Raw genomic sequence first — 112,237 nt, 5'->3', positions numbered from 1 at the left:
AATCCTTGGTCGCTCCCTTGGTCCAAGCACTTTCTTTGTTCAGTTCTTGACTGCCGATTGAATCGATCTAATTTGCCGCGCGAACCATTTTACATGGCGGATTTCAGAGCATGACCTTGCAAACCACGATGCAGGCCGCGACGCGCGGCCGCTGGGCCGTCGCCGGTATCTTCCTCGCCAATGGTTTTCTGACCGGCAGTTGGGCGCCGCAGATCCCGGTCTTCCTCACCCGGCTCGACATCACCCGCTTCACGCTCGGCCTGCTGATCCTTTTGTTCGGCGTCGGCGCGGTCATTGCCATGACCTTGTGCGGCCATCTCATCTCCAGGCATGGCTCGCGCAGCGTGACGCGTTGGTTCGGCCTCTGCGGCAGCTTCGGCCTGCTGATCGTGGCGCTCGCGCCCAACGTGCCGCTGGCGGCCATCGCCATGCTCATCTTCGGCGGTTCGATCGGCGGCATGGATGTCGCCATGAACTCGAACGCCGTCGTGGTGGAAAGAAGGCTTTCCCGGGCGATCATGTCCTCCTCGCACGGCTTCTGGAGCCTCGGCGGCTTCGCCGGCGGCGCGCTCGGCGGCTATTCGATCCAGAACTACGGCTATCTTCCCCATGCCGTCGCGGCGACGGTGATCGCCTTCGCCGTGATCGCCTTCGCCATTCGCTATCTCATCGCCGAGGACCGGCCGCAGGCTGTCGAGCATCAGAAATTCACGCTGCCGCGGCACACCGCCGTCTATCTGGTCGGGCTGATGGCGCTGCTCACCATGATCTCCGAAGGCGCGGTGCTCGATTGGGCGGCGCTCTTCCTGCATCAGGAACTGGGCGCCGATCTCGCGGTCGCCGGCCTCGCCTACGCCGCCTTCTCCGGCTTCATGGCGCTGATGCGCTTCCTGGGCGACGGCGTGCGCAACCGCTTCGGCGCCGTGTCGACCTTGCGCGGCTCGGCGCTGGTCGCGGCCGCCGGCATGCTGGTCGCCGGCCTCTCGTCCTCGCCTTACCTCGCCATCGCCGCCTTCGCCTTCTGCGGCTTCGGCATCGCCAACATGGTGCCCATCCTGTTCTCAGCCGGCGGCAACCAGGAAGGCATGTCGTCCGGCACCGGCATGAGCGTCGTCACCACCATGGGCTACTCCGGCATATTGGTGGCGCCGTCGGCGATCGGCTTCGTCGCGGAGCATTCGAGTTTCGGGCCGATTTTCATTGCGCTTTCCGGCCTGCTGGTCGTCGTGCTCCTGATGGCAGGGCTCGCTCACCGGGCCGAATTCGCGCCAGAACCTATGCCCGCCGAATAAAGCTTCAGCTCCTCATGCAGGAAATCCGCAACGCGGCGGATGCGCATGCTGGTGCGCACGTCCCGATGCATGGCGAGCCAGACAGGCAGGACCGGCAAGGGTACATCGGGCAACAGCTTTTCCAGGTCCGGATCGCGGTCGGCCAGCGGCTCCTGGCCGAGGCCGATGCCGTTACCGGTCCGCACCGCCTCCCACAGCACGATCTGGTTGTCGGTCCGGAACCGGAAATGGCTGCGGCCGACCGGAATGCCGAAGGCAGTGAAGCCGCGAATGATCTCATCGCTGCGGTCGAAGCCGACCAAGGCGTGATCGGCGAGCTCGGCGGGTTTTTCCGGCCGGCCGCGCCGGTCGAGATAGGCGCTGGCGGCGCATAGGCAGAGCGGAATGTCGGTGACCTTGCGCGCCACCAGCTCGTTCTGCGCCGGCCTGACCATACGGATGGCGATGTCGGCATCGCGACGCAACAGGTTCTCGACCTGGTTGGAGGCGACGATCTCGACCTCGATGCCGGGCTCCTCCTCGCCAAGCCGCGCCATCATGTCCGGCAGCACGAAGGCGGCGACCACTTCCGAAGCGGCGATGCGCACCGTGCCCTCGATCGCCTCGACCGAGCCCAGCGCCAAAAGCGAGAACGCATTGGCCTGCTCGCTGACCGCCCGGCCGCGCTCGTAGAGCGTGCTGCCCGCTTCCGTCAGCTCGTAGCCGCGACGCCCACGCCGGAACAGCGTGACGCCGAGCGCGGCCTCCAGCTCGGCGATGTGGCGGCCAAGCGTTGGTTGGCTAGCCGCGAGCCGGCGCGCGGCGCCCGATAGGCTGCCGGTCTCGGCGACTGCGACAAAACTCTTGACCAGGTTCCAGTCGAATTCCTTCATTCATTTTTGAATAACAGAACGCCGACTTCAGTCAATTTCAATTCGACGATGAAGGCAGCAGATTGCAGGGGCAAACGCAAACAGCGGAGAGAACAGATGACCAAGATCGCAATCCTCGGCGCCAATGGCCGGCTCGGCCGCGTGGTCGGCAAGGCCTTCATCGACGCCGGCTTCGACGTCCGCGCCGTCACCCGTACCGGCAAGGTGCCGGCCGAACTGCAGGGCGCCACCGCGGTTGCCGGCGACGCGCTGGATCGCCAATCCCTGATCCGCGCCACCCAAGGCGTCGACATCATCTTCAACGGCCTGAACCCGATCTACACTGATTGGGGCAAGTGCATGCCGATGGCCGAGAACGTCATGGCCGCCTGCCGTGAAAACGGCGCCCTGCATCTCTTTCCGGGCACGGTCTACAATTACGGCTCGCCGATGCCGCAGGTGATCACCGAAGCGACGCCGTTCCATCCGACCACCGAGAAAGGCCGTATCCGCTGTGCCATGGAAGACCTGTTTCGCGGCGAGGCCGAAGCCGGCCGGGTCCGCACCATCATCCTGCGCGCCGGCGACTTCTTCGGCGGCACCGGCCGCGGCTCCTGGTTCGACCTCGTCGTCGCCGCCAAGATAGAGAAGGGCGTCTACACCGCGCCCGGCCCGGCCGACCTGACCCATGAATGGGCCTACCTGCCGGACTTCGCCGTCGCCTTCGTCGGCCTGGCGAAGAACCTCGACAAAACGGGCTCCTTCGAAGCCATCAACTTCCCCGGCCACGCCATCACCGACCTCGACATGAAGGCGGCAGCCGAGAAGGCGCTGGGCCGCAAGCTGAAGCTCTCCTTCATGCCCTGGTGGGTTCTGCGCGCCGGCAGCCCGTTCGTCGCCATGTGGAAGGAGATCGTGTCGATGTCCTATCTGCGCTTCGAAGCGCACCGGCTGGTCTCGACGCGGCTGGAAAAGATCATCGGCGAAATCCCGCATACCCCGCTCGATGAAGCGGTGAAGGAGGCCTTGCAGGATATCGGCATCGCCGTGCAGCCCTCGCGCCTGGCTGCTTGATCAAAAGCTCCAACGAAAGATGAAACGGCCGGGTTTCAAAGCCCGGCCGCAATTCATTGAAGATCAGATTCTGCCCATCAGCAGCAGGATGAGCAGCACGACCAAAATGACGCCGACAATGCCGGAAGGGCCGTAGCCCCAGGAGCGCGAATGTGGCCATGCCGGCACGGCGCCGATCAGGATCAGGATTAGGATTATTACGAGAATTGTGCCGATCGTCATGAAAAATCCTCGCCGTCTGGTTGAACTTCGAGGGAACAATGCAAAAAGCCGCCCGGTTGTTCCGGACGGCTTCTTGCACTGCCTATCTGAAAAAGCTCTATTCCGCGGCTTTCGGGAAGGCTTCCGTCGGCTCGACGCCGGCATCGGCAGCGGGCTCGTCGGTCGTGACCTTGCCCTTGCCACTGCGGAACAGGCGTCCGAACCAGCTGCGCCGCTGGCCGGGCTTCACTTTGGCGCGGGTGAAAACCATCAGCATCGACGGCGTCACCACCAGCGTCAGCAGCGTGGCGAAGGACAGGCCAAAGACGATCGCCGAGGACAGCGATATCCACCATTGCGTCGACGGCGCATTGATCGTCGTCTCGTGATGGAAGATTTCGAGACCGAGACCGAAGGCGATCGGCAGCACGCCGAGGATGGCCGACACCGCCGTCAGCACCACCGGGCGGGCGCGCTCGCGGCAGGTCTGCAGCACCGCGTCCATCTTGTCCCAGCCTTCCGCGCGCAATCGGTCATAGGTGTCGATGAGCACGATGTTGTTGTTCACCACCACGCCGGCCAGCGCGATGACGCCGATGCCCGACATGACGATGCCGAAGGCCTCGCCTGTCAGAAGCAAGCCTAGGAACACGCCGATCGTCGCCATGACCACGCAGGACAAGACAAGCCACACGCTGGTGAACTTGTTGAACTGCGCCAAGAGCACCAGGAAGATCAGGAAGATCGCCGCGCCAAAGGCCTTGCCGAGGAAGGCGCTGGCTTCCGCGCTGTCCTCGTTGGAGCCGGCGAGCTTCCAGCGAATGCCGCTGCCGAGATCCATGTCGGCGACGGCCTTGGTCACCTGCTCCTGCACCGCCGCGACCTGCGCGCCGGCGCTGACATTGGCCTGCACGACCACGGTGCGCGCGCCGTCGATGCGGTTGAGAATGCCGACGGTCGGCTCGGGCTTGCGCACGACGAAGTTGGAGATCGGCACAGAGCCTTGCGAGGTCTGCACACGAAGCTCGTCGAGCGTCGACAGCGTGCGCCGGTCTTCGGGCAGGCGCAGCCTTATGTCGACCGCGTCGTCGGCGCCGGCCGGCCTGTATTCCGAGAGCTTGAGGCCGTTGGTGACCAGTTGCACCACCGTGCCCACCGAGGTCGGGCTGATGCCGTATTGCGCCGCCTTGGCACGGTCGACCTCGAGCGCCCAGTCGACGCCGGGCGGCGGCAGGCCGTCCGAGATGTCGATGACATTGGGGATCTTGGCGATGCGCGCAGCGACCGCGCGCGCCTTGTCGTCGAGCCCGGCCGGGTCGGCAGCCGACAGCCGGATCTGGATCGGCTTGCCGGTCGGCGGGCCGGCTTCCGGAACGCGCACCTCGACATCGACGCCGGGAATGCCGGCCATCACGCCGCGCAGGTCGTCGAGGATCTGGTTGGCGGATTTGCGCTGGCGCCAGTCGACGAACTCATATTGGATGACGCCGACCACGTCCTCGGGAATGTCCTGGCCGCCGCCCTGCGTCTTGCCGACACGCGTATAGACCGACTTCACGCCGGGCCAGCCGAGCAGCCGGTTCTCCGCCGTTTTGGTGGCGGCGTCCATTTCGGCCAGCGAAAGATTGCCGCGCGCATGCACATAGAGCAGGCCGTAATCCGGCTCGACGCTCGGGAAGAACTCGACGCCCGCGCCATATTTCGAATAGGCGAAGCCGACGCCGACCAGAAGGCCGACGGTGAGCAGGATGACGGTGATCGGGAAGCGCACCGCCTGCTTGACCACGGCCATGTACCAGCCGTCGCGATTGCCTTCCTCGTGATGCTCCGGCGCCTTGGCGAAGATCGCGCCCAAAGTCGGCGCGAAGACCAGCGCATAGAGCATCGAGGCCGACAGCGTCACGATCAGCGTGATCGGCATGTATTTCATGAAATCGCCGATAATGCCGGGCCAGAACAAGAGCGGCGAGAACGCGGCGATGCGCGTCATCGTCGCCGCGACGACCGGGCCGGCCATGCGCTTGGCGGCCAGGGCGAAGGCGTCGGCCTTCGGCATGCCCTCGCTCATGCGCCGTTCGGCGAATTCGGTGACGATGATGGCGTCGTCCACCAGCATGCCGACCGCCAGGATCAGGCTGAACAGCACGATCATGTTGATCGTGTAGCCCATCATGGCGAGCAGCAGGATGCCCATCAGGAAGGATGACGGTATGGCAAGGCCGATGAGCAGGGAAGCCCGTCCCGACAGCGCGTAGAGGATGACGATGAACACCAGGATGACGGCGATCATCACATGGTTCTGAAGGTCGCCGAGCAGCTGGTTGACGAAGACGGACTTGTCCTGCGTGTAGGTGACGTGCATGCCCTCGGGCATTGTCTTGATGAAATTGTCCGACACTTCCCGGACATGGGTCAGCGTGTCGATGAGATTGGCGCCGATGCGCTTCTTCACTTCGATGGCGATGGCCGGCCTGCCGTCGAGGCGCGTGACCGTCTCGGCGTCCTTGAAGGTCGAGCGGATGGTGGCGACATCCTTGGCCTGGACCACGGCGTTCGGTGTGGCGACGACCGGCAGGTTGGCGACGTCCTCGGGCGTCTCGATCAGCGACGGTACCTTGACCGCGTATTTGCCTTCCGAGCCTTCGAGGTTGCCGGCCGCGACCAGGCTGTTCGAGGAAGCGACGCCCTGGATCACCTGGTCGAGTTGCAGCCCGTATGACGACAGCTTGACCGGGTCGATGACGACCTCGACAAGATCGTCGCGCGCGCCCTGCAGCGAGCCTTCGAGCACGCCGGGCACTTCCTCGATGCGGTCGCGCAGCTCGCGCGCGGCGGCCGTCAGCACGCGCTCCGGCACATCGCCGGAAAGCGTCACGACCAGGACCGGGAATTCCGAAACGTTGACCTCGTTGACCGTCGGCTCCTCGGCCGCCTGCGGCAGGTCGGCCTTGGCGTCCTGCACCTTGCTGCGTGTGTCCTGGAGCGCCGTCGCGAGATCCGTCTGCGGCTGGAATTCGACCAGCACATAGCCGCCGCCCTGGAAGGCGGCCGAGCGCATCTCCTTCAGCCCCTTGAGGCTCTTGAGCTTGCTTTCCATTGGCCTCAGCAGCAGCCGCTCGGAATCCTCCGGCGAGATACCCTGATAGATCAGGCTGACATACATCATCGGAATCGGAACGTCGGGTTCCGCTTCCTTCGGTGTCGACTGATAGGCGACCCAGCCCGCGACGAGCAGGAACAGCAGCGCCGATATTGTGAGGCGGGCGTTATTGATGGCGAGTCTGACGATATCCATGACTTCGGCCTGTTATGCTTCCAAGGCTTCGGACCGCCGTCGCCGGGTTGGTCCGGCGAGGGACGCGTCGTGCTCTACTGCGTGCCGGCGGTGGCTTCGCCGATCAGCTTGCTGATGGTCGCCTGGTCGGCCTCGACGGGCTTCACGAGGTCGCCTTCCTTCACCAGCTCCTGGCCGGCGACGATGATGCGCGCATCTTCCGGAATGCCGCCCAGCACCAGGCCGTGCGGCGTGTCGTCGACGAGATCGATCGGGAAGAAGGCCACCTTGTCGTCCTTGCCGACGGCGCGGATACCGAGGTCGCCCTTGTCGCCGAGCGTCACCACGGAGCGCGGCAGCATGACCGCATTGGTCGGCTCGGCGCTGAGCGTGATCTCGGCCGTCATGCCGGCGGGGATGGAGCCGTCGCCATTGGGGATCGCCACCTCGACGCGGAAGGTGCGGGTCTGCGCCGAGGCGTCGCGGCTGATATAGCGGACCGTGCCGGTGACCTTCTGGTCGTTGACCAGGCGCACATCGGCCTGGTCGCCGATCTTGACGTAGCGCAGGTCGCGCTCGCTGATCTCGCCGCGCGCGATTATGGGATCGAGCTTCAGGATCGTCGCCACCTCGCCGCCCTGCATCACCGAACTGCCGAGTTCCACCGGGATGCGGTCGATGACGCCGTCGAACGGCGCCTTCACCTCATTGCGGTCGAGCTCCGCCTGCGCGGTATCGAGCTGCGATTGCGCGAGGGTCAGGTTGGAGCGGGCAGTGTCGAGCTGCAGCTTCGGCAGATTGCCGGTCTTGGCCAGTCGCTCGGCGGCGTCGAGCTCGGCCTTGCGCTGCACAAGCAGCTGCCTGGCGTTGTCGACATTGGAGATCTTCTCCTCGGCCGCGAACATCAGCACGAGATCGCCTGTCTTGACATGGTCGCCCTGCTTGACCGGCAGCTTTTCGATGACGCCGGCGACGCGCGTCGCCAGCACGGCGCGCTTGTCGGCCTCGGTCAGGCCGGAGATGCGGATGGCGCGCGCGAAGGTCTTGCGCGGCGGCGTCACCACCGCCACGGTGCGCGGCGCGGCCTTTGGCTCAGCCTCGGCTGTCTTCGCCTTCGCGGCCTCCGGCTGGCGGGCGCCGGCCTGTTTGTCGGTGGTAACCGACTTGTCGGTAGTAGCCGACTTGTCGGTGGTGACCGACTTGTCCGCGGCGCTGCCGACGGAGGAAAACTCGCCCGTTCCCATCCAGGTCGCGAAACCGATGAGCACGGCAACGGCTGCAAGCTTGTGAAACCTGATTTTCGGCATCGTCATTTTTCCGTAGCAGGACCTGGCGAGGTCGGCGCTTCCGACTTGGGCGCGCGGCCGATATGGGTCTGCGCGGGGCCTAGTTCAATTTGCCGTGATCGGCGGACGCCGCTTCTACCTGAAAGTTGCGGCGCAATATAGTCGGAAAAGTTGCGGGAACATTGCGGCGGGGAATGCTGTACCTCGACAAACACGGGCTTTTCTGCGAGCCGGCTGGCGCTTTTGCCGGCGCGCCGGCAGGTTTCCCCAAGGTTACTGGCAGCAGCCGTCAGCATGATGCGAAAAATCGTCCACGGGCGGCGACAACCGCCCGGTTGGAGCGCGGTGACGCCCCGCTATCCTCGGGTTGAGGCTGTCAAGTGATGAGATTGAGCAGCCGGAAGATCCGCTCGAATGTCCTGCCGTAAGGCGGGCGCAGCAGGCCGCCCGCGCTGAGCTTCGACTGGATGAAGATCGGCTTTTCCTTGCTGAAGGTGCGGAATCCCCATTCGCCGTGATAGGCGCCGGTGCCGCTCTCGCCGACGCCGCCGAAGGGCTGCCGCTCCTGCACCAGATGCAGCATGCAGTCGTTGATCGTGACGCCGCCGGCCACCGTCTCGCGCATCACCCTTTGGCGGTTGGCGCTGTCGCTGCCGAACCAGTAGAGCGCCAGCGGCCGCTCGCCCCGGTTCACATGGTCGATGGCCTCGTCGACCGTGCCATATTCGACGATCGGCAGCACCGGTCCGAAAATCTCCTCGCGCATCAGCCGCAGATTGTCGCCGGCATTGCGCACCAGCACCGGCGCCATCTTGCGGTCGCTGACGCCGAGCGTCTCGTTGGCCGGGTTGACCTCGGTGATGTCGGCGCCGCTGTCGCGCGCTTCCGCGACCATGTCGCTCAGCCGCCGGTGATGCCGCTCGCTGACGATCGCCGTATAGTCGGGATTGTCGCCGAGACGCGGATAGAGCTTGGCCATGGCGACCGCGAACTTGGCCGCGACCGCCGCGCCCTGGCCTTGCGGCACCATCAGATAGTCCGGCGCGATGCAGGTCTGTCCGGCATTGAGCAGCTTGCCATAGGCAACGCTGGCGACCGCCGCATCGAGGTCGCAGGACGGATCGAAGATCGCCGGCGACTTGCCGCCGAGTTCCAGCGTCACCGGCGTCAGGTTGGCGGCGGCGGCCAGCGCCACCTGGCGGCCGACCGCGGTCGAGCCGGTGAACAGGAGGTGGTCGAAAGGCAGCGACACGAATGCCTTGCCGACGTCGGCGTCGCCCACCATCACGGCGACCTCGTCGGCGGCGAAATATTTCTCGACCAGGCTGGCGAGCAGGTCCGAAAACTTCGGCGTCAGCTCAGACGGCTTGATCATGACGCGGTTGCCGGCAGCGAGTGCGGCGGTGGCCGGCGCGACGGCGAGCTGGAAAGGATAGTTCCAGGGCGAGACGATGCCGACGACGCCGAGCGGCTGCGGCAAGAGGCGGTTGCGCCCCGGCATAAACGGCAGGCTGGTGGCGACGCGGCGCTCGCGCATCCAGGCGCTGAGATGCGACAGCGCATGCCTGATGCCGGCGCGCACGACGAACAATTCGGCAAGCCGCGTTTCCTCAGCCGAGCGGGCGGAGAAATCGCTGTCGATCGCAGCACAGATCTCGGCCTCATGCTTTTCGGTGAGCGCCAGCAGGCGGTTCAGCCGGTCCTTGCGCACATCCAGCGTCGGGAACGGCTCCTTCTCGAAGGCTCGGCATTGCGCTTCAAACCGGACGCCAAGAGCGTTCTGCCTCGTTTGCAGCATCGCAACCTCCCCTTTACGTTCAGGTAAGACTACATCGCGCCGCGGGCATGATCCAGCGCCCCGCCGGTTCCGTTGCGGAAGATGCTGACAGCTGGGACGGACTTGCTGACAGGCATGGAAGACCTTAAGCCCGGCGCCGGGCCGACTCCGGCTTGATGTGCGCGGCGAGGAATTCCTTCACACGGCGCCCCGGCGCCGGGCCGCGCAACGGCTTGAAGCCGTCGTCGAGCTCGCCTGAAAGATCGAGCGTGGCGCGCTGGCCGACGGCGTCGTAATTCTCTTCCAGCCAGTCGCTGGCAGCACTTCGGCCGAGGTCGCGCAGATAGGCGATGAAAGCCCATTCGGCATTGACCTTGGACGAGGCCGAGAGGTCCTTGAAAGCCTCGTCGGCATCGATGCGGTGCATGCGGATGTCACGATATTCGCCATGCGGCAGCCGTCCGGCCGCGATCAGCTCCTTGACGAAGGCGATCGAACGGAATTCGCGCAGCAGGCCGGCATTGAAGGTGATCTCGTCGATGCGGTTCTGGATCTCGTTGGCGCTTTTCGGCGTGCCTTCGCGCACCACGGGATTGATCTGCACCAGGAGCACGTCCTCGGTAGCCGCCGCCTTGAAGAACGGAAAGAGCGCCGGATTGCCGCCATAGCCGCCATCCCAATAGGGCACGCCCTTGATCTCGACGGCGCGGAACAATTGCGGCAGGCAGGCCGACGCCATCACCGTGTCGAGGTCGATCTCGCCGTCGGAGAAAACCCGCAGCTGTCCGGTCTCGACATTCGTCGCCGAGATGAACAGCTCCATCGACTTGCAGGCGCGCACATTGCCGAAGTCGATCTCCTTCGCCACCACGTCGCGCAGCGGATTGAGGCCGAGCGGATTGGCGACATAGGGCGAGAACACCCGCGACATCGTGTCGAAGAAGAGATAGCCCGGCGTGTTCTCGATCGACCAGTTGCCCCACGCGACATCCCACGGCATGCGCTGCACCGGGCTGAAACGGCCCTTCGAGGCCACCGCCCGCCAGAAATCGTCGAGCTTCTTTCGCGCGCCTTCCACGCCGCCCCGGACAAAACCGTCGGCCAGCGCCACCGCGTTCATGGCGCCGGCGCTGGTGCCGGACACCGCCGCGATCTCCAGCCGCCCGTCCTCGAGCAGACGGTCAAGCACACCCCAGGAGAAGGCGCCGTGCGAGCCGCCGCCCTGGAGGGCGACGTTGATCTTCTTCTTTTCCTCCGCCTTGCCGTTCTTCGCCATGGCGTTCCTTGTCTTGATGCGCTGGCCTGCCCTTGCGTCATGGGGCGAAGCAGCTGCGATCAGTCTATGTTGCAGTGCAGCATATAAGGGCTGACCAAGGCAAGAACACGAACACACAAGCGTGATCACATGAAATTTCGGTCATGAAAGGCTCTCGTCTGATGCCTGACAGATGCTTCCGTTGGCAGATCTCGCAGGTTGAAGATTGGCCGAAACGACCATCGCGTCGTCATCCTAGGGCGAAGCAAGGAGCGAAGCGACGCGGCGCAGACCCTAGGATCCATGCCATGACTTTGAAGCGTTGCAACGGTGCAGAATTCTGCTCCGCTGCGCTCTTCGACTGAGGTTACGGCATGGATCCTAGGGTCTTCGCGACGGAGCTTCGCTCCTGCTACGCCCTAGGATGACGACGTTCGATAGGCTTCGGCCAATTGCGAACGTTGCGAGTGGTCACCGAACGAACGGCAAAATTCAGCATTCCGGCAGGGAACAGAGAAGGCTGTCGCGGAACTGAGCAGCCGCAAGCTCAGGCCACCAAATCTGGCACCGGCCCGACATAGCGCGACTGCGGACGGATCAACCGTCCGGTAGCCTGCTGCTCGCGGGCATGCGCGATCCAGCCGGCGACGCGGCCGGCGGCGAAGACGTTGGAGAATGCTTCTTTCGGGAAGCCGACCGCTTCGAGCAGAAGCGCGGTGTAGAATTCGACATTGGTCTGGATCGAACGCTGCGGCTTGGCGATCCTGAGCACTTCGAGCGCGGCCTGCTCCACCGTCTCGGCAAAGGCCAGCCGGCTGCCCATCTTCTTGCTGCTTGCTTCGTTGCGGGAACCAAGCTGCCGCACCACTGCCTTCAGCGCGTCGGCGCGCGGATCGCGCACGCGGTAGATGCGATGGCCGAAGCCCATGATGCGCTCGCCATGCGCGATCTCGTCGCTGAGCCAGGCGGTCGCATCGCCGCTGGCCTCGATGGCGTCGAGCATCTCGATCACCGGCCCCGGCGCGCCGCCATGCAGCGGGCCCTTCAGCGCGCCGAGCCCGGCCAGGATCGCCGAGGTCAGCCCGGCCTGTGTCGACGCCACCACGCGGGTCGCGAAGGTCGAGGCGTTGAGCCCGTGGTCGCAGACCGTCACCAGGTAGCTGTCCAGCGCCTTGGCGAGCGCCGGCGAGACGGTGCCGGCAAGCATCCGCAGCATATCGCCGGCATGATCGGCTTTTGGGTCGGGAGCGATCGGCGTTTCGCCTCGGCCAAGGCGCAGCAGGGCCGGCGTCAGCACCGCCGGCGCCGCGATCAAGCGCAGCGCGTCGGCAAGTCCGTCGCCGTCCGGCAGGACGGCCATGCCGGCCCGCATGCCGCTGTAGATGTCGAGCGGCGCGAGCTGCGCAAGCAACGGTTTCACACGATCGAATACCTCCACCCGCGCCTTGCCGATCGCCTTCTCCAGTTCGGCATCGCCGGGGAGATCGTCGAAGAAGCCGTCGAACAGCAGCCGCACCACTTGCGCGTAGCGCCAGCGCCCGGCGAGTTCCGCCAGCGAATGTCCCCGTATGGTGAGGTGCCCGCCCGCACCGTCGACATCGGAAAGCACCGTGTCGGCCGCCACAACATCATCGAGCCCATTCGCCATGATCGTCTCCTTGACCTTTTGCGCCTTGCAATTAATGCTGTGCAATCAATGCATCAATCTTGATCAAGATAATCAATATAAGGCGGCAAATGACAGAGTGGCTGACGCGGGAGCAAGCGCTGGAGCGGCTAAACGTCCGGCCGCAGACGCTTTATGCCTATGTCAGCCGTGGTCGCGTCGGCATGAGGCCGGACGACGCCGACCCGCGCCGCAGCCAATACCGCGCCGACGACATCGCAGCACTTGCCACGCGACGCGACCGAGGCAGGAGCCCGCGGGCGATCGCCGAAAGCGCCATCGCCTGGGGCGAGCCGGCCATCGCCACCTCGATCTCGACGGTGCTGCATGGCCGCCTCATCTACCGCGGCAAGGACGCGGTGGAGTTTTCGGCGACGGCGACGCTCGAGGAGACCGCCGGACTGCTGTGGGCCTCCGGCCGTCCGGTGTCCTTCGCATCGCTGACTCCTTCGGCCGCCCGGCAAAGCGGCACGCCGACCGCCTTCGCCCGGCTCTCGGCGCTTGCGGCCGAAGGCTGGCCCTCACTCGGCCGCAGGCCGGCCATGCTGCAGCAGGACGGCGCCGCCGCGACCAGCGCGCTGGCCACCGCGCTCGGCGCGACGCCAGGCTCCGAACCCGTGCATATGCGGCTGGCGCAAGGCTGGTCGGTGGAAGCCGATGGCGCCGACCTCATCCGCAAGGCGCTGGTGCTTTTGGCCGACCACGAGCTCAACGCGTCGACCTTCGCCGCCCGCGTCGCGGCATCGACCGGCGCGCCGATCGCCGCCTGCCTGCTCGCAGGTCTCGCGACGCTCACCGGCCCGCGCCACGGCGGCGCGGGTGCCGCGGCGATCGCGCTGGTCGAGGATGCGGAGCGGCTGGGTCCTGATGAGGCGATCACCCGCTGGCTGGCGCATGACCGGCCGCTGCCCGGCTTCGGCCATCCGCTCTATCCGGAAGGCGACCCGCGCGCCGAGGGCGTCTTCTCCGGCCTCGAGATCGACGAAGGGCTGTCGCGCCTTCGCAAGGGAGTCCTTGCGGCGACCGGCCTACATCCGAACATCGATTTTGCCCTGGCTGCTATAACGCGCAGCCTGCGCCTGCCGGCCGACGCGCCCTTCCGCCTGTTCGCGCTCGGCCGCAGCGTCGGCTGGACGGCGCATGCCATCGAGCAGGTGACCAGCAACAGGCTCATTCGGCCCCGCGCCCGCTATGACGGGCCTATTTGCGCGGGATGAAGGGGACTGATGGTAACATGTAGCGCCTCACAGTCAGGATGAAGCGCGCCAGGTTGTGTTGAGATTCAGGTCAGGCCGAGTCGAAAATAGTGGCTTTCGAGAACCGGAGCGGAGCGTACTTAAAGTACGTGAGCACCGGAAGCGCAGAAAGCCGCTATTTGCAGACCGGCCTCACCTGAATATCAACGCAACCTAAGACATCGTGTCGAGCTTGCGCTGCATTGCCGCAATCTGCGCCTTCAATTCCTGCAGATCGTCGGACTTCTCTTCCTTCTTCGGCGGCTCGGCCGGGGCCGCGGCATTGCTGCCGGCGGGCGGGAACGGCGTGAACATGCGCATGGCGTTCTGGAACATCTCGACATTGCGGCGCGTCTGTTCCTCGAGCGCCTTCATCGGCGTCTTCATCATGTCCATCGGCGTCTTGCCGAAGGCGCCCTTCATCTGCTCGCGAAACCGCTCCTGCTCCTTGGAGAAGGCGATCATCGACTGTTCGAGGAAGCTCGGCACGATCATCTGCATCTGATCGCCGTAGAAGGAGATGAGCTGGCGCAGGAACGGGATCGGCAGCATGTTCTGCCCGTCCTTGTTCTCCAGCTCGAAAATGATCTGCGTCAGCACCGGATGCGTGATGTCGTCGCCGGTCTTGGCGTCCTGTACCGTGAATTCCTCGCCCTTCTTGACCATCTCGGCAAGGTCTTCGAGCGTCACATAGGTGCTCGTGCCGGTGTTGTAGAGCCGGCGATTGGCATACTTCTTGATGACGATCGGGTCGTCTTTTGCGGCCATCCGGATCCTCCCCAGGACACCGGCACCTCTAGGAGTAAGCGGCCGGTAACGATTGCGCCTTCTGTTAAGGATACGCGCAAAAGCGTCACAATTCCAAGTGGTTTGTGCACTGCGGCATCAATTAATGCTGCACAGCCATTGCAAAATCCGCCGCGCGGCCAACGTCACGTTTACCGCGACCGGCGCGTGCTCTGCTTGCCGCGCATGGAGGCCATGCCCATTTCAGGTTTGACTCAGATCATTGAACGGGCAAGAAAAGTCTTCAACGATAGCCTAAAATACGACACCTCGAAGTCTGGAGAAGAAAATGGCCGCTTCCAATTCAATCGTCGTCGCCAGCGCCGCCCGCACCGCGGTCGGCTCCTTCAACGGCAGCTTCGCCGCCACGCCGGCGCATGAGCTAGGCGCCGTGGTCATCAAGGAACTGCTCGCCCGCGCGAGCGTCGAAGCCGCGGAGGTCGACGAGGTCATCCTCGGCCAGGTGCTGACCGCCGCTCAGGGACAGAACCCGGCGCGCCAGGCGTCGATCAATGCCGGCCTGCCGAAGGAAACCACGGCCTGGGGACTGAACCAGGTTTGCGGCTCGGGCCTGCGCGCCATCGCGCTCGGCATGCAGCAGATCGCCGCCGGCGACGCCAAGGTGATCATCGCCGGCGGCCAGGAGTCGATGTCGCTGTCGCCGCATGCCGAGCATCTGCGCGCAGGTGTGAAGATGGGCGACTACAAGATGATCGACACCATGATCAAGGACGGCCTGTGGGACGCTTTCAACGGCTACCACATGGGCAACACCGCCGAGAACGTCGCCCGCCAGTTCCAGATCACCCGCGAAACCCAGGACGAGTTCGCGCTTGCCTCGCAGAACAAGGCCGAGGCCGCGCAGAAGGCCGGCAGGTTCAAGGACGAGATCGTCGCCTTCACCATCAAGGGCAAGAAGGGCGACACCATCGTCGACCAGGACGAATATATCCGCCACGGCGCGACGCTCGACGCCATGACCAAGCTGAGGCCCGCTTTCGACAAGGACGGCACGGTCACCGCCGCGAACGCTTCCGGAATCAATGACGGCGCCGCCGGCGCGCTGCTGATGACCGAGGCCGAGGCTGCCCGGCGCGGCGTCACCCCGCTGGTCCGCATCGCTTCCTGGGCGACCGCCGGCGTCGATCCGGCGATCATGGGCACCGGACCGATTCCCGCCTCGAAGCGGGCGCTGGAGAAGGCCGGCTGGTCCGTCAAGGACCTTGATCTCGTCGAGGCCAACGAGGCCTTCGCCGCGCAGGCCTGCGCCGTCAACCAGGGCATGGGCTGGGACCCCTCGATCGTCAACGTCAATGGCGGCGCCATCGCCATAGGCCATCCGATCGGCGCGTCCGGCGCCCGCATCTTCAACACGCTGGTCTACGAGATGCGCCGCCGCGGCGCGAAGAAAGGCCTTGCCACGCTGTGCATCGGCGGCGGCATGGGCGTCGCCATGTGCGTGGAAGCGATCTGAACAGTCAATAGCGAATAGAGAGTAGCGAATAGGGAAGAAAAAGCGTCGCGGCGGGACATCGCCCCCTACTCGCTATTCGCTACTCCCTATTCGCTCAGTCGATTTCTAAAGGGAGGACCACATGAGCAAGGTAGCAATTGTCACCGGCGGAACGCGCGGCATTGGTGCTGCGATATCGGCCGCCTTGAAGAACGCCGGCTATTCGGTCGCCGCGAACTATGCCGGCAATGACGAGGCGGCCCGGAAATTCAAGGCCGAGACCGGCATCCCGGTCTACAAATGGTCCGTCGCGGACTACGATGCCTGCGCCGCCGGCATCAAGCAGATCGAGGCCGATCTCGGCCCGGTCTCGGTTCTGGTCAACAACGCCGGCATCACCCGCGACGCCATGTTCCACAAGATGACGCCGGCGCAGTGGAAGGAAGTGATCGACACCAACCTCTCCGGCGTCTTCAACATGACGCACCCGCTGTGGAGCGGCATGCGCGACCGCAAGTTCGGCCGCGTCATCACCATTTCCTCGATCAACGGCCAGAAGGGCCAGGCCGGCCAGGCCAATTATTCGGCGTCGAAGGCCGGCGACATCGGCTTCTCCAAGGCTCTTGCCCAGGAAGGCGCCCGCGCCGGCATAACCGTCAACGTGATCTGCCCCGGCTATATCGCGACCGAGATGGTCAAGGCGATCGACGAGAAGGTGCTCAACGAGCGCATCATCCCGCAGATCCCGGTCGGCCGCCTCGGCGAGCCGGAAGAGATCGCGCGCTGCGTCGTCTTCCTGGCCTCCGATGAGGCCGGCTTCATCACCGGCTCGACCATCACCGCCAATGGCGGCCAGTACTTCGCCTGACAGCATTTGGCGCCATGGCGGCTCCTGTTAGCGAGTAGCGAATAAGCGAATAGGGAAGAACGGCGGCGTCAGCGCGGCTCTATCGCTCCAACTTGCCTCAATTCGGGACGCAAAAGTTAACGGCCCGGCCGCGCTCTGTGCACAACCCCTCTGACAAACTGTGAATCCTCGGTGGGCAAGCTGTGGATAACACCATATCTAGGGGTGAACAAACCGGGAAACTTCCTGCATCTCTGATTCGTCTCCGATTCGTTCTGGCTTTGGCCGAGAAGTTAACGGCGGAGGGCGAAAAAATTACCCAAATCGTTAAAAGCGATTAAGAAAAATCAACAAATTCATAACCTTGACCACACGTCTCCAACCGACCGCGACCGTTCACCGGCAAAGGTTAACGGCGACTCGATCCCGGCGGAGGCAAAGCATGAATCGGGCCAGTTTCCCGATTCAGCATGTGGTGAGACTCACCGTCAAAAAATCCACATATAGCCGTGAACAAAACCTGAATCAGAACGAGTCAGCGATTCGTCGCTGATTCGTTCCAGACTCGTTCCAGCCGTTAACGACAGGCGGTTTTGACCGGGTCCGTCGATTCCCGCCTGCCTCAAAGAACATTCCGCTTTCGCTCGGCGTCCTAAATCCCTATGTGTCGGCTGTCACACGCGGCGGCGCCGCCGCGCTTCCGACCAAAAGCATGATCCCGGAAAGTGGGAACCGGTTTTCGGAGAAAGATCATGCTTGAACAATCGAAGCGGCAGAAACACTTATTTCCGAGCCGATGAACATCCAGCCGAAACACTCCCACCCGCTGATCCTTTCGGGCCGCGACGTGACGGCCGTGCTCGGCCCGACCAACACCGGCAAGACCCATCTCGCCATCGAGCGCATGGTTGCGCATGAAACCGGCATCATCGGCCTGCCGCTGAGGCTGCTTGCCCGCGAGGTCTATGCGCGCGTCTGCGAGAAGGTCGGCGCCCATAAGGTGGCGCTGATCACCGGCGAGGAGAAGATCGTCCCTGCCGGCGCGAAATATTCGGTCTGCACCGTCGAGGCAATGCCGCGCGAGACCGACGCCGCCTTCGTCGCCATCGACGAAGTGCAGCTCGCCGGCGATCTTGAGCGCGGCCATATCTTCACCGACCGCATCCTGCATCTGCGCGGCCGCCAGGAGACGCTGCTGCTCGGCGCGGCCACCATGCATGGCATCCTGCAGCGCCTGTTGAAGGGCGTATCGGTGGTGACCCGGCCGCGCCTGTCGCACCTTGCCTATGCCGGCTCGAAGAAGCTGACCCGGCTGCCGCGGCGCACGGCGATCGTCGCCTTCTCGGCCGACGAGGTCTATGCCATCGCCGAGCTGATACGCCGTCAGCAGGGCGGCGCAGCCGTCGTGCTCGGCGCGCTGTCGCCCCGCACCCGAAACGCCCAGGTGGAGATCTTCCAGTCCGGCGACGTCGACTATCTCGTCGCGACCGACGCCATCGGCATGGGCCTGAACCTAGACCTCGAGCACGTCGCCTTCGCCCAGAACCGCAAGTTCGACGGCTACCAATACCGCGACCTGAGCGCGGCCGAGCTCGGCCAGATCGCCGGCCGCGCCGGCCGGCACCTGCGCGACGGCACGTTCGGCGTCACCGGCCAGGTCGACCCGTTCGACGAGGATCTGGTCGCCAAGATCGAGGCGCACGACTTCGACCCGGTGAAGGTGCTGCAATGGCGGACCGCCGATTTCGATTTTTCCAGCCTCGACGCTCTCAAGCGCTCGACCGAGACCAATGCGCCGGTCGAGGGGCTGACCCGCGCGCTGCCGGCTGTCGACGCGCAGGCGCTGGAGCATCTGTCGAAGGACGGCGACATCCGCGCCTTGGCCACCGGCAAGGAGCGTGTCGCGCTGCTCTGGGAAGCCTGCGCGCTCCCCGACTACCGCAAGATCGCGCCGGCCCAGCACGCCGATCTTATCGCCTCCATCTATATGGACCTTGCGCGCCATGGCCATGTCGATGAGAATTACATGGCCGAGCAGGTGCGGCGCGCCGACACGACGGAAGGCGACATCGACACGCTCTCGCACCGGATCGCACAGATCCGCACCTGGACTTTCGTCTCGAACCGCCCCGGATGGCTGGCCGATCAGCTACACTGGCAGGAAAAGACGCGCGAAATCGAAGACAGATTGTCGGATGCGTTGCATGAGCGGTTGACGAAACGCTTCGTAGACCGCAGGACTTCCGTCCTCATGCGGCGCCTTAGAGAAAATACCATGCCTGAAGCCGAAATCAGCCCAACCGGAACCGTCCTCGTCGAAGGTCATCATGTCGGCGAGTTGCAGGGGTTCCGCTTCACCGCCGACCAAAGCGCCGGCGGCGAGGACGCCAAGGCGGTGCGGATCGCCGCCCAGAAGGCGCTCGCGGCCGAGTTCGATGCGCGCGCCGAGCGCTTTGCCGCCTGCGCCAATGGCGACCTGGCCCTGGGCTCCGACGGCGTCCTGCGCTGGATCGGCGCGCCGATCGGCACGCTGGTCGGCGGCGACGAGGCGCTGAAGCCGCGCCTTGTCCTGCTTGCCGACGAACAGCTGACCGGCCCTGCCCGCGACAAGGTCGCGGCGCGCGCCGAGCGTTTCGTCAATTTCCAGATCGAGTCGCTGCTGAAGCCGCTGGTTGATCTGAAGAATGCCGACCAGCTCACCGGCATCGCACGCGGCATCGCGTTCCAGCTGGTCGAGCATTTCGGCCTGATCAATCGCCGCGACATCGCCGAAGAGATGAAGTCGCTCGATCAGGAGGGCCGCGCCGCGCTGCGCCGGCTCGGCGTGCGCTTCGGCGCCTATCATGTCTTCGTGCCGGCGCTGATCAAGCCGGCTCCGGCCGGTCTGGTGACCTTGCTCTGGGCGCTGAAGAACGACGGCAAGGACAAGCCGGGCTTCGGCGACGTGGTGCATGCGCTCGCATCGGGCCGCACCTCGGTCGTCATCGACCCCGCCTTCGACAAGACCTTCTACAAGCTCGCCGGCTATCGCAATCTCGGCCGCCGCGCCGTGCGCGTCGATATCCTCGAGCGGCTTGCCGACCTCATCCGCCCGGCGACCAACTGGAAGCCCGGTCTCGGCCAGCGTCCGGACGGCGCCTATGACGGCCACGCCTTCATGGTGACGCCGCCGATGATGTCGATCCTCGGCGCCACCGCCGACGACATGGAAGAGATCCTGAAAGGTCTCGGCTATCGCTCCGAGGCGAAGCCGGCCGCCGAAGTGAAGGCGAAGCTCGAAGCCCAGGACAATGCCGCCCGCGAGGCGGCGGCGGCGAAGCTAGCGGCGGAAGAAGCGGCGCGTGCCGCGCAGACGACAGAGGCGCAAGCCGCGGTGGCAGAGGCAACAGCAGAGGGCTCGGAGCCGGCAGCCGTCGAAGCTCCGCCTGAAGCCGTCGCGGAAGCGGCGGAACCTGTCGCTGAAGTTCCGGCCGAAGCCAGCTCGGAAGTAGCAGCGGAACCTGCCGTTGAAGAGCCGGCAGAAGTTGCGGCCGAGGTCGCGGAAGAGGTTCCCACTGTGGAAGCCCCCGCTGCAGTGCTTCAGTCGGCCGAAGGCGCCGACGCCCTTACCTCCCCCTCGATGCGGGAGGGTAAGGCCGACGAAACACCGGCCGAAGCTGAAGAACCGAAGCCTGTCCTTCTGTGGCGCCAGGCGCGTTTCGACCATCAGCGCCCGCGCCAGCGTCACGACAACCGTCGCGACAATCGCCAGCGCGGTGACCAGCCGGCGCGGGACAGCCAGACGGGCGCCGCGGGCGGCCAGCCCGGCGACCGGCCGGCCCATGAAGGCCGCCGCGAGCAGCGCGACGGCACCGGCAAGCCGCGCTTCGACCGGTCGAAATTCAAGCCGAGGCCGGATGCGGGCGACCGCCGCGAGGGCGGTGAACGCCGCGAAGGGCGGCCGCAGGGCGATCGCCGGGAGGGCCGGCCTGACTGGAAGGGCAACAGGCAGGAAGGCAAAGGCAACGCTCCGGGCGGCAAGCCGGCCTTCCAGGACAAGCCGCGCGAGGAACGCCCGCAGCGCTTCGATCCGGATTCGCCCTTCGCCAAGCTCGCCGCCCTGCGCGACCAGCTGAAGAAATAACCTCGGTCGGTTGCGATGGTTGGAGAAGGCCGCCAGCGCATCGACAAATGGCTGTTCTTCTCGCGCGCGGTGAAGTCGCGGTCCCTGGCCGCGAAGGTCGTCGTCGCCGGACGCGTCCGCATCAATCGCGACAAAGCAGCGCAGGCCTCCGATCTGGTGAAGCCCGGCGACGTGCTGACCATCACGCTCGAGGGCCGCATCCTGGTCTGGAAAGTGCTGGATTGCGGCACACGGCGCGGGCCGGCCGATGAAGCGCGGTTGCTTTACCAGGACATGTCGCCGGCGCCGACTCCCAAAGGCGGGGCCGTTGCGGACGCCATTCCGGCGCTGCGCGAGGCCGGCAGCGGCCGCCCGACCAAACGCGAGCGCCGGCAGACCGACCGTCTGCTCGGCGACGATTGAAACATAGCCGGCCCAGCGCGTGGCCGGAGAAATTCCGCGAAACTGCGCGGCGATAAGGCTCGGTGACGCCGATCCGCTCTTCCGGCCGGAATTCCTTTCCGGCCCTCCGGCTCCGCCGGCAATCCCTACCCTTGCATGCGGCGGGCAAAGGCGTTACCTCAGCCAAAAAGCCCAACAAAATGGGACGTTCCGGAGCCTGCAATGACCTATGTCGTGACCGACAATTGCATCAAATGCAAATACATGGACTGCATCGAGGTCTGTCCGGTCGACTGTTTCTACGAGGGCGAGAACATGCTCGTCATCCATCCCGACGAGTGCATCGACTGCGGCGTGTGCGAGCCCGAATGCCCGGCGGACGCGATCAAGCCGGACACCGAGGGCGGTCTCGACAAATGGTTGCAGGTCAACGCCGAATACGCCGAGAAGTGGCCCAACATCACGGCCAAGAAAGAACCGCCCGCCGACGCCAAGACCTTCGACGGCGAGACCGGGAAGTTCGAGAAATATTTCTCGGCCGAACCCGGCGAGGGTGACTGAGAAAGAGGCCGATAGCCGTGGCATGACGCGGCGTAACGGGGCCGACACAAATACTGTCTTGACAGGCAGCACTGCCGCTTGGCGTTAGCGAACGCGGCAAAACCTTGATTCTTCCGACTTTTTGTGTTACATAAGCAAAACATGCCGGTGACACGACGTCGATTTATGGCGCTAACGCCCCAAATCACTGAAAGGTGAGCTTTTAATTCCGGACCAGAGCGATCTGGGGCAGGCGGTCGCATTCGTGCGATATGCCGGCCCCCTGCTTTTCCGGTGGGTTCATCCTGTTGCGCGGCTAACGGTCGGCTACCGCCGGCCCCATGGGTTCGCGCCGGCATGATGCCGGCGGCACAACTAAGGAGTTCAGGGCGTAATGGCAACGATCACCCCGCAGAAGAAGTCCACCGCGGCCCGCCACGGGTTCAAGACCGGCGAGTTCATCGTCTATCCGGCGCATGGCGTCGGCCAGATCGTGGCGATCGACGAGCAGGAAGTTGCGGGTCACAAGCTGGAACTGTTCGTCATCGATTTCCAGAAGGACAAGATGCGGCTGAAGGTGCCGGTCGCCAAGGCGACCTCGATCGGCATGCGCAAGCTGTCGGAAGAGGATTATGTCGACCGCGCGCTGAAGGTCGTGCAGGGCCGCGCCCGCATCAAGCGCACCATGTGGTCGCGCCGCGCCCAGGAATATGATGCCAAGATCAATTCCGGCGACCTGATCTCGATCTCGGAAGTCGTCCGCGACCTCTACCGCGCCGACAACCAGCCGGAGCAGTCCTATTCCGAGCGTCAGCTCTATGAAGCCGCGCTCGACCGCATGGCTCGTGAGATCGCCGCGGTGAACCGCATGTCGGAGACCGAGGCGGTGCGTCTCATCGAGGTCAATCTCAACAAGGGCCCGAAGCGCGGCGCCAAGGCCGACAACGAAGAATCCGAACAGGAAGAAGCTGCCTGAGCTTTTTCGCCTGTACGTTACGAAGAACCCGGCCTCGCGCCGGGTTTTTTGTTTCTGAAAGGCCCATCGAAGGTTACGCGCCTCCCCCTTCCTTCTGCGCCTCCTCCTGCCTGAGCGAGGCAATGAAACGTTTCGTCCGCTCGCGCTCCGGATTGTCGAACACGACCGAGGCCGGACCCTTCTCGACGATCGCTCCGGCATCGAGGAAGACGACCTCCTCAGCGATCTTGGAGGCGAGCCTGAGATCATGCGTGGCCATCACCATGGTCGTGCCCTCGCGGGCCAGCTGCCCAAGCACGTCGACCACTTCCTGAGCCAGTTCCGGATCGAGCGCCGAGGTCGGCTCGTCGCACAGCAGCACGCGCGGCGACGGCGCAAGCGCCCGGGCGATCGCCACGCGCTGCTGCTGGCCGCCCGACAGCGTTGCCGGCCAGGCATCGGCCTTGTGCGCCATGCCGACCTTTTCGAGCAGCGCCATCGCTCGCTCGCGCGCCCTCGGCTCGGGCCATTTCAGCACCGTCACCAGCCCTTCCATGACATTCTCGATCGCCGTGCGATGCGGGAAGAGCTGGAAGTTCTGGAACACCATGCCGGTCTGCAGGCGTATGCGCTGGATATCTTTTGCCGGCACCTTGCCGCCCGGATGGAACGCAAGCGTCTCCTCGCCGATGCGCAAGGAGCCGGAAGTCGGGATCTCCAGCAGGTTGATGCAACGCAGGAGCGTGCTCTTGCCCCCGCCGGAAGGGCCGACCAGCGCCGTGACGCTGCCCTCGTCGATGCTGACGGTGACGCCCTTCAGGACAAGATTGTCGCCAAAACGCTTCTCGATATTGGTGAGGCCGATCATGAATTAGCCTCCAGGAAGCCGCCATAGCGGTTGAGCCGCACCTCCAGCCGCGCCTGCAGCGCCGACAGCACCGAGCTCAGCGCGAGATAGAGCGCCGCCGCCTCGACATAGAGGATCAGCGGCTCATAGGTGGTGGCGACGATGCGTTGCGCGGCCTGGAACATCTCGGGCACGGTGATGGCGGCCGCCAGCGAGGTGTCCTTGACCAGCGAGATGAAGGTGTTGGAGAGCGGCGGCACCGCGACGCGACCCGCTTGCGGCAGTATGGTGCGCCGCATCGCCTGGCTCCAGGTCATGCCGATCGAATAGGACGCCTCCCACTGGCCCTTCGGCACCGAGCCGATGACGGCGCGGATGATCTCGGAGGTGTAGGCGCCGATGTTGAGCGTGAAGCCGATCAGCGCCGCGGGAAAGGCATCGAGCAGGATGCCGACGGAGGGCAGGCCGTAGAAGATCAGGAACAGCTGGACGAGCAACGGCGTGCCGCGGAAGATCCAGACATAGAAGCGCACCAGCGCGACCAGCGGCTTGGGGCCGAACAACCGGATCAGCGCCGTCACCAGCCCGGCGATGAGGCCGAGCGCGAACGACAGTAGCGTCAGCGGTACGGTGAAGATCAGCGCCGCCCACAACAGCGTCGGCAGCGATTCCAGCATCAATTGCAGCCAGTGCGGCACGGGGCGCTTCTCCCTTCCAGATACGGCGGCGCGTTCCCCCGTATGAACTGACTATCATGCAAAAACCGGCGAGCCGTCAAAGACGGCCCGCCGGAGTTCAAGCAAAACGACGGCCAGCTTACTGCGAAACGTCCTGGCCAAAATACTTGTCGGCAATCTTCTTGTAGGTGCCGTCGGCCTTGATGTCGGCCAGCGCCTTGTTGATGGCCGCGACCAGTTCCGGATCACCCTTGCGCACGATGACGCCGGAATAGTCGGCATTCTCTTCCTGCGCGGCGATCTTCACATTGGCGTCCGGCTTGTGCTTCTTGAAGTCCAGGAAGGACAGGCTGTCGTTGATGGTGGCGTCCGCACGGCCGGTGAGCAGAAGCTGGATCGACTGGTCGAAGCCGTCGGTGCCGACGAGTTCCGCGCCGTTCTTCTCGGCAAGCTTGCCGAAATTCGAGGTCAGCGACTGCGCCGACTTCTTGCCCTTGAGATCGGCGAAGGTCTTGATGTCGGTGTTGTCGCCGCGCACGATCAGCACCGCCTTCGAGGCGATATAGGGATCGGAGAAATCATACTTGGCCTTGCGCGCTTCGGTGATGCCGACCTCGTTGATGACGGCGTCGTAGCGGTTGGCGTCGAGGCCGGCGATCAGCCCATCCCACTTGCCTTCCAGGAACTCGACCTTGACACCGAGCTTGTCGCCGATGGCCTTGGCGATCTCGACGTCGAAGCCGACCAGCGCGTTGGATTCGTCATGATAGGTGAAGGGCGCATAGGTGCCTTCCGTGCCGACCTTGAGCACGCCGGCCTGCTTGATCTGATCGAGATTGGCGCCGGCATGGCCGGCGGTGACCGCCAGAACCTGCAGCGTTCCGGCGATGAGGAGCGATTTAAGCCATTTCATTTTTCTGTGATCCCGTTTTGACCGGTGCGCCGGTCCGATTGTGAGAGCCGGAAACTGACAGATAGAAGGTCGCAAAATAAGGAACCAGATTTCAAAAAACGGCTTTGCCGGAAATCTGATTCTCAAAATCGTCCGATAATCCGCCAAGCGGCATTTTGGAGGCCGCTAACAGAATGTTCCCGCCGGCAACATTTGCCCCCTCGGGCGGCGGAACCATCCATGCGCCTGACACGTTGCATGGCTGTTGTAGGGCGCGGCGGCGTCTTTTCAACCGTCATGAGCGTAATGACCGCCAACAGGAGCCGGCATGATTGAGGACGCGGCAGGACGGACACTGGTCCGGGCGGCAATGAAGGCTCCCTATCTCGAGCGCGACGAGGAGCATGTTCTTGCGCTCCGCTGGAAGGAAGAGAACGACCAGCACGCGCTGCATCGGATCACCGTCGCCCATATGCGACTGGTCATCTCCATGGCCTCGAAATTCCGCCATTACGGCCTGCCGCTCGGCGATCTGATCCAGGAGGGCCATGTCGGCCTGCTCGAGGCGGCGGCCCGTTTCGAGCCCGCGCGCGAAGTGCGCTTCTCGACCTACGCCACCTGGTGGATCCGCGCCTCGATGCAGGATTACATCCTGCGCAACTGGTCGATCGTGCGCGGCGGCACCAGCTCTGCGCAGAAGGCGCTGTTCTTCAATCTGAGGCGCTTGCGCGCACGGCTGGCCAACGGCGCCGAGCCGCTCTCCAATGCCACGCTCTACCGTGAGGTCTCGGCGGCGCTCGGCGTTCCCGAAGCGGACGTGGCGATGATGGATTCACGCCTGTCCTCCCCAGACAGCTCGCTCAACGCACCGCTTGCCGACGAAAACGGCGCTGCCGAGCGGATGGATTTCCTGGTCTCCGAAGACCCGCTGCCTGACGAGATCGTCGGCGAAAGAATCGACGTCCAGCGCCGCGCCCTCTGGCTGAAGAGCGCGCTTGGCGCGCTCAACGCCCGCGAGCTTCGCATCATCGAGGAGCGCAGGCTGAGCGATGACGGCGCCACGCTGGAATCGCTTGGCGAACAGCTCGGCATCTCCAAGGAGCGCGTCCGCCAGATCGAGGCGCGCGCCATGGAAAAGCTGAAGCTGGCGCTGGTGAAGCAGAACCCGGAATTTCTGGCGGAGGCCGCCTGAAAGTTAACGTATATAAAAACTAAGGATAACTAATTTATTAAATAAGAATATATCGCCAACGGCGTAATTCTCCTTTGATAATACTCCTTGGATTGTGAGGTCTTTAACAGACCATTGCATCGCAATTGGCCTCTTGAAGCCTCCAGATCACAACGGATGGGGGATTTGCCATGTTGCGATGCTGCATGCTCCTTGCGACCTTGGTTCTCGTCGCTTTCACGACGCTGGACGCCCGTGCCGACCGAAGGGTCGCCTTTGTCGTCGGCAATTCCGCGTACCAGACAATCCCAGCCCTCAAGAACCCTGACAAGGACGCCGCGGACGTTTCGAGCACCTTCCGGCAAGCCGGCTTCGAGGTGTTCGCGGCCAAGGACCTCACCAGGCTCCAGTTCGAAGAGAAGTTCCGCAACTATCTCGCTGCCGCCGACGGCGCCGATCTTGCCGTCGTCTATTATTCCGGCCACGGCTTTCAGGTCGGCGGAGAGAATTTCCTGATCCCGGTCGATGCATCGCTCAAGGATGCGGCCGACATGGAGGTCCAGGCCATCAAGGTCGATGACATATTGCGGCAACTGCGCTCGAGATCGAAGGTTCAGATGATCATCCTCGATGCCTGCCGCAACGATCCTTTCCCGCGCAAGGACTATTGGCTGCGCGACCAGCTGATCGTCGCCGGCGACAGTGGGCTTGCGCAGGTGACAGGCTCGCAGAACACGTTGATTGCTTTCGCCACCGAGCCGGGCGCCGTCGCCTATGACGGCTCAGGCGACCTCAGCCCGTTTTCATCGGCCTTCTCGCGCCGCGCGCTGGCGCCGAACCAGGAGATACGCTCGGTCCTGGCCGCCGTGCGCCGCGACGTGGTCAAGGCGACCAACGGCAAGCAGGTTCCCTGGGAGAATTCGTCGCTGCTCGACGATGTGGTGCTGATGCGCGGCCCGGAGCAGCCAGCGCCATCGTCACCCGACGCGCAGCAGGATCAGGAGATGGCGGAGCGCGGGATCCAGGTCGCCGCTGCCGCCGAAGCGATCGACAATCGCGGCATCAGTGTCCCGGTCGGCGTCGGCCCGGTTCCGCTGAAGCTGGATTTCACTGCCAAGGATGCCGGGGGCAGCCTCATGCTTGCGAGCTACCCGGCGACCGGGACGCTGTCCCTGCCCGATCGCGTGCTTTCACCGCAATCGAGCCTGATGGCCGCCGAGATCGACAAATTGCGTTACGAGCCGCAGATCGGCTCGGCCGCTCCAGTCCAGGTCGGCTTCGAGATCCGCGTCGGCAACGCCGCGAAACAAGCCACGGTGAAACTGTCGCCGAACGTCGACCCCTGTGACCAGGCCGCCGGCGAGCCGCTCGACCTGCAGGGCGTCGTCTCGGGCCGCTTGCCGAACGAGATCGGCGGCAGCGCTGTCGAGGCCTGCGAGGCGGCGGTGAAATCCTATCCCGACATTGCGCGCTTCCGTTATGAGCTTGGGCGGGCGCTGCTGGCGTCGGGCAGGATCGAGGAAGCCAGGCAGGCGATCCAGGAGGCCGCGGACAAGGGGCACGTTCGCGCCGTTTACCAACTCGGCTACATCGCCGCGTCCGGAATGGGGGCGGCTCCGGATCTGACCAAAGCCAACAGCCTCTATGCGCAGGCTTCGGACAAGGGAGACCCCTATGCCATGACTACCCTGGGGCGCGCCTTGTTCGATGGTGTCGGCGTTCAGCGAGATGCCGGCAAGGGACTGGACCTTTTGCTCCAGGCGGCGGCCATGGGGCATGTCGATGCCATGAAGGATCTTGCAGTGATCTTCAAGGACGGCCGCAATGGCGTGCCGGCGGACGAGGCCCGGGCCTTGGCTTTCCTGAAAGCCGGCATTGACCGACAAGAGGCTTATTCGATGGCCATTCTCGGTCTCTCGCCCAAGCGAAGCGAGATGTCGATCGCGGTGTGCAAGCCCAAGGTGGTGACGAAGGTGGTCACGAAGATAAAGGTGATCCGCACCCCCGCGCCAAAAGCCCCGCCGCCAGAGATTACCACGCCAAAGGCGCCTCTGGTGCCAATTGACCCAGTGCCTTGGCGCGGCAATGGCGGCGACAACGATCACTCGCCGCCCGGACGCGGCAGCGGCGACAGCAACAATGGTTGATGGCATCGGCGGTGGTGGCGGTGCCACCATCGCCGACCACCAATAAACCAGGCGCAAGCGGTAATGGACCGACCTGAAAGCGACCCGGGCGATAGCGGTTTTCTGGCCGCTCTGGCCTACTTGTCGGTGACGATCTTGACCTTGTCGCCGGCTGATACGCTGGCGCCCGGCGACATGGCGTTGAGCACCCGGAACAGGTCGAGCTTGCGGTCGACGCCGACCATCTGCGCGGCGAGCGAGCCCATGGTCTGGCCGGCCTGAACGGTGACGACACGGATGTGCAGCGGCTTCAGCGCCGCCTTCTCGGCCGGGGTGAGCACGCGGAAAGAGCCGCTGACCGAGCGCGCGACCGGGTCCAGCGACGCGCTGGCCGAGGGCGCCGCCGTCAGCAGCCTGTAGACCTGCCCGCCGGCGCGGATCACCGCGATGTCGAACTGCCAGCCCTGAGCGTTGGCATGCGCCATCGCCGCCTCATTGCCGTTGATCGTCTCCTGGCGCACGCTGGCGTCTTCGAGTCCCGCCACCCAGCCGCTGCGGATGTAATCCGTGAGCGACACCGACTTGTCGATCGCCACGCCGTCGAAACGGATGGCGATGTCGCCCGGCCCGGTCGCGGTGACGGCGGCCGCGGAATTGTCGATGACGAAACCGTCCGGCACGGTGAAGGAGACACCGAGATTAGGGTGCATGAAGGTCTGGCCGCGCACATAGCCTTCTTCCGGCGTGTCGCCGTAAAGCAGGCCGTCAATGCCCGCGAGGAATGCGTCGCGGTCGCGCGTGCCGACCCCGGGCGGGCCGAAATTGCGCGCAAGGCGCTGCGCCAGCTCGATGCGTTGCGGCGTGTTGGGGTGCGTCGCCAGGAAGTCGAGGCTGGCGTCGGTGGCGCCGCTGACCGAGCGGAAATCGGTATAGGCCGACATCGACTGCAGGAAGCGGCCAGCCGCGTAAGGATCGTAGCCCGCCTCGCCGATCGACTTGATGCCGATGGCGTCGGCCTGCAGTTCCTGGTTGCGCGAGAACTGCGCGAGCCTGAGTTTTCCGCGGATCAGCGCCGCCTTGGCGGTCGGGCTGTCGCCGAGCACGTCCGACACCACCTTGGTCGCCAAGCCTTCCTCGGCTTCGAGCTGCTGCCGCTGCAGCCCGTGATTCGCAGTGACGTGGCCCATCTCATGCGCGATGACGGCGGCAAGCTCGGAGGAATCATTGGCCAGCGCTAAAAGGCCGCGCGTCACATAGAGATAGCCGCCCGGCAGCGCGAAGGCGTTGACGTTGGGCGAGTTGAGGATGGTGATGCGATAGGTCTGGGTCGGGTTGGCCGACACCACGGTCAGATTGCCGACGACCTTGGCCACCATGCGTTCCAGCTTCGGATCGGAATATTCGCCGCCATAGGTGGCGAGAATGCGCGGATGCTGCGCTTTCGCCATTTCCGCGAGTTTGGCGTTGGCGACGACATTGTCGACGGTGATCGGCTTGTCAGAGGGCTGGAAGCCGCTCTCCTGCACGTCCGGCGGCGTGAACATCTGACAACTCGCCAGCACGGCAACGCTTGCCAGCGCGAAAAATCGTGCAAGCGGCCTCATCCACACTTTCTCAGCGCCGGTCGACAGATCGGCTTCCTTTCGCAATCTTTCGGCAAATCACGGCCCGCCGGACCGCATGACTGGACCTAGCCACACTCCCCCGGACAAGGCAAGCAAACGCCGGATCACCCGTTACTGGTTTGGCCGCAAATTATGTCCGCTTCCGGGCAATGTGTTGTGATCCGGCAACGCTGCCGCCTCGATCGCCGATATAGCGCCGGAACGCATCCGGTCCAGACCGATCGAAGAAATCGTCAGCCGGCCCGGTGGCCGCGATCCTGCCCTCATCGAGAAATGCCACGTCCTGGCCGATGCGAAGCGCATCTTCCGGCTGATGGGTGACGAACAGCACCGTCATCTTGCGCTCGGCATGGATGCCGGCGAGAAGGTCGAGCATGTCCTCGCGCAGCGCCGGGCCGAGCGACGCGAAAGGTTCGTCGAGCAGCAATACGGGCCGGTCACGCAGCAGCACCCGCGCCAGCGCGACGCGCTGCCGCTCGCCGCCTGAGAGCTCGCGCGGCAGCCGCTTTTCCTTGCCGGCCAGGCCAACCCGCGCCAGCGCCTCGGCGACGGCGGCGCGATCGCCATCGCCGAGCTTCAGCGACGGCGAGCGGCCGAGCCCGACATTGGCCTCGACCGTAAGATGCGCGAACAGATTGTTTTCCTGGAACACCATCGACACCGGTCGCGCCGAGGGCGGCGTGGCGCCGATCTTGATGCCGCCGATCAGCACCTTGCCGCTATCGGGTATTTCGAAGCCGGCTATCAGATTGAGCAGCGTCGATTTGCCGGAGCCGCTCGGCCCCATGATGGCGGTGATCCTGCCCGCCGCGAACTCGGCATTGAAGCGGAAGGACGATTCGCCATAGCTGAACGACACGTCTTCGAGTGTGACGGTCAGCGCCTTCCCTGCCGCGATGCTGTTGTGCGTCGATGTCATGCCCTTGCTTCCCGCCCCAGCCAATCGGCGGCGACGACCAGCATCAGGCAAACGAGGCCGAGCAGCAAGGCGAGCCCCGCCGCGTCGGCGGTCCGGTAGCTGCCCATGCGCGCAAGCAGAAGATAGGGCAAGGTCTGCACGGAATCGCTGCCGAACAGCGCGATCACGCCGAGATCGCCGAGCGACAGCGCCATGGCGAAAGCGAAGCCGGTGGCCAAGGGCCGCCTGAGCGACGGCCAGTCGATCAGGCTGAGCCTGGTCCAGCCGGATATGCCGAGCGCCAGGCAAAGCCGCTCATGGCGTTCGCTCGCCGCGTCATAGGCTGGGCGAATGGCACGGATGGCGAAGGGCATCGCCATCACCGCGTTGACGGCGACGACCATCACCGGCGCGACGGCAAAGACATCGGTGATGTTGCGCAGCGCCAGGAACCAGCCGGCGCCAAGCACGATCGGCGGCACGACGAGCACGAAGCCGGCGCCGGTGTCGGCGGCATGCTTGAGCAGCGACATGGCGCTGCCGGCACGGCGACGCAAAGCCAATGCGCGCCGTGCCGCGATCAATGACAGCGACAGCGACACGCTGAGCAGCGCCGCGATCAAGGCGAGGCCGGCGCTGGTGAGCGTCGCGCGGCGCACCGCTTCCTCGCCCGCCAATCGGCCGAGATCGGCCTGAAGGCCCGAAACCACCGTCGCCGCCATCGGTCCGGCGACGAACAGCAGGGCGAGCGCGATGAGGCCGGCATTTAGAGCGCTCTCCATCCGGCCCGCCGAAAGATAGCGGCGCGGCGCCACCGGCAGATTGGCGTCGCCGACCGTGTTGGCGCCAAGCCGCGTGAGCGCTGCGACCACGACGAAGGTGAGCGCGATCTGCAGCAGCGTCAGCACCACCGCGCGGGCCGGATCGAAATCGAAGCGCAGAGCCTGGTAGATGGCGACCTCGAGCGTTGTCGCCGCTGGACCGCCGCCCAGCGTCAGCACGATGGTGAAGGACGTGATGCAGAGCATGAAGACCAGCCCGGCGACGCCTGGCATGGCCGCGCGCAGCACTGGCCATTCGAGCAGCCGGAAGGCCGGCCGGGCGCTCATGCCGAGCTGGCTCGCCAGCCGCCACTGGTCGGCGGGAATGGTGCCCAGCGCCTCGAGGAACAAGCGCGTCGCCAGAGGCAGGTTGAAGAAGACATGCGCGACCAGGATGCCGGAAAGGCCATAGATGCCGGGCCACTCTCCGCCGCCGAGCCCGGCGAAGACGCCGGCAAAGTACCCGGCGCGGCCGTAAAGCGCCAATATGCCTAGCGCGGCGACGATCGCGGGCAACGCCAGCGGGACGGTGAACAGCTGCAGAATCAGGCGGCGACCTGGGAAGTGCGGATGCCTTGAAAGCGCGCGCGCCACCAGGAGCGCCGGCGCGACCGAGAGCAGCGTCGAGAGGGCCGCCTGCCACAGCGTGAAGCGGGCGACGCGGAGGAGGTAGCCGTCGAAGGCGGCTGCAGCGCCGGAGAGGTCGTGCGCGCCTTCGAGGATGAGGCCAGCGAAGGCGCCGCCGATGAGCGCGGCGATGGCCGCCAGAGCGATGACGCCGGCGGAGACGCGGGAGTCACGCGCGGGGTGCACGCGGCACCATGCGGGCTTCAGCTAGGCAACGCCGCGTTCCTTCGCGCCCCCCTCTGTCCTGCCGGACATCTCCCCCTCTAGGGGGGAGATTGGCAGTGTCGACGCCCCGCTCGATCCTGCAACGTCGGAGATTGGCGAAAGCCGGCGTGACAGCCGATCTCCCCCCTTGAGGGGGAGATGTCCGGCAGGACAGAGAGGGGGCCCTTGGCGCAAGCATCGCAGCCTACTTGCTCATCACCGCCAGCCACTCATCCACCCAGGCCTTGCGGTTGGCCGCGACCTCCGCCGGGCTGAACAGCAGGGTCTTGGTCGGCTTGACCAGTTTGTCGAAGGCCGGGTTGAGCGGCTTGTCGGTCTTGCCGGCCGGGAACATCCAGTTGGTTTCCGGGATGACGTCCTGGAATTTCGGTCCGGTCATGAAGGCGATGAATTTTTGCGCCAGCGGGTTCTTGGCACCCGTCGTGGTGATGCCGGCGACCTCGATCTGCAGGTACTCGCCTTCCTCGAAGGACGCCGCCTGATAGCGCTCAGTGTTCTCGGCCACCATGTGATAGGCCGGCGAGGTCGTGTAGGAGAGCACCATCGGCGCCTCGCCCTTGGTGAACAGGCCATAGGCCTCGCTCCAGCCCGGCGTCACCGTCAGCACTTTCGTCTTGAGCTTGGCCCAGGCCTCCGGCGCCTTGTCGCCATAGACGGACTTCACCCACAAGAGCAGCCCGAGGCCGGGCGTCGAGGTGCGCGGATCCTGGATGACGATCTTGTCGTTGCCGCTGCCTTCCACCAGGTCCTTGAGGCTCTTCGGCGGGACTTTTAGCTTCTGCGTGTCATAGACGACGGCGAAGTAGCCGTAGTCGAACGGCACGAAAGTGTCGTCGCTCCAGCCGCCCGGCACGTTGATGCCCGAGACGTCGCCATGCGGCGCGAATAGGCCGCTCGCCTTGGCGTCCGCGGTCAGGTTGGTGTCGAGGCCGAGCACGATGTCGGCCTTGATGCCGGCGCCTTCCAGTTTGACGCGGTTGAGCAGGGCGACGCCGTCGGCCACCGAGACGAATTCGAGGTCGCAGCCGCACTCGGCTTCGAATTCCTTCTTCACCGCCGGGCCAGGCCCCCAATCGGCGGTGAAGCTTTCATAGGTGTAGACGGTGAGCTTGTCCTTCGCGGCGGCGGGCACAACGCCAGCCAGAAGCGATAAAAGACCGGTTGCGAGAATAAGCTTGGACAGTATCGCGCGCATCGGCGCCTCCTTCGTTCGAGTGACAAGGAATTGAGGCGCCGGATGGTCCGAAACGTCTAATCCCTCCGCCGGTACAAACCGGATCAGGTTCAGCGGGTTGGCTTGCTTGCCTCTCAGCCGGATAATGTCCGGCACCCCGTTAGAGCGCCTCGACAGATAGGCCCGGCCGAAGCGGCGCGCAAGCGGAAGTTTGCCGAGCAGCTAATGTTCCGGGGCAGGAACCGAAGCGCGACGCATCCGGCTTCCGTTTCACTTGGAGGGCTGGTAAGGGCGACGGCCATGGGCACATTCACCATCCTGCTGGGCGGCGAGCTTATCCGCACGCCCCGGCTCGAACGCCAGATCGCTGGTTCGCGCGTCATCGCCGCCGATGCCGGCATTGGCCATGCCCGCATGCTGGGCCTTGTCCCCGAGCTCTGGGTCGGCGATTTCGACTCGGTGCCGGCCAACCTGCCCGAAGATCTGGCCTCCGTCCCACGAAAAATCTTCCCGGCCGAGAAGGACATGACCGATGGCGAGCTCGCAATAGCGGAAGCGCTCCAGCGCGGCGCCACCAGCCTCGTGCTTGCCGGCGCCTTCGGCGGCAAGCGCGCCGACCATGCCTCCCTGCATCTGGCGCTCGCCGTGCGGCTGGCAGAAGCGGGCACGACCGTGTTGCTGACGAGCGGCGCGCAGGAAGGCGTTCCCATCCTGCCTGGCAAAGCCAGTTTCGACTATGCGGACAGCACCCTGTTTTCGGTGCTCGGCTTCTCCGACCTGTTCGGCCTGACGGTTACCGGCGCCAAATGGCCGCTCGACCGCGTCGAGGTGACGTTCGGCTCCTCGCTCACTATATCAAACGAGGTCAAAGGGCAGCTTGGCATCGCATTGGAGCGCGGCCGGGCGCTGCTTCTGGCCCACCCCTATCCTCTTCCCGAAAGCTGACATTCCAGACATGGCGCCGCCACTTCTCAACCTCGACGGCATTAGACTGACCTTCGGCGGCACCCCGCTGCTCGACGGCGCGGCGCTCAGCGCATCCGCCGGCGAGAAGATTGCGCTGGTCGGTCGCAACGGCTCGGGTAAGTCGACCCTGCTCAAGATCGCCGCCGGCATGATCGAGCCGCAGGACGGCGAAGTGTTCCGCCAACCCTCGGCGACCGTTCGTTATCTGCCGCAGATGCCGGATATGGACGGCTTCGCTACTGTGCGCGCCTATGTCGAGGCCGGCCTCGGCCCGGCCGACGATCCACATCGCGCCACCTATCTGATGGAGCATCTCGGCCTCACCGGCGAGGAGAAGCCGGGCGACCTCTCCGGCGGCGAGGCGCGGCGCGCCGCGCTTGCGCGCATCATGGCGCCAGAGCCCGACATCCTTCTGCTCGACGAGCCGACCAACCATCTCGATCTTTCCGTGATCGAATGGCTGGAAGAGGAGCTTGCCCGCACCTCTTCGGCCGTGATCCTGATCTCGCACGATCGCCGTTTCCTCGAACGCGTCACCCGCGCAACCGTCTGGCTTGATCGCGGCCAGACGCGGCGGCTGGACAAGGGCTTTGCCCATTTCGAGGAATGGCGCGACCAGGTGCTGGAGGAGGAAGAGCGCGAGCAGCACAAGCTCGGCCGCCAGATCGTGCGCGAGGAGCATTGGTTGCGCTACGGCGTGACCGCCAGGCGCAAGCGCAACATGCGCCGCCTCGGCGAATTGCAGACGATGCGCCAGCGTTTCCGCAGCCATCGCGGCGCCGAAGGCACCGCCACCATGGTGGCGAGCGACGCCGCCGAATCCGGCAAGCTGGTGATCGAGGCCAAGGGCATCGACAAGAGCTTTGGCGACCTCACCGTGGTCAAGGGTTTCTCGACCCGCATCCAGCGCGGCGACCGCGTCGGCCTGGTCGGCCCCAACGGCGCCGGCAAGACGACGCTTTTGAAGATGCTGACCGGCGAGCTCGCGCCGGATGCCGGCAGCGTGCGGCTCGGCGTCAACCTGGAGATCGCCACACTCGACCAGAAGCGCGAGGCCGTCGACCCGGCCGAGACCCTGGCGCATTACCTTACCGATGGGCGCGGCGAGAACCTGCTGGTCAATGGCGAGCAGCGCCACGTCGTCTCCTACATGAAGGATTTCCTGTTCAAGCCGGAGCAGGCGCGCACGCCGGTGCGCGAGCTTTCCGGCGGCGAGCGCGCGCGCCTTCTTCTGGCCCGCGTGCTGGCGCGCCCGGCGAATCTTCTGGTGCTTGACGAGCCGACCAACGACCTCGACATGGAGACGCTGGAGTTGCTGCAGGAGCTGGTCGCGGGCTTTGCCGGAACTGTCATCCTGGTCAGCCACGACCGCGATTTCCTCGACCGCACCGTCACCAGCGTGATCGCGCCGGAGGGCAACGGCCACTGGATCGAATATGCCGGCGGCTATTCAGACATGCTGGCGCAGCGCGGCGGCTCGAAGCTGCAAGACCGCAAGGCCAGGTCTAAGGCCGAGACCGCCGAGGCTTCGCCGAAAGCCGAACAAGCCGCACCCAAAGGCCCGGCGAAAAAGCTCTCGTTCAAGCAGAAGTTCGCGCTGGATTCCCTGCCGAAGAAGATCGAAGCGGTGACAGCCTCGATCGCCAGGCTGGAGAACAACATCGCCGACCCCGCCTTCTACGAACGCGACCCCGTCTCGTTCCAGAAGACCATCGCCGCGCTCGACAAGGAGCGCACCACGCTCGCCGCGCTCGAGGAGGAGTGGCTCGAGCTGGAGATGCTGCGTGAGGAGATGGAGGGATAGCACCCCTCATTGCGCTGACGCACCGATGCGCATAAAGTATGCGCATGTCGAGGTGACTGTCATGCGCAAGATCGCAACGAACGCAAATCGCCAGCCAGCTAATCTGTCGATCGATTCGCAGCTCATGGCGGAAGCCAAGGGGCTCAACGTGAATGTATCGCGCGCTGCGGAGGCCGGCATATCGGAAGCGGTTGCTGCGGAAAAAACGCGGCTATGGAAGCTTGAGAACCGTGCGACGATGGACGCTTGGAACGACTATGTCGACAAGCACGGCATCCCACTCGCCGAACATCGGCAATTCTGATGGCGCGCTATGACGTCTTCGCCAGCGGCATCGAAGGCGGCTATCTGCTCGACGTTCAATCCGACCTGCTCGACCACTTCAAGACGCGGGTGGTCGTTCCACTTCTGCCACTGACCTCGGCGCCTTCGCCAATGCGCAAGCTGCATCCGGTCTTTGAGATCAACGGCCGGAAGATGGTGATGGCCACCCACCTCATTGCGACGGTGGCCGCAGCCGAACTCGGCGAAAATCGAACCAATCTCATGAGCCACCACGACGATATCGTGGCGGCACTCGATATGCTCTTTCAAGGCTTTTAAGGCGCCTGCCTTACGCAATTCCGGACGGAAACGGCTCACACTTTTCCTGGAATTGCTCCTCACCCCGACGTCTTCGCCGCCCAGGCCTTCAGCGCCTCGTCGAACACTTTCTCGCCCGGAATGCCCTTTTCCATGGTGAGCAGAGCGCGGCGTCCAGTCTTGTAGACGACCGGCACGTCGATCCAGGACTGTCCCCGAAGCAGCGTCAGGTTGGCGTCCTCGTCGGCCTTGGTGTCATTGAGCGCAACGAGGAAGAAGCCGTCGGCGATCTTGGCCGGGATGCCGATCAGCGGGCTGCCGGCGTCCTGCTCCGAGCTCTTCATGGCGATGCGCAGGATGTTGTCGACGCCGCCGCCGTCAAACCCTTCCGGCGTCAGGAAGATCATCTCGATGATGTGGCTGGCCGGCAGGGTCTGGTCGGTGTTGCGCCGGATCGTCATGCGCAGCTGGATATTCTTGCCCGGAATCGTCGCTTCGGCACGGATCGCCGGTTCCGGCGGCAGGTCGCCGCCGGGCGATTCCTGCACCAGCGACCAGACGATGCTGCCGGGCTCGGCCGTGCCCTGCTGGGTGCTGGTGCGCTCCTCATAGAAGATCGCCTTCTGTCCGACCGGCACAGTCGCCTCGGCGGTCGCCGGCGCGGGTGTGGCCGGCGCGGTACCTGCAGCGGGTGGCGTTGCTCCGGCGGCGGGCGGCGTGGCGCCGGCCGCGGGGGGCGTCGTTGCCGCATCAGCCGTTGGCGGTGCGGTTCCAGCCGCCGGCGGCGTCGGATTGGCCGCGTCGGTCGTCGGCGCCGCAGCGGGAGGCGTTTGCGTGGCGGCCGCGGGCGCGGCACCGGTCGGCGCAGGCGCCGTTGCCGGGGCGGGCGGCGGCCGCGAGGTCAGCGCCGCGACGGATTCGCCTTCGCCGATCGTGGGCTGTCCGCCAGCCGGGCCGGGATCGGTCTCCTTGCCCTCGGGCGTCAGGCGCTGCGTGAACTTGGTCGTCTCGGCGGGCTCGCCTGTAGCGGCCGGAGCTGGGCTCGGCGCTGCCGCCGTCTCGGTCGCAGGCTTGGCCGGACCAGGCTTGACCAGCGGCTCGGTCGAGACCGTCTTGTTGCCGCTGCCGCCAAGGCCAAAGAGCGAGCCGAACGCAGTCTTGTTCAGCCATATGCCGTAACCGCCGCCCGCCAACACCAAAAGCGCGATGACGGCAGCGATCAGGCCGCCATAGCCGCGCCTGCGCCGCGGCTGCTGAGGCCGCAGCCGTTGGAAAGTATCGGCCGCCGGCTGCTCGTCATTGGCAAAAACATCGCTGCCGTCGTCGGCATCGGCGGCGTCCATGCCAGCGAGGCCGACATCGTCCTCGCGCGGCGACGGCATCGGCGGTGGCGGCGCCTTCTGCCAGGCAGGCTCCGCCTTGGGCGCGGCCTGCCAGCTCGGCTCCGTCCTTGCCGTGCTTTGCCAGGCCGGCTCGGTCTTCACAGGGTTTTGCGGCGCGGGCTCAGCCTTGCTTTGCCAGCTCGGTTCGGGCTTGGCCGGTTCGATCCTGGCGGGCGCCGGTGTCGGCTTGAACGGTTCCGATTTGAACGGGTCCGGCCTGGCAGGCGCCGGCACTGCGGGCGCCGCCGGCTGGCGGGAGTGGGTCGGCTGGTTCCTGTTGCGGTCGATGGAGGAGAAGATATGCTCCAGCTCCGCCAGCGGATCGGCGGCGGGAACGCTTTTGGCATAACTGCGCTCGACGCTGGAGATGGCGTCCTCAAGCGTGCGCTTCTGTTGATCGACGACCGAAGGCGCCAATGGCGGAACGCGATCGGCAAGCTTCTTGGCGATTGTCGCTCGCGCCTTGTCATAGACCTTCGACCGCATCTCCGGCGTGTTCTCGCTGAGATTGTCGATCGTCTTTTTCAGAACGGCGATGAAATCTGCCATGCGTCAGGTGACCTGCATTCTTTTCCCACCGGCCGCAAATCAGCCGTAACGCCGGGAAGGGCTGTGAAACTAGTCTTGAAACGGATCGGTCACAAGTATCGTGTCTTCCCGTTCGGGGCTGGTGGAAAGCAGCGCCACCGGGGCGCCGATCAGCTCCTCGATATAGCGGACATATTTGACGGCTTGCGCCGGCAAATCGTTCCAACTCCTGGCGCCGGCGGTGGTCCCCTTCCAGCCTTCGAGCGTCTCGTAGATGGGCTCGACCCGCGCTTGCGCGCCCTGACTGGCCGGCAAGTAATCGATCGTCTCGCCGTCGAGCCGATAGCCGGTGCAGACCTTGATCTCGTCCAGCCCGTCGAGCACATCGAGCTTGGTGAGCGCGATGCCCTTGATGCCGTTGACGGCAACGGCCTGGCGTACCAGCACGGCGTCGAACCAGCCGCAGCGGCGCTTGCGGCCGGTGACGACGCCGAACTCGTGGCCGCGCGTGCCGAGGAACTCGCCGATCTCGTTCTTCTGCTCGGTCGGGAACGGCCCCTCGCCGACGCGCGTCGTATAGGCCTTGGTGATGCCGAGCACATAGCCGATGACGCCGGGACCGACGCCGGAACCGGCAGCGGCTTGACCCGCTACCGTGTTGGACGAGGTGACGAAGGGATAGGTGCCGTGGTCAATGTCGAGCAGCGTGCCCTGCGCCCCCTCGAACAGGATGCGCTCGCCGGCGCGGCGTTTGTCGTCGAGCACCTTCCAGACCCGGTCCATGTAAGGCAGGATCTCGCCGGCCACCGAGGTCAGCTCCTGCATGATCGCCTCATGCGTCGCTTCCGGATGGCCGAGTCCGCGGCGCAGCGCGTTGTGGTGCGTCAGCAGCCTGTCGACCTTCAAGGGGAGCGTTTCCAAATCCGCCAGGTCCATCACCCGCACCGCCCGCCGGCCCACCTTGTCCTCATAGGCAGGGCCGATGCCACGGCGGGTCGTGCCAATCTTGGTTCCGGAATTCGAGGCGGCATCTTCGCGGAATCCATCCAGCTCCCGGTGCAGCGACAGGATAAGCGCGGTGTTTTCGGCTATTTTCAGGCGCTCCGGCGTGACCTCCACGCCCTGGTCCTTGAGCTTCTTGGCTTCGGCCACGAAAGCATGCGGATCGAACACCACGCCATTGCCGATGATCGAGAGCTTGCCTTGCCTGACCACGCCGGAGGGCAGCAGCGACAGCTTGTAGACCTTGCCGTCGACGACCAGCGTATGGCCGGCATTGTGGCCGCCCTGGAAGCGCACGACCACGTCGGCCCGTTCCGACAGCCAGTCGACGATCTTGCCCTTGCCTTCGTCGCCCCACTGCGAGCCGACGACCACCACATTGGCCATGTTCTTTTCCCTTGAAATGCCGCGCGGGCGGCCTGAAACGACAGCCTCTATAGCGTCAAGCGCCGGCCGGCGCGACCCTTTCTTTGCCGCCGAAACCATCCCTGGAACATGATTTGAAAGCGGGAGCCGGCTTTCGGAACCCGACCGTGCTCCAGGAGTTGCATCGGGATGACGATGCCGGCGAAGCCTCGTCCCGATCAGGCATAACAAATTCCAGCTTTCGCATCATTTACTTGCCGCCGCCGCCACTCTAGGCCGGCCTGAACCCGCGAACATCCCTGCAGGCCGATCCCTCATGCACCGAGCCGCCTATCTGTTCCTTCTGTCGACCATGCTGTTGTGGGGCGGCAATTCGGTCGCGGGCAAGCTTGCCGTCGGCCATGTCTCGCCGATGACGCTGGTGTTCCTGCGCTGGGTGATGGCGGTGCTGATCCTGCTGCCCGTCGGCTGGCGGACGCTGCGCGAGGACTGGCCCGAAGTGCGCAGCCACTGGAAACTGCTTGCCGGCCTCGGCGCGTGCGGCTTCACCATCTTCAACGTCATCTTCTACACCGCGCTCAACTACACAACCGCTATCAACGTCTCGATCGAGCAGGCGGCCATCCCGATCGTCATCATCCTTGCCAACTTCATGTTCTTCCGGCTGCGCGTGCGGCCTCTGCAGATCGTCGGCGTCGTGCTCACCATCGTCGGCGTCGCGCTGACCGCAAGCCATGGCGATCTCGGCCAGCTCTTGAAGCTCGACCTCAACTTCGGCGACGCCATCATGCTTGTCGCTGTGCTTTGCTACAGCCTCTATTCGGTGGGGCTGCGCCTCAGGCCGGCAATCCGCTGGCAGAGTTTCATGCTGGCGCTGTCGTTCGCGGCGCTGCTGATCTCCCTGCCCTTCGTCATCTGGGAGATTGCGGCCGGCCGCGCCGTCATGCCGGACGCAAGCGGATGGGCGCTCACGCTCTATACGGCGCTCGGCGCCTCGGTAGTCTCGCAGGTCCTCTACATCAAGGGCAACGAGCTGATCGGCGCCAACCGCGCCGGTCTGTTCATCAACCTGGTGCCGATCTTCGGCACGCTGCTTTCGGTGCTGATCGTCGGCGAGCAGTTTCAGCCCTATCAGGCCTTCGCGCTGGCTCTTGTCCTCGGCGGCATTGCCTTGGCCGAATACAGCGGCAGCAGAGCGGCACTACAGGCGGGATGATATCTCCCGATCACGCGTCAAGCAGCCGTTGGCGATGGCTGTACTATCAACGCCTCGCCTGCCGGCGCAGGCGGGGCGTCTTCATTTTCAACGTTCACTCGGCGCCGACGTCGAACCGCAGTCGCTTCGCCGAGTCGATCGACTTGTGCGCGCGCACCTGTTCCAGCACCCTTTCCGGGAAGGGCGCGTCGAGATAGAGCAGCGCGATCGCGTCGCCGCCCGGCCGGTTGCGGCCGAGCTGGAAATTGGCGATGTTGACGCCGTTCTCGCCGCACACCGTGCCGAGCAGGCCGATGATGCCGGGCGCGTCGGCATTAGTCGTGTAGAGCATGTGCTGCCCGACTTCGGCGTCGAGATTGATGCCCTTAATCTGGATGAAGCGCGGCTTGCCGTCGGAGAAGCAGGTGCCGGCGATCGAGCGCGTCATGTGCTCGGTCTTGACCGTCAGCTTGATATAGCCGTCGAACACGCCCGACTTGTCGCGCTTGACCTCGGCGACGATGATGCCGCGTTCCTTCACCATGATCGGCGCCGACACCATGTTGACGTCGGAGACTTGCGGCCGGATCAGGCCGGCAAGGGCGGCGCTCACCAGCGCGCGCGTGTTCATCGTCGCGGTCGAGCCGTCGAACAGGATCTCGACCTCCTTGATCGGATCCTCGGTGACCTGGCCGACGAAGGCGCCGAGCACCTCGGCAAGCTTGACGAAGGGCTTGAGCCTCGGCGCTTCCTCGGCGGTGATCGAAGGCATGTTGATGGCGTTGGAGACGGCGCCATTGATGAGATAATCGCTCATCTGCTCGGCGACCTGCAGCGCGACATTCTCCTGAGCCTCGGTGGTCGATGCGCCGAGATGCGGTGTCGCCACGACATTCTCCATGCCGAACAGCGGGTTGTTCTCCGCCGGCTCGACCTCGAACACGTCGATGCCCGCGCCCGCCACCTTGCCGCTCTTCAGCGCCGCGACCAGATCGGCCTCGACGACCAGGCCGCCACGCGCGCAATTGATGATGCGCACGCCGTCCTTCATCTTGGCGATCGCGGCCGCGTCGATGATGTTGCGCGTCTTCTCGGTCAGCGGCGTGTGCAGCGTGATGAAGTCGGCGCGGGCGAAGAGCTCGTCGAGCTCGACCTTCTGGACGCCGAGCTCCTCGGCGCGGCTGTCCGACAGGAACGGATCGAAGGCGATAACATGCATCTTCAATCCGACGCCGCGCGTGGCGACGATCGAGCCGATATTGCCGCAGCCGATCACGCCTAACGTCTTGCTGGTGATCTCGACGCCCATGAAGCGGTTCTTTTCCCATTTTCCCGCATGGGTCGAGGCATTGGCTTCCGGGATCTGCCGCGCCAGCGCGAAGATCATGGCGACCGCATGCTCGGCCGTGGTGATCGAATTGCCGAAAGGCGTGTTCATCACGATGATGCCCTTGCGGCTGGCGGCCGGGATATCGACATTGTCGACGCCGATGCCGGCGCGGCCGACGACCTTGAGCCTGGTTGCCGCATTGATCAGCTTCTCGGTGACCTTGGTCGCCGAGCGGATGGCAAGGCCGTCATATTGGTCGATCACCTCGAGCAGCTTTTCCTTGTCCTTGCCGAGGTCGGGCAGGTAGTCGACCTCGATGCCGCGATCCTTGAAGATCTGCACGGCGGTGGTTGAAAGTTTATCCGAAACGAGAACGCGGGGCGCCATCACGGCCTCCTTGAAGGGAATTGGATGTGTCGGGAAATGGTGGCGGCCCGCAGGCCGCCACGGATTTCAGGCCGCCGCCTTGAGCGACGCCTTCTGCGCGGCGAAGGCCCAGTCGAGCCAGGGCAGCAGCGCTTCGAGATCGGCGGTCTCGACGGTGGCGCCGCACCAGATGCGCAGCCCGGGCGGCGCGTCGCGATAGGAGCCGATGTCGTAGGCGACACCTTCCTTGTCGAGCGCCGAGACGAGGCCCTTGGCGAAGGCCGCCTGACCGTCGGCATCGAGCGCCGCAATATCCGGATCGGTGAAGGACAGGCACACGGACGTGTTCGAGCGTGTTGCCGGATCGACGGCCAGATGGCCGAGCCACGACGACTTGCCAACGAACCGGTCGAGCACCGCGGCATTGGCGTCGGCGCGGGCAATCAGCGCTTCCAGGCCGCCGATCGACTTCGCCCACTGCAGCGCATCGAGATAATCCTCGACGCACAGCATCGACGGCGTGTTGATGGTCTCGCCCTTGAAGATGCCCTCGATCAGCTTGCCGCCCGAGGTCAGGCGGAAGATCTTCGGCAGCGGCCAGGCCGGCTTGTAGGTCTCCAGCCGCTCGACGGCGCGGGGCGACAGGATCAGCATGCCGTGCGCGCCTTCGCCGCCCAGCACCTTCTGCCAAGAGAAGGTGACGACATCGAGTTTTTCAAAGTCGAGCCTTTGCGCGAAGGCGGCGGACGTCGCGTCGCAGATGGTCAAGCCCTTGCGGTCCGCGGGAATGAAATCGCCGTTCGGCACGCGCACGCCCGAGGTCGTGCCGTTCCAGGTGAAGACCACGTCGCGATCGAAATCGATCTGCTTGAGGTCGGGCAGCTGGCCGTAGCCGGCCTCGAACTTGCGCACGTCGGCGAGCTTGAGCTGCTTGACGACATCGGTCACCCAGCCGGAGCCGAAGCTTTCCCAGGCGACCATGTCGACACCGCGCTCGCCGAGCAGCGACCACAGCGCCATCTCGACGGCGCCGGTGTCGGACGCCGGCACGATGCCGATGCGGTAGCCGGCGGGAACCTTGAGGATGTCGCGCGTCAGCTCGATCGCCTGCTCGAGCTTGCCCTTGCCGATCTTGGCGCGATGGGAGCGTCCGAGCGCGGCCTTCGAGAGCGCCTCGGCCGACCAGCCGGGACGTTTTGCGCAGGGACCTGACGAGAAATTGGGGTTTGCCGGACGGAGTCCGGGCTTGGTAAGCGTCGTCATCGTGGTCTATCCTTCCAGATAGTGGCCCCTCGTTGGGGAGGGGTGGCCCACGGACGGCGATATGCTTTCAGCCTTTCGGCGTCAAGAGCAAAGTTTTTGTCGCTGTCGGGATATTTGCTCGCGAAAAGCAATGCCGCAAAAAGCAGACGTCGGGACTGAAGAGAACCGCCGTCTGCGGTTTTTGCTGCCGTCTGCGCTACCAAAGATCATAACGCAGTCCGAGCTTGACGGTCTGGAAGTTCACACCCTTGTGAACGTTGAAGAGCCCGTTATCATAGGCGACATATTTGGCGCTCGGAACTGAGAGATACTCATAGCCGAGGTCGACCGAAACGTTTCTGGTCATCTGGTACGAAAGGCCGGCCGCCAGCGAATAGGCAAAGTCATAGCTCGCCTTCGAACTGACCTGCCCGTCATAGCCGGCGGGGTCATCGCAATTGAATTGCGTCGTGGTGGTGGTGCCGTTGCCGACGACGCTGCTGCTCGACGGAGCGCAATTTTTCGCGCCGATCGTGCTGGCGTACTTATCATAGACAACGCCGGCGCCGGCGCCGATATAGGGCGTGATACCTACATACGTGCCGAGATCGATATAGCCGTTGGCCATCAGGCTATAAGCTTTGTTCAGGGCGTTGCTGGAGCCCTTGCAGGGTTGAGTGGTGGGCCGAGTCGTGATTTGGCTCGTAATCGAGCCGGAGGTGTTGTCAACGACTGTCGTCGTTGTTGATCCGCTACAGGTGGTGTCTACACTGTCGCCGAACTTGTTTGACGGCAGGATTCCCAAATTCAGATCGGCACGAAGGTAATCGTTGAAATGATAGCCCATGCCGACGCTAGCATCGAACAACGTCCGGCTGTGCGAAAAGCCCGGATTGTTGCTGGTCTCGTCAAACGGATGGCTGAAGGCATAACCGACATCGCCGCGCAGGTACCAGCCCGAGCCGACCTCGACCGGCTGGTAGTCCGGCGCCTGGTCGACATAGATCGGCGGGTCGTAGTCGGCTGACAAAGCCTGTGTCGCCGGCATCAGCACGATTGAGGCGAGCGCCAGTGCGATACGCGATTTTGATATCATGGTCCCCGGCTCCTGAAGTTGGCGCCAGTCGCGAGCGCGAGCAGAGCTGCCGTTTCAGGAAGCATTGTTAACCATAGTGGTTAAGTGCCGGTTAAGGATAACGGCCCGTTACCAATTGATTTCGATCGATATTTACCGGCGTCGCATAAACGAAAGCCGCCCGGCTGGCGCCGGGCGGCTTCGAGTTCCAGGATTCAGGAAGCGATTACTTGGTGTAGATCGGCTCCGGTTCCGGCTGATAGGCGACCGGTTCCGCGCAGCCATTGTTGCCGCCGAACTGGTAGCGCAGGCCGCCGCGCACTTCGTGCGTGTTGATGCCGTGGTCGAAACCTGGCCCGGAACTGCTCGTATCAAACTCGAACATGCGGCCGCCCTCGATGTGCGTGAAGCGGTAGCCGGCGTCGAGGATCACCCTGTCGGTCAGGCAGTAGGACGCGCCAGCCATAAGCGCGTAAGCGAAGCGCCAGTTGGACGAGCCAGGATTGGTCTCGGTGGTGTTCGGATCATGGACCGTGTCCCATTTGACGTGCGCACCACCGATGCCGGCGCCGACATAAGGCGTGATGCCGTGCCAGGTACCGATGTCGACATAGACATTGGCGAGCAGCAGCAGGGCGCTCATTTTCGAAACTTCGGTCGACGTTGTAATCAGATCCGAGGTCTGGCCGTTGAAGTTCGACTTGAACCAGTAATCTGCGGTCAGGTCGGTGCGGAGATAGTTGTTGATCTTGTAGCCAACACCACCGCCGAGCGAGAAGCCGCCCTTCAGATGGCCGAAATCGAAATCATTGCTGCCGGGCGGCGGCCCGTATGTAATATAGTCAATGCTGCCGAGATCCGATTTGTGATAATCGATGTCGCCGCGGATATACCAGCCGCCGACATCGATCGGCTGCTGTTCGACGACCGGCGGCGGCGCCTCTTCGACCTGCGGTTCGGGGAGGTCGGCCGCGAAGAGCGGTCCGGCCGAGCCCGCGAACAGCACGGCAAGCAATGCCATTCTTGCTGTCTTGAACATTCTGTCACCCCTAAGAAGCCTCGGGACGACACCCGCCCGAAGATGATTGACCTCGGGTTTGGATAATGAATTGCAAAGGTTAAAAGCCGTTTAACCGTACCGATTAACCACGAATCTATACAATTTTAGAGGGAACCCCGTTGTCCGGGAGGCCTGCCCTCGACGAAAAAGCCCGCCTGACGGCGGGCTCGATGACCTTGAAGCTCGGCAACCGGGTTCAGGCGGCGCTGCGGGTTTCCTGGAGGATGCCCACGATGTCGTTGACGACCGCCTCGACCAGTTGCGGGTCGTCGCCCTCGGCCATGACGCGGATCAGCGGCTCGGTGCCGGATGGCCGGATGACGAGGCGGCCGGACGTGCCGAGCCGGTTGCGCCCTTCTTCGATCGCCGCCTTGACCGGCGCTTCCTCCAGCGGCTTGCCCCCGGAGATGCGGACGTTCTTGAGAAGCTGGGGCACCGGCTCGAACTTCTTCGACAATTCGCTGACCGGGCGGTTCTGCCGCTTGATGCAGGCGAGCACCTGCAGAGCCGAGACCAGACCGTCTCCCGTGGTCGAGAAATCGGAAAGCACGATGTGGCCGGACTGCTCGCCGCCGACATTCAAGCCATGCGCGCGCATATGTTCGACCACATAGCGGTCGCCCACCTTGGTGCGATGCAGCTGCAGCTTCATGTCGCCGAGGAAGCGCTCCAGGCCGAGATTGGACATCACGGTGGAAACGACGCCGCCGCCGGCCAGCCTTCCGCTCTGGTGCCAGGATTCGGCGATCAGCGCCATGATCTGGTCGCCGTCGACGATCGCTCCGTTCTCGTCGACGATGACCACGCGGTCGGCGTCGCCGTCGAGCGCGATGCCGATATCGGCGCGCACCTCATGCACCTTCTTCTGCAGGCCGGCCGGATGGGTCGAGCCGCACTCCTTATTGATGTTGAAGCCGTTCGGCTCGACATTGATCGCCACCACCTCGGCGCCGAGCTCCCACAGCGCCTCGGGCGCCACCTTGTAGGAAGCGCCGTTCGCGCAATCGACGACGATCCGCAGACCCGAGAGCGACATCGAGCGGGGCAGCGTGCGCTTGGCGAATTCGATATAGCGGTCATGCACGCCGTCGACGCGCTTGGCCCGGCCGAGCCCGTCGGAATCGGCGAGCGCCAGCTCGATGTCCTTGTCGAGCATGCCTTCGATGCGCTCCTCGATCTCGTCGGAGAGCTTGTAGCCGTCGGGACCGAACAGCTTGATGCCGTTGTCGTAATAAGGGTTGTGCGAGGCCGAGATCATCACGCCGATGTCGGCGCGCAACGAGCGCACCAGCATGGCGACGGCAGGCGTCGGGATCGGGCCGAGGAGGAAGACGTCCATGCCGGCGGCGCACAGGCCGGCAACCATGGCGTTCTCGATCATGTAGCCGGAAAGCCGCGTATCCTTGCCGAGCACGACGCGGTGACGATGATTGCCGCGCTGGAACGAAAGCCCAGCGGCCATGCCGACGCGCATGGCGACCTCGGCCGTCATCGGAAATTTGTTGGCGCGTCCGCGAATACCGTCCGTGCCGAAATACTGACCTGCCATATCCTTACAGTCCCCGTCGGTTTTCAGCAGGCCCGTATTGCCACAATTGGGCCGCATCCGATCATCAAATTTCGTGATTGTATATTACCAATCCTTAGAAAAACATTGTCGCAGGCGGTGCAAGTGGTTCGACGGCCTATCACCACCTTTGACTTGGCGGCGCTACACCTGCCCACGCGAGGCTTTTCGGAGCCTGGAAACCTTGGCTGGCGGCGAACCCGCAAGCAATTCATCACCTTATCAGGAGCAACACACTTTGTGACGGGTCCCGCGCCGGATGCATCTGGCGCAACCGGACATTGAGAGCTATTGATTTGGCATAGGGACACCTATTGGCGGCAGCAAGGGAGAAAACGCCATGCTTATTCATAGACTTGCAGCTTTGACGGGTCTCGCCGTCGCAACCTTGTTCATGGCGGCGCCGGCCAACGCGCTGACCATGGCCGAGTGCAGCACCAAGTATAATGCGGCCAAGGATGCGGGAACGCTTGCCGGCCAGACCTGGAACCAGTTCCGCAAGGCGCAGTGCGGCAGCGATGCTTCCGCCGCGACCGACACCAAGGCGGCCACCGACACCAAGGCGGCCACCGACACCAAGGCTGCGACCGACACGAAGGCCGCCGACACCAAGACGACCAAGAAGGCAAAGGCCGCCGCCGCCGCCGAGGCCAAGGGCCTGAGCTCCAAGGAATGCAGCGCCAAGTACCAGGCGGCAAAATCCGCCGGCACGCTCAACGGCATGAAGTGGAATGACTTCCGCAAGGCCGAGTGCGGCCCTGGCGCAACCGCCGCGGCTGCCACCGCGCCCGCGGCCGAAACCAAGCCGGCCAAAACCTCGACCGCGGCTGCCGCCGGCGGCAAGGGCCTGACCATGGCGGAATGCAGCACCAAGTACCAGGCCGCGAAGACCGCCAACAAGCTCAACGGCATGAAGTGGAACGACTTCCGCAAGGCAGAATGCGGGGCCGGCGCCGATGACGACGACACTGTGCCTGCTCCGACGGAGGCCACCTACACCAGCGAGCCGGCGAAGCCGACGGTCGCAGCGCCGAAGGGCGTGAGCTTCCCGAAGGCGATCTCGCCGAAATTCGCCACCGAGAACCCGGGTAAGGGCCGCATGCACACCTGCCTTGAGCAGTACTACGCCAACAAGGACGCCAACACGCTGAACGGCCTGAAGTGGATCCAGAAGGGTGGCGGCTTCTACAGCCTCTGCAATGCCAAGCTGAAGAGCTGATCGCCTAGTTATTCAAGAGAAAAGGCCCGCGCATCGCAAGATGCGTGGGCTTTTTTGTACAGGCGGAGACGCCCGCGGCCTTGCTCTATCTGCATATGGCGGGACTGCCGGCATCGTCGATTTGCCCACACTGCCCACCGCCAGGCTCATGGGTAGCTCGCAAAAATTCCAGTTGAACATACAGGGAACAAACAGTATACAAAAGACGTCTAACTTATCATCAATCAGGAGGGTCTTATGTTCAATTTGAAATTGGCGGCGTTGGCTGTGACGGCACTGGTCGCTTGGAGCGCCTCACCTGCGAGCGCGCTGACGATGAAGGAATGCGGCGAGACCTATCAGGCAGCCAAGGAAGGCGGCACTCTGAACGGCATGGACTGGGCCGCTTTCCGCAAGGAGAAATGCGCCACGTCCGCCGCGGAGAGTGTCAGCGCGGATTCGGTCAAAACCGCGGAGCCAGCAGAAAAAGACACCAGCGCGGCGGTCACCCCCACTGTGGCGCCGGCGGGTGTGACATTCCCGACCACCCTCGCCGCCGAGTTCAAGACCGAAAAGCCCGCGAAGGCCAGGATGAAGACCTGCCTGCAGGGTTACCACGACAACAAGGAGGCGGGTACGTTGAACGGCCTTCGTTGGATCCAGAAGGGCGGCGGCTACTACAGCCTCTGCAATGCCAAGCTGAAGAGCTGATCGCTTAGCCTCTTCCTTTTTGTTGGATAGCTTCAAAAGTCACGTCCTCGGCTCCTTTAAAACGCTCAGAGATCGGCTGCTTCGGAGTCTTCTTTCTTTCGACGCTTGCGATTGGCGAAAGCCGGCGTGACGGCCAATCTCCCCCCTTGTGGTGGAGATGTCCGGCAGGACAGAGGGGGGGCGCGAAGGAACTCGATGCTCACAGGACGAAGGTTCCTCGTCCCACGAAAGTGGGGAGAGGTGGCTCGGCGAAGCCGAGGCGGAGAGGGAAGCGCCCTGCGAAGGCCCCCTCCGTCCGCTTCGCGGCCACCTCTCCCCCGCCTTCGGTTGGGGCGAGGAACCAAAGCTTTGATACGCCGGCGGGACAGCGCCCCTCTGCCCTGCCGGGCCTTTCTCCCACAAAGAGGGAGATTGGCTGCCCCACCGCTTTCGCCAATCACCAGCGCAAGTCAGCCAAACCTCCGGTGCGCCCAAAAAGCAAAACGCCGCGGTTTGATCCGCGGCGTTCGTTGTGAGCATTCACAGTCCTCAGCTTGACGGCTGCGGTTCCATGCCGCCTTCGGGCTCAGGACCCTTCTTGCGGCGGCCGCCCGTGCCGGCCTTCGGCACCGCAGAGCCCCGGCTGGGCGGGGTGTCGTCGCCGAGGTCGCGGGCGGGCTTGTGCCCTGCGATCAACTGCTTGATCTCTTCGCCCGACAGCGTCTCGTATTCGAGCAGCCCTTCGGCGAGCGCGATCCATTCCTTCTTCTTCTTGGTCAGCACCGACTTCGCGGTCGAATAGGCGTCGTCGATCAGCCGCCGCACCTCGGCGTCGATGATCTGCGCCGTCTCTTCCGAGATGTTCTGCTGGCGCGCCACCGAGTGGCCGAGGAAGACCTCTTCCTGGTTGTCGCCATAGGCGACATGGCCGAGCTTGTCGGAGAAGCCCCAGCGCGTGACCATGGCGCGCGCCAGCTTGGTCGCCTGCTCGATGTCGGAGGAGGCCCCCGACGTGATGTTCTCCTTGCCGAACTTGAACTCCTCGGCGACGCGGCCACCCATCATGATCGCCAGCCTGGAGATCATGTATTTGTAGCTCATCGAATAGCGGTCGCCTTCCGGCAGCTGCATGACCATGCCGAGCGCGCGGCCGCGCGGGATGATGGTCGCCTTGTGCAGCGGGTCCGCCGTCGGCACGTTGAGCGCCAGGATGGCGTGGCCGGCCTCATGATAGGCGGTCAGCTCCTTCTCGGCCTGCGTCATCGCCGACGAACGGCGCTCCGCGCCCATCATGATCTTGTCCTTGGCGTCCTCGAACTCGGCCATGGTGACCAGCCGCTTGTTGCGGCGCGCCGCCATCAGCGCGGATTCGTTGACGAGGTTCATCAGGTCGGCGCCGGAGAAGCCCGGCGTGCCGCGCGCGATGACCTTGAGGTCGACATTGGGCGCCAGCGGCACGTTGCGGACATGCACCTTGAGGATCTTCTCGCGGCCGACGATGTCGGGGTTCGGCACCACGACCTGGCGGTCGAAGCGGCCGGGCCTCAGCAGCGCCGGGTCCAACACGTCGGGCCGGTTGGTGGCGGCGATCAGGATGATCGACTCGTTCGACTCGAAGCCGTCCATCTCGACCAGCAGCTGGTTCAGCGTCTGCTCGCGCTCGTCATTGCCGCCGCCAAGACCGGCGCCGCGATGACGGCCGACCGCGTCGATCTCGTCGATGAAGATGATGCAGGGCGCGTTCTTCTTGGCCTGGTCGAACATGTCGCGCACGCGGCTCGCGCCGACGCCGACGAACATCTCGACGAAGTCCGAGCCGGAGATGGTGAAGAACGGCACATTGGCCTCGCCGGCGACCGAGCGCGCGAGCAGCGTCTTGCCGGTGCCGGGCGGGCCGACCAGCAGCACGCCGCGCGGGATCTTGCCGCCGAGGCGCTGGAACTTCTGGGGATCGCGCAGGAACTCGACGATCTCTTCGAGGTCTTCCTTGGCTTCGTCGACGCCGGCGACATCCTGGAAGGTGACGCGGCCATGCGCCTCCGTCAGAAGCTTGGCCTTCGACTTGCCGAAGCCCATCGCTCTTCCGGAGCCGGACTGCATCTGGCGCATGAAGAATATCCACACGCCGAGGATCAGGATCATCGGCAGCCACGAAATCAGGTAGCCGAACAGCGAGTTGGAGCCGTCGGTCTCAGGCTTGGCGGTGATGGTGACGTTCTTGTCCTGCAGCCTGGAAACCAGCGACGGGTCGCCCGGCGAATAAGTCTGGAAGCCGTTGGCGTTGTCCGTGTAGTTGCCGAAGACGCGGGCACCCGCGATGGTCACGCTCTTGACCCGGCCGGAGGCGACGTCCTGCAGGAACTGCGAATAGGGAATATCCGTCGTTGCACCGCGCGTCTGGGGCGTCTGGAACAGATTGAACAGGGCGATGAGCAGGACCGCTATGATCGCCCAGAGCGCGAGGTTGCGATAGTTCGGATTCATCTATTGTCCCGTTGGAGCCCGTCTGCGGGCCCGCGATGATGGAGAAGCTTGGGCCTAACATAGGGAGAGCGCCTCCCCTTGCCAAGCAGAACAGCACGTATCGGTTAAGCTTTCGCCCACCCTCGCCCACCATCATGGCCATGGAATGGCGGCGCCGGCACCGGCGGCGCTCCGACAAGCATCGCGACGGCGGTGGCGGGTTCAATGTCGAAGCAAGGCAGGAAGCGCGCGAAAGGGGCAACCGCCGGAACGATAGACACCGATTGCGGGCCGGCATCGCCCCCAGCGAAATCAAGGTGTTTGCCGCCGGACCATAGCGCTGGCTCCGCAGCAAGCGCCTCGCGTGAAAGGCTTTGTGGAACATCCTCGCTGAAGGGCGCTTTACTGGCGGCGGCACGGCCAAGCGGCGCGATCACCAAGTCGCCCGGCCCGTCTTTCAAAGTGAAGCGGTCATCCAAGATGACGCGCCGGCGGTTGTCCCAAAGCCAATTGTCCGCCGGCGGCGCGGGGGCGGGCAGATTGCGGCTTTCGCGGCGAAGGAAAATGCCTGTACGGCGCGCATCGACCACCGTCCGCGACAATGTGGCGCAAAGCGATCCCAGCTGCAGGCGGGAAAGCAGCTCAGCACAGCGCGCCTCGTCGGCGAGAAAGGACATGCCGCCAACCGTGGCCAGCAGGATGCGCAGCACGTAAACGGCCGCTTGGCCGTCCTCATGCCCGGCGAAATCGCGATCGAGGCGGATGAGACCCGGAACCGGTCTGCTGGCGAACGCGTCGATGAGCTTGGCGGCGCGGCGACCGATGTCGTGGCGCTCGCGTGCCGCCTGGGCGGACAGCGCCAGCGCCTCGGCAATGCGCCGTTCGCCTTCGCCCTGCGCGAGCGCCGCGCGCATGCGCGGCCGCTCGAAGCGGGCATCCACATTGGTCGGATCCTCGATCCAGCCGACGTCGCGATGCCGCAGCATGTCACGCAACGCAGCGCGCCTGGTGCCGAGCAGCGGCCGGACGATCCAGGTGCGCCAGTCATGCAGCGTGGCGGGCGCCATGCCGGCAAGGCCACGGCCGTCATCGTCGCGCGCCTGGCGCATCAGCACCGTCTCGGCCTGGTCGTCTGCGGTGTGGCCGGTCAGGATCAGCTTGATGCCTTCGGCGTCGGCTGCTTGCGCCAGCAGCCTGTAGCGCGCCTCGCGCGCGGCGGCCGGCAGCCCGCTCGCGGGCTTGTCGCCGCGCCAGGCGAGAATGCGATGCGCGACGCCGCGCTCCGCGCAGAAATCGGCAACCTGCCGCGCCTCGGTGGCCGAATCCGGCCGCAAGCCATGATCGATCGTCACCGCGAGCAGCCTGGCGGCCGGTGCGGTCCGGTCGAGGTGATCTTTGAGAAGGAGGACAAGGGCGGTCGAGTCGCTGCCGCCGGACACGGCTGCAACGGCGCCGGTCGAAAAGTCCAGGTCGAAGAAAAGGCGGTCTGAGAGGTTGGCTTTGGTATCGGGCGTCAGCACGCCGCCAGTGCCTTTTCCTGCTTGATGCGTTCCTTGAGCGTGCCGGAAACGTCCGGATAGCGCTTGCCGATCTCGTTGAAGGTGGCGCAGGCCACGTCGTTCTGCTTCAGCCCCACCAGCGAGACGCCGAGCTTGAGCAGCATGTCGGGCGCCTTCTTGGCCTTCGGATAGTCCTTGCTGGCGGCCAGGAAGATCTCCGCCGCATCACGGTACTTCTGCTGACCAAGCAGCGACTCGCCCAGCCAGTAATGCGCGTCCGCCGCCTTGGCGTCCTTGGGGAAGCGGGAGATATGGTCACGAAAACCCTGCTCTGCGGTCGGGTAGTCGCCCGACAGGATGAACTGGTAGGAATTGCGGTAGAGCTCGTCCGGATCGTTGGTCGATGGCAGGGCCGCGACTTGCGTGTCGCCGGACTTGTTCTTCTTGGCAGGCGTTTCGGCGGAAGGAGCGCTTGCCGTGGCGGAGGGAGCCTGCGCCGGCGCGCTTGCCTGCGGGTCGGTCTCGGCATTGACGACATTGCCGTTCTTGTCGACGGTGATGGTGCCGAAATTCTTCGGCGGCGCGCCGGTGATCAGCTTGCCGGGGTCGCCGGTCTGCGATTCCACGATGACGTCGCCGACCGTCTTGCCGCCGCCATTTTGCCCGCCGGTGTCGGCAGGCGCCTGCGTCGCCGGGGCCTGCGCGACGCTGTTGTCCGCGCCGGCGTCGCCGGTGCCGGAATCCCCGGTGCCGGCATCGCCGAGGTTGGTATTGCCGCCGGTTCCGTCCTGAGGCGCGGCCTCCGACTTCTTCTGCCCGGTCGGCTTGGCGCCGCCTTGCGAACCGCCCTCGAGCTGCTGGAAGCGGAATTCATTGTCCTCCTGCTGCTTTCGGATCTGTTCCTGCATCTGCAGGATCTGGAAGTTCATCTCCTCGATCTTGCCGTTCAGCTGACGCAGCTGGTCCTCCAGACCCGTTATGCCACCGCTGTTGTCCTGCGCGACCTGGGCCTGTTCCGGCTTCTTCTTGTCGCCGAAGATGCCGAGCGTCGGCAGATGGAAGGTGAACCCGCTGTCGGAGGCCCGCGCGGCGCTGTCGGCCGAGGCGGCAAGGCTCGGGAGGCTTGATACGAGCAGCAGCGCAAGCGTGCCGCTCAGGACCGTTCTGAAGTGCATTCTGTCTCTCGCGGTGGATGTGTTGGCCTGATGCGCCTTTCCAAAATCAGACAATGGGAGCAGCGCCCTCGCGCTCATAGCAGGACGCGAGACTTCGGCCAAATTTTGTTTCAAGCCGTTGCAAATGAAAAAGGCGGCCCTGAGGCCGCCTTTGATTCTTGCGATGTTGTATTTTTGCCGCCTGTGGCGTCGCGCCAAGCGGCGGCCACGGGCCTGGTTATCAGGAACCGGCGCCCGACAGCGTGGTGACGGCGCGGCGGTTTTGCGACCAGCAGGAGATGTCGTCGCAGACCGCGACCGGACGCTCCTTGCCGTAGGAGATGGTCTTCAGGCGGCTGGCGGAGACGCCCTTGGAAACCAGGAAGTCGCGGGTGGCGGCGGCGCGGCGGGCGCCCAGGGCCAGATTGTACTCACGCGTGCCGCGCTCGTCGGCATGGCCTTCGATGACGATGGCGTACTGGCGATACTGGTTGAGCCACTGCGCCTGGCGCGCCAGCGTGGTCTGCGCGTCAGCGCGGATCGACGAGGAGTCGGTGTCGAAGAAGATGCGGTCGCCGATGTTGACGGTGAAGTCCTGCGCGGAACCCGGCGTGGCGGCGCCGGCGCCGTTGAGTCCAAGATCGGCCGCGCTGTTCGGCGTCTTCTTCGAGGCGCAACCGGTGATGGCGAGAGCCGCCACCAACGCGATCATCGCCGGGTTTCTGGTAAGTGCTGCGATACGGCCCATGCCGCCCTCTCCTTAGCATTCGAGTGATTTCGTTGATCACCCAGTAACCACGTTTGGGTTAACCGGCATTCAAGAAACACGGTTAATTTTTGGTTTCGGCCGCCGTCCTCGGCCGTTACGCATCCACGCATTTACCAAGATCGACAATGCGCGCGGACCGTAGGCGGAAATGCGGCCAAAACGCGACCAAGACGTGGAAAATGGCACTAAGAATTGAGAGCCGGGGCTTTCTCGATTCCTCAGTTCTTCAATTCCTCAGTTCTTCAGTTCCTACTCAAGCAGCGGCGACCAAGCTGGGTCCGAAGCATAGTTCGCGGTTGGGATCGGCTGCTCGTTGCGGCCGGTGAGATCGACCGAGACCAGCTTGGGGCCGCCGCCGGAGTCGCGGAAGAACATCAGCACGCGGCCGTTCGGCGCCCAGGTCGGGCCCTCCTGCTGGAAGCCGGAGGACAGGATGCGCTCACCCGAGCCGTCGGTCTTCATGACGCCGATCTGGAATTCACCGCCGCTCTGCTTGGTGAAGGCGATCAGATCGCCGCGCGGCGACCAGACCGGCGTCGAATAAACGCCGTCGCCAAAGGAGATGCGGTGCGGATTCGAGCCGTCGCCACCCATGACGTAGATCTGCGAGCGGCCGCTGCCGCCGCCGCGGTCGGAGGTGAAGACGACCTGCGAGCCGTCCGGCGAATAGGACGGCGAGGTGTCGATCGCAGTCGAATCGGTGAGCCGCGTGGTCGAGCGGCTCCTCAGGTCCATGGCGAAGATGTTGGAATTGCCGTCGTCGCGCAGCAGGCTCATGATCACCTTCTGGCCGTCGGGCGAGAAGCGCGGCGCAAACGTCATGCCCGGGAAATTGCCGACCAGCTCGCGCTGCCCAGTCTCGATCTGCAAAAGATAGACCTTCGGCTGTCCGCTCTCATAGGACATGTAGGTGATTTCCTGCCGGTTCGGCGAGAAGCGCGGCGTCAGCACGATCGCGCGGCCGTCCGACAGATAGCGCACATTGGCGCCGTCCTGGTCCATGATGGCGAGCCGCTTCTTGCGCGCGTTCTTGGCGCCGGATTCGTCGACAAAGACGACGCGTGTATCGAAATAGCCTTTCTCGCCGGTGATCTTCTCGTAGATCGCATCGGCGATGATGTGGGCGACACGGCGCTGATTGGCGTCGTTGGCGAAAAACTGCTCTCCGGCCAGTTGCTGGTTGCCGAAAATATCCCACAGCCGGTACTGGGCGCGGATGCGGCCGTCCGCCTCCTTGCTGACGCTGCCGGTCACCAGCGCCTGCGCGTTGATGACTTTCCAGTCTTCATAACGGGGCGCGGCATCCGGATTGGTGATCTTTTCAACAAAAGCGGCCTTGTCGATCGGCGCGAACAGCCCCGACCGTTTCAGGTCGGCTGTCACGATCTCCGATATCTGCGGACCAAGCCCTCCCTGGAAATCAGGGATGGCGATTGGCATCGGCTCGACATTGCCTTTGTTGACGTTCAGCTCAAGAGTTGCCTGAGCGGGCAAGGTGGTGACAGAACTTATGCCTGCCGCCATCGCGGCGACCATCAGGAGCGGCTTGAGGATGGATTTCATGTCTTCTCGCTTCTCTTGCTGATTTTTTTGGGTGCTCAGGCTACAGGCCAAGCATCGCTCTTGGATCGAAGTTGACGCGAACGTCAGACCAGATGTCCTGCTTTCCGGCGGGAACCTGCAGACCTGCGACATCGCATTTCTGCACGGCGCGAACCGCGCTGGCGTCGAACTGGGGGTTGCCGCTGGACTTCTCGACGGTCGGGCGGCCCTCGAGCTTGCCGGAGGCATTCAGGTTGAAACGGATGACCACGGTGAAGTTTTCGGAGCCCTCGAGGCCAACCGGAAGGGTCCAGCAACCGCCGAGCTGATCCTCCAAAGCCCCTTGCTCCGACTTGGAAAGCTTCTGGCCCTGATCCTTCTCGCCGCCCAGCGAAGCCTGCTGCGTCGAGCGCTTGGCGCCGCCGCCGGACGGCTTCTGCTTGTCGAGCAGCGCGGTTATCTCGTCGGCGTTGAACTGCTTCTCGTCCGACTTCTTCTTGGAAGACGCTTCCTTCACCGGCTTTTCCGCGTCCTTGCGATCAGGCGCCTTGGCGCTCTCGGCCTGGGCAGGCTGCGGCTGCGGCTTCGGCCGTGCTTCCGGCGCGGGGGCTGAATCCGGCAGCTTCGCCTCATCCGTCGGCTGGTCCTGCGAGATCGCCTCGGCCACCGCGTCCGGCTTGACCTCTTCCTTCTGGATGGCCGCGGTCTTGTCGGGCGTCGGCGCTTCCTTCGCCGGCGTCGGCTTCGGCTCCGTCTGCTTGACCGGCTCGGGCTTGACCTCTTCCTTCGGCGTCGGTGTCGGCGCGACTTCCGTCGCGGGCGTCGGCTTCGGCTTCTCCTGCGGCTTCGGCACGTCCTCGACCGCAGGCTTTTCGGTCGGCGTCGGCGCAGGCGGCGGCGCCGCCGTCTTCTCGACCGGCTTCGGCTTGGCTTCGTCCGTCACCGGCTTATCGGTGTCGACAGTGTTCTCGCCGACCTTCTGGGCATTGGGAACGACATCCGGCCGCTTCGTCGGAACGGGCGCCGGCTTGTCATGCATGACCGCCTTCTTGTCGCCCTGCAGGGTCTGGGCGATGGCCTCCATCGGCACGATATCGACGGCCACCGATTCCACGTCGCTGGCCGGCATGGCCGGTGGCGAGGACAGCGTGAACAGCCCGAAGGCCAGCGCCACCGCATGCAAGATCACCGATGAGGTGAGACCGGTCCGCATCTGGCGTCTACTGATCCTGTTCCTGCAGCGAGACCAGGCCGATATTCTTGTAGCCGGCCGCTGAAATGCGGGCCATGACCTTCATCGCCGTGCCGTAGTCGGTCGACTTGTCGCCGCGGATGAAGATGCGCTCGTCATAGCCGGTCTTGGAAATCGCCTGCAGCTTGGCCACCAGTTCCTCGATCGGGATCTCGGTTTCCTGCAGGAAAATCTTGCCGGCGGCGTCGATCGAGACGGTGATCGGCTGCGTATCGACATTCATCGCCTTGGCCTGCGTGTCCGGCAGATCGATCGGAACCCCAACGGTCAGCAGCGGCGCCGCGACCATGAAGATGATCAGGAGCACCAGCATCACGTCGACCATCGGCGTGACGTTGATTTCGGACATCAGGCCATGGTGACGGCCACGGCGCCTGTGACCGCGTCCGCCTCGCCCAGATCCACTTGCGCCAGCAGCAGATATCCCCATGATCGTTCCTCAGGCCTTCTGCGCTACTTTTTCATCGATTTGGCGCGAGAGTATGGCGGAGAACTCGTCCGCGAACCCTTCCATGCGCATGCCGATCTTGTTCGCGTCCGATGACAGCTTGTTGTAGGCGATAACCGCCGGAATGGCCGCGAGCAGGCCGATCGCGGTCGCCAGCAGCGCCTCCGCGATGCCGGGCGCCACCACCGAAAGGCTGGTGTTCTTCGACGCGGCGATCGCCTGGAACGACGTCATGATGCCGATGACGGTGCCGAACAGGCCGATGAAGGGGGCGGCAGAGCCGGTGGTGGCGAGGAATCCGAGGCGTCCCTCCAGCCTTTCCATCTCGCGCGTCAGCGCCAGGTCCATCGCCTTGTCGATGCGGGTCTGCAGCGCCAGCGGCGACTTCGCGCCCTTTTCGAAGCTCTTCTTCCATTCGCGCATGGCGGCGACGAAGATCGCGCCCATGCCGGTGGTCTTGCGGTCGGCCAGCGTGCGGTAGAGGTCTTCGAGCGACTGCCCGGACCAGAAGACCTGCTCGAAGCGATTGAGGGCGAGGCGCATGCGGCTATAGGCGACGAGCTTGTCGATGATGATCGCCCAGGTCCAGATCGAGGCGCAAAGCAGGCCGATCATCACCAGCTTGACCACCCAGCCGGCCTGCATGAACAGGGCCCAGATCGACAAATGCGCTGCCGGATCGGCGAGTGCGATATTTTCCATCACTTAAGTCCTTAAGATTTTCCGGGCATCGCTGGCGGCTGGCCCATGGGCATCCCTTTGGTCCGATCGCGCGAAGCGTGAAGCTTGCGGGACACGCCCCGAATGCACCGTTTCGCGGCCTTTTCGAGGCAAATATTGGTGAAAGGAAGGCGCACGAATTGCGCCAATCTTCGCCAATTCCTTCATGAACCGTTATGGTTAAGGATGGGTTAGGATGTCAGGCGCGGCGCATTGCCGCGCTTGGCAGGCGACCAAGCAACAAGCGCCGCCGCAAGGGTATGCTGAGATTCAGGTCAGGCCGAGCCGAGAACGATGGCTTCCGAGAACCGGAGCGGAGCGTACTTGAAGTACGCGTGAGCACCGGAAGCGCAGGAAGCCATCATTCGCAGGCCGGCATCACCTGAATATCAGCGTACCCGGGGCATAAAAGCCGCAATCCACTCCTTCGGGAAGCGTTTCGGGCGCCCGCTTTCGCCGACGATCGCCGCTTCGACCTTCGCCTCGACCAGCACGTCGCCGCCGCGCTTCAGTTGTTGGCCCATGACGATGCGCGCGCCGGAGATACCGTCGGTGCGTGTGTCGATGGTCAGGATGTCGTCCATGCGCGCCGGCGAGCGGAAGTCGATCTCCATGCGCCGCACCACCCAGACGATGCGCTCGCCATGCTTGCCGTCCAGCAGCTCGGTGTGGTGGACGCCGGTCAGCCGCAGATAGTCGGAGCGGCCGCGCTCGAGGAACTCGAGATAGCGCGCATGGTAGACGACGCCGGAGAAATCGGTGTCGGCATAATAGACCCTCGCCATCAGCCGGTGGCCGAAATCCGTCAGCGCGCCGGAAAGCCCGGCACTGAGCGCCGCCGATTCACCATGATCGTCCATCGCGCTTTCCTTTTCTGACCTGAACAGGCAGGTGTTTTCGCGCGGGAACGGGATGGCACTGTTGGGCATGATGATCAAGAGCTTGATGGCGGCGCTGCTTGCGCTCGCCGCGCTGGCGCCGGCCGGGGCAGCGACGTTCTCGATGAAACGCGGCCTCAATCTCGATCAATGGGTCACATGGCCCACCGAGGACAAATGGAGCGATCGCCGGGCGATCCTGCCTTATCCGGAGTGGCGCAAATTCCTCAAGCAGGACGACCTCAAGGCGCTCAAGGATGCCGGTCTCGATTTCCTGCGCATGCCGGTCGATCCCTCGCCCTTTCTCTCGGATCGGACCGCGGCGCTTCGCGACGACCTCTATGCCAGCGTGCTCGAGTCGGCGCGCATGATCAACCGCGCCGGCCTGAAGGTGATCGTCGACCTGCATCTGATCCCCGCAGGCGGCAACCGCAACATCGGCATGGGCGAGGTGATGGACGACCCGGCCGTCTTCGATGCCTATGCCGAGGTCGTGCGCAACATGGCAAAAACGCTGGCCCGGGAAGATCCGAAGCAGGTCGCGCTGGAACTGATGAACGAGCCGATCGTCGACTGCGACGCGAACGGCACCAACCTTTGGCCCGACCGCCAGAAAAAGCTGTTCGCAGCCGCGCGAGCTTCCGCAACCAGGCTCACGCTGATCCTGACCGGCGGCTGCTATTCAAACGCGGAGTCCCTGGCCAGGATCGACCCCGGGACGATCCCCGACGACAACATCATCTGGACCTTCCATTCCTACGATCCGTTCCTTCTGACACACCAGGGCGCGACCTGGGCCGGCGATTTCATCCAATACGTCACCGGCCTGCCCTATCCGCTCACAGCCGTTCCCAAGCCGCAATTGGACGTGACGCTGGACACGATCCGCGATCGGATCAGGGCCGAGGCGCCCTGGGCGCGGCAGAGCGGCATGCTCGCCTATCTCGACGAACAGGTGGCAGCGATGGACAGTCCCGAAAAGCTGGCCGCCGTCATGGATGCGCCGTTCAGGACGGTCGACGCCTGGGCGAAGGCCAACGGCGTCAAGCCGCAGGATATCACGCTCGGCGAATTCGGCATGATCCGCAAGGAATACGGCAACGGCTTCGTCATGCCGGCCGCGTACCGCACCGCCTATGTGCGCGACATGATCGCCCGCGCCGAGGCGCATGGGTTCTCCTGGTCGGTGTGGAGCTATGGCGGCGCCTTCGGCGCCGTCGATGCCTTCGACGGTGAGAAGGCGGAGCCGGATGTGATGGATGCGATCAGGTCACTTCGGTAGGGCGTTGGAGGCAAACCAGTTCCTCGACAAAAGAAGTCTGAAAGGTTGCCTTTTCCATTCATGTCCGTGAAATCAGCGCAAACGCTGGAGATTGGTCGAGGCCGTCCCAACCTCGTCATTCTATGGCGGAGCAAGGAGCGAAGCGACGCGGCGCAGACCATAGAATCCATGCCGTGACTTGAAAGCGCCGCCACGGTGCTGGATTCGCTCCGTTGCACGCCTTGGCGAAGGTAACGGCATGGATTCCAGGGTCTTCGCGACGGAGCTTCGCTCCTGCTCCGCCCTGGAATGACGATCGCGATGGGCGTTTCGGCCAATCTCCAAGGCATGCAACCTGCCGACGCAAACTGAGCCGGCCGGTCAAAATCTCTGTGCTGGGGAGCTATCCTAAATCGATCTGCAATATCTCCGGCCGCACCCCGAAACGCAGCGGGGCGATGCTGAAGCCAAGACCGCCCGAGACGATCAGGTTGCGGTCGTTCTCGACGACATGGCCATAGGCGTAGCGATTGCCATAGGCGGAAGGCACGACCGGCGAATAGCCGAACAGCCGCACCTGTCCGCCATGTGTGTGACCGGACAGCGTCAGCGATACCCGCCACGGCACCTTTGGAAAGATGTCCGGCTCATGCGCAAGCAGGATGATGGGATCGCTGTCGCCGACCTTGGCCAGAGTGCCGGGAAGATCGTCGAGGCCGGTAAGCCCCTCGCGACCCTTTGTTCTGTCCGGCAAGAGCGCAATCTGGTCGGCCAGCCCGGCAATCCAGAAGCCTTTGCCGTCCTTTTCCAGGCGCACGACATCGTTCTCCAGCACCGGTATGCCGACCGCCTCCAGCGCCTTGCGGGAAATTGTCGGCCCTGCCCCAGCCGCCTGTGCCGAGCGGTCCTCCCACCAGTCGTGATTGCCGAGGATCGAGAACACGCCGAGCGGCGCCTTCAGCCCGGAGAGCGCCGGCGCCCATTCGGATGCGTTCACCCAGCCGGTCACCATGCGGGTTCCCGCAGGGTAGTCGCCAAGCATGACGATGACGTCCGGCTGCAGCGCATTGGCCTGCTCGGCCAGCGCCGCGATCCGCTCCGGCGTCATCCAGGGCCGGCAGGCATGGATGTCGGCCAGCGCCACGACCCGCAGCTTGAGGCCGGCCGGCCAATGCGGCGGCGTCAGCGCGTAGCGCTTTACATGGGTGAGCAGCATCGGCTCGATGCCGACCGCATAGGCGCCGAGCGACACCATGGCCAAGGCCGAGCCGCCGACAAGGCGCAGGAAACCGCGTCTGGTGATCATGGAACGGCCCAAGCCCGTTGGGATTTTGTCAGGAAGCTGCCTTAAAGGCGGCAATTGCGCCCTCAGCTGGGCCAAGGCGCGCAGATTCTGCGCAGATCGGCCCCTTGCTTGGCCGAGCGGCGAACAAATCTGCGTTACTCTTCCTGGAACAGGCTGATCTGCTGCTGGGCGATATCCTTTGGCGGGTCGAGCCCCAGATGCCGCCAGGCATTGGCGGTCAGCACGCGCCCGCGCGGCGTGCGCTGGATGAAGCCCTGCTGGATGAGATAGGGCTCGATGATGTCCTCGATCGCGTCGCGCGGCTCGGAGAGCCCCGCCGCGATCGTCTCGATGCCGACCGGCCCGCCGCCGAAATTGCGTGCGATCATCGACAGATAGCGGCGGTCGAGCGCGTCGAGGCCGAGCGCGTCGACCTCCAGCCTGGTCAGCGCCTCGTCGGCGATCTTGCGGTCGACATGCGCAGCGCCCGCGACGCTGGCGAAATCGCGCACCCGGCGCAGCAGCCGGCCGGCGATGCGCGGCGTGCCGCGTGCGCGACGCGCGATCTCCACCGCCCCGTCGTCGCCGAGTGGCATCGAGAGTATCCGGGCGCCGCGGCGCACGATCTGCTCCAGCTCCTCGACCGTGTAGAAATTGAGCCGCACCGGAATGCCGAACCGGTCGCGCAGCGGATTGGTCAAGAGCCCGAGCCGGGTTGTCGCCGCGACCAAGGTGAAACGGGCAAGGTCGATCTTGACCGAGCGCGCCGCCGGCCCCTCGCCGATGATCAGGTCGAGCTGAAAATCCTCCATCGCCGGATAGAGGATCTCCTCGACCGCCGGGTTGAGGCGATGGATCTCATCGATGAAGAGGACGTCGCGCTCCTCGAGATTGGTGAGCAGCGCGGCAAGGTCGCCGGCCTTGGCGATGACCGGGCCGGAGGTGGAGCGGAAGTTGACGCCGAGCTCGCGCGCCATGATCTGCGCCAGCGTCGTCTTGCCAAGCCCAGGCGGCCCGACGAACAGCACATGATCGAGCGCCTCGCCGCGAGCCTTGGCGGCATCGACGAAGACCTTGAGATTGGCGCGCACCGCCGCCTGGCCGACGAACTCGTCAAGCGACTGCGGCCGCAGCGTCTGGTCGGCATCCTCGCCGCGCTTGTCGGGGGCAATGAGGCGGGGCGAAAGGCTCATGCCGCTTTCCTGGCATAGGACCGGTGGCGGGACAAGCGCTGCATCACCGCGCCAGTTCCTTCAGGCCGAAGCGGATCAACTTCGAGGCATCCGCTCCCTCGCCGGCCGATTTCAGCGCCGCCGCGACCGCGTTCGCCGCTATGTCGCGCGAATAGCCGAGATTGACGAGCGCCGAGACTGCATCCGTGATCGGCGCGGCAGCGACGCCTTCGCCGAGTTCCTGCTTGAGGCCGATCGTGCCGGTCGCCGCGCCAGCATAGGCCGGGGCCTTGGTGCGCAATTCGGTGACGATGCGCTCGGCCACCTTCTTGCCCACGCCGGGCGCGCGGGAAACCATGGCGATATCGCGCAGCGCGATCGCATTGGCGAGGTCGGCCGGCGCCAGCGTCGACAGCACCGCCAACGCCACCTTGGCGCCGACGCCCTGCACATTGTTCATCAAAAGCCGGAACCACTCGCGCTCCAGCCCCGTCTGAAAGCCGTAGAGCCGGATCATGTCCTCGCGCACATAGGTCTCGATGAAAAGCACCACTGCCTCGCCGGGCGACGGCAGCGCGGCAAGCGTGCGCGTCGAGCAATGGGCGACATAGCCGACGCCATGCACGTCGACGACGCAGCTATCCTCGTCGATCTCGTCCAGCGTGCCTTTCAGCTTGCCGATCATGATTTTCCCCTCACCCCGCAACCGCCATCCGATAGGCGACACTCGGGCGGTGATGCGCATGGCAGATGGCGATGGCAAGCGCGTCGGCGGCGTCGTCGGTGTCGAAGACCGCCTTCGGCATCAGCACCTTCACCATCATATGGATCTGCTTCTTCTCGCCATGACCGACGCCGATCACCGCCTTCTTGACCGCATTGGGCGCGTATTCGGCGACCAACAGCCCGGCGCGCGCCGGCACCAGCATGGCGATGCCGCGCGCCTGGCCGAGTTTCAGCGTCGCCGTCGCATCCTTGTTGACGAAGGTCTGTTCGACCGCGGCCTCATGCGGCATCGCCTGATGCAGCACCTCGGCCAGCCCGTCATGCAATTGGCAGAGCCGCGTCGCGAGCGGCGCCTTGTCATCCGAGCGCACGGTGCCGGACGCGACGAAGCGCAGCGAATTGCCGCGGCTATCGATGATGCCCCACCCGGTGCGCCTCAGGCCCGGATCGATGCCGATGATGCGAATCGCTTCCCCCATGCGCCAAGTTTAACCTCGGCGGCAAGCGATGCCAGCGAAATGTGAACAAACCGGAAACGGTCGCGATCCCAAGATCGCGTCCGAAAATCCCGTTGAGCGGCCGATGGCGGCCTGCCTGCTTAAAGCATGTCTCCCGAAAGTGGGAACCGGTTTCGGGATAAAGACATGCGTAAAATGAAAGACTAAAGCGCATGGAGCGAATCCGAAGGATCGCGACGCGCTTTAGAACCTAGTTCGTCACGCGACGGATGGTTTTCGACAGCCGCGTGAGGACCGCCGGCCGGGACGACGCGACCAGCTTCCATGCCAGCACCGCATTGCCCATGCGCCGCGGCAGGATTCCGATGCACAGGAACCAGGCCGCCAGGGCAGCCCGCCGCCGCCAGGATGCGTTCATTTCCAGGCTGGCGGCGGCGCCCGCTCTTGCCAGCCCCAGCCGGGAGTCGGTCGCAACCGGATGCTGGGGCTCGTCGACGCAGAGCGAGGCCAGCCGTTCTTCCAGATGAACCGGATCGCGAAGGCCGGCATCCGGCGGCATGGTCAAGCCGATCTCGGCCGCCCGGCCGGACAGGGCTTCGAGGCGCCGGAAGTCATGCTGCATGCGCCAGCGCGCCCGCTCGGCAAGCTTTTCGGCGAAGACCGAATGGTTGGAGCCGTGGATGCGGTAGGCGCCAAGGCAGGTGTCGATGGATTTCACTTCTCCGTGAAGCGGCGCCAGTGTCGCCAGATAGCCATCGGCGCCTTGCCGGAAATCGCTTTCAGGCATGGGCATTATCGGTTCCAGCGCCTCGCGGTCGAACGCCAGCCCGCTTGTCACCGTCGTACGGTAGCGCCCCTTGCGCAACAATTCCGGCACGACGTCGCCTGAATCGAACGGCTGTTCGGGAGGGGGAAAGACATCCTTGATCTCCTGGTCCTCATCAACCAGATGCAGCCGGAATTGCGCCTGGGCGACATCCGTATCCCACTCGTCCAGGATCTCGGAGACCGCGTTCGGATAGAGATAATCGTCGGCGTCCAGGAAAAGGATGATCTCCCCGGTGCTCGCCTCGAATCCGGTGTTGAATGCTGCGCCATGCCCGCCATTCCTGCGCCTCAGGCACGGGCGGATCTTGTCGCCATAGGATTCGATGACGGCCACCGACGCATCGGTCGAAGCGTCGTCGACGACCACGACCTCGACATTTCGGTGGTCCTGCTCCAACGCGCTGTCGATGGCGCGCCCGAGAAACTGTTCGTAATTGTAGTTGGGGATGATGATCGATACCGGAATGCGGTCCAATGGCGAATGCACGGGATCAAGCCTCGCAATCTGCTTTGGTCACAGTGACGGTGATTTTCTTGCAAATCCGGCTCGGGTCGACCCGGCTGCGGCGAACGGCTCCAACTAGGGGCCTATCGCTTCCAGGCAAGGGTATTTCTTCCCGCGAAGGCTAGCACGGCCTTCAACGCGCCGAAGGCTGCTGCCGCAATATCGAAAAGCGGCTGAAGGCCAGAGGCGCTTGATTGCGCTGATCACGGCTCGATGGGGGAAGCCGCCGGCGCTATCTCAGCGTTTGTTGCAAACGCTGTGTCAGCCGCGCGCGAACGCCGTGTTCAAAAGGCTGATCTGGTCGGAAACCGGATTGGCCCGGCGACTGGGCGCGTGCGTCTCGGCCACGACACCGCCATAGATTTCCTCATCCATGCGCCGTACCAGCGCCTGCAGGCGCAGCGAGCGCGTCACCAGATCGAGAAATTCCTTCGGCAGCTCGTTCCAGCCAAGCGCCTCGTCATGCGCCGACGCGGTATCCAGCCGCACCTTGGATTTCTCCGAGGCCACCTGGTCGCGCGTCATTTCGCCGGAATTCGCCGCGCGCTGCAGCAAAAGCCAGGAGGCGACCTGCATCAGCCTTGTGGTCAGCCGCATCGATTCCGCCGCATAGAGGGTCGCGGCCGTGCGCGACAATTTCTTGGCCTCGAGCCTGCCCTTGCCATCGAGATACTCGGCGGCCTGCTCGACCAGCCCCATGCCTTCCTGGTAGAGCGGCTTGAAGGATTGGGAGAAAACCCGGCGCTCCGCCAGTTTGATGGTTTTCGCGCTGCCCTTCGAAGGCTCGTTCATCGATACGCCCCTGCACTGCCGCCAGCCGATTCGACTATCCTTGCCGACGTGGCCAGCACCCTTAAATGACTGAGGCTTGAAAATGCGCTTCGATGCCCATGAAGGCAAGCGCATGTTTAACAAACGGTTAACGCCGGCTGCTTTGGAGCCGGCCGCCTGCCGACAAAAAAAGAGCCGCGGATAAGGCGGCTCTCAGGAGTTTAACAGGGAGGCGTCAAACAAAGTGGCTCCAACCACTCGGTAAGAATCCAGCAAAACTGGATGCGCATAGTAAACGCCTGTAAAGCTTAACGAACCCTTAACGCGGCGGCGATTTTTTAAGCGAGCGCGCTTCCCTGTGCCGGAACAGGACAGCGGCTCCGCCGCTGGGCGTCTAAAACCGGATTTTCGAATGCCGATCGTGGCCGCCTGTAACATGCCCGCCGCTGCCGCGGCATCGTTCCGAAACACGCGCCACGCAAAAGCCCGCTCCTCTGAAGCGGCGCGCGAATCCTCGCCGCTTGAATCAGGCAGGATATCCGGGAGCAAACCATGGATTGGTATTCGATCGTCAAATTCCTTCACGTCGTTTCGGCTATCTTGTGGGTCGGCGGCGGCTTCGTGCTGTTCCTGCTCGGCGTGCTGGCCGAGCGTGCCGGCAACATCGAGGACAAGCTGCAGGCAATGCGCGCCAGCGGACAGCTCGGCGGCAGGTTCTTCGCGCCGATGTCGATGCTGACGCTGATCTTCGGTCTCGTCATGTGCGGCTTCTGGGTCGGCTTCGGCGAGCTGTGGATCGTCATCGGCCTCGTCGGCTATACCACGACGTTCTCGATCGGCATGCTGATCTTCAAGCCGACCGGCGAGCGCATGGGCGCCATGGTCGCCGAGCAGGGTGTGACGCCCGCCGTCCTTGCCATCGGCCAGCGCATGATGAGATGGGCGCGCCTCGATTATGCGGTGATGCTGGTGATCATCGCCGACATGGTGCTGAAGCCGACCCTGCACGACATCGGCATTCTTGCCGGCATGGCAATGGTGGTCGCGCTCGGCGCCGCACTCGCCTTCGGCGGCGGCCGCCAGCTGGTGCCGAGCGCCGCCTGAGCGTCGCGTTTTTTGGAGCGAGGCGGTTGGAAGGCCGCCTTGTTTCTACATCAAGCCGACTATGCCGTCCCACAGCAGCTTGACGGCGACCACCGCGACGGTGGCGTAGGTGAACGGATAGAAGATCTCCGGCCGCATGCGGCGTACCAGCCAGGCGCCGGCGATCGTCGACAGCGGCGCCAGCGGCATCAGCACCGCCGAGGCCGTCAGGTTGGCGGTGTCGAACTGGCCGAGCGCGAAATAGGGGATGAGCTTCAGCGCGTTGGTGGCGGCAAAGAAGATCGCCGAGGTTCCGGACAGCACTTTCGGGTCGAGCCGGATCGGCAGCGCATAGACCTGGAAGGGCGGACCGCCGACATGGGCGACGAAGCTGGTGAAGCCGGCGACCGTGCCCCAGAAGGCGGCGGCGATGCGGTTCGGCCCCGCCGCATGATCGGCGCCATGGCGGGACTGCAGGTAGAGCCAGCGCAGCACGAACACCAGCGCGACGGCGCCGACGATCAGCCGCACCATCTCCTCGGTCACCAAGGCGGCGGTCAGCCAACCGAGGCCGATGCCGATGACGGCGCCGGGCATCATGTCGACCAGCATCTTGCGATCATAGACGCCCCACCACGTCCACACCGAAACGATATCCATCAGGCACAGGATCGGCAGCAGGATGGCCGCTGCCTGGACCGGCGGGATGGTCAGCGCCATCAACGGCACACCGACGAAGCCGACGGCGCCGCCGAAGCCGCCTTTCGACAGGCCGACAAGGATCACCGCCGGGATGGCGGCGGCATAGAACCACGGATCGCTGAGCAGGCCTGACATCGGCAAGAAAAGTTGGAGAAGGCGGGGAGCCAAGCCATAGCGCAGAACGGCGCCGGCGGGATAGTCATTAATGCCGGCATCCGCTATTGCCGACCAATCGGGACGACCGTCCGCTCCGCCAGGGTCTGCAGTCGGTCGGCCCGCCATCTCGGAGTGTTGAAATGAGCGCCATCAGCATTCGCCGTGCACGTGAAGCCGACATTGCGGTCATCGTCGCAATGCTTGCCGACGATGCGCTGGGCCGCGCCCGTGAAGACGCAAGCCTGCCGCTGGCGCAACCCTATCTGGACGCCTTCGCGGCGATAGACCGCGATCCGAACCAGTTGCTCGCGGTGATTACCTATGGCGACGACGTCATCGGCACGCTCCAGCTCACTTTCCTCGCCGGCCTATCGCAGCGCGGCGCATGGCGCGGCCAGATCGAGGCCGTGCGCGTCGCGTCCACCCGGCGCGGCGAAGGCCTGGGACAGCGCCTGTTGGAATGGGCGATCGACAAATGCCGCGAGCGCGGCTGCCGGGTCGTGCAACTGACGACGAACAAGAGCCGGACGGATGCGCATCGCTTCTATGAGCGCCTTGGCTTCAAGGCCAGCCATATCGGCTACAAGCTTGAACTCTAGAGCAATTCCAGGAGAGGTATGAGCGGTTTTCCGTCCGGAATTGCGTAAAAACAAGGAGATAGCGCGTTTCGCCGTTTCCGCGCAACGGTGAAATGCACTAGCGATTGGCCGCTGGCTGTCGGCAATTGCGGCGGCTGCCCTACATTTTGTCCGGTCCCGGGTCGCCACCGGCGGCGGTGATTGAGAGCCGATCCAGATAGTGCGTCCAGCCCTTCTCGTGGCTGTCGCAAATCTCTCGGTCGGCAAGGCCGCTATGGGTGAGCTTGACCCGCGTCCCGCCCGGCTCTTCGACCAGATCGATTTCGACGAGGCTCGAACCGGGTGGCGTCCGATCGTTGCCCTGCCAGCCGAAGCTGTAGGCAAGGCGGTGGACGGGTATGACCTCGGTGAATTGGCCGCGAGCCGTGGCTCTTCCTCCCAAATTCAGCAGATAGAGACCGCCAGGGCTGGGTTCCGCCGTTGCCTCCGTTCCCATCCAGCGCACAATCTTGTCCGGATCTGTCAGGAAGGCGAAGACTGTCGCTGGCGGCGCCGCGATCTGTACCTCGCGACGAACGATCAAGGGTTCAGCCATCGAAACCTCCCGGGTTTGCGCGCCAACGCGGCTCGCCTGGCAGGTGGCGCCGGGCCAGCGCTTTCGATTCGAAGCCAAATCGCCCTGCCGTTCAACTAAAATCTCGTTGGGTCGATTCGCGCTGGTGACAGCGACGGAACGCCGAAGCATGATCATATCGATGCGGCTTTCTTCAACTTTCGCCTGGCTGGTCGACAGCGCCGGCGGCGCCATCCAGCCGGATGATTTTCTGGCCACGCTCGGCGCGCGGCTGGTTGACGACGGGTTGCCGCTCGTCGGTGGAGCCCTGACGCTCGCCGCGCCGCATCCGATCATAACGCGCCGCGCCTGGCTGTGGCAGGCGCAGACAGGCGTCGTCATGGAGGCGCTGGGTTTTGGCGCCGGCATGATGCCTGGAACCGGACAGGCAGATCTCGGACGCGAATGGCTGGCGGGACTGGGAACCGGTGTCGTGCACGATTACACGGTTGGTCCCAAGCGCGAGGATGCGCAATCGGGGAATCCAAAACTGAACTGGGCCGCGGCACGCCCTCTCGCGGAGCACGAATCGAAAACACTGGACCAGGTGGCGCGCTTCGCCGTGGCGCCGCTTGCCGCTCTCGCCGCTAGGTCGACGCTGTCGGCCCTGCTTGAGGCCTATCTTGGGCAACGCAGCGCGGCGCAGGTGTTGGCCGGCCGTTCGCGGCGCGAGGTTGGCGAGACAATCCGCGCGGTCCTGCTCTACAGCGATTTGCGCGACTTTACCGCCCTGTCGGAAGAGACGGACGCCGAGCAGGTCGTGGCGGCGCTCAACGCCAGCTTCGATCGCATCGCCGGCGCCGTTCACGCGTTTGGCGGCGAGGTGCTGAAATTCATCGGCGACGGCGTGCTGGCGATCTTTCCTGTCGGCGAGCGCTCGGTCTCAGAGGCTTGCGAGGCGGCGTTGCGCGCGGTCGCAGCGGCGCGGGCGGGGATGGCGCAGCTCAATCAGGTTCGTGCCGGACAAGGCATGCCCGAGCTGCAATTCGGCATGGCGCTGCACATCGGCGACATGGTGTGGGGCAATGTCGGCACAGCCGACCGTCTGGATTTCACCGCAATCGGCCCGGCCGTGAACCTCGTCAGCAGGCTCGAAGGCCTGTGTCGGCCGCTTGGACGGAGCGTCCTGATCTCCGGCGCTGTCGCCGCGGAAACCACGACGCCCTTGGTCCCGTTGGGCGAACACCAATTGCGTGGAATTGTCAGACCGTGCGCCGTCTTCAGCCTGCCGGACGGGTGATCCTGGAGCGGTTCGGCGTTTCCGCGAACCGGCTCTGTAAACGACGGAGCACGGCGATCCGCCGGCGTCCCCGCGCTCGACGATCCTGCTTCGCCCTCCTGTTCAAGCTGGCCGCTTTGCTCTATGCCGCAATGCAACCATCTTCGCCCGGCATAGGCGAAACCGGGATCGAAGGCCAATGAACGATTTAACCCCGCCCAATCGCTGCCGCATCGTGCTGATCGCGCCGCCGCTCGTACCGGCGGAGCAGATTTGCGCGGCCTTCGAGGGCGGCGACGTCGCCTCGCTGATCCTGCCGGACAACGGCATGGACGACGCCTCCTTCCAGGCCTTCGCCGAACGGATCGTGCCGATCGCTCAAGGCGCGGGCATCGCCGTCATCATCGCCGGCGACAGCCGCATCGCGGGTCGCGTCCAGGCCGACGGCATCCATGTCGAGGCAAAGCCGCGGGAGCTCGCCGAGACGATCGAGCGCCTGGCCGGCAAGATGATGGTCGGCGCCGGCGGCGCCAAGACGCGCGATGAGGCGCTGGAGCTCGGCGAGGAGCGGCCCGACTACATGTTCTTCGGCCGCTTCGGCTACGACAACAAGCCGGAGCCGCATCACCGCAACCTTGCCCTCGGCGAATGGTGGGCTGAGATGATCTCGATCCCCTGCATCGTCATGGGCGGCTCCGAGCTTGCTTCCGTCGAGGCGGTGGCCGCGACCGGCGCCGAATTCGTGGCGCTGTCCAGCGCCGTTTTCGCCGATGGGCGCGATCCCGCGGCGGCGGTCGCCGCCGCCAACGCGCTGCTCGATGAAACCGCTCCGCGTTTCGAGGACTGACGTGCGCTTGCGTGTGCTTCCTCTGGCCGTCCTGGCCGGCTTGCTGGTTCCGGCTTGCTGGCTGGGCGACACGGCGAGCGCGACCGAAACCGTGCCTCTGCCCCAGCCCCGGCCGGAGACGAGTGCGCCGGACAAGGGCGCGCCCGACACAGCCAAGCCGGATGCAGGCTCGCCGGACACGGGCACGCCGGATAAGGGCAAACCGGACACAGCCACGCCGGACACCGCGCCGGATGCGAGCCGATTCGGCGGCGATCCGCATATCGACAAGCCGATCCAGAACACCTTGCCGCAGCCGGCCACCATGACTCCGCCATCGGCCGACACCGTCAATCCCGACCGTTTCGGCGCCAAGCAGCCGGACGCCGCCTATGGCGCCTTCCAGCGCGGCCTCTACAAGACCGCCTACAATCTCGCCATGGAGCGCGCCAAGAACGGCGATCCGGCCGCCGAGACGCTGGTGGCCGAAATCCTGTCGCGCGGGCTGGGCGTGCCGCTCAATCCCGCCGAGGCCGCAAAATGGTATGGGCTGGCCGCCGAGCAGGGCGTGCCGGAGGCGCAGTTCCAATATGCGCTGATGCTGCTCGATGGCCGCTATGTGAAGAAGGACGAAAAGGGCGCCTTCGCGCTGATGCAGGCCTCGGCCGAGGCTGGCAACCGGCTTGCGCAGTTCAACTTCGCGCAGTTGCTTGTCCAGCAGGATCCCAGCGATGACGGGCTTGTGAAGGCCGCCGTCTACTACGAACGCGCGGCCGCCACCGGCCTTGCCGACGCGCAATATGCGATGGCGCAACTCTACGCCAACGGCGCCGGCGGCAAGCCGCATGACGACGCCCAGGCGCGTATCCTCCTGACGCAAGCCGCGCGCCAAAACTACGACACGGCGCAGATCGACCTCGCCGCCTGGATGATCGAGGGGCGCGGTGGCGAGCGCGACCTGAAATCGGGCTTTGCCTGGATGAGGCGGGCGGCGCAAGGCGGCAATGTCGCCGCCCAGAACCGCCTCGCCAAGCTCTATATGGGCGGCATCGGCACCGACCCGGACCTGATCCTCGCCGGCGCCTGGTATATCGTCGCTCGCCGCGCCGGTTTGATCGATCCGCAGATGGACGATTTCCTCCAGGGCCTCGACGACGACCAGACCAAGCAGGCGCTGCAAACGGCAAATCGCCTGCCGTAGCCCTCCTCCTCACCGCATATGGTCGAGCACGACCTTGCCGAAGGGCGAGCCGTGCTCGAGGTAGCGAAGCGCCGATGCGGCCTCGTGCCAGGCAAACACCTTGTCGATCACCGGACGCAGGCCGTTGACGGCAATCGCCCGGTTCATCGCCTCGAAGGACTGGCGAGACCCGACTGGAATGCCGCGCGCCGTGACCTGGCGCCGGAAGATATCGAGGGGATTGATCGATCCGTCGCTGCCGCCGAGATAGCCGATGACGTTGATCTGTGCGCCGCGCGCCGCCGTCTTGAGCGACTGCGCAAAACTTTGCGGCCCACCGACTTCAATGATGTGGTCGGCGCCGCGCCCATCCGTCAGCGCCAGCACGGCCTCCGCCCAGTCCGGGTTGTCGCGATAGTTCACGCCCTCGTGCGCGCCGAGTTCCTTCGCCCGGGCGAGCTTCTCATCGCTACTCGATGTGACGATCACGCGCGCGCCGGCGGTCCTCGCAAGCTGCACGGCAAACAGTGACACGCCGCCGGTGCCAAGAGTGAGAACCGTCTCGCCCGGCCTCAACTTGCCTTCGGTGAACAACGCGTGCCATGCGGTCACACCCGCGCAGGCCAGCGTTGCCGCCTCGAGGTCGCTGAGGTGGGCTGGCGCGAGCACCGCCGCCTGCTCGTCGAGCAGCGCATACTCACTGAGCATGCCGTCGATTGGCCCGCCGCGCTGATAGGACGCCTCGGCCATGACGAAGCTGCCGGCCACCCAGCGTTGCCAGAACGTGCCGCAGACACGGTCGCCAGCCTTGAACCGGCTGACCTCCGCGCCAACGGCCGCCACTTCGCCGACACCATCGGAAAGCAGCACCAGCGGCAGGTCGAATTTGGTGTGATAGCTGCCGCGGGCGATTTCGACATCGCGGTAATTGAGCGCGCTCGCCTTGACCTTGATGAGGATTTCCTGACGGCCCGGCACCGGCATCGGTCGCTCGACCAGCTTGAGATTTTCGATGCCGCCCGGTGCCTGCAATTCGATCGCGCGCATTTTGGCTTCCTTCGATTGGAGTGTCGGCAGGAAAATCGCTTGCGCTGCGTTGGATTTCAAATTCATAATAATCAGAATGATTATGCATATGAAACATGACTGATGCTGGAGGAACTTCGCACTCTCGCGCTCTTCGCTGAGGAGGGTTCGATCCAGAAAGTCGCGCGCCGCCTGCCGCTGACACAGCCGGCGGTGACACGGCAGTTGCAGCGGCTGGAGGATGTGCTCGGCACGACGTTGCTCGATCGCCGGCAAAAGCCGCCGCGGCTGACGGCTGCAGGGTTGGAGGTTCTGACGCGCGCCAGGCACATTCTCGCCTCGGTGGAGGCTCTGAAGTCTTTTGCGGCTGAAGCCGAACCGCGAGGTGTACTGCGCGTCGGCCTGGCGCACGGCTTATCCGACGCCGCTGTCGCCAATGCCATCGCCGGCGCCGCCACCGCGTTTCCAAAAGCCTCGCTGCGCCTGCGTACCGCCTGGAGCGCGGAGCTCGTCGATCAGTTCGACCGTGGCCAACTCGACATGGCGATAGTCCTGAGACCCTTCGACTATGAGGGTCCCGGTGCGCTCGGCATCGAGCGCCTCAGCGTCATCGCGCAGTCCGGCGGGAGTGCGCATGATCTCGAAACCCAATCTTCGATGCCTTGGGTGCTGAGTCCCGAGCCCTGCGACGCCCGGCAAACGCTGCTGTCCGGGATGGGGCGCGACGAACGGCGCCGGCTCGTCGTGGCGGCGGAAATTCAGGACCCCGCAATGCAGATGGCATGGGTGCGTCGGGGGCATGGCCTTGGCCTGATGCCGTCGCGGCTAGCGGCTCGCGGAATTCCCGACGGCCTTGCGCTTATCGACGCCGGCGATCTCGACCTTTCGATGCGGGTCGTGGCGCTATGCTCCCCGCACCTCAACGCCTTGGCAAAGGTGGCGGACGCCATCGCTCAGGCCGTCGGCAAGGCGATCGCGGGCGATAACTGACATCGGCTCGCCGGCGCAGACCTCCCCTCCCTCCCTTGCCACTATGCGCAATTTGTGGTCTTGGAGGCGCCAAAGCGCGAGCCGCGCTAGAAAATCTCACCCGGATCAGTTCATCATGGCCAAGATCAGTGGCAACGAAATCCGTCCCGGCTATGTCATCGAGCATGATGGCGGGCTGTGGGTGGCGGTCAAGACCAACACCGTCAAGCCCGGCAAGGGCGGCGCCTACAACCAGGTCGAGCTGAAGAACCTGATCAACGGCACCAAGCTCAACGAGCGCTTCCGCTCGGCCGAGACCGTCGAGCAGATAAGGCTCGACCTCAAGGATTTCTCGTTCCTCTACGAGCAGGGCGATGCGCTGGTGTTCATGGACACTGAAAGCTACGAGCAGCTCGAGCTGGCCAAGGACTTCGTCGGCGAGCGCGCTGCTTTCCTGCAGGACGGCATGATGGTGACGGTGCAGCTCTACGAAGAGCGGCCGATCGGCATCTCGCTGCCCGACCAGGTGACGCTGACCGTCACCGAGGCCGATCCGGTGGTGCGCGGCCAGACGGCCGCGTCCTCCTACAAGCCGGCGGTGCTGGAGAACGGCATCCGCGTGCTGGTCCCGCCCTTCATCTCAGCCGGCGAGCGCATCATCGTCGACACCAACGAAATCACCTACATGCGCCGCGCCGATTGAGCGCCGGCCGGTAGGAAGACAAAGCCAGGAAGAAAAAATGGCGCGTTCCGCTCTCCTCAACGTCATGGTCCAGGCCGCGATGAAGGCCGGCCGCTCGCTGTCGCGCGACTTCGGCGAGGTGCAGAACCTGCAGGTCTCGATGAAGGGACCGGGCGACTATGTCAGCCAGGCCGATCGCAAGGCCGAAGAGATCGTCTACGCCGAGCTGTCGAAGGCGCGGCCGGGTTACGCCTTCCTGATGGAGGAGCGCGGCGCGGTCGAAGGCGAGGACGCCCAGCATCGCTGGATCGTCGATCCGCTCGACGGCACCACCAACTTCCTGCACGGCATCCCGCTCTTCTCGGTGTCGATCGCGCTCGAGCGCCAGGGCCAGATCGTCGCCGGCGTCGTCTACAATCCGGCGATGGACGAGCTCTACACCGCCGAGCGCGGCGGCGGCGCCTTCATGAACGACCGCCGGCTGCGTGTTGCCGGCCGTTCCAAGCTGACCGACGCGGTGATCGGCTGCGGCGTGCCGCATCTCGGCCGCGGCCAGCACGGCAACTTCCTGATCGAGCTGCGCAACGTCATGGCGGAAGTCTCGGGCGTCCGACGCCTCGGTTCCGCCGCGCTTGACCTCGCCTATGTCGCGGCCGGACGCATGGACGGGTTCTGGGAAACCGGCCTGTCGTCCTGGGATATCGCCGCCGGCATCCTGCTGGTGCGCGAAGCCGGCGGCTTCGTCTCCGACATGGATGGCGCGCAGGACATGTTGGACAATGGCGAGGTCGTCGCCGGCAACGAGATCATCCAGCGTGCGCTGCTCAAGACCGTGAAGAAGCCGTTGGCGCCTCGCTGAGCGCGGCGTCGCGATCAGCGCCCTACTGCGAAAGTCGGAATCGATTTTCGTAAGGGATCATGCGCAAATCAACGCGCCACAGCGTTTTTTTGCGTCGAAAGGACGCGCGGCGCCGCAGTCGCAAAACCGCAACCGAAGCTTGAAATACTGGTCCGCGACTGCCCAGATTAGGGTTGCAGGATCATGTGATGAACGACGCGCGGCCCGATACGCAGATTGAAATCCCCTTTGTGGGGCGCTGGCATTATTCGCGCGCCGAAATGATCGCCGATGGCATCGTTCACGCGGTGGGCATCGTGCTTGCGATCGCGGCGGGCTCCGCCTTCCTGGCGCTCGCGGCTTTCCATGCCGGCCCCGGCGAGTATGCCGCCGCTGTGTTCTATGTCGTCTCGCTGCTCACCGTGCTGTCGGTGTCGCTGGCCTACAATCTGTGGCCGGTATCCTGGCCGGCGAAATGGATCCTGCGCCGCTTCGACCACGCCGCGATCTATCTCCTGATCGCCGCCACCTACACGCCCTTCCTAGCCCAACTCGACAACTCGCCGCTGGCGCTGCCCATGATCGTCGTCGTGTGGGGCGCAGCAGCGGCCGGCATCGCCATCAAGATGTTCCTGCCCGGCCGCTACGACCGGCTGGCCATCGTCTTCTACCTCGCCATCGGCTGGAGCGGCGTGGTGCTGGCCGGACCGCTGGTCACCACACTGCCGACCGTCTCGGTCGCGCTGCTTGTCGCCGGCGGCATCGTCTATTCCTGCGGCGTCATCTTCTTCGCCTGGAAGGGCCTGCGCTTCCACAATGCCGTCTGGCACGGCTTCGTCGTCACCGGCGCCGGCCTTCATCTGGCCGCCATGGTCGACTGCCTGGTCGTCAACCGGTTCTAATCCATGACATAGGCGATATTGCCAAGCACCATTCAATTTGGTCACAATTCCGTTTAGAGTCGCGGCAATTCTGCGGCGGGCGGCATCGGAAACGGGGCACGGATGGCTTTTCTCAGATCCTTCGGCAGGCGATCGGACGTCCTGGTCTACGATCCGCACAAGCTGTCGAGCCCGCAGGTCTTCCTGCTCACCATGGTGATCTTCCTGATCATCGTCGCCTTCATCGCCGCCATCCTCACTCGCCAGATCTCGACCGCCTTCTCCAGCAATCCGGGCCTCAACGGGCTGATCGTCGGCGTGCTGGCGGTCGGCATCCTGCTTGCCTTCGTCCAGGTCGGGCGGCTGTTCCGCGAGGTGCGCTGGGTCAATTCCTTCCGCGCCGGCTCCGAAACCACCGAGCCGGTGCTGCTGGCGCCGATGAAGGCGATGATCGGCCGCTCGTCGACGATCGCCTTCTCCACCTCGTCGATGCGCACGATGCTGGATTCCATCGCCACCCGCCTCGACGAGAGCCGCGACACCTCGCGCTATCTGGTCGGCCTACTTGTGTTCCTTGGTCTGCTCGGCACCTTCTGGGGCCTGCTCAACACCATCGCCTCGATCCGCGAGACGATCGAGGCGCTGGATCCCGGCACCGGCGATGCCGCGGCTGTCTTGGATGCGCTGAAGCAGGGCCTGTCGGCGCCGCTCGCCGGCATGGGCACCGCCTTTTCGTCCTCACTGTTCGGCCTTTCCGGCTCGCTGGTGCTCGGCTTCCTCGACTTGCAGGCCGGCCGCGCCCAGACCCGTTTCTACACCGAGCTTGAGAACTGGCTGTCTTCGGTCACCGACCTGTCGTCGGACATCGTCGTCGCCGACACCGCCAAAACCGAATCCTCCGAGGACATCCGCCTGCTGTCGGAGCGGCTGCGCAGCCTGCAGGAGAATGGCGGCGGCTCCAATCCGCGCGTAGCCACCGCCATGGCCAACCTCGCCGACGGCATCTCGGGGCTGGTGAAGAACATGCGCTCCGAGCAGCAGATCATGCGCGACTGGGTCGAGGCCCAGTCGGACGAGCAGAAGGCCATGCGCAACACGCTGGAGAAGATCGCCGACGCGCTGAAGAAGCAAGGGGTCCACTGACGTGGCGCTGGCAAGACGGCGCGCCGACCGCCGCATCGACTACTGGCCGGGTTTCGTCGACGCCTTGTCGACGCTGCTTCTGGCGATCATGTTCCTGCTCACCGTCTTCGTGCTGGCGCAGTTCCTGCTCAGCCGCGAGATCTCCGGCAAGGATGCGGTTCTCAATCGCCTCAACTCGCAGATCAACGAGCTGACCCAGCTGCTTGCGCTGGAGCGCACGAACAGCCAGGACAAGGAGGATTCGCTCGCGAACCTGCAGGCCTCGCTGTCGGCGGCGCAGGCCGAAAAGAGCCGCCTCGAGCAATTGCTGGCGCAGGGCGCCGGCGCCGGCGACGCGGCCAACAAGCGGGCGGACCAGCTTTCCGGCGAGCTCAGCAACCAGCGCCAGATCAGCCAGCAGGCGCTGAGCCAAGTCGAGATCCTCAACCAGCAGATTGCCGCCTTACGCAAGCAGATCGGCGCGCTGGAAGACGCGCTCAACGTCTCCGAGCAGCGCGACCGCGACTCCAACACCAAGATCGCCGATCTCGGCCGCCGTCTGAATGTCGCGCTGGCGCAGCGCGTCCAGGAGCTCAACCGCTACCGCTCCGACTTTTTCGGCCGGTTGCGCGAGATCCTCGCCGACCGTGAGAACATCCGCATCGTCGGCGACCGTTTCGTCTTCCAGTCGGAGGTGCTGTTTCCGACCGGCTCCGACGAAATCAACGACGCCGGCAAGGTCGAGATGAAGAAGCTCGCCGACGCCATCATCGAATTGCAGAAGGAAATCCCGCCGGAGATCAGCTGGGTGCTGCGCGTCGACGGCCACACCGACAACAAGCCGCTGTCCGGCACCGGCCGCTATCGCGACAACTGGGAACTGTCGACCGCGCGCGCCACCTCGGTGGTGAAGTTCCTGATCGAGAACGGCGTGCCGGCCAACCGGCTGGTGGCCGCCGGCTTCGGCGAGTTCCAGCCACTCGACCCCGCCGATACCGACGAGGCGCGCAGCAAGAACCGCCGCATTGAACTGAAGCTCACCGAACGGTGATCCATTATCACACCAAGTCACGGGAAGTTGTTTGTCGGCTCAATACTTAGCGCGCCAAGTTCTGGCGGCAAGACCTGAAAACATTATCATTTTTTAATTACACATCGGCGATCGACGCACCTAATTTGCCGCGCAGGGCCGGGGACCGCCGGCGATGCCTCCATCGCGACGCGACGGAACCGGACGGCCCGCAAAGGTCGGAAGGCAATGCGGCAGGGCCGCAGCCTTCCCTATCGGAGGATGCGCCGCCATGCGCGCTTCAACATCTCTCAAGACTATGACCCTAGCTGCCGCGTTGATCGCGGCCCCGCTCGCCGGCGCCTATGCGGCCGGACACCACAAGGGGGCTCTCGACGCGACCCCTACGGCCGATTTCGTCGGCCCCCGCGCGGCCGGTCTTATCGATCAGGTCCAAGGCGTGGATCAGGGCATCACCGATGCTCGGCAGGCAAACAACATTTCGGCTTCCGAAGCGCAGCAACTGCACATGCGCGCCGCTCGCATCAGCCAGGCCGCGGACCATGTCGCGGCTTCGGATCACGGCCGGATCCCGTCCGCGCAATACCATGAACTGCTGCGCCGCCTCGACAATGTCGACCAGAGGCTGATGAACGACACCGGCAGCGGCTTCATGATGGGCGACGGCTCCGACGGCGGGAACTACCCGAACGGCTGACGTCTCCGGCAGAAACGGACCATTTGGCGCCCGCGGGACCTGGCCCCGAGGGCGTCCTTTTTCGATCGCGTATCGTTTTGGTTATAGGCCGAGCCAAAGCGCGAGGATCGCAAGCACTGCCGGAACCGTCTGAACGAAGAGAATCTTGCGGCCGACAGTTGCCGCGCCGTAGAGGCCGGCTGTCGCGACGCAGAGCAGGAAGAACATCTTGACCTGAAAGCCTGCGGCGCCGAGATAGAGTCCCCAGAACAGCCCAGCAGCCAGGAAGCCGTTATAGAGGCCCTGATTGGCGGCGAGCACCTTCGAGGCGCTGGCGAATTCCGGCGTCAGTCCGAACGCCTTGCGGCCGCGCGGCGTGTCCCAAAGCACCATCTCCAGATAGACGATATAGCAATGGATCAGCGCCACCAGCCCGACCAGGATATCGCCGATCATTGTCCCCTCCAGCGGTTTGTTCCCGGCATTGATCACGCAGCCGCCCCACAAGGCAAGACCACTGGTTCCATCCCGGCCGATCAGGGTTGCCAAGCGCGGTGCGTTGGTATCTTTTCGCGCCAGCCACATTGAAGCTGGGTATCCATCATGTCCTTCCAGAAACTCGACGACCTCGGCCACAAGCTCGAAGCGCTCGAGCATGCTTTGGCCATCCTCGGCGCCGACGAGGCGACGCATATGGCGGTTGGCGGCGGCGAGAAACGCGCCGAGGCGATGTCCTCGCTGGCCGGCATGCTGCATCGCCAGGCCACCGCGCCGGAGATCGGCGACTGGATTTCGGCCGCCGAAGCCGAGCCGCTGAGCGAAGAGCAGCAGGCGGCGGTCCGGGAACTGCGCCGGCAATACACCAACCTCACCTGCCTGCCGGCCGAGTTTGTCGAGCGCCAGACGGTAGCGCGCATGCGCTCCGAGCAGCTCTGGCGGAGCTTGCGCGCCAGGAACGACTGGGCGGGCTTCCTGCCGGCACTGGAAGGCGTCGTGGCCCTGGTGCGGGAAGAGGCGGCGCTGCGCGCCGACGCGCTCGGCCTCGCCCCCTATGACGCGCTGATGGAGCAGTATGATCCCGGCAACCGCGCCGCCGACATCACGCCGGTGTTTGCCGAGCTGAAGGTCTTTCTCAAGGACTTCCTGCCGCATGCGCTGGCCGTGCAGGATGCGCGATTGGCGAAGCACCCATTGAAGCCGCTGTCAGGCAGCTATGCCGTCGACCGCCAGCGCGAGCTCGGCCTTGCCATGATGGCGGCCGTCGGCTTCGACCTCACCCATGGCTCGCTGTCGGTATCGCACCATCCCTTCTGCGGCGGCGTGCCGACGGATGTGCGCATCACCACCCGCTATAAGACCTCCGATTTCCTCTCCGCGCTGATGGGCGTGCTGCACGAGACCGGTCATGCGCTCTACGAGCAGAACCTGCCGAAGGCCTGGTCGCATTGGCCGCTCGGCAAGGCGCGCGGCATGGCTGTGCATGAGAGCCAGAGCCTGTTCGTCGAAAAGCAGGTCGGCCGCAACCCCGCCTTCTGGCGCTGGGCTTTGCCGATAGTCGAAAGACATCTCGGCGAAGCCTGGTCGCTCGACGACATCCTGCCGCATGTCCACCATGTCGAGCGCGGCCTGATCCGCGTCGACGCCGACGAGGTCACCTATCCGCTGCATGTCATCCTGCGCTACGAACTCGAGCAGGAGCTTGTGTCCGGCCGGCTGGAAGCCGCCGACCTCCCCGAGGCATGGGACGCCAGGATGCGCGACTATCTCGGCCTCTCGACCGTCGACAACCCGGCCGACGGGCCGATGCAGGACGTGCACTGGCCGGGCGCCGCCTTCGGCTATTTCCCGTCCTACACTCTGGGCGCCATGATGGCGGCGCAGCAATGGGCGGCTTTGACCAGGGAGCATCCGTCCGCCGACGAGGACCTCGCCAAGGGCGATTTCAGCGCCATCAACGAGTGGCGTCGCGCAAAAATCTGGTCGCAGGGCTCGCGCTGGTCGACGCCCGACCTGCTCGAGCGCGCCACCGGCGAGAAGCTCAACGCCGCTTACTTTACGGAGCATCTGCGCAAGCGCTACGGCGAGGCATAACGCGCTCGGTTGCCTTTCTATCGAGGCAGGCGTAGAGCGCGAGGTTGAGGACGCAGCGCCGAAGCAGGAGGTTGTTTCGTGAAAAGGCCCGTCGAGCAGGCATTGCGTGCGATTGCAGCCAAGCGCCTCAAGAAAATGCTGGATGAATTGCCGCGCGTGTCCGGCACAAGAGGCGAAAGCACGACCGATTTTCTGCGCATCCAGCGCATGAACTGGGACGGCCGCTCACTCGATTGCCTCGAGGGTCTTATTCCGCCGCGCCTTTGAAGGCGTCGGCGCCTGCCTCGAACTGCAGCTTGGCGAGCCGCGCGTAGATGCCGCCCTTGGCAACCAGGCTCTGATGCGTGCCTTCCTCGACGATGCGCCCGCCTTCCATCACAAGGATTCGGTCGGCCTTGAGCACCGTCGCCAGACGGTGCGCGATGACGATGGTGGTGCGGCCGCGCATCAGCCGCTCCAGCGCCCTTTGCACCAGGGTTTCGCTTTCGGCGTCGAGCGCCGAGGTCGCCTCGTCGAGCAGGAGGATCGACGCATCGCGCAGGATGGCGCGGGCGATCGCGATGCGCTGGCGCTGGCCGCCCGACAGCGTCACGCCGCGCTCGCCGACCTGGCTGTCATAGCCGTTGCCCAGCCTGGCGATGAATTCGTCGGCAAGGGCTGCCTTGGCCGCTGCCTCGATCTCGGCATCTCCGGCGCCCTGCCGGCCGAAGCCGATATTGTCGCGCACGCTTGCCGCGAAGACGGTGACGTCCTGCGGCACGATCGCGATGCGTTGGCGGATGGCGGCGGGATCGGCCTCGCGCAGGTCGACGCCGTCAATGGCGACGCGGCCGCTCTCGGGATCGTAGAAGCGCAGGATCAGCGAGAAGACCGTGCTTTTGCCGGCGCCCGAAGGCCCGACGATCGCCACCGTCTCGCCGGGCTTCACCTGGAAGCTTAGCCCGTGCACGGCTGCGCGGTCCGGCCGTGCCGGATAGGAGAAGGAAACGTCGTCGAAGCTGATCGCGCCCTTGGCGGTGGCCGGCAGTGGAAGCGGCTCGACCGGCCGCTGGATCGTTGGCGTCTCGGCCAGGATCTCCGTCAGCCGCTCGGCGGCGCCCGCCGCCTGCGACAGCTCGCTCCACACTTCCGACAAGGCGCCGAGCGCGCCGGCGGCGAACACCGAATAGAGCAGGAACTGGCTGAGCGTGCCGGGCGACAGCGTGCCGGCAAGCACGTCGCGCGAGCCGAACCACAGCACCGCCACCACCGAGGAAAAGATCATGAAGATGGCGAAGAAGGTCAGGAAGGAGCGCGCGAACACCGATGCCCGCGCCGCCTCGAAGGCGGCATCGACCGCGGCCGCGAAGCGGCCGGTGACCAGCTTCTCGTTGGTGAAGGCCTGCAGCGTGCGCACCGCGCCGATCTGCTCGCTGGCATAGGCGGTGGCCTCCGCGAGCGTATCCTGCGCTTGCCGGGACTTGCGCCGCACCGACCGGCCGAAGGCGACCAGCGGCAGCACGATCAGCGGAATGGCCGCGATCACCAGCCCGGACAGTTTCGGGCTGGTGACGACCATCATCGCCACCGCGCCGATGCCAAGGATGACATTGCGCAGCGCGACCGAGGCGGTGGCGCCGACGGCCGACTTCACCTGCGTGGTGTCGGCGGCGAGCCGCGACACGATCTCGCCCGAATGCGCGCGATCGAAAAAGGCGGGCGATAGTGTCGTGACATGGGCAAAAACGTCGCGGCGGATGTCGGCCACGACCCGCTCGCCCAGCGTGATGACGAAATAATAGCGGCTGGCCGAAGCCGCCGCGAGCAGCGCCGCCATCGCCACGAGCGCGGCGAAATATTCGGCGATGAAGGTGGAGCCCGAGGCCTGGAAGCCATGGTCGATCATGCGCCGCACGGCCATCGGCAAGGCGAGCGTCGTCACGGCCGCCACGATCAGCGAGATGATGGCGCCAACCGCCAGCTTCCGGTAGCGGGTGATATAGGGGAAAAGGTTTCTCAGCGGCCGGACCGAGCGCCTGCGCTGGTCTCCACTGGCACCGATATCCGCCATGAGCGTTTCCTCTGGCCGCTGGTCAACACCGCGCTTCAATATGCGCTTGCCGCGGCCTTGTGATTCAATTCCGGCTGATGTATAGGCTCGCCGACCGTTTTAGAAGCCGTGGCTTTTCATTAGCTGCGGCTTCGAGTTTTAAAAAGGGGCGCATCGACGCAGGCCATTGGCCCGTCACCGGCGCCGGCAAGCCAGGACATAAGACAATGAAGGCCGATATCCATCCCGACTACCACACCATCAAGGTCGTCATGACCGACGGCACCGAATACCTGACCCGTTCGACCTGGGGCAAGGAAGGCGACACGATGAACCTCGACATCGACCCGACCACGCACCCGGCCTGGACCGGCGGCCAGCAGACCCTGCTCGACCGCGGCGGCCGCCTGTCGAAGTTCAAGAAGCGCTTCGAAGGCTTCGGCCTCTAAGCCGGATACATCGGCAGATTTTGCAAAACCCGCCTTCGAGGCGGGTTTTTTGTTTTCTTCCTTCTCCCCGTTCAACGGGGAGAAGGTGCCCGAAGGGCGGATGAGGGGCAGCGCCGGCGTCGGCAAGCTGACCATCAGCAACAACAGAAATACATCAGAGAAATTCGGTGACAGTGCACTTTTCATAGGCCGGCGCTGCCCCTCACCTGCCTGCCGGCATCCTCTCCCCGTATAGCGACGGGGAGAGGGGACGCTCTCGCCGGCGATTTCGCCAATCGCGTACGCTGCGAGGAGGAAGGCCGCTATTCCCCCACCAACTCCCGCAGCGCCATGCGCTTGTAGGCCTCAACCAACCTGTCACCCTCCTCCCGATCGACCGAGATCGCCAGTCGCACGGCCGCCTCGCCCATCTGCCAGACGAGGAAGGCCGTCGTCTCCAGTTCGACCGGGTCGGCATCGGACCTCAGCCGCTTCAGCACCGCGACCAAAAATTCGGCATTGGCTCGGCTGTCGGCGAGCTCGAGCGAGCGCAGGGTCTTGTCCGCCTGCGTGCCCGACCAGACGTCGCGTATCACCGGCTCGGCCAGGAACAGCTGGTAATAGATGTCGACCAGTTCTGAAAACGCCTGCTTCAGCCCTTCGGCGTCCCTGACATCTTTCAGCGCCGCCGAGATGCAGGCCTGGCTCTCGGCCGTGTAGCGCTCGGCCAGCGCCCAGACGATCGCCCGCTTGTCCGGGAAGAACTGGTAGAGCGAGCCGATCGACACCCCTGCCCGCTCCGCCACCTCGCCCATGCGCATGGCATCGCTGCCCTGTTCGGCAATCAAGGCCGAGGCGGCGGCAAGCATGCGCTCGACCCGCTCGCGGCTGCGTTGCTGGCTCGGCGACCGGCGTGGCGAGGCGATGGCGGCTTGGTCCGGCTTGGCGGTGACTTTCTCGTCCATGGCTCCCTCCAAGCGATTTTCCAACCCCAGCTTGACTCACAAAATACGAGGATTTATCACGTTTGGCAAATGTGAGGATTTATCACATTTGCTAAACCAACCGACATCTGGAGCCAACTGAGATGATGAAACTTCTTCCCACCCTCACCTTCATCGCCGCGATCGGCTCCGGCGTGGTCGGCGGCGTGTTCTTCGCCTTTTCCAATTTCGTCATGGCGGCACTCGCGCGGCTGCCCGTCCCAAGCGGCATCGCGGCGATGAATTCGATCAATGTCACGGTGATCACGCCGACCTTCATGACGGCGCTGTTCGGCACCGGTCTCATCTGCCTGGCGTTGATTGCCGCCGTTCTCTTCGGCTGGAGCCAATCCGGCTCATACTGGCTGCTTGCCGGCGCCGTGATTTATTTCGTCGGCAACCCGATCGTGACCATGGCCTTCAACGTGCCGCTCAACGACGCTTTAGCCGCCGTCGATCCGCACAGCGCCAACGGCGCCGCCGTCTGGGCGAACCATCTCAGCCAATGGGTGATGTGGAACCACGTGCGCACTGTCACTGCCATCGTGGCGATGGCCTGCTTCATAATGGCATTGATCTGAGGATACGCAGCCGCGATGCAAAAGGCCCCCGCCTCAGGCGGGGTCGCGCCTCAGGCGGGGTCGGTCTTCTTGTCGGTTTTGCGGTCAGCATGGCCGAGATCCCGATCCGGATCGATGACGTCGCGGACCAGCTGCTTCAGCTTCGCCGCATCCGGAAAGCCGCCGTCGCGCTTACGGTCCCAGATCAGCTGATCGTTGCAGGAAATGGTGAAGATGCCGCCGGTGCCCGGCACCAGCGTCACCTCGCCGAGATCGGTGCCGAAGGTGGACAGCAGCTCCTGCGCCATCCAGCCGGCACGCAACAGCCATTGGCATTGCGTGCAATAGGTGATGCGGATGACGGGAAGCGGCTTGTCGGTCATACGAGATTGAGCTTCGCTCATATCGGATCGCGTTGCCGGTCAGGCCGCGCTGAGCTTGGCCATCGTCTCGTCGTCGACCTCGAAATTGGCGTAGACGCTCTGCACGTCGTCGTCATCCTCGAGGGTGGCGACCAGCTTCATCAGCGACTGCGCCCGCTCTTCATCGACCGGCACGTTGTTCTGCGGCTGCCAGATCGGCTTCACCGATTCCGCCTCGCCGAGCGCCGCTTCAAGCGACTTCGATACTTCGCCCAGATTTTCGAAGCTGCAATAGATGGTGTGGCCTTCCTCGTCGGACTCGACGTCGTCGGCACCGGCCTCGATCGCGGCTTCCATCACCTTGTCGGCGCTGCCGGCCGAAGCCGGATAGTAGATCTCGCCGACCCGGTTCCACATGAATGACACTGAGCCGGTTTCGCCGAGCGCTCCGCCGGCCTTGGTGAAGGCGGCGCGCACATTGGAGGCGGAGCGGTTGCGGTTGTCGGTCAGCGCCTCGACGATCAGCGCCACGCCGCCCGGGCCATAGCCCTCGTAGCGCACGGCTTCGTAGTTCTCGCCGTCGCCCGCGGAAGCCTTGTTGATGGCGCGCTGGATGTTGTCCTTCGGCATCGACACGGCCTTGGCGTTCTGCACCGCAAGGCGAAGCCTCGGGTTCATCGCCGGGTCCGGCGTGCCGGTCTTGGCCGCGACGGTGATTTCGCGCGCCAGCTTGGAAAACATTTTCGACCGCACCGCGTCCTGACGGCCCTTGCGGTGCATGATGTTCTTAAATTGCGAATGGCCAGCCATGGCACCCCTGTCGTGTTCGGCTAGAGCATTGCGGAGCGAAATGGGATCACCTCGCCATCCGCAAATTGCTCGAATTCAAATTTTCAGAACGCTCCAGGCATGCCTGCGAAGGCACACGGCGCTCTCTGTCGGAATGGCCGGCTTATAGATAAATCGGCTCAATTCGTCCAGACGCGCCGTAACTCCGGCGCCGGAGAGGCCGCTCAGCTCTCGAGATCGGACTTCAGCCGGTCGAGAATGCTGATCGCGTGGCCGGCATACTGGCTGATCCAGCGATCGTGGATCTGCTTGATCGGCAAGGCATTGAGATGGTTCCAACGCTCGCGTCCCTCGCGCCTCGCAACCACCAGGTCGGCCTCCTCCAGCACTTTCAGATGCATCATCACCGTGCAGCGGTCCATGTCCGGGAACGCCTCGCAAAGCGCGCCGGTGGTCTGCGGCTGATCCTTCAGGCGATCCAGCAACTCGCGCCGGCGTGGATGCGCCAAGGCCTTGAAAACATGGTCGTCCGCGGTTTGGCTTGACATGTTATGTTTCTATAACATATTGTTCCACTGAGCAAGGAAGGAGCTGTGGATATGCCCCTTGGATTCAGGATTTCCGGACGCATCGGCAAACCAGTCGCCGAGGTCTTCGACGCGGTGGTCAACCCGACGAAGCTCAGCGGGTATTTTACGACGCTTGGCGGCGCCTCGGCGCCACTGGTCCCCGGCACCACGGTCACATGGTGGAAGACCGTGCCCGTCGAGGTCGATGAGGTGGTGCCCAACGAGCGCATCGTGCTGCGCTGGGATGGCAGCGGCCCCGGCGTTGTACCGGCTTACAAGACCACGATCGAAATGAGCTTCGAAGCCCTGGATGACGGTGGCACCTTCGTCACCATTGCCGAAAGCGGATGGCGCGAGGACGAGGCCGGCCGCAAATCATCCTACGGCAATTGCGAGGGCTGGTCGCAGATGCTGTCTTGCATGAAAGCTTACGTCGAGTACGGCATCAATCTGCGTGAAGGGTTCTACCCCAGCGAAATGCGCGGTGAACTGCCGACGTCGGAAAGCAAATGATCCTGCGGCGGGAGCGACAGCCGCACGCTGCCGCCCTCGTTGCCACCATCAATGCCCGCCGCCAGACCCCTGCTTCTTGCGATTCCGCGCCAGCATGTTGAGACCCTCGACCAGCGCCGAGAAGCCCATCGCCGCGTAGATATAGCCCTTGGGCACGTGATAGCCCATGCCGTCGGCGATCAGCGTCATGCCGATCATCAGCAGGAAGCCCAGCGCCAGCATGACGATGGAGGGGTTCCTGGCGATGAAGTTGGCGAGCGGCGCCGCAGCCAGCATCATCACGCTCACCGCCACGATCACCGCGATATACATGATGGCGATCTCGTCGGTCATGCCGACGGCGGTGATGATGGAATCGATCGAGAAGACGAGGTCGAGCAGCAGGATCTGGAAGATGGCACCGGCAAGGCTCAGCTGCAGCGTACCCACCATCGTGTCCTGGTGGTCCTGCGGGTCGACCGTGTGATGGATTTCCTTGGTCGCCTTCCAGACCAGGAACAGGCCGCCGGCGATCAGGATCAGGTCGCGCCAGGAAAATCCGTGGCCGAAGGCGGTGAACACCGGCGTCGTCAGCTGCACGATGATCGAGATCGTGGCGAGCAGGATGAGCCGCATGACCAGCGCCGCCGAGATGCCCAGCCGGCGGGCGCGGGCGCGCTGCGCTTCCGGCAGCTTGTTGGTCAGGATCGAGATGAAGATCAGATTGTCGATGCCGAGCACGATCTCGAGCACCACCAGTGTCAAAAGCGCAACCCAGGCGGTCGGGTCGGAAACAAAGGCAAAGTGCGGCGCCAGGAATTCGACAAGCTGCATGGAGGTCGTCCCCTCTACGATCTAGAGCAGTTTCGTCGCCAGTTAGGCACTGACCTCGCCTATATCAATGTCAGGACCAGAAAGACGGCGCCGTTTCTTCCAGCCGAGGCCCGCGACGAAACGGCGCGATCCTTTCCGCAAGCCCGGTGCGGTCGGAAATATCGACGCCGACGCCGCAGAGAGTCGCCGGTCCAGTCGCCGCTTCGAAGCGGCCTTTCGGCACCTTGGAAAGAAACCGATTGAGCGGCTCTTCCTTGTCCATGCCCAGCGAGGAATCGTAATCGCCGCACATGCCGGCGTCCGAGATATAGGCGGTGCCACCATTGAGGATCTGATGATCGGCGGTCGGCTGATGCGTATGCGTTCCGACCACGAGGCTGGCGCGGCCGTCGACGAAATGCGCGAAGCACATCTTCTCCGAGGTCGCCTCGGCATGGAAATCGACAATCGCCGCATCGGCCTGCTCGCCGAGCGGACAGGCGGCAATCTCCCGCTCGCCGGCCTGGAACGGATCGTCCAGCTCCGGGTGCATGAAGACGCGGCCCATGATGTTGGCGACCAGCACGCGCGCGCCGTTGCGGGCGATGTAGACGCCGGAGCCGCGCCCTGGCGTGCCCTTGGGAAAATTGGAGGGCCGCAGGAAACGCTCCTCGCGTGGCGCGAAGATCAGCGCGTCGCGCTGGTCCCAGACATGGTTGCCGGTGGTGACGACATCCGCGCCCGCAGCGAGCGTCTCGCGAAAGATGTCCTCGGTGATGCCGAAGCCGCCGGCGGCGTTCTCGCCATTGACGATTACGAAGTCGAGCCTGAAGTCGGAAATCAGCCCCGGCAGCTGTTCCCACACTGCCGTGCGCCCTGTTTTGCCAACCATGTCGCCGAGAAAGAGGAGTCTCATAGCCACTTCTATCCAGAGCTGTGGACACTAGGCAAGCGGCACCGAGGTCCTTAACGCCGGCCGAAAGTGCCGCGTTGCTGATCGGCTGGCCCCGCTCCAGCGCCGGCAACGCGAACGGTCGATGGCGCCATGGGCGGCGTTTTGCGTCCTCGCAACCAGAAGAACCAGATGTAGAACAAGGTGAACCCACCGGTGACGGCGAGCAGCAGCAGCCCGCCGCGCCAGCCCTTCATCGCGGCCGTGTCGAGGTTCGACGGATCGGCAGGGTCGTAGTAAAACTCTATCCTGTCGCCCCTGGCTGCCTTGTAGAGACCGATGTCCTTGTCCTTGCCGGACCACGTCATCGGCGCGTCATTGGCAACATAGCTGACGACGACATTGATGCCGTCCGTGGTGAGACCGTTCGCCCGCGTTTCGCTGTAGGGGCTGACATCCGTTACGGTGGCAACCGTGCGCTGCCAGGCGGCCTGGTGATGCAAGCTTGTGCCGATGATGTGCGCTCCCATCGCAAACAGCACCGCGGCGATCAGGGCGAAAGGCATCAGCAAGTAACGCGCGAAGATAAACACCACGACCCCGTCGGTTCGGACTTAGCGCAGGAATATCACCCGACGGTTCTTTGAAACGCGTTAAGCAGATCGTGATATTTTAAGCGACATCGAAGTGGCGCAATCCGCTCTCGGTCAGTATTTCCGGAATGATGACGTCATGGTTCTCTTCCGGCACCCGCTCGACTTCCTGGCAGTCGAAGGCGATGCCGATCAGCCTGGGCGTGATGCCCTTTTCGGCCAGCCTGGCGATGGCGCGGTCGTAATAGCCGGCGCCGTAGCCGATGCGGTGGCCGCGGCCGTCGAAGGCGGCGAGCGGCACCAGCATCAGCGTCGGGTCGAGCACTTCCGCCTCTTCATGCGGCCCGACCGTGCCGAAGCCCATATCGACCATCGGCGCGCCGCGCACCAGCTCGCGGAAGACGATCGTGGTCTTGTCCAGGATCGCCGGCAGGCAGAGCCTGGCGCCCTTCTCGCGCAGCGCGAACATCAGCGGCCGCACATCGACCTCCGAGCGCATCGGCCAGAAGCCGGAGACGATGCGGCCGGGCTCGAAGTCGATCTTCTCCTTTGCCGTCTCGGCCATTTCGAGCGCGATCTCGACGCGCCAGAATTCGTCGAGCGCATCGCGGCGCGCCAGCGCTTCCTTGCGAAGCTGTTTCTTCAGGTCTTTCGGTGAGTTCATGCTCAGACGCTAGAAAGGGCCGGAATTGGGTGGAGTCTTAGGAACGACGTTTTCTAGCGCATGTCTCCCGAAATCGGGAGAGTGACGATCCACACAACCGGTGGAGAGGTCGATCCCGGGTGCCTACAAAGTAGGTGGGCGCCGTGTGAGAAAACCCACGGGTCTTCCCAGGGACAGCTCCCTAAGGATCGATAAGGCCCCGGGGATAAGTTTCTCCTGCCGGGAAGCACAGACCGCCGTGGACAAATATAGGCCGATGGTTAGCCGTGCGCCAGAGACACGAGCGACCAATACGCGTAATTCGCCTTGCGGACCATCTCGATCAGAGGCTCTCGGCAACCGCCCTTGCGCGGCCGGCCTCGCCTCCTTACGGTCCAGCCCCACGGACAGGAGAAAAAATGCGTTTCGAAGGCACCGCGGCTTACGTCGCCGACAAGGATCTGATGGTCGCGGTCAACGCCGCGATCGCGCTGGAGCGGCCCTTGCTGGTCAAGGGCGAGCCCGGTACCGGCAAGACCGAGCTCGCCCGCCAGGTGGCGTCGGCGCTTGGGCTCGAATTCATCGAATGGAACGTCAAATCGACCACCAAGGCGCAGCAAGGCCTTTATGAATATGACGCCGTGTCGCGGCTGCGCGACAGCCAGCTCGGCGACGAGCGCTTCAACGACATCGCCAACTACATCAAGCGCGGCAAGCTATGGGACGCCTTCGCGGCGCAAAAGAAGGTCGTGCTTTTGATCGACGAGATCGACAAGGCAGACATCGAATTCCCCAACGACCTCCTGCAGGAGCTCGATCGGATGGAATTCTTCGTCTACGAGACCGGCGAGACGATCCGCGCCGAGTTCCGGCCGATCGTCATCATCACCTCGAACAATGAGAAGGAACTGCCCGACGCCTTCCTGCGTCGCTGCTTCTTCCACTATATCCGCTTCCCCGACATCGACACGCTGCACCGCATCGTCGAGGTGCATTACCCCGGCGTAAAGGAGAACCTGGTGCGGGCGGCTCTAACCCAGTTCTACGAGATCCGCGAGGTGCCGGGCCTGAAGAAGAAGCCGTCGACCTCCGAAGCGCTCGACTGGATCCGCCTGCTGGTCGCCGACGACATCGCACCAGAGGATTTGCGCGCCGAGCCGAAGAACATGTTGCCGAAACTGCACGGCGCGCTGCTCAAGAACGAGCAGGACGTGCATTTGTTCGAGCGGCTCGCGTTCATGGCCAGACGGCAGGGATGACGCGCGGTTCTCGCATCTGGCGCCTAATTTAGGCCTCCGCCACGCTCCGGGCCGAGTCCTTCTCTGCTGAGAGGGCGCTGCCCGGGCCGAAGATGACGAAGCCAATCACCGACAGCAGAAGCACGCCGATCCCGCTATAGAGCATGACCCAGCCAAAGCCGTTGACCAGAGAGGCGTGAACGATCGCGCCGGTTGGATCGAGAGCAGCGAGTTCCGGCGAGGCTTGCGTCAGATCATCGAGATTGCCGCCGGCAATTCTTTCCGCCAGCAAGCGCAGCTCGTTCCCATCGATGGCGGGCCCGAATGCGGCACGCAGATGGGAAACGATCCCTTGCGTCAACAACTGCCCGAGCACGGCGATGTTGATGGCTAAAGTGATCAGGCGCGCGCTGATGTCGATGCCCGACGCCATGCCAGCGCGATCGGGCGATACCGACCCGGTTGTGGTGTGGGTGGTCGGCGAATTGGTCAGGCCGATGCCGATGCCGGCGATCAGCGTGCCGGGCAACATGGTCAGCCAATTGGCACCATCGAGGCCCGAGCCGATCCGCATGGCGAGGAACCCGATCCCCAATGTGAGCAGCCCGAGCGGCACCGCGACTCGTGCCTGATAGCGGGCTCGCAGGCGCTCGGCGATCGGCGGCATCAGCATGAAGGGGAGCGTGTAGGCGAGCAGCAGCAGGCCGGTGGTGGTACTGTCGTAGCCGAGAACGCCCGAGAAATAGATCGGCAGGTAGATGATAAACGGCCAATAGCTGAAATTCATGCCGATGGCGCCCATGATCGCGCCAGAGAACTGGCGGATGCGGAACACGGAGAAATCGAACATCGGATAGGAACTGATCGTCTCCGCGACAAGGAACACAACGAAGGAGACGGCCGCCGCGGCCGTCACGCCGATGCGGACACCCAAGCTGAGCTCCGCCCCTTGGGTGATCAGATAGGAGAAACCGAACACCGCGAGCGAGAGCGTGAGCATGCCGGCCCAATCGAGCTTCTGAGCGTTGCGGTCGCGCGATTCCGTGACTCCGGCGCCGATGAAGGCCAAAGCGAGGATCGCGAGCGGCACGTGGATCAGGAACACCCACTGCCAGCTCGACAGCGCGACGATAAAGCCGCCGATCGCAGGCCCAAAGCCGAGGCCGATGCCCGAGACCACGCTCCAGGCGACAAACGCCTTGCCGCGTTCGCGGCCGTCCTGGAACTGGTGCGACAGCACCGCGACGCTGCAGGTCAGCATCGCTCCGCCAGCGAGGCCCTGCAGGAACCGAGCAACGATCAAGAGCCACGCGCTCGGCGCAAGGCCACACAGCAGCGAGGCGAGTCCGAAGGCGACAGTGGTGATCACCATCACGCGCTTGCGGCCCAAACGGTCGGCCAGCGTCCCCGTCGCCATCAGGACCGTCGTGCAGGCAATGGTATAGGCGTTCATGATCCATTGCAGGTCCTTAAAACTGGCCGCAAGCACGCTTTCAAGTTTCGGGAGGATCACCGGCACGCTGGAGATTTCGAGACCGAACAGCAGCGAGGCAAGACAAACGCCGGTAAGCGCAATGGTGTTTCGATGAAACGTCATGTCGGTCACTTTCGATCTGGCTTGAAGAACGGGCGCCGCCGTTTTTCAACGGCAGTCGCCGAGGACATAGAGGAGGCTTGACCATGAAAAAAGGCTATGCGTATCTATTTCAGACATGACAAAATGGAATGCACACAATGACCAGCCTTGACGTCGATGCCGTGCGGACCTTCGTGATGGTGGCCGAGTTGCAGAGCTTCACGCGCGCGGCCGCGGCACTCGACAGCACGCAGGCGACGATCAGCGTCAAGTTGCGCCGGCTGGAGGAGAAGCTGGGCGCGCGTTTAATCGAGCGAACCCCGCGTCGCGTGAGCCTCTCGGCAAGGGGAGCCGTCTTCCTGCCCGCAGCGCGCGAGTTCCTTGCCGCTCATGAGCGTGCCATGGCCGAGTTTTCCACCACACCGTGTCGCCTCGCGCTCGGCTTTGTCGACCACGTCGCCGGACCGGAGCTTTCCGTGCTTTTGGCACAGCTTCACGCGCATGATCCGTCGCTAGCGCTCAGCATGAGGATCGAGACCTCGTCTCTGCTGGAGGAAGCCTTCGACCGCGGCGAGCTCGATGCGGTGATCGTCCACCGCGAAAGCGACCGCCGAGGCACGACACTCTCGCGCACGCAATATGGCTGGTTCGCCGCGCCCACATTCGAATGGCGGCACGGGACGCCACTGCGTCTAGCGCTTTTAAGCACGGTATGCACCTGTCCGGATCGTCTGAGAGCGATCGAGGCGCTGGACCGGGCCGGCATCGCCTGGGACGAGGCGTTCCTGGGTGGCGGCGGCACCGCCGTCAACATCGCGGTGTCCGCGGGTTTCGCCGTTGCCGCGCTTGCCCATCGCGTCGTTCCTCACGGCCTGATCGATGTCGGCCGCAAGCTGGGTTTGCCACCAATTCCGTCTTCCGAGATCGTCCTGCATTCGCACGCCCTGGCGCCGCGGGCGCGAGAGGCGCTCAGCATGCTCACCACCGCATTTCGCGAGTACAATTTGCCGCCGGGATAGGGCAAAGGAGTCTCCTGGGCCTGATTCCATTGGGGAGCCCAGGCTTCGGAGGAGAATGAAATGTCCGAGATCACCATCCGCCCGCTCGCGCAGTCCGATCACGCCGACTGGCGCCGGCTTTGGACCGACTATCTGACCTTCTACGAGACGAAGCTCCCGGAAGAGGTCTACGCCATCACCTGGAAGCGGCTGTTCACGGACGGTGAGTTCGAGCCGAAAGGTTTCATCGCCACGCTCGACGGCAAGGCGGTTGGGTTGACCCACTACCTCTATCACCGCTCCGGCTGGTCGGAGAAAAACAACTGCTACCTGCAGGACCTGTTCGCCGACCCCGAGGTGCGCGGCAAAGGCGTGGGCGCCGCGCTGATCAAAGCGGTGCAGGACGAGGCCGGCAAGATCGGCGTGAAGAATGTCTATTGGATGACGCACGAGACCAACGCCACGGCGCGCCGGCTCTATGATCATGTGGCAAGGCGGACGGGCTTTATCGAGTACGATCTGCTGTAATCACGGTCCATGGGTGAAACGATCGAAATTGCGCAATATATTGCGCAGACGCGAGAGGCGAAATGCCGCTAATAGAAACCAATACGCGTAAGATTGTTGGCAGGCTCTTGCGCGAAGGTGGTTGAATGTCGGCGGCGGCAAGCATGAAAAGTATGAGCATCCGGAAAGACCGGACGTAACGATCATCGTGCCTCGTCACCGCGAACAGTCCCTGGGCGTGGCGCGTTCGATCGCTCGACTTGCTGGATGGATTTGAGGACTATTCACATGACGCACTATGTCGGAATACTCGACGGAGCCGACGACGTCTGGGGCGTACGGGTCCCCGATCTTCCCGGCTGCCACGGCGGCGGGGCAAATCCCGAGGAAGCAATCGCCGACGCGACGTCGGCCATGCGTGAATGGGCTGAGGCCCGAATAGCAAAGCAACTGCCGATGCCTGCCCCTCGCACGATGACGCAATTGTTGCGGTCAGGTGAGATTGATAGCACTGCCGGCGAATCGGCGGTGATGATCCCCGTGCTGATCGATTCAGGGAGACCTGTCCGAGCCAATCTGTCCCTTGATGCAGGTCTGTTGGCAGCAATAGACGAAGAAGCGGGCCGGCGCGGCCTTACCCGCTCTGCGTTCATTGCAAGCGCGGCACGCGAGAAGATCGAGGGACAAAGATAACAATTCAACCATGTTCATCCCCTTCTTCCTCGAACTGAAGGCCGCGCGGGTTCCCGTTTCGCTCAGGGAATATCTGTCGCTGGTGGAAGGGCTGGAGGCCGGGCTGGTCGACTATGACGTCGAGGCTTTCTACTACCTCGCGCGCTCGGCCCTGGTGAAGGACGAGCGCCATATCGACCGCTTCGACCAGGTCTTCGCGCATGTCTTCAAGGGCGTCGAGGCGCTTGGCGGCCCTGATGCTGTCGATGTCGCCAACATCCCCGAGGAATGGCTGCGCCGGCTGGCCGAAAAGCACCTGACCGAGGAGGAGAAAAAGCTGGTCGAGGCACTGGGCGGCTTCGACAAGCTGATGGAAACCTTGAAGCAGCGGCTCGAGGAGCAAAAAGGCCGGCACCAGGGGGGCTCGAAATGGATAGGCACCGGCGGCACCTCGCCCTTCGGCGCCTATGGCTACAATCCAGAAGGCGTGCGCATCGGCCAGCATGAAAGCCGGCATCGCCGCGCGGTGAAAGTCTGGGACAAGCGCGAGTTCAGGAATTTCGACGACACCGTCGAGCTCGGCACCCGCAACATCAAGGTGGCGCTGAAGCGGCTGCGCCGCTGGGTGCGCGAGGGCGCCGAGGAGGAGTTCGACCTGCCCGGCACCATCCACGCCACCGCCGAGCACGGTTATCTCGACGTCAAGACCAGGCCCGAGCGGCGCAATGCCGTGAAGCTTTTGATGTTCTTCGATGTCGGCGGCTCGATGGATGACCATATTAGAAGCGTCGAGGAGCTTTTCTCGGCCGCGCGCGCCGAGTTCCGCCAGCTCGAATATTTCTACTTCCACAATTGCCTCTACGAGCGCGTCTGGAAGGACAATCGCCGCCGGCTTGCCGAGACGATCCCGACCTTCGACCTGATCCACAAATACGGGCCGGATTATAAGGTGATCGTCGTCGGCGACGCCTCGATGAGCCCCTACGAGATCGCGCATCCCGGCGGCTCGGTCGAGCACTGGAACCCGGAGGCCGGCAGCGCGTGGCTGACGCGACTCTTGCAGCAATGGCCGAACGCGATCTGGCTGAATCCGGAAGCCGAGAAGAACTGGCGCTACACGCACTCGATCGCCATGATCAGCGAGATCTTCGGCGGCCGCATGTTCCCGCTGACACTGGCCGGGCTGGAAGCCGCGACAAGGCAGTTGTCGCGCAAGCGCTGAACTGCTGGTTGCAACGTTGAAATTCAGGTCAGGCCGAGTCGAAAATGGTGGCATCCGAGAACCGGAGCGGAGCGTACTTAATGTACGTGAGCACCGGAAGCGCAGGATGCCGGCATTTGCAGACCGGCCTCACCTGATATATCTGTAACAAACGCCTATGTTCCGACGAATACCCGTTGCAAGCAACAACGAGCCGCCAAGGCCGAGGAGATTTCATGGACACCCACGCCTATCCCGTCACCCGCACCGATGCCGAGTGGCGCGCCCGGCTGACGCCGGAGCAGTATGCCGTCATGCGCAACCACGGCACCGAGCGCCCCGGCAGCTGCGCCCTGCTCTATGAGAAGCGCGCCGGCACTTTCTTTTGCGTCGGCTGTGACCAGCCGCTGTTCGAATCCAAGCTGAAATTCGAGAGCGGCACCGGCTGGCCGAGCTTCAACGATCCGGTCCCGGGCTCGATCGAGACCACCGTCGACCGCAGCTACGGCATGGTCCGCACCGAATGCCACTGCTCGCGCTGCGGCAGCCATCTCGGTCATGTCTTCGAGGACGGCCCGCCGCCCACCGGCCTGCGCTATTGCATCAACGGCGTGGCGCTGCGCTTCGAACCGGCGACCTGACATTCCGGAAACAACTCCCAAAGGGCGGCTTCGGCCGCCCTTTTTTGTTGCTCAAACGACGACCGTCGCGATCAGCCAGAGCGCCGAACCCAGCATCATCAGCTGCGCCTTGAACCCGCCGCTCTTCTCCGCCGTTCGCCAGACGGCGATGGTCAGGAAGATGTTGTAGGGAACAGGCAGGAAGTGCACCGCCAGCACCAGCCAGAGCGGCAGCTTCAATCCAAGCAGGGTCAGCGCAAGCGCCGAAGAGGCGACGCTCAGGATGGTCGCGACGAGCAGCATGTCGCGCCAGAACAGCCGATCGAGCGGCGCTTCACCCCTCCAGCGCGTGCGGAAAAAATCCGTCATCCCGGCGACCTATCTCCGCCCCAGGACGTCGGTCACGGCTTCTTCGAAGCGCGAGCATTCCCTCACCAGCCAGTCGGTCATGGCCGGCCAGTTGTCCTCGGCATAGCAGTTCACATGCCATAGCGAATTGATGCCGAGACCTTGCGAGCTCTGCTCGGGCTTGAGCTTCAGCTTCGCCTCGATCGCCGGCTGAAACGGCTTCAGCCGCGACCATGAGTCCGTCGCGCCGAACTTCTCGTTGCGCCCGAAGAAGACGCCGACATGGTTCTGCGCCGGCGCGACATACATCGAAAGCACCAGGGCGAAATCCGGCAACCCGCGCTGCCAGAACCACGGCCCGCGCCTTGCAAGCGTGGCTCTTTCTTGCGGATGCCGCTCGGCGAACAGGGCCCAGAAGCCGCGATGGCGGAACTCCGAGGCGCGACGGCCGCCGAAGTCGAATTCGGTCATGACCGGGTGCCCCGCTGGCCGAGACTGTTTCGAAATTCGCTCTGGCGAGTCATGTGGTGGCGGTTTCGAGAACCGTAGCGCAGCGGACATTTGGGTCCGTGAGCAACGGAAGCGCAGAAAACGCCATCAGATGGCCGCCGGAGAATTTCCAAACAGTCTCCTCAGACCATGCCGAGAGCGGCCTTGTAGAGATCGAGGATCGACTCCTCTTCCTGCCGCTCCGCCTGGTCCTTCTTGCGCAGCCGCACGATGGTGCGGATCGCCTTGGTGTCGAAGCCGGTGCCCTTGGCCTCGGCATAGACATCCTTGATGTCGTCGGAGATCGTCTTCTTCTCTTCCTCGAGCCGCTCGATGCGCTCGATGATGGTGCGCAGCTGGCCGGCGGCTACAGTCTGGCTGGTCTCGGTGATTTCGTCGGCCATTTTTCTCTCCGCGTCTTCTGAAGCCAAGGCGATTCCCACCACGGCGAATTGGAGCGGGTTCCCTGCCCGAGCGGGCGCGGCGGGTCAAGACACTTGTCGAGCGGCTGTGGACGGCTGCTGTCAGCCGCCCGCCAGGCATCGCGCTCCGACCGTCACTTAAAGGCTATGAGCAGATCCTTCGCATCGATCTGGTCGCCAGCCTTGACCAGCACCTCGGCGATCTCGCCGTCGCGTTCGGCGTGCAGCGCGGTCTCCATCTTCATGGCCTCGATCGACAGCAGCACGTCGCCCGCCTTGACCTCCTGTCCAGGCGCGACGGCAAGCGCCGACACGACGCCCGGCATCGGCGCGCCGACATGCCCCTCATTGCCGGGCTCGGCCTTGCGGCGCGCCTTGGCAGCGGAAGCGCCATGCGCCCTGTCCGGCACCTTGACGCGGCGCGGCTGGCCGTTGAGCTCGAAGAAGACCGTGACCATACCCTTGTCGTCGACATCGCCGAAGGCCTGGCAGCGAACCACCAGCGTCTTGCCCTTCTCGATGTCGAGGAAGATCTCGTCTTCCGACTTCATGCCGTAGAAATAGGTCGGCGTCGGCAGGACGCTCACCGGCCCGTAGGTCTCCTGCGCGGCGGCGAAGTCGGTGAACACCTTCGGATACATCAGCCAGGATGCGAACTCGTACTCCGAGAGCTTGCGCTCGAGCTTGGCCTCGATGTCCTTGCGGCTGGCCTTGAGGTCAGCGGGCTTCAGCAGCGAGCCGGGCCGAACGGTAATCGGCTTCTCGCCCTTCAGCGCCTTCTTCTGCAGCGCCGCCGGCCAGCCGCCGGGTGACTGGCCGAGATCGCCGCGCAGCATCGACACGACCGAATCCGGGAAGGCGATGTCCTTGGCCGGGTTCTCGACATCGGCGACGGTGAGGTCCTGGCTGACCATCATCAGCGCCATGTCGCCGACCACCTTGGACGACGGCGTCACCTTGACGATGTCGCCGAACATCAGGTTGACGTCGTGATAGGCCTGCGCCACCTCGTGCCAGCGTGTCTCCAGCCCGAGCGAGCGCGCCTGTTCCTTGAGGTTGGTGAACTGGCCGCCCGGCATTTCGTGCAGATAGACTTCCGAGGCCGGCCCCTTGAGATCGCTCTCGAAGGCCGCGTACTGGTTGCGGACCGCCTCCCAGTAGAAGGAGATGTGGCGGATCCATTGCGGGTCGAGACCGGGATCGCGCTCGGTGCCCTTAAGCGCCTCGACGATCGAGCCGAGGCAGGGCTGCGAGGTGTTGCCGGAGAAGGAATCCATCGCCGCGTCGATGGCGTCGGCGCCGCTCTCCACCGCCGCCAGCACCGTCGCCGCCGAGAGGCCCGACGTGTCGTGCGTGTGGAAATGGATCGGCAGGTCGGTCGCCTCGCGCAGCGCCTTGAACAACACGCGCGCCGCGGCGGGCTTGAGCAGCCCGGCCATGTCCTTGACGGCAATGATGTGGGCGCCGGCCGCTTCCAGCTCCTTGGCCAGCCCGACATAATATTTGAGGTCGTATTTCGCCCGCGCCGGATCGAGGATGTCGCCAGTGTAGCATATCGCCGCTTCGACCAGCTTGCCTTCGGCGCCGACCGCGTCCATGGCGACCCGCATGTTCTCGACCCAGTTCAGGCAGTCGAAGACGCGGAACAGGTCGACGCCGCCGCTTGCCGCCTGTTTGACGAAATGCTGCACGACATTGTCGGGATAGTTGGTGTAGCCGACGCCGTTGGCGCCGCGCAAAAGCATCTGCAGCAGAAGGTTGGGCGCTGCCTCGCGCACCTTGCTCAGCCGCTCCCAAGGGTCCTCGGTGAGGAAGCGCATGGCGACGTCGAAGGTGGCGCCGCCCCAGCATTCCAGCGACAACAGTTGCGGCAGGGCGCGCGCATAGGTGCCGGCGATGCCGACAATGTCATAGGTGCGCATGCGCGTGGCGAGCAGCGACTGGTGGCCGTCGCGCATCGTCGTGTCGGTGACCAGCACCTGGCGCTGCTCGCGCATCCACGCAGCGAATTTTTCAGGACCCAGCGCGTCGAGCCTCTGCTTGCTGCCCTCCGGGATATGGCCGTTGAGATAGGGCACCACGGGTGCGGCCGCATTCGCCTTCGGCGCCGGCCGGCCGCGCGTCTCGGGGTGGCCGTTGACGCTGACATCGGCCAGATAGGTGAGCAGCTTGGTGGCGCGGTCCTGCCGCTTCACCTGCTCGAACAGTTCAGGCGTCGTGTCGATGAACTTGGTCGTGTAGGAATTGTCGGCGAAGCGCGGGTGGTTGATGATCGCTTCGAGGAAGGTGAGGTTGGTGGCCACACCCCGGATGCGGAACTCGCGCAGCGCCCGGTTCATGCGCGAGATCGCCTCGCCGGGCGTCGGCGCCCAGGCCGTCACCTTTTCGAGCAGCGGATCGTAGAACCGGGTGATGACCGCGCCCGAATAGGCGGTGCCGCCGTCGAGCCGGATGCCGAAGCCGGCCGCCTCGCGATAGGCGGTGATGCGGCCATAGTCCGGGATGAAATTGTGCTCCGGATCCTCGGTGGTGATGCGGCACTGCAGCGCGTGGCCGTTGAGCCTGATGTCCTTTTGCGCCGGCACGCCCGACTGCTTGGTGCCGATGGCGAAGCCGTCGAGGATATGGATCTGCGCCTTGACGATGTCGATGCCGGTCACCTGCTCGGTGACGGTATGCTCGACCTGGATGCGCGGATTGACTTCGATGAAGTAGAACTTGCCGGTGTCGGCGTCCTGCAGGAACTCGACCGTGCCGGCGCCGATATAGCTGGTCTCGCGCGCGATCTTGAGCGCGTAGCCGCAAAGCTCCTGGCGCAGCTCTTCGCTCAAGTAAGGCGCCGGCGCGCGCTCAACGACCTTCTGGTTGCGGCGCTGAATCGAGCAGTCGCGCTCGAACAGATGCACCGCATTGCCATGGGTGTCGCCCAGCACCTGGACCTCGACATGGCGGGCGCGTTCGATCAGCTTTTCGAGATAGACCTCGTCCTTGCCGAAGGCGGCCTTGGCCTCGCGCTTGCCTTCCATCACCTCGCGCGCGAGGTCTGCCTCGGCACGGATGGCGCGCATGCCGCGGCCGCCGCCGCCCCATGAGGCCTTCAGCATCACCGGATAGCCGATCTGCGCGGCGAGCTTCTTGACCTCGTCCATGTCGTCGGGCAGCGGATCGGTTGCCGGCACGACCGGCACGCCGACCTCGATCGCCAGGTTGCGCGCGGCGACCTTGTTGCCCAGCCGGCGCATCGTTTCCGGCTTCGGGCCGATGAAGGTGATGCCGGCTTCGGCGCAGGCCTCGGCGAATTCCGGGCTTTCCGACAGCAGGCCGTAACCGGGATGGATGGCATCAGCGCCCGACAGCCTGGCGACCCGGATCACCTCCTCGATCGACAGGTAGCTCTCGATCGGACCCATGTCCTTGGCGAGATGCGGCCCGCGTCCGACCTGGTAGCTTTCATCGGCCTTGAAGCGGTGCAGCGAATATTTGTCCTCCTCCGCCCAGATCGCCACGGTTTTGAGACCGAGCTCATTGGCCGCGCGGAACACGCGGATGGCGATTTCGGACCGGTTGGCGACGAGGATCTTCGTGATGGCCAAGGACTGGGCTCCAGCAGCGTAAAGGAGGTAGACGGCGCAATGATTAACGTGAAAATGCTGCAGCGCAAACAAATTTGCGCGACACCTAAAACGGTTTAACTCGCTTGTTTGCGGCAGGCGCGCCGTTGTTGCTCCTCCGCCGGTCTGTCGCGGGCGGCGAGGCCGCGTTCCGAGCTCGCCGGGCGAGGCTTCCGGCCGGCCGCGGCCGCGCAAAAAATGCCCGGCGCAAGCGCCGGGCATCCGTTGCAAGTCGGCTTCTATTTGCCGGCTTATTTCTCGAAGTAGCTGTACTTGCCGTCGTCACCCTTCTTCCATTCGTAGATGACGTAGTCGGGACGGGTGATGTCGCCCTTGGAGTCGTAGCCGATCTCGCCGATGGCCGTCTTCCATGGACCGCCGGACTTGATGATCTCGGCAACCTTCTGCGCATCGTCGGCCGAGCCAGCCTTGGCGATGGCCTGCGAGATGATCTGCACGGCGGCGTAGGAGTAGAGCGTGTAGGCTTCCGGCTCGAAGCCGGCGGCGCGGAACTTCTCCACCACTTCCTTCGCGGCCGGGTTCTTGCGCGGATCCGGAGCGAAGGTGTTGAGCGTGCCGGCGACCGCGTCACCCGCGATCGAGGCCAGCTCGTTGGAGACGATGCCGTCGCCTGAGAACAGCGGCGCCTTCAGGCCCTGGTCGGCCGACTGACGGATGATGAGGCCGGCTTCCGTGTGCAGGCCGCCCCAGTAGATCAGGGTGACGCCGCTTTCCTTCATCTTGGCGATGAGGGCCGAGAAGTCCTTGTCGCCGACATTCACGCCTTCATAAAGCACTTCGGTGATGCCGTTGGCGTTGAGGTTCTTCTTGGTCTCATCCGCGAGGCCCTGGCCGTAAGGCGTCTTGTCGTGGATGATGGCGATCTTGGCATCCTTGAAGTTCTTGGCGATATAGTCGCCCGCCACCTTGCCCTGCTGGTCGTCGCGACCGCAGGTACGGAAGGTGTTCCACAGGCCGCGCTCGGTGAGCTTCGGATTGGTCGCGGCCGGGGTCATGACGAGGATGCCGTTTTCCGCATAGACTTCCGACGCGGGAATGGTCACGCCCGAGTTGAAGTGGCCGTCGACGAACTTGACGCCGTCGGCGACGAACTTGTTGGCGACCGAGATGCCCTGCTTGGGGTCGGAGACGTCGTCGCCGATCTCGAGCTTGAGCTGCTGGCCATTGACGCCGCCTGCCGCGTTGATGTCGGCGACAGCCTGTTCCGCGCCCTTCTGCAGCTGTGCGCCGAAGGCCGCGTTCGGGCCGGTGATCGGACCGGCGACGCCGATCAGGATATCGGCCCACGCGCTGCCGCTGAACGCGATGAACGCGGTCAGCGCAACGGCGGACAAGAGTGATTTTTTCATTGAAACGCTCCCATTTACGGAGTGGGCGTGGATGATACTTTCATGCGATGCCCACCCTTATCGCAGAAAGCATAGAATGCCGATTTTCAGGCACTTGTCACGCCAATTCATCCCCGAAAAGGCGCTAATCATAAACGTCAAACCTTCGGCTTCCAGCTTAATAAGGAAGCTCTTTCATAGAGCCAGTTATACTGCGTCACCATCTGGTTGGTGCGCGTGTATTGATAGCCGAGGAAGCCCAGGACCATCAGCACGATGGTGTCGACGATATAGTAATGCAGCGAGAACATCGTGCCGCCGAACAGCGCGTGATGGATGAACCGGATGCCGATACCGAGACCGAGCATGTAGAAGAACAGCTGAACGTGGCTGCTCCAGGTCTGCGCCGCCGCCTTGCCGGTCATCCATGCCGCCCAGCCGCCAAGCAGGCAGGTGACGAACAGGAACTGCCAGATCGAGGCTTCTTCGTAGAGAATACCTTGCATGATGAAGACCTCTCTTAGTGATGACCGCCTTCGAGATAGGCGGCGCGCACTTCCGGATTGGCGAGCAGTTCCTTGCCGGAGCCGCTCATGGTCACATTGCCGTTGACCATGACATAGCCGCGGTCGGCGAGCTTCAGGGCGCCGAAGGCATTCTGCTCGACCAGGAACACAGTCAGCCCCTGCGTCTTGTTGAGCTCGCGGATGGCGTCGAAGATCTGCTTGACGATCAGCGGCGCAAGACCCAGCGACGGCTCGTCGAGCAGCAGGAGCTTCGGCCGCGCCATCAGCGCGCGACCGATCGACAGCATCTGCTGCTCGCCGCCCGATAGCGTGCCGCCGCGCTGGCCGATGCGTTCCTTCAGGCGCGGGAACAGCGTGAACACCTTCTCGACGTCCTCGTCGTAATGCTTGAGATTGTCGAGGCTGGCGCCCATCTGCAGATTTTCCATCACCGTCATGCGCGGGAAGATGCGTCTGCCTTCCGGTGATTGCGCGATGCGCAGCCGCGCGATTTCATGCGTCGGCATCTTGGTGATGTCGGTGCCGGCGAAGGTGATGGTGCCGGCGCGGGCGCGCGGGGCCCCGAAGATGGTCATCATCAGCGTCGACTTGCCGGCGCCGTTGGCGCCGATCAGCGCCACGATCTCGCCCTGGTTGACGCTGACATCGACGCCGTTCAGCGCCCGGATGTTGCCGTAGTAGGTCTCGATCCCCTTGATGTCGAGCAGCGTTGTGCCGGCCATTACTTGCGCCCTCCAGGCTTGCCCGCTGTGGGCTTGGCCGCTGTTTCCTTGCCCTTCGAAGCGCTTCCGGCTTTAGTGGCTGAAGCCTTGGCGGCCGGCTTTTTAGGCGCCGCTTTCGCTGCGCTGGATTTCGCGGCCGGTTTGGCTGCCGATTGGGGTTTGCCGGCGATCGAGGCGGCGCGGGCGTCGACCTGCGCCGCTTTCGACGCGCCCTTGGATACGGTGACCCGCTCACCCTCGTCCGCGTGCTCGACACTGTCGGAAACCGGCCCCGCCATCATCGAAGCGGAGCTGCCTGGGCCATGCGCGGAGTCGGGACCCGTATCGAGCTGCTCGATGACATCCTCGTCGCCGACTTCGGTCAGCACCGTCTCAACCTCTTCGTCGTCGACGCCGAGATAGGCGGCGATGACGCGCGGATCGGTACGGACCGATTGCGGATTGCCGTCGGAAATCTTGCGGCCGTATTCGAGCACCACGACGTGATCGGAAATCTGCATGACCACCGACATGTCATGCTCGATGAGCAGGATGGACGTGCCGGTGTTGTTCTTGATGTCCATCAGCAGGTCGTTCAGCGCCGCCGATTCCTTCGGGTTGAGGCCGGCGGCCGGCTCGTCCAGGCACAAAAGCTCCGGCCCCGTGCACATGGCGCGCGCGATTTCCAGGCGCCGCTGCGCGCCATAGGGCAGATCGCCGGCCGGATCGTCGGCGCGATCGACGAGGTCGGCCTTTTCCAGCCAGTGCCTGGCAAGGTCGATCGACTCGGCGGACGCCTGTCGATAGCTCGGGAAGCCGAACAGGCCAAGGAAAGTGTAGCCCGAGGCCTTCATCAGCTTGTTGTGCTGCGCGACCAGAAGGTTTTCCAGGAGCGTCATGCCCGAGAACAGGCGGATGTTCTGGAAAGTGCGCGCCACCTTGGCGCGCGCCGGGATCTCGTGGTTGGGCAGGCGCTCGAGCAGGTAGGTCGAGCCGTCGCGCCGGTTCAGCGTCAGCATGCCTTCCGACGGCTTGTAGAAACCGGTGATGCAGTTGAACACGGTTGTCTTGCCGGCGCCGTTCGGTCCGATCAGCGCGGTGATCTCGCCGCGCCTGGCCTGGAAGGACAGGTCGCCAATGGCGACCAGGCCGCCGAACTTCATCGAAAGATGTTCGACCTGCAGGATGAAGTCGTTTGCGGAAGCTTGCGCGTTCATCAGCCGTGCCCCTCCTTGGTGAAGGACGCCGAGACCGCTCTTCGTTCTTTCAGGAAGGCCGTCGGTTCTCGACTGCCGACGAAGCCGCGCGGCTTCCACAGCATGACGATGACCATGGCCATGCCGAACAGCAGCATGCGGTAGAGTTCCGGTGTGAAGTCGGGTCCGAACACGGCCTTGAGGAAGTCGAGTTCGCGCAGGATCTCGGTGCCGCCGATCATGACCAACGCCGCCACGGCAATGCCGCCCAGCGAACCCATGCCGCCGAGAACGACGATGGCGAGGATGATCGCCGATTCGAGGAAGACGAAGGATTCAGGGCTGACGAAACCCTGACGGGCTGCGAAGAACGAGCCGGCAAAGCCGCCGAACATGGCGCCGGTGGCGAACGCCGTCAGCTTGGTGGTGGTGGTGTTGATGCCGAGAGAGCGACAGGCGATCTCGTCTTCGCGCAACGCTTCCCAGGCGCGTCCCACCGGCAGGCGACGAAGCCTTATGGTGACGAAGGCGGTGAGCAGGCAGAGCGCCAGGGCGAGATAGTAGAGGAAGATCTTGTAGTAGGCCCCTGATTGGGCAATGTGCAGAACCTTGGCGATGTAATTCGGGTCGGAGACGTTGAAAGACATCAGGCCGAAGAACGACACTTTCGGAATGCCCGAGATGCCTGCTGAACCATTGGTGACCTCACGCCAGTTGATAAGCACCAGGCGGATGATCTCACCGAAGGCAAGGGTCACGATCGCCAGATAGTCGCCGCGCAATCTGAGCACCGGGAAGCCGAGCATGACGCCCCAGAAGGCCGCCATGCAGCCCGCGGTCGGCAAAAGGATCCAGAACGACAGGCCGAAATGCGTGCCAAGCAACGCGTAGGCATAGGCGCCCACGGCATAGAAGGCGACGTAGCCCAGATCCAGCAGGCCGGCCAACCCGATGACGATGTTGAGGCCCCAGGCCAGCATCACATAGATCAGGATTTGGATGCCGAAATTGTCGACCCATTTGAGCGAGCCCTGGAAGCCGAACAGGAGCACCATCGCGATTGGATAGAGCAGTAGGACGACGAGGCCGATCCTGTTGAAGTTCCGCTTCAGGAAGCCCGGTTCGGCGACGACGGCGGGTGCCGTCGCCTTCTCGGCCTTCGACCGCTCCATCGCCGGAATCGCATACGCCACATAGACAAAGCGGCCGAGCGTGACGGCAATGACCACGATGGCGAGCAGGCCCCAGCGCTGCACCAGGATCAGTTCGTTGCTGATGTTCTGGTCTGTCCTGAGACCGATGAACAGCACGAACAGGCCGAGCGAGATGGCGCCGGCATAGAGCGCCTCACGAAAAGCGCGCTGGATGGGAGTGGCGACGGTGTCGCGCTCCGAGGACACGGTAACGGCCATGAGGATCAGACCTTTTCGACTTCAGGCCGGCCGAGGATGCCGGAGGGCAGGAAGATGAGCACGATCGCCAGGATCGAAAACGCGGCCACGTCCTTGTAGTCGATGGAGAAATAGGCCGACCACATGCTCTCGATGAAGCCGATCAGGAGCCCGCCGAGCACCGCGCCGGGCAGCGAGCCGATGCCGCCGAGCACGGCCGCGGTGAAGGCCTTAACGCCCGGCACGAAGCCGTCGGAGAACACCACGACGCCGTAGTACATCAGGAACAGCGTGCCCGCGACGGCGGCAAGGGCGGCGCCCATGATGAAGGTGATGGAGATGGTGCGGTCGACGTCGATGCCGAGCAGCGCCGCCATCTTGCGATCCTGCTCGCAGGCGCGCTGGGCGCGACCGAGCGCCGTCCTGTTGACCAGGTACCAGAAGACCGCGAGCAGCGCGATGGTAACGATCACGATGATGATCTGCTTCAGCGAGATGCTGATGCCGTCGATCGTGTAGACCTGGCTGACCAGCGGCGGGATCGGCTTGTTGCGCGGACCTTGTGTGACCTGCACGAAGTTGGACAGCGCGATCGACATGCCGATGGCGGTGATCAGCGGCGCCAACCGGAACGAACCGCGCAGCGGTCGGTAGGCCACCTTCTCGATCGTCCAGTTGTAGAGGCTGGTCAGAAGCATCGCCACGATCATCATGATCAGAAGCGCCACCACGACCGGCACCGAATAGAACAACGCGCCGAGGATCAGGAAGACGATGAGCGCGGTGAAGGCGCCGACCATGAAAATGTCGCCATGGGCGAAATTGATCATGCCGATGATGCCGTAGACCATCGTATAGCCGATCGCGATCAGGCCATAGATAGATCCCAGCGTCAGCCCATTGATAAGCTGCTGGACGAAGTACTGCATATTTACGCGGCTCCCCTGGAATGTCGCCCGTTTTCGGATCGCACTCCTTGTCGTATTTCCCCTAGTCGTAAAGTTTCGAGCCCGGATTGCAACGTGATTTTTCAATCGCTCTGCGTGGTTTGGAAGCACGCCGTCCGATTGCCCGTTTTTTCACACCCGACCCCTGGACTATCGCGGACCCTAGCATTGGCACAACGCAATGTCTTTGACGATTCAACCCTATGATGGGCCTCGTGTCGAAGAAACCAGCGTCAAAATAAGTTGATGAGAAGAATCCTTGCGCCAACCGAAGCGCCCAGTTTCCTGTCACCGCACCTTCCGCAAGGTCAGGATTCCGTCATCTGTCACGGGCATGTGACGGTGCGGCGCCCTTCGGTCGAAGGCGCCGCGCCACAATAAAGAACCTTGAAGCGACGTCTCAGTAGGCAGAGCCTCCCTCGCCATTGAGACTGTGCTTTTCAGTGCCTTTGAGCGGCGGATTGAAGACGCTCACCAGCATCATGTCGCCGACGCTGTCGGCGCGCAGGAAGTGGTCGTCATGGGCATCAAGCACATAGACCGTGCCCGGCTCGACGCGATGGACGGTGCCGGTCATGTCCTCGACCTCGCCGCTGCCGGAGATGCAGTAGCAGGCCTCCAGGTGCCGCCGATACTGCAGTCGCGATTCGCTGCCGGCGCGCACCACCGTGTGACATATGGTGAAGCCCATGCCGTCTTGGCTTGTCAGCAGCCGATGGCTGGTGCCGTTGCCCCAATCGACAAAGAAGTCAGTTTTTTCTACATCAGCCAATTGTCTGGTGAACATCGTCGTCTTTCCATGAAATCAGGTTTGAGAAGCGGCGGCGCGCCTCGAATTCGGCGGCAGGCATCGACTTTTTGGTCTGGCCTGGTTAGATTTTGCGCCGTCGGCCCAGATCAATGACTCAGGTTGCGCCATGCTTCAAATGATGGATTTTGGCCCTTTTTGTTAGAGAATTTTACAGATGGACTATCTGCCGCTGAATGCCATCCGGGCCTTCGAGGCGACCGCTCGCCACCTCAGTTTCTCCGCTGCCGGCGAGGAACTGCATGTCACCCACCCTGCCATCAGTCACCAGATCAGGCGGCTGGAGGAGTGGTTTGGCGTCGCATTGTTTCATCGCGACGCCCGCAAGGTGCGCCTGACGGAGGCCGGGCTGATCCTGCAGGCGTCAGCGGGCGCGGCGCTGTCGGAGCTGGGCGCGACCTGTCGCCGCATTCGCAGAAGCGCCGCCCAGGCATCGCTGTCGGTGGGTTGCATTCCCTCGATCGCCAGCCGCTGGCTGGTGCCGCGCCTGTCGGATTTCACGGCGCGCCATCCCGAGATCGCGATCCGTGTAGCCTACGCCAAGGCCGAGGATCGGCTCGAGGACGACAACGACATCCTGATCACGCTCGGCGCCGATCCCTCGCCGCATGTCACGAGCCTCAAGCTGTTTTCCCGCATCAGCCGGCC

Annotated in this window: 104 protein-coding genes, 1 other RNA gene, 1 pseudogene and 1 riboswitch (1 of these 107 only partly in view); of the genes and pseudogenes, 43 read left to right on the top strand and 63 right to left on the bottom strand. The window is 64.2% G+C overall.

Features of this window, described 5'->3' with window-relative positions; all coding sequences use genetic code 11:
* Positions 1-110 precede the first annotated feature (110 nt).
* Entirely contained in the window at positions 111-1,292 is a 1,182-nt protein-coding gene (locus EJ069_RS28870) for an MFS transporter (protein ID WP_126064039.1), read from the top strand.
* Here EJ069_RS28870 and EJ069_RS28865 read toward each other — a convergent pair.
* Positions 1,250-2,164, bottom strand: coding sequence for a LysR family transcriptional regulator (locus EJ069_RS28865; RefSeq protein ID WP_126064038.1), 915 nt, complete (start codon positions 2,162-2,164; stop codon positions 1,250-1,252). The genes EJ069_RS28870 and EJ069_RS28865 overlap by 43 nt on opposite strands.
* Positions 2,165-2,260: 96 nt before the next feature.
* Here EJ069_RS28865 and EJ069_RS28860 point away from each other — a divergent pair, with 96 nt between their 5' ends.
* The gene (locus tag EJ069_RS28860; protein WP_126064037.1) at positions 2,261-3,217 is read left to right on the top strand and encodes an SDR family oxidoreductase; all 957 of its coding nucleotides are present in this window, start codon (positions 2,261-2,263) and stop codon (positions 3,215-3,217) included.
* A 63-nt stretch (positions 3,218-3,280) separates the two neighbouring features.
* Here EJ069_RS28860 and EJ069_RS28855 read toward each other — a convergent pair whose 3' ends face one another.
* The 6 genes from EJ069_RS28855 to EJ069_RS28825 all read right to left on the bottom strand — a co-directional run bounded on the left by EJ069_RS28855 (position 3,281) and on the right by EJ069_RS28825 (position 12,658).
* Positions 3,281-3,439: a DUF3309 family protein gene (locus tag EJ069_RS28855; protein ID WP_040991775.1), complete on the bottom strand. Its 159-nt coding sequence runs from the start codon at positions 3,437-3,439 to the stop codon at positions 3,281-3,283.
* Positions 3,440-3,536: 97 nt separating this feature from the next.
* Entirely contained in the window at positions 3,537-6,713 is a 3,177-nt protein-coding gene (locus EJ069_RS28850) for an efflux RND transporter permease subunit (RefSeq protein WP_126064036.1), read from the bottom strand.
* A gap of 74 nt (positions 6,714-6,787) precedes the next feature.
* Positions 6,788-7,999: an efflux RND transporter periplasmic adaptor subunit gene (locus tag EJ069_RS28845; protein WP_126064035.1), complete on the bottom strand. Its 1,212-nt coding sequence runs from the start codon at positions 7,997-7,999 to the stop codon at positions 6,788-6,790.
* Positions 8,000-8,354: 355 nt separating this feature from the next.
* A complete protein-coding gene (locus EJ069_RS28840; protein ID WP_126064034.1) occupies positions 8,355-9,776 on the bottom strand; it encodes a coniferyl aldehyde dehydrogenase in 1,422 nt (473 codons plus the stop codon).
* Positions 9,777-9,900: 124 nt separating this feature from the next.
* On the bottom strand, positions 9,901-11,031 hold the full coding sequence (locus EJ069_RS28835) for a patatin-like phospholipase family protein (protein WP_126064033.1): 1,131 nt from the start codon (positions 11,029-11,031) through the stop codon (positions 9,901-9,903).
* A gap of 526 nt (positions 11,032-11,557) precedes the next feature.
* Positions 11,558-12,658: a citrate synthase/methylcitrate synthase gene (locus tag EJ069_RS28825; protein ID WP_126064032.1), complete on the bottom strand. Its 1,101-nt coding sequence runs from the start codon at positions 12,656-12,658 to the stop codon at positions 11,558-11,560.
* Positions 12,659-12,747: 89 nt separating this feature from the next.
* Between EJ069_RS28825 and EJ069_RS28820 the strand changes: the two genes are divergently transcribed.
* Positions 12,748-13,893, top strand: a complete 1,146-nt coding sequence (locus tag EJ069_RS28820) for a citrate synthase (protein WP_126064031.1) — start codon at positions 12,748-12,750, stop codon at positions 13,891-13,893.
* A 192-nt stretch (positions 13,894-14,085) separates the two neighbouring features.
* Here the strand turns inward: EJ069_RS28820 and phaR are convergent, their stop codons facing one another.
* Positions 14,086-14,679, bottom strand: a complete 594-nt coding sequence (phaR, locus tag EJ069_RS28815) for a polyhydroxyalkanoate synthesis repressor PhaR (RefSeq protein WP_126064030.1) — start codon at positions 14,677-14,679, stop codon at positions 14,086-14,088.
* Between the two features lie 307 nt (positions 14,680-14,986).
* Between phaR and EJ069_RS28810 the strand changes: the two genes are divergently transcribed.
* The 6 genes from EJ069_RS28810 to EJ069_RS28785 all read left to right on the top strand — a co-directional run bounded on the left by EJ069_RS28810 (position 14,987) and on the right by EJ069_RS28785 (position 23,017).
* The gene (locus tag EJ069_RS28810; protein ID WP_126064029.1) at positions 14,987-16,171 is read left to right on the top strand and encodes an acetyl-CoA C-acetyltransferase; all 1,185 of its coding nucleotides are present in this window, start codon (positions 14,987-14,989) and stop codon (positions 16,169-16,171) included.
* Positions 16,172-16,292: 121 nt separating this feature from the next.
* Positions 16,293-17,018, top strand: a complete 726-nt coding sequence (gene phbB, locus EJ069_RS28805; protein WP_126064028.1) for an acetoacetyl-CoA reductase — start codon at positions 16,293-16,295, stop codon at positions 17,016-17,018.
* Between the two features lie 775 nt (positions 17,019-17,793).
* On the top strand, positions 17,794-21,120 hold the full coding sequence (locus EJ069_RS28800; protein ID WP_126064027.1) for a helicase-related protein: 3,327 nt from the start codon (positions 17,794-17,796) through the stop codon (positions 21,118-21,120).
* 15 nt (positions 21,121-21,135) lie between these two features.
* On the top strand, positions 21,136-21,522 hold the full coding sequence (locus EJ069_RS28795) for an RNA-binding S4 domain-containing protein (protein WP_126064026.1): 387 nt from the start codon (positions 21,136-21,138) through the stop codon (positions 21,520-21,522).
* 201 nt (positions 21,523-21,723) lie between these two features.
* The gene (gene fdxA, locus EJ069_RS28790; protein ID WP_041004757.1) at positions 21,724-22,062 is read left to right on the top strand and encodes a ferredoxin FdxA; all 339 of its coding nucleotides are present in this window, start codon (positions 21,724-21,726) and stop codon (positions 22,060-22,062) included.
* A 373-nt stretch (positions 22,063-22,435) separates the two neighbouring features.
* Entirely contained in the window at positions 22,436-23,017 is a 582-nt protein-coding gene (locus EJ069_RS28785) for a CarD family transcriptional regulator (protein ID WP_095816705.1), read from the top strand.
* 73 nt (positions 23,018-23,090) lie between these two features.
* Here the strand turns inward: EJ069_RS28785 and EJ069_RS28780 are convergent, their stop codons facing one another.
* The 3 genes from EJ069_RS28780 to EJ069_RS28770 form a co-directional block, all read right to left on the bottom strand.
* A complete protein-coding gene (locus EJ069_RS28780) occupies positions 23,091-23,864 on the bottom strand; it encodes an amino acid ABC transporter ATP-binding protein (RefSeq protein WP_126064025.1) in 774 nt (257 codons plus the stop codon).
* Positions 23,861-24,541, bottom strand: coding sequence for an ABC transporter permease subunit (locus EJ069_RS28775; protein WP_126064024.1), 681 nt, complete (start codon positions 24,539-24,541; stop codon positions 23,861-23,863). The genes EJ069_RS28780 and EJ069_RS28775 overlap by 4 nt, the downstream gene beginning before the upstream one ends.
* 118 nt (positions 24,542-24,659) lie before the next feature.
* Entirely contained in the window at positions 24,660-25,433 is a 774-nt protein-coding gene (locus EJ069_RS28770) for an amino acid ABC transporter substrate-binding protein (RefSeq protein WP_126064023.1), read from the bottom strand.
* Positions 25,434-25,740: 307 nt separating this feature from the next.
* On the opposite strand from EJ069_RS28770, the gene EJ069_RS28765 reads away from it, so the two are divergent.
* Complete coding sequence (locus EJ069_RS28765) at positions 25,741-26,604, top strand: RNA polymerase factor sigma-32 (protein ID WP_126064022.1); 864 nt, start codon at positions 25,741-25,743, stop codon at positions 26,602-26,604.
* Positions 26,605-26,789: 185 nt separating this feature from the next.
* Positions 26,790-28,730, top strand: coding sequence for a caspase family protein (locus tag EJ069_RS28760; protein WP_245456350.1), 1,941 nt, complete (start codon positions 26,790-26,792; stop codon positions 28,728-28,730).
* Positions 28,731-28,846: 116 nt separating this feature from the next.
* On the opposite strand, the gene EJ069_RS28755 is transcribed toward EJ069_RS28760, so the two are convergent.
* The 4 genes from EJ069_RS28755 to thiB all read right to left on the bottom strand — a co-directional run bounded on the left by EJ069_RS28755 (position 28,847) and on the right by thiB (position 34,100).
* Entirely contained in the window at positions 28,847-30,313 is a 1,467-nt protein-coding gene (locus tag EJ069_RS28755) for a M48 family metalloprotease (RefSeq protein WP_126064020.1), read from the bottom strand.
* A 151-nt stretch (positions 30,314-30,464) separates the two neighbouring features.
* Positions 30,465-31,253, bottom strand: a complete 789-nt coding sequence (gene thiQ / locus EJ069_RS28750; protein WP_126064019.1) for a thiamine ABC transporter ATP-binding protein — start codon at positions 31,251-31,253, stop codon at positions 30,465-30,467.
* A complete protein-coding gene (gene thiP, locus EJ069_RS28745; RefSeq protein ID WP_126064018.1) occupies positions 31,250-32,866 on the bottom strand; it encodes a thiamine/thiamine pyrophosphate ABC transporter permease in 1,617 nt (538 codons plus the stop codon). Before thiP ends, thiQ begins: the two co-directional genes overlap by 4 nt.
* A gap of 223 nt (positions 32,867-33,089) precedes the next feature.
* Positions 33,090-34,100: a thiamine ABC transporter substrate binding subunit gene (thiB, locus tag EJ069_RS28735; RefSeq protein WP_126064017.1), complete on the bottom strand. Its 1,011-nt coding sequence runs from the start codon at positions 34,098-34,100 to the stop codon at positions 33,090-33,092.
* 43 nt (positions 34,101-34,143) lie between these two features.
* A riboswitch (TPP riboswitch) is annotated at positions 34,144-34,249 on the bottom strand.
* A 130-nt stretch (positions 34,250-34,379) separates the two neighbouring features.
* On the opposite strand from thiB, the gene EJ069_RS28730 reads away from it, so the two are divergent.
* The 4 genes from EJ069_RS28730 to EJ069_RS28715 all read left to right on the top strand — a co-directional run bounded on the left by EJ069_RS28730 (position 34,380) and on the right by EJ069_RS28715 (position 37,452).
* Positions 34,380-35,024, top strand: a complete 645-nt coding sequence (locus EJ069_RS28730; RefSeq protein ID WP_126064016.1) for a thiamine diphosphokinase — start codon at positions 34,380-34,382, stop codon at positions 35,022-35,024.
* Positions 35,025-35,034: 10 nt separating this feature from the next.
* Complete coding sequence (locus EJ069_RS28725) at positions 35,035-36,849, top strand: ABC-F family ATP-binding cassette domain-containing protein (RefSeq protein WP_126064015.1); 1,815 nt, start codon at positions 35,035-35,037, stop codon at positions 36,847-36,849.
* A gap of 61 nt (positions 36,850-36,910) precedes the next feature.
* Positions 36,911-37,153, top strand: coding sequence for a type II toxin-antitoxin system CcdA family antitoxin (locus tag EJ069_RS28720; RefSeq protein WP_042637270.1), 243 nt, complete (start codon positions 36,911-36,913; stop codon positions 37,151-37,153).
* A complete protein-coding gene (locus EJ069_RS28715) occupies positions 37,153-37,452 on the top strand; it encodes a CcdB family protein (protein ID WP_126064014.1) in 300 nt (99 codons plus the stop codon). Before EJ069_RS28720 ends, EJ069_RS28715 begins: the two co-directional genes overlap by 1 nt.
* Before the next feature lie 59 nt (positions 37,453-37,511).
* On the opposite strand, the gene EJ069_RS28710 is transcribed toward EJ069_RS28715, so the two are convergent.
* Both EJ069_RS28710 and EJ069_RS28705 read right to left on the bottom strand, forming a co-directional pair.
* A complete protein-coding gene (locus EJ069_RS28710; RefSeq protein ID WP_126064013.1) occupies positions 37,512-39,362 on the bottom strand; it encodes a hypothetical protein in 1,851 nt (616 codons plus the stop codon).
* A gap of 69 nt (positions 39,363-39,431) precedes the next feature.
* Positions 39,432-40,730, bottom strand: coding sequence for an adenylosuccinate synthase (locus EJ069_RS28705; RefSeq protein ID WP_126064012.1), 1,299 nt, complete (start codon positions 40,728-40,730; stop codon positions 39,432-39,434).
* Positions 40,731-41,025: 295 nt separating this feature from the next.
* Between EJ069_RS28705 and EJ069_RS28700 the strand changes: the two genes are divergently transcribed.
* Positions 41,026-41,925, top strand: coding sequence for a DMT family transporter (locus EJ069_RS28700; protein ID WP_126064011.1), 900 nt, complete (start codon positions 41,026-41,028; stop codon positions 41,923-41,925).
* Between the two features lie 94 nt (positions 41,926-42,019).
* Here EJ069_RS28700 and serA read toward each other — a convergent pair whose 3' ends face one another.
* The 5 genes from serA to glmM all read right to left on the bottom strand — a co-directional run bounded on the left by serA (position 42,020) and on the right by glmM (position 48,526).
* A complete protein-coding gene (gene serA / locus EJ069_RS28695; protein ID WP_126064010.1) occupies positions 42,020-43,621 on the bottom strand; it encodes a phosphoglycerate dehydrogenase in 1,602 nt (533 codons plus the stop codon).
* Between the two features lie 66 nt (positions 43,622-43,687).
* A complete protein-coding gene (locus EJ069_RS28690; protein WP_126064009.1) occupies positions 43,688-44,863 on the bottom strand; it encodes a phosphoserine transaminase in 1,176 nt (391 codons plus the stop codon).
* 196 nt (positions 44,864-45,059) lie between these two features.
* Positions 45,060-45,938: an outer membrane beta-barrel protein gene (locus EJ069_RS28685; protein ID WP_126064008.1), complete on the bottom strand. Its 879-nt coding sequence runs from the start codon at positions 45,936-45,938 to the stop codon at positions 45,060-45,062.
* A gap of 205 nt (positions 45,939-46,143) precedes the next feature.
* Positions 46,144-46,956, bottom strand: a complete 813-nt coding sequence (locus tag EJ069_RS28680) for an outer membrane protein (RefSeq protein WP_126064007.1) — start codon at positions 46,954-46,956, stop codon at positions 46,144-46,146.
* A gap of 217 nt (positions 46,957-47,173) precedes the next feature.
* Positions 47,174-48,526 (bottom strand): phosphoglucosamine mutase, encoded by a 1,353-nt coding sequence (gene glmM / locus EJ069_RS28675; RefSeq protein ID WP_126064006.1) that lies wholly within the window; start codon positions 48,524-48,526, stop codon positions 47,174-47,176.
* A gap of 358 nt (positions 48,527-48,884) precedes the next feature.
* Between glmM and EJ069_RS28670 the strand changes: the two genes are divergently transcribed.
* Together EJ069_RS28670 and EJ069_RS28665 are read left to right on the top strand one after the other, a co-directional pair.
* Positions 48,885-49,763, top strand: a complete 879-nt coding sequence (locus EJ069_RS28670; protein WP_126064005.1) for a hypothetical protein — start codon at positions 48,885-48,887, stop codon at positions 49,761-49,763.
* A 237-nt stretch (positions 49,764-50,000) separates the two neighbouring features.
* Entirely contained in the window at positions 50,001-50,453 is a 453-nt protein-coding gene (locus EJ069_RS28665) for a hypothetical protein (protein ID WP_126064004.1), read from the top strand.
* 528 nt (positions 50,454-50,981) lie between these two features.
* On the opposite strand, the gene ftsH is transcribed toward EJ069_RS28665, so the two are convergent.
* From ftsH to ybgC, 9 genes are all read right to left on the bottom strand, one after another.
* Positions 50,982-52,916 carry an ATP-dependent zinc metalloprotease FtsH gene (gene ftsH, locus EJ069_RS28660; RefSeq protein WP_042645749.1) on the bottom strand — a complete coding sequence of 645 codons (1,935 nt, stop codon included), beginning with the start codon at positions 52,914-52,916 and terminating at the stop codon, positions 50,982-50,984.
* Positions 52,917-53,020: 104 nt separating this feature from the next.
* Positions 53,021-54,415, bottom strand: coding sequence for a tRNA lysidine(34) synthetase TilS (gene tilS, locus EJ069_RS28655; RefSeq protein ID WP_245456348.1), 1,395 nt, complete (start codon positions 54,413-54,415; stop codon positions 53,021-53,023).
* Positions 54,409-55,569 carry a tol-pal system protein YbgF gene (gene ybgF / locus EJ069_RS28650; RefSeq protein WP_126064003.1) on the bottom strand — a complete coding sequence of 387 codons (1,161 nt, stop codon included), beginning with the start codon at positions 55,567-55,569 and terminating at the stop codon, positions 54,409-54,411. The genes tilS and ybgF overlap by 7 nt, the downstream gene beginning before the upstream one ends.
* A 220-nt stretch (positions 55,570-55,789) precedes the next feature.
* A complete protein-coding gene (pal, locus tag EJ069_RS28645) occupies positions 55,790-56,296 on the bottom strand; it encodes a peptidoglycan-associated lipoprotein Pal (RefSeq protein WP_042645746.1) in 507 nt (168 codons plus the stop codon).
* A gap of 270 nt (positions 56,297-56,566) precedes the next feature.
* Positions 56,567-57,880: a Tol-Pal system beta propeller repeat protein TolB gene (tolB, locus tag EJ069_RS28640; protein WP_126064002.1), complete on the bottom strand. Its 1,314-nt coding sequence runs from the start codon at positions 57,878-57,880 to the stop codon at positions 56,567-56,569.
* Positions 57,881-57,920: 40 nt separating this feature from the next.
* Positions 57,921-59,072, bottom strand: a complete 1,152-nt coding sequence (locus EJ069_RS28635) for a TonB family protein (protein ID WP_126064001.1) — start codon at positions 59,070-59,072, stop codon at positions 57,921-57,923.
* 7 nt (positions 59,073-59,079) lie between these two features.
* Positions 59,080-59,541, bottom strand: a complete 462-nt coding sequence (gene tolR, locus EJ069_RS28630; protein ID WP_126064000.1) for a protein TolR — start codon at positions 59,539-59,541, stop codon at positions 59,080-59,082.
* A gap of 9 nt (positions 59,542-59,550) precedes the next feature.
* On the bottom strand, positions 59,551-60,261 hold the full coding sequence (tolQ, locus tag EJ069_RS28625) for a protein TolQ (protein ID WP_126063999.1): 711 nt from the start codon (positions 60,259-60,261) through the stop codon (positions 59,551-59,553).
* Between the two features lie 407 nt (positions 60,262-60,668).
* A complete protein-coding gene (gene ybgC, locus EJ069_RS28620; RefSeq protein WP_126063998.1) occupies positions 60,669-61,139 on the bottom strand; it encodes a tol-pal system-associated acyl-CoA thioesterase in 471 nt (156 codons plus the stop codon).
* A 52-nt stretch (positions 61,140-61,191) separates the two neighbouring features.
* Here ybgC and EJ069_RS28615 point away from each other — a divergent pair, with 52 nt between their 5' ends.
* Complete coding sequence (locus tag EJ069_RS28615) at positions 61,192-62,439, top strand: cellulase family glycosylhydrolase (protein ID WP_126063997.1); 1,248 nt, start codon at positions 61,192-61,194, stop codon at positions 62,437-62,439.
* A 382-nt stretch (positions 62,440-62,821) separates the two neighbouring features.
* On the opposite strand, the gene EJ069_RS28610 is transcribed toward EJ069_RS28615, so the two are convergent.
* The 6 genes from EJ069_RS28610 to EJ069_RS28585 form a co-directional block, all read right to left on the bottom strand.
* On the bottom strand, positions 62,822-63,724 hold the full coding sequence (locus tag EJ069_RS28610) for a metallophosphoesterase (protein WP_126063996.1): 903 nt from the start codon (positions 63,722-63,724) through the stop codon (positions 62,822-62,824).
* A gap of 134 nt (positions 63,725-63,858) precedes the next feature.
* Positions 63,859-64,896 carry a Holliday junction branch migration DNA helicase RuvB gene (gene ruvB / locus EJ069_RS28605; protein WP_126063995.1) on the bottom strand — a complete coding sequence of 346 codons (1,038 nt, stop codon included), beginning with the start codon at positions 64,894-64,896 and terminating at the stop codon, positions 63,859-63,861.
* A 43-nt stretch (positions 64,897-64,939) separates the two neighbouring features.
* Complete coding sequence (gene ruvA / locus EJ069_RS28600) at positions 64,940-65,560, bottom strand: Holliday junction branch migration protein RuvA (RefSeq protein WP_126063994.1); 621 nt, start codon at positions 65,558-65,560, stop codon at positions 64,940-64,942.
* A 10-nt stretch (positions 65,561-65,570) separates the two neighbouring features.
* On the bottom strand, positions 65,571-66,080 hold the full coding sequence (ruvC, locus tag EJ069_RS28595) for a crossover junction endodeoxyribonuclease RuvC (protein WP_126063993.1): 510 nt from the start codon (positions 66,078-66,080) through the stop codon (positions 65,571-65,573).
* Positions 66,081-66,309: 229 nt separating this feature from the next.
* Positions 66,310-67,374, bottom strand: coding sequence for a glycosyltransferase family 2 protein (locus tag EJ069_RS28590; protein WP_126063992.1), 1,065 nt, complete (start codon positions 67,372-67,374; stop codon positions 66,310-66,312).
* Between the two features lie 279 nt (positions 67,375-67,653).
* Positions 67,654-68,184, bottom strand: coding sequence for a DUF1465 family protein (locus tag EJ069_RS28585; RefSeq protein WP_042645727.1), 531 nt, complete (start codon positions 68,182-68,184; stop codon positions 67,654-67,656).
* A gap of 531 nt (positions 68,185-68,715) precedes the next feature.
* Between EJ069_RS28585 and EJ069_RS28580 the strand changes: the two genes are divergently transcribed.
* Positions 68,716-69,267, top strand: a complete 552-nt coding sequence (locus EJ069_RS28580; RefSeq protein WP_126063991.1) for a DUF2269 family protein — start codon at positions 68,716-68,718, stop codon at positions 69,265-69,267.
* Positions 69,268-69,312: 45 nt separating this feature from the next.
* Here the strand turns inward: EJ069_RS28580 and EJ069_RS28575 are convergent, their stop codons facing one another.
* The gene (locus EJ069_RS28575; RefSeq protein WP_126063990.1) at positions 69,313-70,083 is read right to left on the bottom strand and encodes a sulfite exporter TauE/SafE family protein; all 771 of its coding nucleotides are present in this window, start codon (positions 70,081-70,083) and stop codon (positions 69,313-69,315) included.
* A 161-nt stretch (positions 70,084-70,244) separates the two neighbouring features.
* On the opposite strand from EJ069_RS28575, the gene EJ069_RS28570 reads away from it, so the two are divergent.
* Positions 70,245-70,703: a GNAT family N-acetyltransferase gene (locus EJ069_RS28570; protein ID WP_126063989.1), complete on the top strand. Its 459-nt coding sequence runs from the start codon at positions 70,245-70,247 to the stop codon at positions 70,701-70,703.
* Between the two features lie 139 nt (positions 70,704-70,842).
* On the opposite strand, the gene EJ069_RS28565 is transcribed toward EJ069_RS28570, so the two are convergent.
* Positions 70,843-71,277 (bottom strand): SRPBCC domain-containing protein, encoded by a 435-nt coding sequence (locus EJ069_RS28565; RefSeq protein WP_126063988.1) that lies wholly within the window; start codon positions 71,275-71,277, stop codon positions 70,843-70,845.
* A 160-nt stretch (positions 71,278-71,437) separates the two neighbouring features.
* Here EJ069_RS28565 and EJ069_RS28560 point away from each other — a divergent pair, with 160 nt between their 5' ends.
* The 3 genes from EJ069_RS28560 to EJ069_RS28550 all read left to right on the top strand — a co-directional run bounded on the left by EJ069_RS28560 (position 71,438) and on the right by EJ069_RS28550 (position 74,541).
* Complete coding sequence (locus EJ069_RS28560) at positions 71,438-72,535, top strand: adenylate/guanylate cyclase domain-containing protein (protein ID WP_126064900.1); 1,098 nt, start codon at positions 71,438-71,440, stop codon at positions 72,533-72,535.
* A gap of 178 nt (positions 72,536-72,713) precedes the next feature.
* Entirely contained in the window at positions 72,714-73,361 is a 648-nt protein-coding gene (locus EJ069_RS28555) for a thiamine phosphate synthase (protein WP_126063987.1), read from the top strand.
* Between the two features lie 7 nt (positions 73,362-73,368).
* Positions 73,369-74,541 (top strand): tetratricopeptide repeat protein, encoded by a 1,173-nt coding sequence (locus tag EJ069_RS28550; protein ID WP_245456346.1) that lies wholly within the window; start codon positions 73,369-73,371, stop codon positions 74,539-74,541.
* A 9-nt stretch (positions 74,542-74,550) separates the two neighbouring features.
* Here EJ069_RS28550 and EJ069_RS28545 read toward each other — a convergent pair whose 3' ends face one another.
* Positions 74,551-75,822 (bottom strand): NAD(P)-dependent alcohol dehydrogenase, encoded by a 1,272-nt coding sequence (locus tag EJ069_RS28545; RefSeq protein WP_245456344.1) that lies wholly within the window; start codon positions 75,820-75,822, stop codon positions 74,551-74,553.
* Here EJ069_RS28545 and EJ069_RS28540 point away from each other — a divergent pair.
* The 7 genes from EJ069_RS28540 to EJ069_RS28510 all read left to right on the top strand — a co-directional run bounded on the left by EJ069_RS28540 (position 75,790) and on the right by EJ069_RS28510 (position 81,765).
* On the top strand, positions 75,790-76,536 hold the full coding sequence (locus EJ069_RS28540) for a LysR family transcriptional regulator (protein WP_245456343.1): 747 nt from the start codon (positions 75,790-75,792) through the stop codon (positions 76,534-76,536). The genes EJ069_RS28545 and EJ069_RS28540 overlap by 33 nt on opposite strands.
* A gap of 115 nt (positions 76,537-76,651) precedes the next feature.
* Positions 76,652-77,218, top strand: a complete 567-nt coding sequence (gene efp, locus EJ069_RS28535; protein WP_042645720.1) for an elongation factor P — start codon at positions 76,652-76,654, stop codon at positions 77,216-77,218.
* Between the two features lie 37 nt (positions 77,219-77,255).
* Positions 77,256-78,056, top strand: coding sequence for an inositol monophosphatase family protein (locus EJ069_RS28530; RefSeq protein ID WP_042645719.1), 801 nt, complete (start codon positions 77,256-77,258; stop codon positions 78,054-78,056).
* 188 nt (positions 78,057-78,244) lie between these two features.
* Positions 78,245-78,937 (top strand): hemolysin III family protein, encoded by a 693-nt coding sequence (locus EJ069_RS28525; protein WP_126063984.1) that lies wholly within the window; start codon positions 78,245-78,247, stop codon positions 78,935-78,937.
* Positions 78,938-79,039: 102 nt separating this feature from the next.
* Positions 79,040-80,059 (top strand): MotA/TolQ/ExbB proton channel family protein, encoded by a 1,020-nt coding sequence (locus EJ069_RS28520; protein ID WP_126063983.1) that lies wholly within the window; start codon positions 79,040-79,042, stop codon positions 80,057-80,059.
* Between the two features lies 1 nt (position 80,060).
* Positions 80,061-81,089, top strand: coding sequence for a peptidoglycan -binding protein (locus tag EJ069_RS28515; protein WP_126063982.1), 1,029 nt, complete (start codon positions 80,061-80,063; stop codon positions 81,087-81,089).
* Between the two features lie 250 nt (positions 81,090-81,339).
* Positions 81,340-81,765: a hypothetical protein gene (locus EJ069_RS28510; RefSeq protein ID WP_126063981.1), complete on the top strand. Its 426-nt coding sequence runs from the start codon at positions 81,340-81,342 to the stop codon at positions 81,763-81,765.
* An 81-nt stretch (positions 81,766-81,846) separates the two neighbouring features.
* Here the strand turns inward: EJ069_RS28510 and EJ069_RS28505 are convergent, their stop codons facing one another.
* Positions 81,847-82,200 carry a DUF1304 domain-containing protein gene (locus EJ069_RS28505; protein WP_126063980.1) on the bottom strand — a complete coding sequence of 118 codons (354 nt, stop codon included), beginning with the start codon at positions 82,198-82,200 and terminating at the stop codon, positions 81,847-81,849.
* A 147-nt stretch (positions 82,201-82,347) separates the two neighbouring features.
* On the opposite strand from EJ069_RS28505, the gene EJ069_RS28500 reads away from it, so the two are divergent.
* A complete protein-coding gene (locus EJ069_RS28500) occupies positions 82,348-83,835 on the top strand; it encodes a carboxypeptidase M32 (RefSeq protein WP_126063979.1) in 1,488 nt (495 codons plus the stop codon).
* A gap of 78 nt (positions 83,836-83,913) precedes the next feature.
* On the top strand, positions 83,914-84,102 hold the full coding sequence (locus EJ069_RS28495) for a hypothetical protein (protein WP_126063978.1): 189 nt from the start codon (positions 83,914-83,916) through the stop codon (positions 84,100-84,102).
* Here EJ069_RS28495 and EJ069_RS28490 read toward each other — a convergent pair.
* On the bottom strand, positions 84,083-85,885 hold the full coding sequence (locus EJ069_RS28490) for an ABC transporter transmembrane domain-containing protein (protein WP_126063977.1): 1,803 nt from the start codon (positions 85,883-85,885) through the stop codon (positions 84,083-84,085). The genes EJ069_RS28495 and EJ069_RS28490 overlap by 20 nt on opposite strands.
* 206 nt (positions 85,886-86,091) lie before the next feature.
* Between EJ069_RS28490 and rpmE the strand changes: the two genes are divergently transcribed.
* Positions 86,092-86,313, top strand: a complete 222-nt coding sequence (gene rpmE, locus EJ069_RS28485; protein ID WP_040974396.1) for a 50S ribosomal protein L31 — start codon at positions 86,092-86,094, stop codon at positions 86,311-86,313.
* Positions 86,314-86,615: 302 nt separating this feature from the next.
* On the opposite strand, the gene EJ069_RS28480 is transcribed toward rpmE, so the two are convergent.
* A complete protein-coding gene (locus EJ069_RS28480) occupies positions 86,616-87,257 on the bottom strand; it encodes a TetR/AcrR family transcriptional regulator (protein ID WP_126063976.1) in 642 nt (213 codons plus the stop codon).
* Between the two features lie 122 nt (positions 87,258-87,379).
* On the opposite strand from EJ069_RS28480, the gene EJ069_RS28475 reads away from it, so the two are divergent.
* On the top strand, positions 87,380-87,856 hold the full coding sequence (locus EJ069_RS28475) for a DUF1772 domain-containing protein (protein WP_126063975.1): 477 nt from the start codon (positions 87,380-87,382) through the stop codon (positions 87,854-87,856).
* Positions 87,857-87,906: 50 nt separating this feature from the next.
* Here the strand turns inward: EJ069_RS28475 and EJ069_RS28470 are convergent, their stop codons facing one another.
* The 3 genes from EJ069_RS28470 to EJ069_RS28460 form a co-directional block, all read right to left on the bottom strand.
* Positions 87,907-88,218 (bottom strand): SelT/SelW/SelH family protein, encoded by a 312-nt coding sequence (locus EJ069_RS28470; protein ID WP_126064898.1) that lies wholly within the window; start codon positions 88,216-88,218, stop codon positions 87,907-87,909.
* 39 nt (positions 88,219-88,257) lie between these two features.
* The gene (locus EJ069_RS28465; protein WP_126063974.1) at positions 88,258-89,007 is read right to left on the bottom strand and encodes a YebC/PmpR family DNA-binding transcriptional regulator; all 750 of its coding nucleotides are present in this window, start codon (positions 89,005-89,007) and stop codon (positions 88,258-88,260) included.
* Positions 89,008-89,210: 203 nt separating this feature from the next.
* Positions 89,211-89,534: a helix-turn-helix domain-containing protein gene (locus EJ069_RS28460; RefSeq protein WP_042645707.1), complete on the bottom strand. Its 324-nt coding sequence runs from the start codon at positions 89,532-89,534 to the stop codon at positions 89,211-89,213.
* A 51-nt stretch (positions 89,535-89,585) separates the two neighbouring features.
* Here EJ069_RS28460 and EJ069_RS28455 point away from each other — a divergent pair, with 51 nt between their 5' ends.
* Complete coding sequence (locus tag EJ069_RS28455; RefSeq protein ID WP_126063973.1) at positions 89,586-90,068, top strand: SRPBCC domain-containing protein; 483 nt, start codon at positions 89,586-89,588, stop codon at positions 90,066-90,068.
* Between the two features lie 48 nt (positions 90,069-90,116).
* On the opposite strand, the gene EJ069_RS28450 is transcribed toward EJ069_RS28455, so the two are convergent.
* The 5 genes from EJ069_RS28450 to ssrS all read right to left on the bottom strand — a co-directional run bounded on the left by EJ069_RS28450 (position 90,117) and on the right by ssrS (position 93,247).
* Positions 90,117-90,881 (bottom strand): TerC family protein, encoded by a 765-nt coding sequence (locus tag EJ069_RS28450; RefSeq protein ID WP_126063972.1) that lies wholly within the window; start codon positions 90,879-90,881, stop codon positions 90,117-90,119.
* A 70-nt stretch (positions 90,882-90,951) separates the two neighbouring features.
* Complete coding sequence (locus tag EJ069_RS28445) at positions 90,952-91,776, bottom strand: YmdB family metallophosphoesterase (protein ID WP_126063971.1); 825 nt, start codon at positions 91,774-91,776, stop codon at positions 90,952-90,954.
* 50 nt (positions 91,777-91,826) lie between these two features.
* Positions 91,827-92,348 (bottom strand): DUF3592 domain-containing protein, encoded by a 522-nt coding sequence (locus tag EJ069_RS28440; protein ID WP_126063970.1) that lies wholly within the window; start codon positions 92,346-92,348, stop codon positions 91,827-91,829.
* A 76-nt stretch (positions 92,349-92,424) separates the two neighbouring features.
* Entirely contained in the window at positions 92,425-93,009 is a 585-nt protein-coding gene (locus tag EJ069_RS28435; protein ID WP_126063969.1) for a 5-formyltetrahydrofolate cyclo-ligase, read from the bottom strand.
* A gap of 82 nt (positions 93,010-93,091) precedes the next feature.
* Positions 93,092-93,247, bottom strand: a non-coding RNA gene (gene ssrS, locus EJ069_RS28430) — 6S RNA.
* A 160-nt stretch (positions 93,248-93,407) separates the two neighbouring features.
* Between ssrS and EJ069_RS28425 the strand changes: the two genes are divergently transcribed.
* The gene (locus EJ069_RS28425) at positions 93,408-94,247 is read left to right on the top strand and encodes a MoxR family ATPase (protein ID WP_126063968.1); all 840 of its coding nucleotides are present in this window, start codon (positions 93,408-93,410) and stop codon (positions 94,245-94,247) included.
* 28 nt (positions 94,248-94,275) lie between these two features.
* Here the strand turns inward: EJ069_RS28425 and EJ069_RS28420 are convergent, their stop codons facing one another.
* Positions 94,276-95,823, bottom strand: a complete 1,548-nt coding sequence (locus tag EJ069_RS28420; RefSeq protein ID WP_126063967.1) for an MFS transporter — start codon at positions 95,821-95,823, stop codon at positions 94,276-94,278.
* A 137-nt stretch (positions 95,824-95,960) separates the two neighbouring features.
* On the opposite strand from EJ069_RS28420, the gene EJ069_RS28415 reads away from it, so the two are divergent.
* From EJ069_RS28415 to msrB, 5 genes are all read left to right on the top strand, one after another.
* Complete coding sequence (locus tag EJ069_RS28415) at positions 95,961-96,821, top strand: LysR family transcriptional regulator (RefSeq protein WP_126063966.1); 861 nt, start codon at positions 95,961-95,963, stop codon at positions 96,819-96,821.
* A 60-nt stretch (positions 96,822-96,881) separates the two neighbouring features.
* Complete coding sequence (locus tag EJ069_RS28410; RefSeq protein WP_073985252.1) at positions 96,882-97,328, top strand: GNAT family N-acetyltransferase; 447 nt, start codon at positions 96,882-96,884, stop codon at positions 97,326-97,328.
* A gap of 267 nt (positions 97,329-97,595) precedes the next feature.
* Positions 97,596-98,000 carry a type II toxin-antitoxin system HicB family antitoxin gene (locus tag EJ069_RS28400; RefSeq protein WP_126063965.1) on the top strand — a complete coding sequence of 135 codons (405 nt, stop codon included), beginning with the start codon at positions 97,596-97,598 and terminating at the stop codon, positions 97,998-98,000.
* Between the two features lie 10 nt (positions 98,001-98,010).
* A complete protein-coding gene (locus tag EJ069_RS28395) occupies positions 98,011-99,201 on the top strand; it encodes a VWA domain-containing protein (protein WP_126063964.1) in 1,191 nt (396 codons plus the stop codon).
* A 215-nt stretch (positions 99,202-99,416) separates the two neighbouring features.
* The gene (gene msrB / locus EJ069_RS28390) at positions 99,417-99,821 is read left to right on the top strand and encodes a peptide-methionine (R)-S-oxide reductase MsrB (protein ID WP_126063963.1); all 405 of its coding nucleotides are present in this window, start codon (positions 99,417-99,419) and stop codon (positions 99,819-99,821) included.
* A gap of 51 nt (positions 99,822-99,872) precedes the next feature.
* Here msrB and EJ069_RS28385 read toward each other — a convergent pair whose 3' ends face one another.
* The 11 genes and pseudogenes from EJ069_RS28385 to EJ069_RS28335 form a co-directional block, all read right to left on the bottom strand.
* The gene (locus EJ069_RS28385; RefSeq protein ID WP_126063962.1) at positions 99,873-100,169 is read right to left on the bottom strand and encodes a hypothetical protein; all 297 of its coding nucleotides are present in this window, start codon (positions 100,167-100,169) and stop codon (positions 99,873-99,875) included.
* Between the two features lie 9 nt (positions 100,170-100,178).
* Entirely contained in the window at positions 100,179-100,619 is a 441-nt protein-coding gene (locus tag EJ069_RS28380; protein WP_126063961.1) for a hypothetical protein, read from the bottom strand.
* A gap of 161 nt (positions 100,620-100,780) precedes the next feature.
* Entirely contained in the window at positions 100,781-101,041 is a 261-nt protein-coding gene (locus EJ069_RS28375) for a DUF2312 domain-containing protein (RefSeq protein WP_040991643.1), read from the bottom strand.
* A gap of 152 nt (positions 101,042-101,193) precedes the next feature.
* Positions 101,194-104,652, bottom strand: coding sequence for a pyruvate carboxylase (pyc, locus tag EJ069_RS28370; RefSeq protein ID WP_126063960.1), 3,459 nt, complete (start codon positions 104,650-104,652; stop codon positions 101,194-101,196).
* 269 nt (positions 104,653-104,921) lie between these two features.
* Positions 104,922-106,040: a branched-chain amino acid ABC transporter substrate-binding protein gene (locus EJ069_RS28365; protein WP_042645695.1), complete on the bottom strand. Its 1,119-nt coding sequence runs from the start codon at positions 106,038-106,040 to the stop codon at positions 104,922-104,924.
* A gap of 137 nt (positions 106,041-106,177) precedes the next feature.
* Positions 106,178-106,525, bottom strand: a complete 348-nt coding sequence (locus tag EJ069_RS28360; RefSeq protein ID WP_126063959.1) for a DUF6867 family protein — start codon at positions 106,523-106,525, stop codon at positions 106,178-106,180.
* Between the two features lie 14 nt (positions 106,526-106,539).
* A complete protein-coding gene (locus EJ069_RS28355) occupies positions 106,540-107,268 on the bottom strand; it encodes an ABC transporter ATP-binding protein (RefSeq protein WP_042645693.1) in 729 nt (242 codons plus the stop codon).
* Positions 107,269-107,336: 68 nt separating this feature from the next.
* Positions 107,337-108,464: pseudogene (locus EJ069_RS28350) on the bottom strand (ABC transporter ATP-binding protein); the annotation flags it as partial.
* A complete protein-coding gene (gene livM / locus EJ069_RS28345) occupies positions 108,464-109,855 on the bottom strand; it encodes a high-affinity branched-chain amino acid ABC transporter permease LivM (protein WP_126063958.1) in 1,392 nt (463 codons plus the stop codon). The pseudogene EJ069_RS28350 and the gene livM, both read right to left, overlap by 1 nt.
* 5 nt (positions 109,856-109,860) lie before the next feature.
* Positions 109,861-110,763 carry a branched-chain amino acid ABC transporter permease gene (locus tag EJ069_RS28340; protein WP_042645691.1) on the bottom strand — a complete coding sequence of 301 codons (903 nt, stop codon included), beginning with the start codon at positions 110,761-110,763 and terminating at the stop codon, positions 109,861-109,863.
* Between the two features lie 418 nt (positions 110,764-111,181).
* Positions 111,182-111,568: an ectoine synthase gene (locus EJ069_RS28335; RefSeq protein ID WP_126063957.1), complete on the bottom strand. Its 387-nt coding sequence runs from the start codon at positions 111,566-111,568 to the stop codon at positions 111,182-111,184.
* A 178-nt stretch (positions 111,569-111,746) separates the two neighbouring features.
* Between EJ069_RS28335 and EJ069_RS28330 the strand changes: the two genes are divergently transcribed.
* On the top strand, positions 111,747-112,237 hold the 5' portion of the coding sequence (locus EJ069_RS28330; protein WP_126063956.1) for a LysR substrate-binding domain-containing protein. It continues 391 nt past the right edge of the window; the window shows 491 of its 882 coding nt (coding positions 1-491); its start codon is at positions 111,747-111,749; the stop codon falls past the right edge of the window.

This window comes from Mesorhizobium sp. M2A.F.Ca.ET.043.05.1.1 (genome assembly GCF_003952445.1).
Taxonomy (GTDB): domain Bacteria; phylum Pseudomonadota; class Alphaproteobacteria; order Rhizobiales; family Rhizobiaceae; genus Mesorhizobium.
The sequence above is the reverse complement of the archived record's forward strand: the minus strand, read 5'-3'. Positions and strand labels throughout refer to the sequence as shown.

Bases quoted from the DNA above. Each gene is read 5' to 3' on its own strand.
- EJ069_RS28855 (WP_040991775.1), bottom strand. From the start codon at position 3,439: ATGACGATCGGCACAATTCTCGTAATAATCCTAATCCTGATCCTGATC.
- EJ069_RS28500 (WP_126063979.1), top strand. From the start codon at position 82,348: ATGTCCTTCCAGAAACTCGACGACCTCGGCCACAAGCTCGAAGCGCTC.
- EJ069_RS28730 (WP_126064016.1), top strand. From the start codon at position 34,380: ATGGGCACATTCACCATCCTGCTGGGCGGCGAGCTTATCCGCACGCCC.
- ftsH (WP_042645749.1), bottom strand. From the start codon at position 52,916: ATGAATCCGAACTATCGCAACCTCGCGCTCTGGGCGATCATAGCGGTC.
- EJ069_RS28470 (WP_126064898.1), bottom strand. From the start codon at position 88,218: ATGACCGACAAGCCGCTTCCCGTCATCCGCATCACCTATTGCACGCAA.
- EJ069_RS28565 (WP_126063988.1), bottom strand. From the start codon at position 71,277: ATGGCTGAACCCTTGATCGTTCGTCGCGAGGTACAGATCGCGGCGCCG.
- EJ069_RS28360 (WP_126063959.1), bottom strand. From the start codon at position 106,525: ATGCAAGGTATTCTCTACGAAGAAGCCTCGATCTGGCAGTTCCTGTTC.
- EJ069_RS28575 (WP_126063990.1), bottom strand. From the start codon at position 70,083: ATGTCAGGCCTGCTCAGCGATCCGTGGTTCTATGCCGCCGCCATCCCG.
- EJ069_RS28665 (WP_126064004.1), top strand. From the start codon at position 50,001: ATGTTCAATTTGAAATTGGCGGCGTTGGCTGTGACGGCACTGGTCGCT.
- EJ069_RS28475 (WP_126063975.1), top strand. From the start codon at position 87,380: ATGATGAAACTTCTTCCCACCCTCACCTTCATCGCCGCGATCGGCTCC.
- EJ069_RS28850 (WP_126064036.1), bottom strand. From the start codon at position 6,713: ATGGATATCGTCAGACTCGCCATCAATAACGCCCGCCTCACAATATCG.
- EJ069_RS28585 (WP_042645727.1), bottom strand. From the start codon at position 68,184: ATGAACGAGCCTTCGAAGGGCAGCGCGAAAACCATCAAACTGGCGGAG.
- EJ069_RS28800 (WP_126064027.1), top strand. From the start codon at position 17,794: ATGAACATCCAGCCGAAACACTCCCACCCGCTGATCCTTTCGGGCCGC.
- EJ069_RS28690 (WP_126064009.1), bottom strand. From the start codon at position 44,863: ATGACGACGCTTACCAAGCCCGGACTCCGTCCGGCAAACCCCAATTTC.
- fdxA (WP_041004757.1), top strand. From the start codon at position 21,724: ATGACCTATGTCGTGACCGACAATTGCATCAAATGCAAATACATGGAC.
- EJ069_RS28410 (WP_073985252.1), top strand. From the start codon at position 96,882: ATGTCCGAGATCACCATCCGCCCGCTCGCGCAGTCCGATCACGCCGAC.
- EJ069_RS28580 (WP_126063991.1), top strand. From the start codon at position 68,716: ATGGATTGGTATTCGATCGTCAAATTCCTTCACGTCGTTTCGGCTATC.
- EJ069_RS28510 (WP_126063981.1), top strand. From the start codon at position 81,340: ATGCGCGCTTCAACATCTCTCAAGACTATGACCCTAGCTGCCGCGTTG.
- EJ069_RS28365 (WP_042645695.1), bottom strand. From the start codon at position 106,040: ATGAAAAAATCACTCTTGTCCGCCGTTGCGCTGACCGCGTTCATCGCG.
- EJ069_RS28705 (WP_126064012.1), bottom strand. From the start codon at position 40,730: ATGGCCAATGTGGTGGTCGTCGGCTCGCAGTGGGGCGACGAAGGCAAG.
- phbB (WP_126064028.1), top strand. From the start codon at position 16,293: ATGAGCAAGGTAGCAATTGTCACCGGCGGAACGCGCGGCATTGGTGCT.
- EJ069_RS28525 (WP_126063984.1), top strand. From the start codon at position 78,245: ATGAACGACGCGCGGCCCGATACGCAGATTGAAATCCCCTTTGTGGGG.
- EJ069_RS28490 (WP_126063977.1), bottom strand. From the start codon at position 85,885: ATGGCGGATATCGGTGCCAGTGGAGACCAGCGCAGGCGCTCGGTCCGG.
- serA (WP_126064010.1), bottom strand. From the start codon at position 43,621: ATGGCGCCCCGCGTTCTCGTTTCGGATAAACTTTCAACCACCGCCGTG.
- EJ069_RS28680 (WP_126064007.1), bottom strand. From the start codon at position 46,956: ATGTTCAAGACAGCAAGAATGGCATTGCTTGCCGTGCTGTTCGCGGGC.
- phaR (WP_126064030.1), bottom strand. From the start codon at position 14,679: ATGGCCGCAAAAGACGACCCGATCGTCATCAAGAAGTATGCCAATCGC.
- pal (WP_042645746.1), bottom strand. From the start codon at position 56,296: ATGGGCCGTATCGCAGCACTTACCAGAAACCCGGCGATGATCGCGTTG.
- EJ069_RS28610 (WP_126063996.1), bottom strand. From the start codon at position 63,724: ATGATCACCAGACGCGGTTTCCTGCGCCTTGTCGGCGGCTCGGCCTTG.
- tolB (WP_126064002.1), bottom strand. From the start codon at position 57,880: ATGAAATCCATCCTCAAGCCGCTCCTGATGGTCGCCGCGATGGCGGCA.
- thiQ (WP_126064019.1), bottom strand. From the start codon at position 31,253: ATGACATCGACGCACAACAGCATCGCGGCAGGGAAGGCGCTGACCGTC.
- EJ069_RS28530 (WP_042645719.1), top strand. From the start codon at position 77,256: ATGGCGCGTTCCGCTCTCCTCAACGTCATGGTCCAGGCCGCGATGAAG.
- ruvB (WP_126063995.1), bottom strand. From the start codon at position 64,896: ATGAGCCTTTCGCCCCGCCTCATTGCCCCCGACAAGCGCGGCGAGGAT.
- EJ069_RS28570 (WP_126063989.1), top strand. From the start codon at position 70,245: ATGAGCGCCATCAGCATTCGCCGTGCACGTGAAGCCGACATTGCGGTC.
- EJ069_RS28755 (WP_126064020.1), bottom strand. From the start codon at position 30,313: ATGAGGCCGCTTGCACGATTTTTCGCGCTGGCAAGCGTTGCCGTGCTG.
- EJ069_RS28845 (WP_126064035.1), bottom strand. From the start codon at position 7,999: ATGCCGAAAATCAGGTTTCACAAGCTTGCAGCCGTTGCCGTGCTCATC.
- EJ069_RS28450 (WP_126063972.1), bottom strand. From the start codon at position 90,881: ATGCAGCTTGTCGAATTCCTGGCGCCGCACTTTGCCTTTGTTTCCGAC.
- EJ069_RS28840 (WP_126064034.1), bottom strand. From the start codon at position 9,776: ATGCTGCAAACGAGGCAGAACGCTCTTGGCGTCCGGTTTGAAGCGCAA.
- EJ069_RS28765 (WP_126064022.1), top strand. From the start codon at position 25,741: ATGATTGAGGACGCGGCAGGACGGACACTGGTCCGGGCGGCAATGAAG.
- EJ069_RS28870 (WP_126064039.1), top strand. From the start codon at position 111: ATGACCTTGCAAACCACGATGCAGGCCGCGACGCGCGGCCGCTGGGCC.
- EJ069_RS28380 (WP_126063961.1), bottom strand. From the start codon at position 100,619: ATGACCGAATTCGACTTCGGCGGCCGTCGCGCCTCGGAGTTCCGCCAT.
- EJ069_RS28400 (WP_126063965.1), top strand. From the start codon at position 97,596: ATGACGCACTATGTCGGAATACTCGACGGAGCCGACGACGTCTGGGGC.
- EJ069_RS28795 (WP_126064026.1), top strand. From the start codon at position 21,136: ATGGTTGGAGAAGGCCGCCAGCGCATCGACAAATGGCTGTTCTTCTCG.
- tolR (WP_126064000.1), bottom strand. From the start codon at position 59,541: ATGGGGATATCTGCTGCTGGCGCAAGTGGATCTGGGCGAGGCGGACGC.
- EJ069_RS28480 (WP_126063976.1), bottom strand. From the start codon at position 87,257: ATGGACGAGAAAGTCACCGCCAAGCCGGACCAAGCCGCCATCGCCTCG.
- EJ069_RS28725 (WP_126064015.1), top strand. From the start codon at position 35,035: ATGGCGCCGCCACTTCTCAACCTCGACGGCATTAGACTGACCTTCGGC.
- EJ069_RS28820 (WP_126064031.1), top strand. From the start codon at position 12,748: ATGACAGAGTGGCTGACGCGGGAGCAAGCGCTGGAGCGGCTAAACGTC.
- EJ069_RS28415 (WP_126063966.1), top strand. From the start codon at position 95,961: ATGACCAGCCTTGACGTCGATGCCGTGCGGACCTTCGTGATGGTGGCC.
- EJ069_RS28560 (WP_126064900.1), top strand. From the start codon at position 71,438: ATGCGGCTTTCTTCAACTTTCGCCTGGCTGGTCGACAGCGCCGGCGGC.
- EJ069_RS28555 (WP_126063987.1), top strand. From the start codon at position 72,714: ATGAACGATTTAACCCCGCCCAATCGCTGCCGCATCGTGCTGATCGCG.
- EJ069_RS28385 (WP_126063962.1), bottom strand. From the start codon at position 100,169: ATGACGGATTTTTTCCGCACGCGCTGGAGGGGTGAAGCGCCGCTCGAT.
- EJ069_RS28520 (WP_126063983.1), top strand. From the start codon at position 79,040: ATGGCTTTTCTCAGATCCTTCGGCAGGCGATCGGACGTCCTGGTCTAC.
- EJ069_RS28505 (WP_126063980.1), bottom strand. From the start codon at position 82,200: ATGATCGGCGATATCCTGGTCGGGCTGGTGGCGCTGATCCATTGCTAT.
- livM (WP_126063958.1), bottom strand. From the start codon at position 109,855: ATGGCCGTTACCGTGTCCTCGGAGCGCGACACCGTCGCCACTCCCATC.
- ruvA (WP_126063994.1), bottom strand. From the start codon at position 65,560: ATGATCGGCAAGCTGAAAGGCACGCTGGACGAGATCGACGAGGATAGC.
- EJ069_RS28460 (WP_042645707.1), bottom strand. From the start codon at position 89,534: ATGTCAAGCCAAACCGCGGACGACCATGTTTTCAAGGCCTTGGCGCAT.
- EJ069_RS28780 (WP_126064025.1), bottom strand. From the start codon at position 23,864: ATGATCGGCCTCACCAATATCGAGAAGCGTTTTGGCGACAATCTTGTC.
- EJ069_RS28615 (WP_126063997.1), top strand. From the start codon at position 61,192: ATGGCACTGTTGGGCATGATGATCAAGAGCTTGATGGCGGCGCTGCTT.
- efp (WP_042645720.1), top strand. From the start codon at position 76,652: ATGGCCAAGATCAGTGGCAACGAAATCCGTCCCGGCTATGTCATCGAG.
- EJ069_RS28835 (WP_126064033.1), bottom strand. From the start codon at position 11,031: ATGGCGAAGAACGGCAAGGCGGAGGAAAAGAAGAAGATCAACGTCGCC.
- EJ069_RS28335 (WP_126063957.1), bottom strand. From the start codon at position 111,568: ATGTTCACCAGACAATTGGCTGATGTAGAAAAAACTGACTTCTTTGTC.
- EJ069_RS28770 (WP_126064023.1), bottom strand. From the start codon at position 25,433: ATGAAATGGCTTAAATCGCTCCTCATCGCCGGAACGCTGCAGGTTCTG.
- EJ069_RS28865 (WP_126064038.1), bottom strand. From the start codon at position 2,164: ATGAAGGAATTCGACTGGAACCTGGTCAAGAGTTTTGTCGCAGTCGCC.
- rpmE (WP_040974396.1), top strand. From the start codon at position 86,092: ATGAAGGCCGATATCCATCCCGACTACCACACCATCAAGGTCGTCATG.
- ybgC (WP_126063998.1), bottom strand. From the start codon at position 61,139: ATGGACGATCATGGTGAATCGGCGGCGCTCAGTGCCGGGCTTTCCGGC.
- thiB (WP_126064017.1), bottom strand. From the start codon at position 34,100: ATGCGCGCGATACTGTCCAAGCTTATTCTCGCAACCGGTCTTTTATCG.
- EJ069_RS28375 (WP_040991643.1), bottom strand. From the start codon at position 101,041: ATGGCCGACGAAATCACCGAGACCAGCCAGACTGTAGCCGCCGGCCAG.
- glmM (WP_126064006.1), bottom strand. From the start codon at position 48,526: ATGGCAGGTCAGTATTTCGGCACGGACGGTATTCGCGGACGCGCCAAC.
- EJ069_RS28435 (WP_126063969.1), bottom strand. From the start codon at position 93,009: ATGAACTCACCGAAAGACCTGAAGAAACAGCTTCGCAAGGAAGCGCTG.
- EJ069_RS28420 (WP_126063967.1), bottom strand. From the start codon at position 95,823: ATGACGTTTCATCGAAACACCATTGCGCTTACCGGCGTTTGTCTTGCC.
- msrB (WP_126063963.1), top strand. From the start codon at position 99,417: ATGGACACCCACGCCTATCCCGTCACCCGCACCGATGCCGAGTGGCGC.
- EJ069_RS28760 (WP_245456350.1), top strand. From the start codon at position 26,790: ATGCTCCTTGCGACCTTGGTTCTCGTCGCTTTCACGACGCTGGACGCC.
- EJ069_RS28715 (WP_126064014.1), top strand. From the start codon at position 37,153: ATGGCGCGCTATGACGTCTTCGCCAGCGGCATCGAAGGCGGCTATCTG.
- EJ069_RS28785 (WP_095816705.1), top strand. From the start codon at position 22,436: ATGGCAACGATCACCCCGCAGAAGAAGTCCACCGCGGCCCGCCACGGG.
- ruvC (WP_126063993.1), bottom strand. From the start codon at position 66,080: ATGGGGGAAGCGATTCGCATCATCGGCATCGATCCGGGCCTGAGGCGC.
- EJ069_RS28395 (WP_126063964.1), top strand. From the start codon at position 98,011: ATGTTCATCCCCTTCTTCCTCGAACTGAAGGCCGCGCGGGTTCCCGTT.
- EJ069_RS28720 (WP_042637270.1), top strand. From the start codon at position 36,911: ATGCGCAAGATCGCAACGAACGCAAATCGCCAGCCAGCTAATCTGTCG.
- EJ069_RS28425 (WP_126063968.1), top strand. From the start codon at position 93,408: ATGCGTTTCGAAGGCACCGCGGCTTACGTCGCCGACAAGGATCTGATG.
- EJ069_RS28810 (WP_126064029.1), top strand. From the start codon at position 14,987: ATGGCCGCTTCCAATTCAATCGTCGTCGCCAGCGCCGCCCGCACCGCG.
- ybgF (WP_126064003.1), bottom strand. From the start codon at position 55,569: ATGCACTTCAGAACGGTCCTGAGCGGCACGCTTGCGCTGCTGCTCGTA.
- EJ069_RS28635 (WP_126064001.1), bottom strand. From the start codon at position 59,072: ATGCGGACCGGTCTCACCTCATCGGTGATCTTGCATGCGGTGGCGCTG.
- EJ069_RS28455 (WP_126063973.1), top strand. From the start codon at position 89,586: ATGCCCCTTGGATTCAGGATTTCCGGACGCATCGGCAAACCAGTCGCC.
- EJ069_RS28685 (WP_126064008.1), bottom strand. From the start codon at position 45,938: ATGATATCAAAATCGCGTATCGCACTGGCGCTCGCCTCAATCGTGCTG.
- tolQ (WP_126063999.1), bottom strand. From the start codon at position 60,261: ATGGAAAATATCGCACTCGCCGATCCGGCAGCGCATTTGTCGATCTGG.
- EJ069_RS28465 (WP_126063974.1), bottom strand. From the start codon at position 89,007: ATGGCTGGCCATTCGCAATTTAAGAACATCATGCACCGCAAGGGCCGT.
- EJ069_RS28670 (WP_126064005.1), top strand. From the start codon at position 48,885: ATGCTTATTCATAGACTTGCAGCTTTGACGGGTCTCGCCGTCGCAACC.
- EJ069_RS28860 (WP_126064037.1), top strand. From the start codon at position 2,261: ATGACCAAGATCGCAATCCTCGGCGCCAATGGCCGGCTCGGCCGCGTG.
- EJ069_RS28825 (WP_126064032.1), bottom strand. From the start codon at position 12,658: ATGGCGAATGGGCTCGATGATGTTGTGGCGGCCGACACGGTGCTTTCC.
- EJ069_RS28710 (WP_126064013.1), bottom strand. From the start codon at position 39,362: ATGGCAGATTTCATCGCCGTTCTGAAAAAGACGATCGACAATCTCAGC.
- EJ069_RS28355 (WP_042645693.1), bottom strand. From the start codon at position 107,268: ATGGCCGGCACAACGCTGCTCGACATCAAGGGGATCGAGACCTACTAC.
- EJ069_RS28445 (WP_126063971.1), bottom strand. From the start codon at position 91,776: ATGAGACTCCTCTTTCTCGGCGACATGGTTGGCAAAACAGGGCGCACG.
- EJ069_RS28340 (WP_042645691.1), bottom strand. From the start codon at position 110,763: ATGCAGTACTTCGTCCAGCAGCTTATCAATGGGCTGACGCTGGGATCT.
- EJ069_RS28700 (WP_126064011.1), top strand. From the start codon at position 41,026: ATGCACCGAGCCGCCTATCTGTTCCTTCTGTCGACCATGCTGTTGTGG.